The following is a 112,759-nucleotide window of genomic DNA, read 5'->3' as shown; positions in this document are numbered from 1 at the left end:
CTGAGATTCTTTCCGGCCTGACACGTGGTTCGGCGCCGACGCTCGTCCTGTTCTTCACCGACGGTGGCTTCAGCGAGCGCAAGGAAATCACGAAATTGATGCGCGAAGCGTCTGGGCTCCCGGCCTTTTGGCAGTTCGTCGGAATCGGCAAGGCCAACTACGGAGTGCTGGAGAAGCTCGACGACCTCGACGGCAGGGTGGTCGACAATGCCGGATTCTTCGCGCTGGACGACATCGACACCGTCGACGACGCCCAGTTGTACACCCGTTTGCTGAGTGAATTCCCGGATTGGCACAAGGCAGCTGTAGCCGCGGGCATCACAACGCCGTGATTTAGCTGGTCGAAACCAACTGCGGTGCATTCTCTTTCAAGAATTCGTCGATGTGCGCCCAGGTGGAGTCTCTCGCGGTGGGGCCGGCAACGAGCCCGAGGTGACTTCCCGGCGCCTTCTCGAACCGGACCGACGGCGCGCCGGTGAGGACCGACGTGATCGCTTCCACCGAAGCGATTGGTGCAATCACGTCAGTGGTGCCGCCGACCGCGAGAACGGGAACGCTCAGAGCTGACAGTTTGATCTCGCGTCCGGCAAGCGTGACGGTGTCGTTGAAGAGATTGTTGCCCAGCATGAGTTGTTCGCAGATCTGCTGAAAAGCCTTGCCAGGGTATCCAGGCATGGCTGCCATGAACTTGTCTATCGATTCCATGCGAGCCAGTGTCTCGGTGTTGTGGAGGTTGCGCATGATGAACCATGGCTTGAGAACTTCGCGCTGCAACGCCGTCACCTTGTAACTCGCCTGAACGAGTGGAGCAGGTAGTCCGCCGACAAGATTGGTCGCGGACGTGAGTGGGGTGTCGCCCGTGTATTTGCCGATCAGCCTCAAGGGGCTGATAGCGGGAATCTTCGTGTAATCGATTGGCGTTCCGATTGCCGTGATCGATGCGATCGGCAGGTCGGAGTGAGCGGAGCCCGTGAGCAGAGACATGGTCCCGCCGAGGCTCCACCCGATCAGCGAAACCGGTGCGCCGTCGTGTAGATCCGAGATCGTACGGATCGCTTCGGGGATGATGTCGTCGACCCAGGCCTCGAAACCCATCCCGCGGTCGGAGTACCGCATGGTCCCGTAGTCGAGGAGGTAGGGCGTGTTCGCCCCATCCAGTAGGTGTGCGGCGAGGCTTTGGCCCGCACGAAGGTCGTAGCAGTCGGCTGAAACCGCGAGGGGCGGTACGAGGAGAACCGGATTACCTCTTGGCCTCCACAATGCGCCGAAGCGATACAGATCGCGGTGTGGACCTTCGCTGATCAGTACGGACGGGGTGCGTTCGGTCTTCTCGACACCGTCGCCGAAGGAGAGTCCCCATGCATTGCGTGCTGCGGTGTCCAGCGTCGGACGCCACGTCGCGATCAAACCACTGATATCGAGCACTGGTTCCCCTCGGAGTCGAATCGGCGGACGGCCGAGTCAGCCGCGCTCGGTGTATGTTACCTGCCTTCACATACATCGACTTCGTGGGTGCAGAAACCCAGCTCGGCAACGGAGCCACCGTGCCGAGCTGGGTTGATCGGGGTGGTATGGCAGTGATCGGGTGGGGACGATCAGGCGGGGACGATCAAGCCGGTCGAGGCTGTGGCCGTCGCGTATCGCTGTGCAACGTCTTCCCAGTTGATGACGTTCCAGTAGGCCTTCACGTAGTCGGCCTTGACGTTCTTGTACTGCAGGTAGAAGGCGTGCTCCCACATGTCGAGCATGAGCAACGGAACGATACCGATGCTGATGTTGCCTTGCTGGTCGGTGAGTTGCTCGATGACCAGGCGCTGCCCGACCGTGTCGTAGGCCAGTACTGCCCAGCCGGACCCCTGCAAAGTGGTTGCTACAGCGGAGAAGTGGTTGACGAATGCGTCGAAGGTGCCGAAGTGCTCGTCGATTGCGGCTGCCAACTCTCCCTCTGGCCGCTCACCGCCGTTGGGGGAGAGGTTCTTCCAGAAGATGGAGTGATTGGTGTGGCCGCCGAGGTGGAAGGCGAGGTTCTTGCTGAGCAGCGGCGCCTTCGCGGTGATCGTGCCGTCTTCGCGCGCAGCAGCCAACTGCTCGATTGCGCTGTTGGCGCCCGCCACGTACGTTGCGTGGTGCTTGCTGTGGTGCAGTTCCATGATCTCGCCGGAGATGTGCGGTTCGAGAGCGGCGTAGTCGTAATCCAGTTCGGGGAGAACGTATTCAGTCATGTGACATGCCTTCCTTTGAGGAAATGTTGTGAGTCGAGAGATTTCGATAGGTTCGATCGTGATAGACGAGCGGCGCTGACACGTGCTGCGGATCGATGACGTCGACGACGCGTGCAGTGACGATCACTGCGGCGCCACATGTAGTGGCATTCAAGGGAACCGCACGCAGGGCGTGGCCTGTCCCATGTAGGAACGGTTCACCCGTCGAGAGAAACGACCAGGGCATATCGTCGCCGAAGCGCACGGCGCCCCGGGTTGCGAACGTGGAAGCCAGTCGTTCGTTCGCCGAATTTGCCAGGTGAACAACAAAACTGCGGGCGGAAGCGATGACGCTCGCAGAACCTCGCAACGACTGCAGTGAAAACGCCAGAACTGCAGGATCGGCGCTGATCGAGATCACCGACGACGACGTGATGCCGGCCGGGCCGTCATCGCCCGTTGCGGTGATGATCGAGACGCCGGCGGGATGGTTCCGGAACGCCTCGACGAAGGAGTTTCGGATGGACGGCTCCGCATCAACAGAGTCGTCCGAAACAGATTGGGTGCCAACCAGTTTTGTGGTCACTCCTCGCCCCTCTTCTGTCTCGGGTTTTGCTGCCGTTGCACTGTCTTGTGCAATACCGACGTTAAAACCTCGAGTGCAGTTGAGGTCAAGATGCTGTGGCGGACCTCACCGTCCGAGCTTGGCTGCCAGGCGTTCCATGTATCCGACAACCTCTTCGGGGCTCTTGTCCGGAGTGCCGAACATTGCTTCGGTGACACCGATGTCTTCCCAGTGGGCGAGCTTCTCCGAATCGGGTTTGCCTGCCAGGACGGTTATTTCAGGCTCGCCGACTCTACCTGCTTCGGCCCAGATCTTTCGGAGCAGTTCCACGTTTCTGTCGATCTCCTGCTCGATGGGTGTAGTGATCCACCCGTCGGCAGAATTTGCGATCCACTTGAAAGTCTTCTCGTTGCCGCCGCCGCCCAACAAGATGGGAGGACGGGGCTTCTGAACGGGCTTGGGCCAGGCCCAACTAGGCCCGTACTTCACGAATTGGCCGTCGTACGAAGCTTCTTCCTTCGACCACAGTTCACCCATGGCTTCGAGATACTCCCGGAGTGCGGTCCGGCGTTTGTTGGGCGGTACGCCGTGGTCGGCGAGTTCCTCTGCATTCCAGCCGAATCCGACTCCGAAAACCACGCGTCCGTCGGAAAGATGGTCCAGCGATGCGATGGTTTTCGCGAGAGTGATCGGATCGTGCTCGAGGGGGAGTGCCACCGAGGTGCCCAATCGGATGGTGCTCGTGACCGACGCGGCGGTGCCGAGGGCAACCCAGGGGTCGAGTGTGCGCATGTAACGGTCGTCGGGCAATTCTGCCGACTGGGTTCCGGGGTGATCGGAATCCCTCGATACGGGGATGTGAGTGTGCTCCGGAACGTAGAAGGCGTCGAATCCATTCGCCTCCGCAGCCTTTGCTGCATCGGCAGGGCGGATGCCGCGATCACTGGTGAACAGGCTGAGTCCGTAGCGCACTGGTTCTCCTTCGATGGTCCGTCGAAAAACTGTAACCTGTTGCATCTTCGTTCGGATAGGTTTCCAGCCCAGTAAATCGATTGCCGACGTGACCGGGGACGTGGTGAACTCGGGCGGACTTGTTGTGGGTCGAGAAGTGGATGCAGTAGAGGTGGATGCAGTAGTGATGGATGCAGCGGAGATGAATCGGTTGTCGTGGAATGCGGCGACCGTCGCTCACAACAGTCACAAAGGAGACCAGGCACAGTTCTTTCGCAACGGCGGGTCGACCTTGTATCCGGAAGAACTGGCGCTGCTCGGCGAGATCGACGGCTCCTCGATTCTTCATCTGCAGTGCAATTCCGGTCAGGATTCGTTGAGTTTGGCCGCTCTCGGTGCCGCGGTGACCGGCGTCGACATCGCGGATTCCGCGATCGACTTCGCCCGAACCTTGTCCGCGGAATCCGGAATTGCCGCCGATTTCGAGCGTGCCGATGTATCTGCGTGGCTCCGCGCTGCTGCCGCTGGCCAGAGAAAGTTCGACCGAGTCTTTTCTTCGTACGGAACGGTGATCTGGTTACCCGATCTCGACGAGTGGGCCGAGGGGATTGCCGGTGTTCTCGCGCCGAACGGTCGATTCGTTCTGGTGGAGTTTCATCCGTTTGCCATGTGTTTCGACGAGAAGTGGTCGCTGACATACCCGTACGGAGGCGGGACTCCCGTGACCGAACCCCGTGGCGTGGGCGACTACGTGGCAGATTCGGCCGATCTCGTCTTGCCAGGCGCTGAGGGAAAAGGAGTCGAGAACTTCGAAAATCCTTTCCCCTCATGTGAATTCAACTGGTCCATTTCCGAGGTGCTAGGAACATTGCGGCGCGCCGGATTGACGCTCGAGTCTTTCGACGAGTACCCGTACGCCAACGGTTGGCAAGGATTCGAGGAGATGGCTGAACTCGGCGGCAAGCGCTGGGGAGTCCCGGCCGGACGACCCGAGATCCCGCTCATGTATTCGCTGTCGGTTCGCTTGGCCGACTGACGCCTATTTCCCCCGCATTTGCGGGTAATTGCAGACACAGGTAGTAATTACCCCCATGCCCTCGACGCCACTGACACGACGCATCGCCGTCGACCTGTGCCGTCTTGGTGCCAACTGCTGTTGCTGTTGATTCCTTCCGACTCTCCTGAGTGAGAATGGCGCCGCTCTGTGCGCCTTCGCCCCTGCATATGCGCCCGTTGCTGCATGTGTGCCGGAATTTTCCGTACGTCGAGGAAGAACAGCGATGTCGACTCCTGTCGAAGCAATAGAACCAACATCAGTCACGGAACCGAACCGTGAGCCGCGTCGGCCGTGGACTTCGAGTGCGACCACTGTCGGACTGCCGGTGCTTTCCGTGATCGCATTCTTGGCCCTGTGGCAGGTCGCTGCCGCGAGCGGCACCTGGAGTGAGACCTTCGTGCCGTTCCCGAGCACGGTCTGGCATGCCTTCGTCAACACGATGACCACGCACGACGGAGTGCGCGGCTACCAGGGTTACCTGCTCTGGGAGCACCTCTACATGACGCTGCGACGGGTGCTGGTCGGTGTGATCATCGGCGTCGGATTGGGCGTGATCCTCGGTTTGGCCATGGGATCGGTGACATGGCTGCGGAGCCTGCTCGAACCGTGGTTGACGTTCCTGCGCGCACTGCCGCCCCTGGCGTATTTCTTCCTGCTGGTGATCTGGCTGGGAATCGACGAGGCGCCGAAGATTACGTTGCTGGCGCTCGCTGCTCTTCCGCCGGCAGCGGTGGCCACCACAGCTGCTGTGGTCGCGGCGCCGGTCGGACTGGTCGAAGCGGCTAGGGCACTGGGAGCCTCACGGGCGCAAGTGATCCGGGACGTCGTCGTCCCGTCGGCCTTACCGGAAACTTTCACGGGCATTCGGCTGTCGGTAGGTATGGCGTACTCGTCGGTGGTCGCGGCCGAACTGTTCAACGGCATACCCGGAATCGGCGGAATGGTCAAGGATGCAAGCAATTACAACAACACGCCGGTCGTGCTGGTGGGGATCTTTGCCATCGGATTCTCCGGCCTGATCATCGACGGACTGCTGCGGGCTGCAGAGCGCCGCGCCGTTCCCTGGAGGGGAAAAGTATGACTGACAATCAGAAACACGCCAGCAGCAATCTGAAGCGCAGCAGTAATTCGACGCGCAATGAAGGAAGGGCTTCCCGGACGGCGTTCACGGTGCTGATCGGCGTCCTTGCCCTTGTTCTCGGTGCGTGCTCGGTGGATCATTCGGGCCAGGATTCGTCCAAGGAAACAATCCGTATCGCTTACCAGTCGTTCCCGAGCGGCGACTTGATAGTCAAGAACAATCGCTGGCTCGAAGACGCACTGCCCGAGTACAACGTGAAGTGGACGAAGTTCGATTCGGGAGCCGACATCAACACCGCCTTCATCGCCGGTGAAATCGATTTCGGCGCAATCGGTTCGAGTCCGGTTGCTCGTGGCCTCTCGGCACCGCTGAACATTCCGTATCAGGTCGCGTTTGTTCTGGATGTGGCCGGCGACAACGAAGCCCTGGTGGCGCGCAACGCAACCGGAATCAAGACCGTCGCAGATCTGCGCGGCAAGAAAGTGGCCACGGCATTCGCCTCGACCGCGCACTACAGTCTGCTGGCAGCGCTGAACCAGGCCGGACTCAGTGCCGACGACGTCCAATTGGTGGATCTCCAGCCGCAAGCATCCCTCGCAGCCTGGCAGCGCGGTGACATCGATGCCGTCTACACCTGGCTGCCCACGCTCGACGAACTCCGTAAGGACGGAACACAGTTGATCGCCAGCCGTGAGCTCGCGACAGCAGGAAAGCCGACACTCGATCTTGGTGTGGTGTCGACTGCGTTTGCCAAGGATCACCCCGAGATCGTCGACACCTGGCGCCAGGTTCAGGCCCGCGCGCTCACGACGATCGCCACTGATCCGAACGCGGCAGCGGAAGCTGTTGCCGCACAATTAGGCGCCTCGAAGGACGACGCGGCAGCGCAGTTGAAACAGGGTGTGTTCCTCACTCCGGAGCAGATCTCCTCGCCGGAATGGTTGGGCACCGAGGGCGCTCCCGGGAATCTGGCAGTGAACCTGCAGAGTGCAGCGCAATTCCTGGCCGAGCAGAAGCAGATCGACAGTGTGCCTGATCTGGCGGTCTTTCAGAATGCTCTCTATGTGAAGGGGCTTCCCGATGTCCTTGACCAGTAGCGTGACCGCACAGCAGGCCTCGGGAGGATTCGCTGCCGACCGCCCGGGCGCGATCCGAATCGACACCGTCTCGCACAGGTACGGCCACGGTCGAGAGTCCGTCACGGCACTCGGGCCCGTATCGATCGACGTCACACCTGGTGAGTTTCTGGTTCTCGTCGGAGCGTCGGGTTGCGGCAAGAGCACATTGCTGCGGCTGATCGCGGGTTTCGAAAATCCTTCCAGTGGAACGGTTCAGGTCTCCGGATCCGACCCGATTCCCGGGTCGAGTGCGGGAGTGGTGTTTCAGCAGCCACGGCTCTTTCCGTGGAAATCGGTGGGCGGCAACATCGATCTGGCACTCAAATACGCCGGCGTTGCGAAGAGCGAACGCGGGCAAAGGCGTGACGAGCTTCTCGACCGCGTCGGTCTGGTCGGCACTGCGGACCGGCGTATCTGGGAAATCTCCGGCGGGCAGCAGCAGCGGGTGGCAATTGCTCGTGCCTTGGCGGCCGAAACGTCGTTGCTCCTGTTGGACGAACCCTTTGCCGCGCTGGACGCCCTCACTCGCGAGCGTCTGCAGGAGGACCTGCGCAGTGTCAGTGCCGAATCGGGGCGAACAAGTGTCTTCGTCACTCACAGTGCCGACGAGGCGGCCTTTCTCGGCTCCCGCGTCGTAGTTCTGACAAGCCGACCGGGCAAGGTCGCGCTCGACCTGAAAATCGATCTGCCACGAACCGGCGTCGATCCCGACGATCTCCGAGGCTCACCCGAATACGCGGCATTCCGAGCCGAAGTCGGCCATGCGGTCAAGGTTGCAGCTGCAGCGTAGGTACCCTGCGCGTCGACTACCAGGTGGCTGCGTCGATAATGGGAAGGAGAACGTGCAGGACACGACGAACAAGGAGTGGTCATGGCAACTGAGGTGGAGTCCGGTGACCTCGTGCAGGCAGCCGGCCATGCGGGTCCGTGGACGGTAGTCGAAGTTCGCCAGGGGATGGCGCTGCTCGAACACAGTGACGGGCACAGGTTGTCGCGTCGAACGACGACGTTGACCGTCGTCCGCAAGGGCTCGGGCAAGAAGGCAACGGCCGTCGAAGACGGGAACGACGAAAACGGATCGCCAACTCTGTTCGACTGAAACCGCAGCTCGACTGAAACCGCAGCTCGACTGATCTTCCGTCAGTTCGAGACGGCGTCAGCTGGAGAAAATGTCGTCTACGCGTTTGTCGAAGTATTCGGCGATTCGGAACGCCAGTGACAGGCGTGGGTCGAAGTGGCCTTTCTCGATAGAGATCACGGTCTGGCGTGTGATGCCGAGCGCGTCGGCGCACGCTTGCTGTGACAATCCGGCTGCCGTACGAAGTTCTTGAAGGTTGTTGCGCATCAGATCTCGTCAGATCTCGAATGTGGGGTGCGGCCCCTCGACACTGCCCAGTACCGGATTCCGAAGTCGGCCAGCCCGAGGGCTGTAAACATTACGAGCGGCAGTTCGGGAGCGCCGAAGACATTGTGCGCGATCAGCGCGATCCCCATGGCAGTGATCAAGTCGGTGAACGCGCCGAAGCCGGCCTTGCGACTCCATTCTGTTTCGACGGTGTCCTCGGGGTAGGCGGGGGCCTTGTCGTTCTCCGATGGAAAAAGGGCCCACGCCGACCCGATACAAGCCGGTGCCATGACGATTGCGAAGACGATGAAGGCCAACGTCTTCCGATCATCGGCGGTCAATGCTGCAAAAAAGCTGAAGGCTAGCGTTGCAGCGACGCCGATACCGATGATCAGGCTCCACCGTGCCGTGGTGCTCATGAAGCCTCCCAGGCGTAAGAGTTCTTTGACATGCCTGAGCGTAGGTCTACGTGCGCTGGATGTCAAAGAACTCTTACATCGCGCTGAGGGTCAAGCGACCCCGAAAGGCGCTGCGTATGAAAACTTCCCCGTCTGATCGGGGCGGTGCGTGGTGAGGGTCCTGATCTGAAAGTGCTCGCCCCACTCGGCTTCCGGAGACTCGATCCCGGCGTCCGTGCTGGTGACGAACCCGAACTGCGGGTAGTACTCGGTGCTGCCCAGGAGTGCGAGCAGTGGCACGTCCAGAGCGTCGGACGCACCGATCACCGCGTGCATCAACGCCGAACCGACGCCGCTGCGTTGGTTGTCCGGTGTGACTGCCAACGGGCCGAGGCCAACCGCCTCAACGGGACCGACCCATCCGCGTGTTCCGATCACGAAACCAACGATCTCATCACCGGCGACGGCGACAAGGGACAACTTCGGTAAGTAGTCGTTCGAGGCGAAGAGTTGACGTGTCAGTTCGATCTCGTAGGGAGACTCGCCGGGCGGCGCTTGGTCGGCAAACGCCGCCCCGAGCAGTGAATAGATTGCGTCACGGTCGGAAGAAGTTTCGCGGCGGATGTACATGGCCACGAAACTACCCGCTTCATCTCCGATCGTGCTCCTCGTTTTCGGCCTGACGTGCCACTCGCTTTTCGTAAGCCGCACGCCCGTTCGGATCTACCGATGTCAGCGCGCGGCGATCGTCGATCACCCGGCGTCCGATGTTGATCATCCATTCGGGTATTACAGCGTCGATGAGGTCCCAGCCCGCAAGGTAACGCGGAACAGTAGTTTCGGCTCGCCGGTGCGCGACCGTGTCGACGACAGCTTCGGCCACGACCTCGGGTTCAACCGTCGGCATGCCCTTTCCGAGTGGCACACCGGAGGAGAGCCCGGTGCGCACCGCGCTGGGCAGGATGGCGCTGACGCTGACGCCGGAATCTGCGAATTCGACACGAGCAGAGGCGGAAAGGCCCACCGCACCGAACTTGCTTGCGTTGTACACGGCCATTCCTGGCACCGGTAGCTTGCCTGCCATGGATGCGATGTTGACGACGTGGCCGCGTCGCCGATCCACCATGCCGGGCAGCACGGTGCGCATCCCGTGAATCGGGCCCCAGACATTGACGTCGAGGGTTACTCGACTGGTGGCGTCGGACTCGTCGAGGAAGCTGCCGAGCGGCATCACGCCCGCATTGTTGACCAGAATGTCGATGTGACCGAATTCGCCGATCACTGTGGAGACGAACACATCCCAGGATTCGCGTGAGGTGATGTCCAGAGCGTACCCGCGGGCCCGTGCGCCGATGGATGCGGCGGTGTCGACGGCCGTCTCCTCGTCGAGGTCGCCGACGCAGACGAGTGCGCCGCGAGCTGCGAACAACTCCGCTGTGGCCCGGCCGATTCCGCGGCCACCTCCGGAGATGACGACGACTGCTCCGTCGAGATCGATCGGCGGGTAGGTGGTGCCGAAAAGGCTCATGTGGTGTACTCCGGTTCGGGGGTGGTGGTGGGCTCAGCGGCGGTGTCGTCTGACGCAGGGTTGTCGGACAGCGTGTGGTTGTAGGCGTATGGATCGAAGGCCCGTAGCCGTCGACGCATGGCTCCTGACGACCACGGCCAGTTGAAGCTGTTGCGGCCGTTGACGTCGAAGAAATAGCTTTCGCAACCACCGGCGTTGTAGACCGTGGTACCCAATGCCTCCTGAACTTGAGAGTTGAAGGCTGCCTGTACTTCCGGGCGCACGTCGATGGTTTTCCAGCCGTGCCGACGAGCGTGGCCGATCGCCTGTGCCACATAGTTCAGTTGGGCTTCCAGAATCATGAAGGCCGACGTGTGTCCGGTGCCGAGGCTCGGGCCCAGCAGAATGAACGCGTTGGGGAATCCGCTGACGGCGGAACCGAAGTACGCCCGCGGGCTTCCCTGCCAATGATCGTCGAGTGATCGACCTTCTCCGTCGAATACCTTTGATGCAATGGGCATGTCGAGGATGTGGAAGCCCGTTCCGAAGATGATCGCGTCCACTTCCGATTCCACTCCGTCGGCTCCGATCACGGTGTTGCCGTGGATCTCTTCGACTGCGTTGGCATGGACGGTCACGTTGGGTCTGCCGAGGGCCGGGTAGTACGAGTTCGACATGAGTAGTCGCTTGCAACCGAGGGTGTAGTCGGGAGTCAGCGCCTTGCGTAGCTTCGGATCGCGCACCTGCAAGCGCAATTGGGCCGACCCGAGTTTCTGCACGATACGCAGGATCCACGGATTGCGGAACCCCAATCCAAGCGCTTCCATGATTCCGTATTCGATGCTGCGTAGAGCCTTGTGCGCTCCCGGTACGAATCGCATGACGGACCTTTCGATCCGCGGTACGTAGTGATCGGGTTTGGGAAGGACCCATTGAGCGGTGCGTTGGTAAAGGTGAAGGGCGGACACGTCGGAGACGATGCGCGGCACGAATTGGACTGCGGAAGCGCCGGTACCTACGACGGCGACGCGCTTTCCGATCAAGTCGTAGTCGTGATTCCACTGCGAGGAATGAAACACCTCGCCCTCGAACGTTTCCAGCCCGGGGATCGCCGGCGTCAGGGGTTCGTTCCACGGGCCGGCGGCGGCTATCACGAAACGAGCAGTGAGTTCACCGCTGGAAGTTGTGATCTTCCAGAGTGATTGCGATGCGTCCCACTGTGCGGAGAGCATTTCGACCCCGAAGCGAACGTGCTTGTCGACCCCGTGGCGGACGGCCGTGTCCTCGATGTACTCGCGGATCTCCGGCTGCTCCGCGAACAGTCGGGTCCAATCCGGATTGGCGGCAAAGGAATACGAGTACAGGCCGGACGGGACGTCGCAGGCGCAACCGGGATAGGTGTTGGCGCGCCAGGTGCCGCCGAGGGAGTCCGCTTTCTCGAGCAGGACAAAATTGTCGATCCCGAGGCGCTGCAGGTGAATTGCTGCACCGATCCCGGAGATCCCGCCACCGATGATCACGACCTCGAAGTGGTCAGTTCTGTTGTTCACTGAGTCTGCGCTTTCACTGGTGGGACGGGGTGGAGTGGAACGGGCGCGCATCGAGTTCGCGTTTCACGCTCGCACGTGTTGTACGTAGGGATGATTCGAAGGTGGCGAGCCGCCGTCGGCCGTCCATGAAGTTGGCGCCCATGACGGCGAGATCGTCGTCGGTGGCGTCTATGCGCAAGACCCTGGTTCCCGCAGCGCGCACCAGTTCGATTTCCCGGTCGAGGCCCTTGGACATGGAGTTCCGCAGGGCGCCGCGTTCGATACGGGCGGCGCCGCGCGCCGGCTTCAGTGTTCGAGATGCCATGGGCGCCAGTACAACCAGCTCGTCGAGTTCGAGGGGGAGCAGGAGGTCTACCGATGCCGTGGACGCCGCGCCGCCGTCGATGTACCTGACGCCGTCGATGGTGACAGGTGGGAACCAGCCGGGAATCGCCCAAGACGCTCGAAGCGCTTCACCGACTGTCGCTTTCGGAGCCCCCTGTGCCCCGAACGCGACCCGTCGCCCGGTTCTGTAGTCCATGGATACCATGTACGCGCACGGATGTGGGAGCCACGAATCGCCAGGGGCAAGAGATTCGGCGAGCGTGGTGAGCCAGGACGGGTCGCCGCCACCACGCGGTGCGATACCGCTCATCCGGCTCAGAACGGGAAGATCTCGACGCGTCACCAGTCGTGGATTGCCGATCCCTAAACTCGGAAGTGGCGGGATTCTTCCGGGCGCCGATGCTGTGTGGGCGAGGAGTTCGGGACGTGCGGCGGGCTCTCCGAGTTGCATGGCTACCAACTCGTCGACGCCGACTCCGCTGCCGAGCATTGTCACGAACTCGGCTCCGGCGGACGTGCCGATGATGGCGGTGGCTTCGCGGGGATCCCAGTCGAGGGCGTCCCGAACCGAGGCGAGGGCAGCAACGGTCCAGGCGAACCCGAGGGTGCCGCCGCATCCGATTGCCAATCCCCGTCTAGGCGCGCTGTGTCGTCCGGACCCGGGCGCGGTGGTGCCGGTCACTTCTGAAGTCATATTTCGGAGACTATCAGTATCTGAATAACGTGGGTACCCCAAATTTGGGTTTCGGGAGTGCGCCTGCGGTGCGCTTCCGGTATTCGGCTACCGTTGGAATCTCGATACTCAGAACCGCGAGGAGGTTCCGATGGCGCGATTGACCAGGCAGGAAGCGCAGGCGATGACCCGCGAGACCTTGTTGGCGACGGCCGTCGAACATTTCCTCGATCGCGGGTACGCCGCCGCGTCGCTCGATCAGATCGCTGAGGATGCCGGTTATTCCAAAGGTGCGGTGTACTCGAACTTCAAGAACAAGGACGAGTTGTGCGCCGAGGTGCTCGGCCGAATCAGGTTGACCAAGGTCGGCGAGATCACCTCACAGCTCGGAGCCAATTCGACGCTCGACGACGCGGTGGCCGAGTTCGCGCGATGGGCCGAGCGAACCATCGGGGACAAGAGATGGACGTTGCTCGAAGTCGAGTTCTCGGTGCGATCGCGGCACAGCGAAGAGATCCGCGAAAAGATCGCGACGGGTGCCGATCAGGTGCGCGGATTGATTGCCGGAGTGGTGCAACATCTTGCCGAGTCCAACGGCGTGACGCCGGCACTGGACCCGAACGCCGCGGCACTGCGCATACTCAGCGTCGGAATCGGTTTGGGGCTACAGCGTGCGATCAGCCCTGAGCTGCCGGTTGATCCGCTGGTGGATACGTTGCGGGAGATTTTGCTGGGTGGGTGAGTAGAACGCGGAGCATTCCGCCGATCTCGGCGACGGCGGTGCGCGAACCCACGCTCGGTCCCAGAACGTTGACGAAGCCGTGGATGAACCCGCGATAGCGTCGATCGGTCACGTGAACACCGTTGTCGCGCAATCGAGCTGCGTAGGCTTCGCCTTCGTCCCGGAGTGGATCGAATCCCGCCGTGATCACGATGGCCGGCGGCAGTCCGGTCGCGTCGGGGGCGCGTAGCGGCGACACCATCGGATCGAGTCGATCGGCATTGCTGCCGAGGAAGCTGGACTCGTAGAAGTTCATGTTGGCCTCGGTCAGGAAGAAACCTTCACCGAACGTCGTTCGCGAGGGGGCCTTCTCGTGAAAGTCGGTCGCGGGGTAGATCAACAGCTGCGCCGCCGGTGGGGTCTTGCCGTCGTCGCGGGCACGCAGCGCGACCGTTGCGGAAAGATGCCCGCCCGCGCTGTCGCCCCCGACAGCGATGCGCGTCGGGTCTGCGCAGAACTCGTCGGCGCGGTCGACGATATCGAGGTAGGCGGCGTAGGCATCGTGTACCGGTGTGGGGAAAGCGAATTCGGGTGAGAGCCGGTAGTCGACCGAGATGACCCGTGCGCCGGAGGTTTCGGCCAACAGGCGGCACGGGGCATCGTGGGATTCGATGCTGCCCTGTACCCACCCGCCGCCGTGGAAGTAGACGAGCAGAGCGCCGGTGTCGGCTGTCGGGACGTAGAGCCGGGCGCGAAGCGGGCCGTCGGCACCCGAAACGGAGATCTCCTCGGTGTGGACGGGCGTGGGCCTGCCGCCCATCATGATCGCGGTTCGGGTGAGATTGGCGCGAGCAGCGGCGAGTGACTGGGGATCGGTTGAATGCGAGGGGAGTGGCCGCGTCTTCGCGAGCGTGAGCAGAAGGTGTGCGTCGGCGTCGAGCGTGTTGCCCTCGATGACGACGGGTGGTCCGGTGATTCGACGTTTCACCGCGCTGGGCAGTGCGAATGCGGCTGCCACCAAGGATGCTTCGGCGCGATCTCGAATGCTGCGGCTGCTGGCCTGCTTCACGGATTCCGACACGTGGCGCAGACTACCAAGCATGACTACTGCGGCACTGTCGATCACGCAGATCGAGAACACACATCTGGTTCGGTGCGGTCACGCCAATTGGGTCCTGGTCGAAGAGGGGTCCGATCTGACCTTGATCGACGGCGGATATCCGGCCAACGGCACCGACGTCGAACGCTCGATCGAACAGATCGGTCACCAGCTCGGGGATGTTCGGGCAATTCTCGTCACTCACGCGCACATCGATCACATCGGTGGGATCGCGGACATCGTGACTCGGCTCGAGGTTCCGGTCCTGATGGATCCGTTGGAAGTGCCGCATGCGAAGAGGGAGTATCTGCAACAGTTGTCGCCGGCCGGAGTTCCGTTGCTGTTGTGGCGGCGAGGTGCTCCGAAATGGCTTCGCGACGTGATCGGAGTCGGCGCGTTGAAAGGTGCGGAACTGCTTCGGGCACAGTCCTTTGCGTCCGGTGGTGCGCTGGACGTTCCCGGTCGGATCGTGCCGATTCCCACTCATGGGCATACCGACGGCCACAGCGCTTACCTTGTTCCCGACGCAGGAGTGATCGCGTCGGGTGACGCTCTGGTGACCGGACATGGGACGTCGACCGTCGCCGGACCACAATTTCTGGTGTGCCCCTTCAATCATGACCGTGAAGCGACGGACCAGGCGTTGGACAATATCGCCGCTGTACCTGCCGGCGTGCTGTTTCCCGGACACGGTCCGGTTTACGAGGGCAGCATGACTGCCGCGGTCGAACAGGCCCGAGCGGGCCGGACAAGGATGCGTCCATGACTACTGTCGAAACGGTCGACGAAGGTGCGGTGCACGGTTTCCTTCATCGACCTGCATCTGTGTCCTTCGCGTCGCCCGTCGCCACGCTTGCACTGACTCACGGCGCGGGAAGTAACTGCGACACCGTGCTGTTGCGTGCTGTTGCCGACGGCTTTGCTGCGGCAGGAGTGCAAGTTCTGCGCTTCGATCTCGCGTTTCGGGTGCGTCGAGCTTCGGGGCCTCCGCATCCGTCGCGTGCTGCAGAGGATCGCGCGGGCATTGCCGAGGTGATTGCTGCTGTTCGCAAGGACTACTCGGTGCCCGGACCCGTTCTGCTCGGCGGACATTCGTACGGCGGTCGGCAGGCGTCGATGCTTGCGGTGGAGAACCCGGGACTTGCCGACGGCCTGGTCCTACTCTCCTATCCACTGCATCCACCGAAGAAGCCCGAGAAGCTCAGAACCGAACACCTGCCCGACCTGAACACACCGACCGTTGTCGTCCACGGATCGAAGGACGAGTTCGCGACAACGGAGGAGATGCGGGCAGCACTCGCCTTGATTCCCGCCGCGACGCGTCTGGTGGAGTTCGAAGGAGCTCGACACGACTTGTCCGTGGTGAAATTTCCGGTGGTGGAGGAGACAATCGCGGCCGCATCGGCGGTGTTTGCGTTCTGAACGCCGAGCGGGCGGTTGCCCGTGTCGGTGGTTCCTGGTGAGATCGAACCATGAGTGCCCAGCCGTATCAGCCCAGTGCCCTGTCCGACGTCACGGTGAGCGTCGACGGTGACGACACAGTCGTCAGCTTTCCTCGGGTGCTGCCGTATTCCGTCGAGAAGGTGTGGGAGGCGATCACCGACCCGGAGATGTTGGCGCAATGGACGCCGTACACCGCCGATCGGAACCTGAGCCGTACCGGTGATGCGGTGATCACCATGCTCACCGAGGACGGCGCCCCCGAAATGTCGCTGCCGGTCACCGTTCACGTCGTGGAGACCACTCGGCGGCTCGAACACGAGTGGGGCCCGGACGAATTGGTGTGGGACCTGACCCCGATCGAAGGCGGCACCCGCGTCGTGCTGACGCAGAGGTCGCGCGCCGAGGGGATGGCGTCGGCGCTCGCTGCGGGGTGGCATCTGTGCTTCGACGTACTCGATGCCCTTCTGGCAGGCGAGCCCTTCGGGCCGATCGTGGGTGAACGGGCGCGCGAGTACGGCTGGGACGCACTCAACTCCGGTTACGCGCGACAGTTGGGCATCGACGAATCTCAGGTCTGGTAGCTGCTCAGAGTTTGTGACTGGCAGGCTTTCTGGTGGAGGCTCGCGCGATCAGTTCGACGGGAAGCTTCACGGATTCGACGTTCTTGCCGGAGATCAGTGCGAGTAGGTGCTCGAGCCCGGTCGCACCGATCTTTCGGGCGGGGGACCTGACCGTCGTCAGGGGCACCGGGAGTTGGGAGACAACCGGAATGTCGTTGTAGCCGACCAACGCAAGATCGTCGGGAATGCTCAACCCGAGATCACGGGCCACACCGAGTACGCCGATCGCGATGGTGTCGCTCACCGTGAAAACGGCGTCAGGGCGCGTGTTCCCGCTGAGCAGTGTGGCCGCCGCATCGACACCCCCTTGAACTTCGAACTCGGACGCCACTATTCGGTTCGGCGGCAGTTCCAGACCGGCTTCGGCCAGGGCATCGCGGAAACCCGCGACGCGTTCCCTCGACGTGCTGGCGTGATCCGGCCCCGCGATCACTCCGAGATCGCGATAGCCGCAGTCCAGTAGATGCTTCCCCGCGAGGTAGCCGCCGAGGCGGTCGTCGCCGCTGACAAAGGGAAGGCTTCGGTTGACGGATGACGTCGCCGAGTCGATGTGCCGGTTCAGCAGCAGGATCGGCAGTGAGCGCAGGGGGAGCGAGTCGACGAAATCGGTACCCGGCAGGTGGATGCTGCTCAGCATGAGACCGTCGACCTGTCGGCTCACCAGGAACTCGACCGCTTTGCGTTGCGCTTCCAGATCGTCGGGCGGGCTGGAGAGCAAGACGGAGTACCCGGCTGCGGTGGCGGCTTCCTCGATGCCTTGGAACATGGTGGCCACTACAACGTCTGTCAGTCTCGGCATCACGACGCCGATGGTGGTGGTCTTGCGGGTACGAAGGCTGGCTGCCCACAGATTCGGTTGGTAACCGAGTTCCTCGGCAACCTGACGAACTCGGAGTGCGGAGTCGGACCATCCGTCGGCGGGCTCGGGCTGACGGAGGACCCGCGACGCCGTCGAGATGTGGACCCCGGCCTGGTCGGCGATTTCGCGCAACGTCGGCGGACGGCCGTTGCTGCGGTTCGACGGATCGGGCGTCATCTGCGTCGTGGCTCCTGGTCTGCGTCGGTTCTGAGTTGGTTCGGTGTCGGTCGGCAGTTCGGGGATTGACGGGTGCGCAACCGGGCTCTACTCTAGGCGATGCAAACGATTGCGCAATCGTTCTCGCAAAGGATTGCGCCCGAGAACACTGGAGGCCCCGTGACCACGCCGCAGTCCCTGTCCGAGCTTTTTGCCATCGACACCCTGCTGGACGCCGAGGAGATCGCGATCCGCGACACGGTCCGCAAGATGGTCGACGATCGCATTCGCCCGCACGTAGGTGAATGGTTCGAAGCGGCAGCACTGCCGGCTCGTGAGCTGGCCAAGGAACTGGGCGCGCTCGGCGTACTGGGCATGCACCTCGAGGGCTACGGCTGTGCCGGGATGAGCGCCACGGCGTACGGGTTGGCCTGCCAGGAACTCGAAGCTGTCGATTCGGGCATTCGCAGCCTCGTCTCGGTCCAGGGCTCGCTCGCCATGTTCGCGATCCACCACAACGGAAGTGAAGAGCAGAAGGAAGAATGGCTCCCGCGAATGGCGGCGGGTGAAGCCATCGGCTGCTTCGGTCTCACGGAACCCGATTTCGGATCCAACCCCGGCGGTATGCGAACCAACGCCAAGCGCGACGGCGACGACTGGATCCTCAACGGCACCAAGATGTGGATCACCAACGGCTCCATCGCGGACGTCGCCGTGGTCTGGGCTCGAACCGACGACGGCGTGCGCGGATTTGTCGTTCCCACCGACACTCCGGGATTCTCCGCCCCCGAGATCAAGAACAAGATGTCGCTGCGGGCGTCGGTCACCTCGGAACTGGTGCTCGAGGACGTGCGTCTGCCTGCCTCGGCGATGCTGCCCAAGGCTCGCGGACTGTCCGGCCCGCTCGGCTGCCTCAACGAGGCACGCTTCGGCATCATCTTCGGGGCAATGGGTGCAGCACGTGACTGCCTCGAGACTGCGATCTCATATGCACGTGATCGCAAGGTCTTCGACAAGTCGCTCGCCGCGTATCAGATCACCCAGGCCAAGATCGCCGACATGGCAGTCGAATTGGGCAAGGGGCAGTTGCTCGCCATCCACCTCGGGCGCCTCAAGGACGCCGGGACGGTTCGCCCCGAGCAGGTCAGCACCGGCAAGCTCAACAATGTCCGCGAGGCCATCAAGATCGCCCGTGAATGCCGAACCATTCTGGGCGCCAACGGCATCACGCTCGAGTACCCCGTGATCCGGCACGCCAACAACCTCGAATCCGTTCTCACCTACGAGGGCACGTCCGAGGTTCACCAGCTCGTGATCGGCCGCGCTCTCACCGGTGAAGAAGCTTTCCGGTGACGGCAGACGCTGTCGGAGCGCTCGACGGGTTGGTGATCGCTGATTTCGGCCGCGTCCTCGCCGGTCCGTACGCCACGATGATTCTCGCCGACCTGGGTGCCGAGGTCGTCAAGATCGAGCGGCCGGGTGTCGGGGACGACACTCGCAGCTGGGGCCCACCGTGGGTGGGGGACGAGTCGAGCTACTTTCTGTCGGTGAACCGCAACAAGAAGTCGGTCACTCTGGACCTGCGCGAGCGCGAGGATCTGGAGAGTGCACGCGAGCTGGTTCGCAATGCGGACGTCGTGGTGCAGAACTTCCTGCCGGGAACGATGGACCGTCTGGGGCTGGGCTACGACGCTGTCCGAGAAATGAATCCGCGTGCGGTCTACTGCTCGATCAGCGGCTTCGGTGGCAACAACTCTCTGCCGGGATACGACCTGTTGATTCAGGCGGTCGGCGGATTGATGAGTATCACCGGACCCGATCACAAGACTCCCACCAAGGTCGGTGTCGCGGTGGTCGACGTCATCACCGGCCTGCATGCCAGCGTGGGGATCCTTGCAGCGCTGCGCCATCGCGATCGCACAGGCGAAGGGCAGCACGTCGAGGTCAATCTGTTGTCCTCGTTGCTGTCCGCACTGGCCAACCAGTCGTCCGGCTACGTGGCCGCGGGCGTGGTGCCGCAGGCAATGGGCAACCGGCATCCGAGCATCGCACCATACGAGGTATTCGACACCGCGGACCGTCCGCTGGTCCTCGCGGTCGGCAATGATCGGCAATTCAGTTCGTTGACAGAGGTTCTCGGAGTTTCCGAACTTGCCGCTGATGCGCGTTTCGCGTCCAACAGCGACAGGGTTGCGCATCGAGAAGAGCTGTTCGCCGCCGTCACTGCTGCATTGGCCAAGGGCTCTGCGGACTCGTGGTTCGAGGCACTGACCGAGCGAGGTGTTCCGTGTGGGCCTCTCAACGACATCGCCGACGCGATAGCGCTGGCGGAACGGCTGAATCTCGATCCGGTGGTGTCCATCGACGACCCGCGTCGCGATGCACCGACTCGGCAGGTAGCCAATCCGATTCGGATGAGCGGCACGCCGGCAACCTATCGGTCGGCCCCGCCGCGGTTGGGGGAGGACAGCGTTCCCACTCCGTCCGGAGTCAGTTGACCCAAGCGAATCGGCCACCGGAATACCGGTGGCCGATCTGCGTGTGTGGCCGACTCAGCTGACCTTCAAGACCAGCTTTCCGGTGTTCGCTCCGGCGAAGAGAAGATTGAGGCTGTCGCCGAACGCGTCGATACCGCCGTCGACGACGTGCTCGCGAGCAGTCAATTCGCCACTCTTGATCCACTTTCCGATCTGCTCTTGTGCTTCTGCGTAGCGATCGAGGTAGTCGAAGACCACGAAGCCGGCCATCGTGGCGCGGTTGACGAGAAGTGACAGGTAGTGAGCAGGGCCTGGCTGAGGTTCGGTGGCGTTGTAGCCCGCGATGGCGCCGCAGATGACCACCCGAGCGCCGAGGCGCAGACGGGAGAGAGCGGCGTCGAGAATTTCTCCGCCGACGTTGTCGAAGTACACGTCGATTCCGTCGGGAGCGTTGGACTTGAGCGCCTTGTATACGGATTCGTTCTTGTAGTCGATGGCGACATCGAAGCCGAGGTCCTCGGTGAGCCACGCGCACTTCTCCGGACCGCCGGCGATGCCGATGACCTTGCACCCGTGGAGCTTTGCGATCTGGCCGACCAGACTGCCGACCGCACCCGCGGCACCGGACACGACGACGGTGTCACCGTCTTTCAGCTTTCCGACGTCGAGTAATCCGAAATACGCAGTGACGCCGGGGAAACCGAGAGCGCCGAGCCAGGTCGGCAGGGGAGCGATCGATTCGTCGACCCGAGTGACGTCTGTACCGTCGGAAACGCCGTACTCGGAAGCGCCGAAGGATCCGGCCACGATGTCCCCGACCTGGTAATCGGGGTGCTGTGATTCGGTGATGCGTCCGACGCCGTGGGCGCGCATGACGGAACCGAGCTTGACCGGCGGAACGTACGACTTGACGTCGTTGAGCCAACCGCGCATCGCGGGGTCGAGGGAGAGGTATTCGACCTTGACGACAAACTCGCCCGGTCCGGCGGACGGGATCTCGGCATCGACGTATTCCCAGGTGGAAGCGTCGGGAAGTCCTGTCGGGCGGGCGGCGAGGCGTACTTGGCGGTTGGTCATCTCTCCCCTTCGGCGAAACGAATTGAACTTGAGGCCGGATTCAATATAGGTGATGGATCACGAACTGGGAAGAGTTGGATGAACCGATTGACGACTATGTATGTTCGATCGATGAGCAATGTGGTCGAAGACGCGCCTGGTTGGTTCACTCGGGCGTTGGCAGCGCCGGTCGAGACGGGGTCGGTGGAGGTCGAGGGTGCCTCGGTGCACTTTCGGGCTTGGGGGCCGGCGGGGCCGGGAATCGTGCTGATTCACGGCGGCGCAGCCCACAGTCGCTGGTGGGATCACATTGCGCCGCAGTTCGCCGAGGGGCGCCGCGTCGTCGCTCTCGACTTGACGGGCCACGGCGACAGTCACACTCGCGACGCCTACGCGATGTCCCAGTGGGCTCGCGAGGTGCTGGCGGCGGCCGAGGCAGGGGGAATCGACGGCAAGCCGATTCTGGTGGGGCACAGTATGGGTGGGATTGTTTCTTTCGTGGCCTCGCATCTGCATGGCGAACTGTTGGACGGGGTTGTCATCATCGATTCTCCGCTCAAGGCGCGTACGCCCGAAGAGGAGGCGGCTCGACGCCAGAATGCGTTCGGCCCCAAGAAGGTTTATCCCACCAGGGAAGACGCGATGGGCCGTTTCCGCTTCGTTCCGCCGCAGGATTCGGGTCTGCCTGCGGTGCGTGACCATGTGGCGGCCACGTCGATGGAGGAAGTCGAGGGCGGTTGGTCGTGGAAGTTCGATCCGAATTTCTTTCTCCGAGTAGGCGCCGAAGATGTTCTCGACAGCGAACCACGTTGCCGCGTAGCCTATTTCCGAGCTGAGAACGGCATCGTGTCCGATCGACTCATGGAGCACATGCGCGGATTGTTCGGACCGGAGGCCATCGTGGCGGAGATTCCCGAAGCCGGACATCACGTCATGATCGATCAGCCGTTGCAACTCGTGACCGGGGTGCGAACTGTGTTGAGTGCGTGGTCCGTCGCAGGTCAAGTGCCGGTAAATCAAGCGGCAGGTAACGTCGATGGATGGGTAGAAGCATGAGCACGGAATTGACGCTCGAACCGAAAGTCGAAGCTGCACTGAAGTTGTGGCACACCATGATCGAAACCGGCGATCTGTCGGCGCTACCGACGATCGTCGCGCCCGACGCGCAGTTCCGATCGCCCACGGGATTCAAGCCGTACCAGTCCGCGGATGCCGTTGTGCTCATTCTCAATACGGTGATCCAGGTGTTCGAGAACTTCGAGTACCACCGTCAGTTCGCCGGAGCCAACGGTCGGCGGGTCGTGCTCGAATTCAGTGCGAACATCGGCGATAAAAGTCTCAAGGGAATCGACATGGTCGAATTCGACGAGGACGGCAAGATCGTCGATTTCGAGGTCATGGTGCGTCCGGCCAGCGGGCTCGCGGCTTTGGCTGCCGAAATGGGTAAGAGGCTCGGGCAGACGCTACCGACCTACAAAGCCTGAACTGAGTCCGGCCAAGGCTCAGTTCGTACTGAATCCGCCGTTGGAGTGAAGGAGTTGTCCCGTAATCCAGCCTCCGGCGTCGGACATCAGAAACCGAACGAGGTTTGCAGTGTCGCCGGGAGTACCCAGCCGGCCGGCAGGAGTCTGGAGGGTTGTGGCCTGTCTGATCGCGGGTGTCATCCATCCTGTGTCGATAGGTCCTGGGTTGACGACGTTGGCTCGTATGCCGCGTGATCCAAGTTCGACTGCGGCGGCGATGACGATGCGGTCGAGAGCGCCCTTGCTGGCCCCGTACGGAAGATTGTGGGCCGCATGGTCGCTGGTGAGTGCGATGATCCGCCCGGCCACCTGACTGACGTCGCGCTGTTCCGGAAGCCGTTCAGCGAACGCTTTGATCAGCAGCCAGGAGGCGCGAGCGTTGACGGCGAAATGTCGTTCCCAGCTCTCGACGGTGGTATCGAGGATCGAGCTGTCGACGCTTTCGCAATGTGAGAGCACCAGCCCACGGAGGTCGTTCCGCGCTGCGGCAGCGTCAACGAGCTGATCGGCCACGTCGGGCGAGGCCAGATCTCCGGGAACCAGGTCGACACGGCTTCCGAGTGCGCGACACTTCTCGGCAATGTCTTGCGGATCGTGCGCTCCGCGCCCGAACCCGACGCGTTCGTCGTAAGGCTCCCAGTAGCCGATAGCAAGATCCCAACCATCCTCGGCAAGGCCCAATGCGAGGCTCGCTCCGATCGACTTGCTCCGACCGACACCGGTGATCAATACGGTCCCGCGCTTGTCAGACACTGCTCGCCTCCAGAGATGTCCTGCAATTCAAATGGGGTGAGGTCACTTCAGATGGAAGCATCACTGTAGCGGGCGAGCTGTCGCCTGTATCGAGCGAGCTGTCGCCGTGCCTCGACCTGACCTGTGTCTTGACACGGCGCTGGTCACAGCGTTTGACTGAGATGCAAGCTCGAGTTGATTCGCCCGACTGCGTTCCGGGAGGTTGACCTATGCGCGGCAATGGAATTGCAGGCAAGGCTTTCTCAGGCGAGGGCTGTAGACGTGGAGCACGGTCTCATCGCGGGACCGTCTCGGTTCTGGCTTTGGTTGGGGTGTGCGTACTTTCGTTTGCCACCACTCAGATGGCCGGCGCGCAACCGGTTGCAGAGAATGTCGATACCGGGTTCGTGATCCCTTTTGCCGGGGCACCGGTCTACGAGAGCGTCGCGCCCACGCAGATGACTACTCCGGATCAACTCAACCAGCCACTCGGTCAGCAGACTGCGGAAGAGATTGCCGCGCAGATCGGACTCGAGCCAGCCGACGCTTTGACCGAGGAGCAGTATCGCGATCTCATCTCCGGCGGAGGGGTCGGCGGAAATCGCGAGGACGCCGCGGTGATCGACGAATGCGCCCGGATTCTCACCAATACGAACGGGCGGCCCCTCTATTCCGGCACGACGCCGTCGGTTCTGGCCAGTTACGGGTTGTACGTGAATCCAGACGGATTGCTGGAGAGTCCGGCCAACGCGGATGCGCCGACGCGACAGGTGAATACGCTGATCGCCCCTGGCGGTTTCGTGGGCACCTGGTTGCGCAACAACGGTGCGACGCACACTCTGATTGCGCTCTATCAGTCGGCATACACGGTGCAGGCAGTCTACGGATTTGCAGCGCAGCAGATTTCGGGAGCAGCGCAGCTGGTGACCAACACCAAAGGCAATGTGAGTTCGGAAGTCGGCATGTCGATGGCGCCGCCGCTCTGGATAGTGAACTTCGCACTGCTCTACATCTTGAAGCCGTCACTGGCGGCAGCGATGCCTGCACACTGGGCTCCCATTCCGCCGGCCGTTGCCGACGCCGTGAAAGCGAGTCCCACCGGCCAAGTCGCTTTCAGCGACTACGCGTCCTATTTCGAGTGATCGGTCTGGCGGACAGCGCTCACGAACTTCTCGATCAACGCGTGGTCCTTGACGCCGCGGGAGGATTCGACGCCGCTGGAGACGTCGACGCCCCAGGCTCCGGTGGCATCGAGTGCGTCGCGAACGTTGTCCGGGGACAGTCCGCCCGCCAGGATCCACTTGCCTTGCGGGCGCGATTGCTGTTGGGCCCAGTTCCACGGCACCCCTGATCCGGCGTCTGCGCCGTCGATCAGGAGTTCGTCCTCGCCGAGGTCGAGATTGTAACCGTCGCGGACGTTGCTGGAGACGACCGCGCGGATGACGGTGAGGCCGGCATCGTGCAGTCGCTGCACTTGCTCGGCGTCGACAAGATCGTGAACCTGTACGGTGCGAAGCCCGGTGATCTTCGCGATCTCGAGGATCTGATCGATCGGGTTGCCGAGAAAGACTCCGATTGCACGGATGTGATCGGGAACTCGCGCGAGCAGAGCGACTGCGAGTGTGGGGTCGACTTTGCGGACGCTCTCGGCGAAGACGAAACCGATGGCGTCGACGCCCAGGCCCACCGTGAGGTCGACCGTGTCAACGTCGCGTAGGCCACAGACCTTGATGAATGTCACCTGATACAGAGTACTAGCGTCGTCGTCTAGCCTCGTGCGTGCGACATTTCTACGCGCGAGAGGCTTGACGTGGACTGGCTCTACCGAATCAGTTTGATCTCGGGACCGCTGCCGGTGATCCTGACTGTCCTTGGGGTCCTGGGTGGTGTGTGGCTGCTCGGTTCGAACGTGCGCTGGTACTACCGCAGAGCGGTGCCGATCGCGGGGCTGATTGCGCTGGTGATCATGATCGCCGTGTGGATCACCGTCGAAAAGGTGATCGTGCCGTTCCCCGATCCCATCGAGATGTCGATCTACGTGTGGATCGGTCTCGGTATCTACGCGCTGCTACTTCTCGGGCCGCGAATCAAGGCGGGCGGAACCGTCGCGAAAGCGCTCCTGTCCGTGATCGCGACGGTTCTGGTCGTCATCACTGCCGCGACGCAGATCAATCTGGTTTTCGCCGCGTATCCGACTGTGGGAATTGCGTTCGGACACGACGATTTCGACCGCATCTCACTCAGTGAAGTTCCCGGTCCGACCGATCCTGTTGTCACCGGCGATCCCACCGACACTGTGTGGAAAGCGCCGGAGGGCATGCCGATTCGCGGACGGGTCACGACTTTGCCTGTCCCCGGGACGATTTCAGGATTCTCCGCGCGCGACGCGCAGGTGTATCTGCCGCCGTCGTACTTCACCAATCCGCGTCCGCTTCTTCCCGTGCTCGTGCTCATGGCAGGTCAGCCTGGCAAGCCCGAGGACTGGCTCCAGGGCGGAAAGCTGACCGCGACAATGGATGCCTTTGCACGAGATCACGAGGGGTTGGCTCCAGTCGTCGTGATAGCCGATGGAACAGGGTCGCAGATGGCCAATCCGCTGTGCACCGACTCGTCACAGGGCAAGGTCGGCACGTATCTGGCAAAGGACTTGCCCGCTGCGGTGGCGAATGCGTTCCAGATCGACACGAATCCGCGAGCGTGGGCAATCGGCGGGCTCTCCTACGGTGGCACCTGCTCACTGCAGATGGCGACCAATTACCCCGAGGTGTACCCGACATTCCTCGATCTGTCCGGTCAATTGGAGCCTTCGCTCGGTGACCGACAGCGAACCGTCGACGAGATATTCGGCGGCGACGAAGCGGCGTTCGTGAAGGTGAATCCGTTGGACCTGCTGGCGACTCGGAAGTTCCCGAACTCGGGCGGAGTGTTCGTCGTCGGAACAGATGACAATGAGTTCAAGCCCGGTCAGCAAAAGGTGTACGAAGCGGCCAAAGCGGCCGGAATGGACGCCAGGTATCTCGAGCTTCCCGGTGGTCACAGCTTTTCGGTGTGGTCGGCCGGCGTCGAGCAGGAGCTGACGTGGATCTCGCAGCGAATGGGACTGATCAGCTGAATCCTGTTCCGGTTTTGGAACGTGTTCTATATTCGGTGTGTGGCTGTCGTTCGGCAGTCTCTCGATCGTTCACCGACTGGAGTTCAGGCACATGTACGAGTGGTCCGACACCGACCTGATGTTCCGCGACGCCTTGCGGGGCTTTATCGACAAAGAGGTGCGACCTCACGTCGACGAGCTCGAAAGCGGTGCGCTGCCGCCGTTCGACATCATTCGCAAGCTGTACTCGACCTTCGGTCTGGCCGACATGGCACGCGAGGGCCTCGAGAAGTCGCTGGCACGCGAGCGCGGCGATGCGCCCTCCGGTGACGGTGAGAAGTCGAGCGCCTTCAGCGGCGCCGGCAGCATGGGCGTCGTGCTCAACAGCGAATTGGCCGGAGTCAGCCTCGGCCTGGTCGCATCGTTGGGTGTCAGCCTCGGATTGGCTGCCGGAACTATCCGCAGCCGCGGCACACTCGCGCAGAAGGAACGCTGGCTCCCCGGCCTGGTGACATTCGAGACCGTCGGCGCCTGGGCGATCACCGAACCGGACTCCGGCTCGGATGCCTTCGGCGGCATGAAGTCCTACGTACGCCGCGACGGCGACGACTACATTCTCAACGGCAACAAGACCTTCATCACCAACGGTCCGTACGCCGACGTGATGATCGTGTACGCAAAGCTCGACGAGGGCGATGCGTCGGTTGATCGTCGCGATCGCAAGGTGCTCGCCTTCATCCTCGACAAGGGCATGGAGGGTCTCACACAGAGCCCGCCGTTCAAGAAGATGGGCATGAACTCCTCACCCACAGGTGAGCTGTTCTTCGACAACGTCCGCATCACCAAGGACCGTCTGCTCGGCGAGACCGAGGACAGCGGAAAGTCGGACGGCAAATCCAGCGCCAAGGAGAGCTTTGCCGCCGAACGCATCGGCATCGCGTCCCTGTCTCTCGGCATCATCAACGAATGCCACCGTCTGAGTATCGAATACGCGAAGTCCCGCAAACTGTGGGGACGCGAGATCGGGCAGTTCCAGCTCATCCAGCTCAAGCTGGCCGAGATGGAGGTCGCTCGAATCAACGTGCAGAACATGGTCTTCAACGCGATCGAACGTACCGCGGCCGGAGACAAGGTGAGTCTCGCGGAGGCGTCGGCGATGAAGCTGTACTCCTCGCGCGCAGCGACCGAGGTCGCGATGGAAGCCGTGCAGCTGTTCGGTGGAAACGGCTACATGGCCGAGTACCGAGTCGAGCAGTTGGCGCGTGATGCCAAGTCGCTCATGATCTATGCGGGCAGCAACGAAATTCAGGTCACCCATATCGCCAAGGGCCTCCTGGGCTGACACCGGTACGTTTTCGCTTGTCGGTCGATCGCAGCAGGAACCAGATAGTCTTGCTGCGGTCGGCGACACCGCGCCGACGGATCGGAGTAAGCAGTGAACGCGTTAGATCCCATTGCGTCAGATTTCACTGCGCCGGATCCCACCAATGTTCATCCGATGGCCGGGCAACCGCGAGTGGTGTTGCTGAGGCCGTTGATCGACAACCCGTTGATCGAGGTAGGGGAGTACACCTACTACGACGATCCGGAGTTCGCCGAAGAGTTCGAGACTCGAAACGTGTTGCATCACTACGGTCCCGACAAACTGGTGATCGGAAAGTTCTGCGCCCTGGCCACCGGTGTCACCTTCATCATGAACGGCGCGAACCATCGTATGAACGGTGTCTCCACCTACCCGTTTCCGATCATGGGCGGTGATTGGGCCAGGCACATGGATTTGGTGCAGGATTTGCCGTCGCGCGGTGACACCGTCGTGGGGAACGACGTGTGGTTCGGCGGGAACGTGACAGTCATGCCCGGTGTCCGGATCGGTCACGGGTCGATCGTGTCCACTGGCGCCGTCGTAACGCGCGACGTCCCGGACTACGCAATTGTCGGCGGCAACCCGGCAACGGAGATCAAGCGCCGCTTCAGTGCCGAAGACATCGAGAAGTTGGTGCGAATTGCTTGGTGGGACTGGCCGATCGAGAAGATCACCCGCCACGTCCGGGTGATCTCGGACGGGAGTGTCGCGGAACTCGAAGCGGTCGAGTGATCTACCGATCTGCTAGTTCGATCGAGTGAGCGAGTAGTTCCGGACGTGAAGCAGAGCGGCGGCGAAAAGACCGACAGCAAGACCTGTGGCCGTGAAGGTGATCAGGTTCGGTTCGAGGTCGAAGTGGATGATGGTCAGGCGAGCACTCCGAGGATGCTCAGGAGCATGCCGGTCGCGATGAAAACTGCGAAGAGTGGTTCTGCAACACGGTCGCGCAGCGTTGTGAGTCGCATTCGACGATCGTCTCATCTCAGCCCGAGATCGAGAGTCTTTGTCGGTGGCTTCCATTAGCGTGTGCGCATGACTCTCACACTCGGCATGATCACCTTCGACAGTCTCGATCCCGGTCCGCTCGCAACGTGGTGGGCAGCGCAGTTGGGCGGAAACATCGTCGAGGAAAACGACGGTTGGTTCTACATCGTCGCGGTCCCTGACAGCGCCACCAACTTCGCATTCCAGAAGGTCCCGGACCCCACCGCCGGCAAGAATCGCATCCATCTCGATTTGGGGAGTCCGGATCTCGACGCCGAGGTGGCGCGGCTCGTCGAGGCCGGAGCAACTGAGCACCACCGCGAGAACATGGACGGTTTCCGCTGGGTGACGCTCCTCGATCCTGATGGGAATCAGTTCTGCGTGTCGGGTCCTCACGCCTGAGCTGACAGGTTCTGAGCTCGCCCGATTCCGCCCACTGATTTCGTGCCCACTGATTTCGCGGACACCGATTCGGGCATGATGAGGGGCATGACTTCTCAGACTTCTCGGACCGGGGCCGACGCAGACGGCTTGTGCAGCTTCGTCGATTCGTCACCGTCGCCGTTCCATGTGTGCGCGACGGTGGCGACCGAGCTGACGGCCGGCGGGTTCGTCGAAGTCCACGAAACGCAGTCGTGGCCAGCCGAGCCCGGACGGTACTTCCTCGTGCGAGGCGGTTCGCTGATCGCCTGGAGCACCGAGGGCGTGGGAAGTACCGCTCCGTTCCGGATTGTCGGAGGTCATACCGACAGCCCCAACCTGCGGGTCAAACAGCATCCCGACCTCACTTCGGCCGGGTGGCAGATGGTGGGCCTCGAACCGTATGGCGGTGCGTGGCTGAACTCCTGGCTCGACCGCGATCTCGGTATCTCCGGACGATTGAGTGTCCGGGTGGGAAACACTGTGGAGCAGAAGCTGGTTCGCATCGACGACCCGATTCTTCGTGTTCCGCAGCTGGCTATCCACCTGTCCGAAGATCGCAAGGGTGTGACGCTGGATCCGCAGAGGCACGTCAACGGAATCTGGGGCGTGGGTTCGAAGCCCAAGTCTTTCATCGGCTTTGTCGCCGAGCGTGCGGGTGTAGCCGCGTCGTCGGTTCTCGGCTGGGAATTGATGACACACGACCTTGCGCCCAGCGCAGTCGTGGGGGTGGACAAGGAACTGGTCAGCGCCCCCAGGCTCGACAATCAGGGCACGTGTTATGCAGGGACACAAGCACTTCTGGCCGCAGTCGAGTCGCCCGGTCAGCAGGTCCCAGTGCTTGCACTCTTCGATCATGAAGAGGTCGGCAGCATGTCCGATCGCGGAGCTTTCTCGGACCTGCTGAACACCGTGCTCGAGCGGATCGTGTTGGGACGCGGTGGTGGCCGCGAAGAATTCCTGCAGGCGATGGCCGGCTCGGTATGCGCGTCGGGCGACATGGCACACGCGACGCACCCCAATTACCCGGACCGCCACGAGCCCGCTCATCGGATCGAGATCAACGGTGGGCCGGTACTCAAGGTGAACCAGAACCTGCGCTACGCCACCGATGCGGCCGGTGCCGGCGAATTCGCGCTCGCGTGCGATCAGGCGGGAGTGCCGATGCAGCGCTACGTCCACCGCGCCGATTTGCCGTGCGGCTCCACCATCGGACCGATCACGGCATCACGCACCGGACTGTCCACCGTCGACGTCGGCGCGCCTCAGCTCGCGATGCACTCTGCCCGCGAGCTGATGGGCGCGGCAGATGTCCGCATGTATGCCGACGCGCTCGGTGCGTTCCTCACGCCGCGTTGTTAGAGGGCGGGTAGCTGGGGGAGCGGGCAGTTAACGGGCAGAGAGCCCAGCGGGTGTAGCCGGTAGATCCTCGAAGAAGTCGGCGCTCGGAGTGAAGAACATCGAGCCCGTCACGGCCGTCGAGAAATCGAGCAGACGGTCGTAATTGCCGCGAGGGTTGCCGAGAAACATGTTCTCGAGCATCCGTTCGGTGATCGCCGGCGTGCGGCAGTAGCCGATGAAAAAGGTGCCGATCTCGTCGTCGCCGAGGCGCCCGTACGGCATGTTGGCACGCAGGATCTCGAGAGCCTTGCCGTTCTCGTCCTTGATTGCGTTGAGGGCTACGTGCGAGTTGGCCGGCTTCACGTCGGACGTCATCTCGATGTCCTCGAGCTTGCTGCGTCCGATCACACGTTCCTGCTCGTCGACGGTGATTGCTTCCCAGTCCCGCATCTTGTGGACGTAGCGCTGGATGTGGACGTAGCTCCCTCCGGTGAACGCAGGATCTTCGTCTCCGACAGTCACGGCGGCGACGGCGTCGCGGCCCACCGGATTTTCGGTGCCGTCGACGAAGCCGATGAGGTCTCGGTTCTCGAAGTACTGGAAGCCGTGAACCTCGTCGACCACCGTGGCTGCGCCGTGCAGTCGCTTCGTGATCTGCCGAGCCACCTCGAAACACGCATCCATGCTCAGCGCGCGGATGTGGAAGAGCAGATCGCCGGGAGTCGACGGCGCCGAGTGAACGTCGCCCTGCAAAGCGGTGAACGGGTGCAGTAGCGCGGGGCGCGGACCGGCGAACAGTCGATCCCAAACCGACGAACCGATGCTTGTCACCACATCCAAACCTGATCCGGGGACGCGCAGCCCCACGGCGCGCTGTAGGCCGGCGACGTCGGCGAGTAGTTCTCGTGTGGTGTTCTCGCCACCCGGATTCACGGTCGCGACCAGGAAAATCGCAGCCGGAGTGAGGGGAGTGGTCACCGACTGGGACTGTGCTGTGAGGTCGGACTGACGAACATCCTGGGGCATGCGAGACCTTTCGAGGGAGAGAGTGGGCCGGCCCTGACTTTAAGAAAACCGACCGGATCACCCAAACCGGGGCGGGTGTGACGGGCGATACTTCGCAGGCCCGGAGGTGTTGCGGGTGCTGCCGTCTGCGGAAGTCGTCGGCCCACACCGATAGACTGTCCCCCGGCACGTTCTTTCGTTGGGCACATTCGTGGTGTCCCGCTCCGCGCCGGCTTGCCTCTTGACTCCCGTAGGGAAGGGACCACTCTCCAGTGTCTGCTCACCAGGTCGATACCGTCACGCACGCATCGGCTGATCCCGATGCCGCTCAGCCGTTCAAGGAGCTCGGTCTCAAGGACGACGAATACGCACGCATCAAGGAGATCCTGGGCCGCCGTCCCACGGACGCCGAACTGGCGATGTACTCGGTGATGTGGAGCGAGCACTGCTCGTACAAGTCCTCCAAGGTCCACCTCGGATACTTCGGCAAGACCACCACCGACGAGATGCGCGCCAACATGCTGGCCGGTATCGGTGAGAACGCCGGCGTCGTCGACATCGGTGACGGCTGGGCAGTCACGTTCAAGGTCGAGAGCCACAACCACCCGTCGTACGTCGAGCCTTACCAGGGTGCGGCGACCGGTGTCGGCGGCATCGTCCGCGACATCATGGCCATGGGTGCTCGTCCGATCGCCGTCATGGATCAGCTTCGGTTCGGTGCTGCTGACGCCCCCGATACCCGTCGCGTCGTCGACGGTGTCGTGCGCGGTGTCGGTGGATACGGAAACTCCCTCGGCCTGCCGAACATCGGCGGCGAGACGGTCTTCGACGAGTCCTATGCAGGTAACCCGCTGGTCAACGCCCTCGCTGCCGGCGTCATGCGCGTCGAGGATCTGCATCTGGCCTTCGCTTCGGGCGCGGGCAACAAGATCATCCTGTTCGGCGCACGCACCGGTCTCGACGGAATCGGCGGCGTCTCGGTCCTCGCGTCGGCGACGTTCGACGACGAGGGTGGAGACACCGGCGGACGTAAGAAGCTGCCCGCGGTTCAGGTCGGCGACCCGTTCACCGAGAAAGTGCTCATCGAGTGCTGTCTCGACCTCTACAAGGCCGGCCTCGTCGTCGGCATCCAGGACCTCGGCGGCGCCGGGCTGTCCTGCGCCACCTCCGAGCTGGCCGCGGCCGGCGACGGCGGCATGCACATCAACCTCGAGAAGGTTCCGATGCGCGCCACCGGAATGACCCCGGCCGAGGTGCTCTCGAGCGAATCGCAGGAGCGCATGTGCGCCGTGGTCACGCCCGAGAACGTCGATGCGTTCATGGAGGTCTGCAAGAAGTGGGACGTCCTGGCCACCGACATCGGCGAGGTCACCGACGGTGAGCACCTCACCATCTCCTGGCACGGCGAGACCGTCGTCGACGTTCCCCCGCGCACCGTCGCGCACGAGGGTCCGGTTTACCACCGCCCCGTCGAGCGTCCGGCAACGCAGGATGCCTTGATCGCGAATACGACTGCCGGACTGAAGCGTCCCGAAACCGACGCCGAGCTCGAAGCGACCCTGCTGAAGATGATCGCCTCGCCTGCCCTGTGCAGCCGCAAGTGGATCACCGAGCAGTACGACCGCTACGTCCGCGGAAACACCGTCCTGGCCGAGAACGCCGACGGCGGTGTCATCCGCATCGACGAGAAGACCGGACGCGGAATCGCACTGTCCACCGACGCTTCGGGCCGCTACACCGCGCTCGACCCGTACACCGGTGCGCAGCTCGCGTTGGCCGAGGCTTTCCGCAACGTGGCAGTCACGGGCGCAACGCCCAAGGCCGTCTCCAACTGCCTGAACTTCGGTTCTCCCGAGGACCCGGGTGTCATGTGGCAGTTCCAGCAGGCCGTTCGCGGCCTTGCCGACGGCTGCGCCACCCTCGGCATCCCCGTCACCGGCGGCAACGTCAGCTTCTACAACCAGACCGGATCCACGGCAATCCTGCCGACGCCGGTGGTTGCCGTCCTCGGTGTGATCGACGACGTTCACCGCCGCATCCCGACGGGCCTCGGACTCGAGCCCGGCGAGACGCTGATCCTGCTCGGCGACACCCACGACGAGTTCGACGGCTCCATCTGGTCGCAGGTCGAGCACGGTCACCTCGGTGGCGTGCCGCCGAAGGTCGACCTCGCCCGTGAGCAACTGCTCGCCGACATTCTGCTCGCCTCTTCGCGTGACGGTCTCGTCACCGCAGCCCACGACCTCTCCGAGGGTGGACTGGCCCAGGCTGTCGTCGAAGCCGCGCTGGCCGGCGAAACCGGTTGCCGCATCCTGATTCCCGAGGGCGCAGATCCGTTCGTGACCTTGTTCTCGGAATCGTCGGGACGCGTCCTCGTTGCAGTTCCGCGTACCGAGGAGACTCGCTTCACCGGTATGTGCACCGCCCGCGGCTTGCCGTGGACGCGTATCGGGGTCGTCGACGAGGGCAGCGACTCCGTCGAGGTCCAGGGACACTTCTCCGTCACGATGGCCAAGCTCCGTGAGGCCTTCGAGGGAACGCTGCCCGCACTGTTCGGGTGATAGATGGTCGATTCCGGAGAACTGACTTCTTCTGACAGCCAGCCGCAGGAACACCACCTGCGGCTGGCTGTTCCCGCACCCCTCGAGAAGCTCGACAACCGCTTCACCGAGTGGGCGTGGGGGCTCCTCAAACTCGACTTCACCGGCATCGCGTTTGCCGCGTTCTTCTTCTGCTGGTCGTTGACCCCTTCGCTGTTGCCGCGCGATTGGCTTTTCCAAGGTCTGATCGGCGGAATCAACTCGGCCATCGGCTACGGCGTCGGTACTGCGATCGGTTGGGCTGTCGAGCGATACCTGCTCAGCGGGCGACGGTGGTGGCCACTGCCCGAGCCGGTGCCTTCCGCGATCAAGGTCTTCGTTCCGGTCGCGTCCATCGTCGCGGCGATCATCATGCTGGTCTACGCGGCCGGGTGGCAACGTGAAATCGCGGCACTGACCGATGCCGAAGGCACGACCACTTCCGGCTACATCCGAACCCTCGGACTGAGCCTGCTCGTCGGTGGCCTGCTCATCTCGATCTGGCGGGTCCTCCACGATCTGGTGAAACTGATTGCCCGACAGCTGATGCGGCGGTTCCACTGGTCACGGTCGGTGGCCAATGGCGTCGGTGTCCTGGTTGTCACCGTCCTGTTCTTCATGCTGGTCGACGGCGTCCTGGTCCGCGGAATCTATGCAGCGACCAACTCGATCTTCAGTCTGCAGAACTCGACCACTCGCGACGGCATCGTCGAACCGCAGGATCCGATGAAATCGGGTAGCCCCGAATCAGCCGCTCCCTGGGACACATTGGGGTTCGAGGGACGAAACTTCGTCTCGCGCGGACTCGACGCGCAGGAACTCGAAGCGGCAACCGGTAAGCCTGCGATGGATCCGATTCGCGTATATGCCGGACTTGAAAGCGCCGAAGATCCCGAAGAGCGTATGGATCTGGTCATCAAGGAGCTGGAGCGAACCGGCGCCTTCCAACGCAAGGTCCTCGTGGTCATTCCGACGACGGGTACGGGGTGGGTCAATCCCACTGCGGCACAGGCAATCGAACTTGTGCATGACGGCGACACTGCTCTTGTCGCCAGCCAGTACTCGTACCTGCCGAGTTGGATCTCGTTCCTCGCCGATCAGGAGAAGGCGCAAGCTGCCGGACGCCTGTTGATCGAGCGGGTACACGAAAGATGGCTCCAGGAACCGGAAGCCACCAGGCCGAAGTTCATGGTCTACGGCGAGAGCCTCGGCGTCATGGCCGGCGCCGGAGCCTTCGACACACTGCAAGCGGCGCGCGATACCGCCGACGGAATTCTGTGGGTTGGCCCACCGAACGCGACGCAGTTGTGGCGTTCGATCGAGAAGAGGCGCGATCCTGGTACCCCCGAAGTAGCGCCCGTATACGCGGACGGCTTGGCCGGCGTGCGGTTCGCGGATCGCTCCGAAGACATTCCGACCGACGGGATGACGTGGCCGCAGCCGCGGGTTCTGTTTGTCCAGCACCCTTCCGATCCGGTGGTGTGGTGGTCGCCCGACCTCATGTTCAATCGGCCCGAGTGGCTCAAGGAAGTGCCCGGTTTCGACCGCTCGCCGTCGATGAAATGGTTCCCGGTCGTGACGTTCTGGCAGGTGTCTGCAGACCTCGGTAACGCCGCGGGAGTTCCCGACGGTCACGGTCACAATTACGGAACCTCCGTTCTGGACGCCTGGATCAGCGTCGCCCAGCCCGAGGGATGGACGGCTGCAGAAACCGAGCGGGTGCGGTCGGCATTGGTTGTCGCCGTGAAATCAGAGGGCCCCGAGAAGTGAGGGGAGTCGCCTCGATCGCGCTCTCCGCCGCCGCGATCACCTGGAGCAACGTCGTGCTTCCGGCATTCGGTCTTTCGCCCCGAGCCCGCGCCGTGGTCAACACCGCGGCCGGTCTGTCGGCCATCGGAGTCCTACTCGCACGTGGTTACACCCGCGAGGAACTCGGCTTGGCGCACACCGGCATTCGTGGTGGTGCTCAGTTCGGCGGAGCCGCGGCGGGGGCGGTCCTCACCGGCTACAGCGTCGCTTTGGCCGTTCCGTCCTTGCGCGCGACTCTCGCTGCCGACGAGCGAGCAGACGGCCGCGAAGACTTCCTCGAATGGATCATCCTGCACATCCCGTTCGGGACGGTGCTCTCCGAGGAACTGTTGTTCCGTAGCGCGATGTCGGCCGTCTGGAGCCGCGAACTGAACAGGCCGACCGCGCAGGCTGTTCACGCACTGACCTTCGGGCTGTGGCACGTCGCTCCCGCTCGCGGTGCCGGCGACAACGTTCCCGCAGCAGTGGCGTTCACCGGCGCTTCGGCATTGCTGTTCGAGTGGCTGCACCGCCGTGGCGGCAGCGTACTTGCCCCCGCCCTGCTGCACCTGGCCACGAATGCCGGTGGCGCACTTGCCGTTCGTATCGCTACTCGCAGACAGGGAGTGAACTGATGCCGCCCCGCCGCGCCGTCGACCCCGCCGAATTCCGTGCCGCCGTCCTGGCCGTCGGCCCGTGGCTTCGAGATCCGGAACTGCCGAAGCCTTCGCGCAGTGAACTCGGTGCGGCAGTGAAGATGAGTGCGCGCACTCTCGAACAGATCGCCCCCGGATCGAGCGTCGAGGTGCGGGTCCCACCGTTTGTTGCGGTGCAATGCATCGAAGGTCCGCGTCACACCCGCGGAACCCCGCCCAACGTCGTCGAGACGGACGCTCGGACGTGGTTGCAGATGGTCACCGGATTGCTCGAGTTCTCCGAGGCCTCAGGTGACGGAAGAGTCGACGCCTCAGGTAGCCGCGCTCCCGAAATTGCGCACTGGCTCCCACTGCTGCGGTTGACCTAGCAACAGAGGGGTTGGCGCAGCAACAGAGTGGTTGACGCAGTAACAGTGAGAGACCATCCGGTTCGCTTCGGCGTGATCTGAGAGCCAAGGCAGCCCTCAGGGGAAGTGAGTCCCAAAATGGCCGTAGACTGTGGATGCCCCCCAACCCCTGCCCACAAAGGGAGCGCCCGGTGACTCGTGCCGATCTGTCGGTCAACAGTCCAAATCTCCTCGCTTCGAACCCGTCCGACGAGGACGAGAACGAGCCCCGCGAAGAATGCGGTGTATTCGGCGTCTGGGCGCCGGGAGAGGATGTGGCGAAGCTCACTTATTACGGCCTGTACGCACTTCAGCACCGTGGTCAAGAAGCTGCCGGCATTGCGGTAGCCGACGGCTCCCAGGTGCTGGTGTTCAAGGATCTCGGCCTGGTCAGCCAGGTATTCGACGAGCAGACCCTCGCAGCGATGCCAGGTCACGTCGCCGTCGGACATTGCCGTTACTCCACCACCGGATCCACGACGTGGGAGAACGCGCAGCCCATCTTCCGTACGACCACTGCCGGTACCGGCATCGCCCTCGGCCACAACGGCAACCTGGTCAACACCGCTGAACTCGCGAGCCGCACCCGTGCAGCCGGCCTGGTCAACGACAAGCGCCCCAATGCCGCGACTTCCGACTCCGACCTCATCGGTGGTCTCCTGGCACACGCTGCCGGCGACAGCACCATCGAACAGGCCGCAATGGAATTGCTTCCCACGTTGGAGGGCGCGTTCTGCCTCACCTTCATGGACGAGCACACGCTGTACGCAGCGCGCGATCCGCACGGCATCCGCCCGCTCTGCCTCGGTCGACTCGACCGCGGTTGGGTAGTCGCCAGCGAGACGGCAGCCCTCGACATCGTCGGTGCGTCGTTCGTTCGCGACATCGAACCCGGTGAGCTGCTTGCGATCGACGCCGACGGTGTTCGCTCCTCACGTTTCGCGAATCCGACGCCCAAGGGCTGTGTTTTCGAGTACGTCTACCTTGCCCGTCCCGACAGCGTCATCGGTGGCCGTTCGGTCCACTCGACCCGCGTCGAGATCGGCCGTCTGCTCGCCAGCGAGCATCCCGCCGAAGGTGACTTGGTCATCCCCGTTCCCGAGTCCGGCACCCCCGCAGCCGTCGGGTACGCACAGGGCTCAGGCATCCCCTACGGCCAGGGTCTGATGAAGAACGCCTACGTGGGCCGTACCTTCATCCAGCCGTCGCAGACGATCCGTCAGCTCGGTATCAGGCTCAAGCTCAACCCGCTCAAGGAAGTCATCCGCGGCAAGCGCCTTGTGGTGGTGGACGATTCGATTGTCCGCGGAAACACCCAGCGTGCGCTCATCCGGATGCTCCGCGAAGCCGGCGCTCTCGAAATTCACGTCCGTATCGCCTCGCCGCCGGTCAAGTGGCCCTGCTTCTACGGCATCGACTTCGCCTCACCGGCCGAATTGATCGCCAACGGCGCAGGCGGACAGGACGCGACGTTCGAGGAAATGCTCGACGGCGTGCGTCGTTCCATCGGAGCTGACACCCTCGGATACATCTCCACCGAGGGCATGATCGCCGCCACCGAGCAGCCGGCCAGCCGTCTGTGCGCCGCGTGCTTCGACGGGACCTACCCGATCGCGCTTCCCAAGGAAACGTCGATCGGCAAGAACGTCCTCGAGGGGATGCTCGAGAGCACCGCAGGTTCGACGGCCACTCGCGACAACGACAATGCGAGCGCGCTCAGCCGCCCCTGAACATCAGAATCGTTGAAATTCGACAGCCGAGAATCTGCCGTCCGCAGCATGTGGGCGGCAGATTTTCTGTTCACGACTTTCTGTTCACGACTTTCTGTTCCACGACACGGCATACGTCGTGAGCATCTGGCATAGTGCCCTCCGTGGCGCAACTGAGAATGGATGGGCACCGGGTCCTGGTCGCAGACCTGGTGGGGGACACCATCAAAGCGATCAACGGCTCGATGGTGGCGTACGAGGGTGCGATCACCTTCAAGAACGCCGGAATGGGCGGTGGTGGCGGGCTGCGTGCCGCGCTGAAACAGAAGGCGGCAGGTGAATCACTGTCCCTGATGGAAGTCAGCGGTCAAGGCACCGTCTACTTCGCGGTCGACGCCCAGGACATCACGATTATCGAGCTCAACAACGACGCTTTGCACGTCGAAGCCTCGCAATTGCTCGCATTGGTCGGCCAACTGCGAACCGACGTGAAATTTGCCGGTCTCCGCGGCGCAGGTTCCGGACAGGGCTTGTTCACGACGGTCGTCAGCGGCACCGGTCTGGTGGCGGTGCTGTCGAAGGGCGGACCGATCATCGCGCTCGAAGTCAGCCCGCAGTATCCGCTGGTTGCCGATCCCGACGCATTCGTCGCTCACCGTGGCCAGCTGAACCAGAGCTTCGTCACCGACGTCACCTGGCGCTCTGCGATCGGCGGTGGCAGCGGTGAAGCGTTCTCGCTGCGATTCGACGGATCCGGAGTCGTCTACATCCAGCCTGAGGAGCGCTGACCCATGCCGTTGGAATTGGTGAACAGCAAGGTCGTCAAGTCGACCCTCGCACCGGGACAGAACGTGCTCGCCCGCACCGGGTCGATGCTCTATTACACCGGTGACGTCCGCTTCATCCCGCACAGCATGGGCGGTGGGCCCGGCGCCATGCCGAACATGGGCGGTATCGCCGGGATGGCCGGCCGCATGATGTCCGGCGAGCATGCACGCATGATGGCGGCCGAGGGAAACGGTGAGGTCTTCTACGGGCATGCCGGCTTGTACGTCGAGGTCATCCACCTCGACGGTTCGTCGATGCTCACGGTCGAAGCCGACCGACTCCTCGCACACGACGGTTACCTCCAGAGTTCGATAGTCGCTCTCACGTCGCAGGGCGGTGTGCGCGGAGCGGTACGCGGAGCGATGACCGGTCAAGGACTGTTCACGACGCAGTTGCACGGACAGGGAAGCGTCGCGGTCCTCTCGCACGGGGGCGCGATTCCGTTGCAGGTCGGTCCGAACAATCCTCAGGTCGTCGTCGACCCGCAGGCATACGTGTGCCACATCGGTCAGATCAACGTCGACATCTCCGCGAACGTCGGCTGGCGCGAGGCCGTCGGCAAGGGCTCGGGGGAGTCCATCCAGCTGAAGATGACCGGCGCCGGCACCGTTTGGGTCCAGGCGTCCGAGCAGAAGTTCTGAGAGGGCACAGAGCATGGGTATCGAAATTCACAATCCGGCAACTCTGCCCGCCAACGACAACGTCCCGGGCAACGACTACGCCTTCTGCGTCGAGATGGCCGGACAACCGTGGTTCACGTCCAAGGGCGCGATGATCGCGTACTACGGAAACATCAACTTCGAGCCGCTCGGGCGCACGAGCATGACGGCGATCGTCGCGGCCAGGTTTTCTTCACCGCTCTACGCGGACGACTGGGTGCTCGCTCAGGGACAGGGCAAGTTGATCCTCGGGGACCGCGGATTCAACATCAATTCCTACGACCTCGACGACGGCAACCTCACGATTCGCGCGGCCAATCTCCTCGCCTTCGAGACCAGCCTGGACCTCAAACAGTCCATCGTCCCAGGCTTTTTGACGCTACTGGGGACAGGCAAGTTCCTGGCGTCGTCCAATGGCCCGGTCATGTTCGCGGAGCCGCCGCTGCGCATCGACCCGCAGGCGTTGGTGGGTTGGGCCGACTGCCCGTCGCCGTCCCACCACTTCGATGCCGACTGGATGCAGAGCTTCCTGGGCGCGGTTCGCGGAAGCATGTTCGGCGCGAACACCGGCGAAGAACGCCAGTTCGATTTCACCGGAGCCGGGACGGTACTGATCCAGTCGAGCGAGAAGGTCGTCCACGACGGACACCTCCTCAAACACATCGAATCCGAGACGGTCGCACTCGGGCAGAACAGTCTGCGCGCACTGCACGCCTCGATCGGTGCGCGGCTGCAGAACTGACGTCTCGGGGTACGCGAGGTCTCACCGAGGGGGCCGGTCCGGTAGCGTATGGGCGTAATCGTCGGTATTTGTGTGCGCGCTCTGGGTCTCGAGTCGAACGATCCATCTCGCGTCACGAGGATTGCAAACACTTCACATTGCAAGACCACTTACCTGTGCACGAGCAATACGTGCTCGCGAGAAATACAAGGCTGGAGTAGTAACCCGATGACCGAGGACAGTCACCGCACCGCAGGCGCCTCCTACGCGGCAGCAGGAGTCGATATCGCCGCAGGCGACCGGGCGGTGGAACTCTTCGCCCCTCTGGCCAAGAAGGCCAGCCGCCCCGAGGTCATGGGTGGCCTCGGTGGTTTCGCCGGCTTGTTCTCCCTCAAGGGTGACTACAAGGAGCCGTTGCTCGCCGCATCGACCGACGGCGTCGGAACCAAGCTCGCTGTCGCCCAGGCGATGGACAAGCACGACACGGTCGGACTCGACCTCGTCGCCATGGTTGTCGACGACCTCGTCGTCTGTGGCGCCGAGCCGCTGTTCCTCCAGGACTACATCGCCGTCGGCCGGGTCATCCCCGAGCGCGTCGCGGAATTGGTCAGCGGCATCGCCGAGGGCTGCATCCAGGCCGGCTGCGCTCTCCTCGGCGGCGAGACCGCCGAGCACCCCGGCATCATGGCCGACGGTGACTACGACCTTTCCGCCACCGGTGTCGGCGTCGTGGAGGCAGAGAAGCTGCTCGGACCGGATCGCGTTCGCCCCGGCGACGTCGTCATCGCGATGGGTTCTTCGGGACTGCACTCCAACGGTTACTCACTGGCCCGCAAGGTCCTGCTCGAGATCGACCGCATGAACCTGAGCGCACACGTCGACGAGTTCGGCCGCACGCTCGGTGAGGAACTGCTCGAGCCCACCAAGATCTACGCCAAGGACTGCCTGGCACTCGCTGCCGAGACCGACGTGCGCACGTTCTGTCACGTCACCGGTGGCGGTCTCGCCAACAACCTCGCGCGCGTCATGCCCAAGGGCTTGGTCGCCGAACTCGATCGCGGAACCTGGAGCCCCGCTCCGGTCTTCGCCATGATCGCGCAGCGCGGACGCGTCGAGCGCGCCGAGATGGAGCAGACGTTCAACATGGGCGTCGGCATGGTCGCCGTCGTCGCACCCGAGGACGTCGACCGCGCACTTGCCGTCCTCACCGCACGCCACATCGACTGCTGGACGCTCGGTAGCGTCAAGAAGGCGTCGGACGCCGCTGCAGAGCGTGCGTTCTTGGCCGGAGACCACCCGCGCTTCTAGACCGCAACGTCAACTGCCCCATCGGAGAAATCCGGTGGGGCAGTTTTGTGTGTCCGTACAAGCAGGCGCGAGGCGGAAAATGGAACGCAAAAATGAGGAAGAGCGATCAGCTCTTCCTCATTTCACAGTCTGCGCGGTGGCAGTGCGCGGTCAACGCCGCCAGTCGTCGTAGTCGTCCTCTCGCGCATGCCCTTCCCTATCGGAAGTCTGGTCCGATCGGACACTGCTCCGATGCGAGTTGGTCGATCCACCTGCGAGCTCTCTTTGCAGGCTGTCGAAATCCGTGGTCGGTACGCTGTATTTCAATTCGCGTGCAACCTTGGTCTGCTTTGCCTTAGCCCGGCCGCGGCCCATGGCTGACCCCCTCGCGCTTTCGCGGGGCGGCCTGGGGAATTTGGCGGCCCCGTTTGAGTGTGTAAGTTTCCTGACACACACTCTAGCGTGGAAAAGTCGCTTCCGCTTCCACGAAGGCCTCACCGCCGTGTCTGATTGCTCTCACTATGGCCGCGAGCTGCCAGGATGCTGAAAGAACTCGTCAGAACTTTGTGAGAACTGCTCAGAAGTTTCCGGGAATAGCGCGAATCGTCCCCACTCGGGCGTCGCCGCCGAAGACCGGAGCGGATGCGAGAGCCGCCAACTCCTCGGTCCACTCGGTGTTCATCCGCTTGAGCAGAGCTGCCGCCAAGGGCAGGAGCGCCCGCTCGTGACCGTCGTCGATCTTGAGGGCGAAAGCGGAACCGTCGGGAAGCGCTCCGGCGTAGATGCCGTCGTATCCGGTCTTGGAGAACAGACCCGGCACGGCGGACATCAGGCGCTGATCGTTGCGGCCGGTGCCCGAGACGAGGAAGGGGTTCTCGCGGACCGCGTCGGCCACAGCTCGTTCGGGTGAGTCGGGCTCAGCCGAGGGCAGGCGTCCGAATGCCCGAGCCAGGTTCGTGAGCGAGAGCGGCACGATCGGGAGGCCGCAACCGTCGATGCCGAGTTCCTGCTCTTCCTCGCCGCTGAGATCGAAGATCGTCTCCTGGATCGCGAGCTGCAGGGGATGTGTCGGCTCCATGTACGTCTCGAGCGGCCAGTCGTTCACGACGCACGTCGCGAGCATCGCGGAGTGCTTGCCCGAGCAGGTCATGTAGATCGGGCTGGGAAGCTCGCCCGCTGCGATCAGTTCGGCTCGGGCCAGTTCGTTGCCCGGCAGATCGGAGGGGCACTGCAACTGGTCGACACCGAGTTGGTAGCGAGCGAGAAGCGCTGCGACCAGTTCGATGTGATCGGCCTCGCCCGCATGTGAGGACGACGCGACGGCCAGCTCCTCCGGACTGGTGGGTGCAAAGCCGTTACGAAGCGCAGCGACGGCTTGCAGCGGCTTGTTCGCCGAGCGCGGGTAGATGGGTGTGTGAATTTCCCCGAGTCCGACAACGACCTCGCCGTCGGCGCCGAGAATGACGGCCGATCCGCGATGCACGCATTCGCGGAATCCGGAGCGGACCACTTCCACCAATTCGATACTCACGAGTGCACCTGCGCTTCTGCTTGTTCGATGAACCTATGGACGCGCGCGGTGACGTTCGGTGCAAGATCGGTGTGTTCTGCGAGCAGCCGTCGAAGCCGCTCAGGGTCCGTTCCGGCGAAGACCTCACGAACAGTCACTCCGTGATCCGGTACGTGGACTCGGGTGACCGAATCGCCCGCGGCGATCGTGCCGGTCCGGTTGACGCGAAGGTAGGCGCCGACGTCGGTCCGCTCGGTGAATCTTTTGACCCAGCCCTTTTCCGCGGCCCAGATGCCGAAGGTGCCGCACGGGACGCGGGGAGCAGTCACCTCGAGTTCGAGAACGTCCGACGCCTCGGCTCCGGTGATGTGCCAACGCTCGCCGATTACGGCATCCGTGACAAGCATCCCGCTGATGTGAAGATTCTCGCCGAACCATCCGGGGCCGAGAGGTCGGCCCAATTCGTCCGACCAACGCTGCGCTTCGTCGCGCTGATACGCGTAGACAGCTTGGAAGGCGCCGCCGTGGAACTCGGTGTCGCAGACGTAGTCGCCCCCCAGACCGAGTCGGCCGACCGCGACGCGGCCGTCGACGGGACGCTTGTCGATCGCGGTACGGGGGACTCGCCTGACGCCACTGTCACGTTCGGTGTGGACGACGCAGACCGCGTCGACCATGCCCGTCACTTTCCGCGCAATCGGTTGACAGCCTCACGTCCGGCCTGGGGTGCGTCGTCCGCGACGATCGAATCCGGATCGATGGACGCAGCGCTGGGGCCGGCCATCAGTTCGGTGTCGACCGGGATGTTCCGCTTGATCAGAGCGAGTGCGATGGGGCCGAGCTCGTGATGATTGACGACGGTCCCGACGCGTCCGACGGCCCGTCCGCCCGCCGTGATCGGGTCACCCGGTTCCGGGACGGCTTCGGCGCTGCCGTCGAGGTGCAACATGACGAGATGGCGCGGGGGCTTGCCGAGATTGTGAACCCGGGCAACGGTTTCCTGACCGCGGTAGCACCCCTTGTCGAGGTGGACGGCGCCGTGCTCGGCCGGCCCACCGATCCAGTGGACCTCGTGCGGGATGGTCCGTTCGTCGGTGTCCAGTCCGAGGCGAGGCCTCGTCGCTTCGACGCGCAGTGCCTCGAAGGCCCAACTGCCGGCGGGCTTGGCGCCGGCATCGGTCAGCCTGGTCCACCACGCTGCCAGTTGCTCACGTGGGACGAGAAGATCGAAAGAGTTCTCGGTAGGCCACGGCATGCGGCGGACAAATCCGCCGTCGGCCAAGGCGTGAGCGTCGTAGGCCTCGGTGGGTGTCTGAACCTCGAGTGCGGCGAGGACAGTTGACGCTTCGGGTCCGATCAGGCTCAGGACCGCGAGTTCGTTGCCGTCTCGAGGTTCGGCCTTGGACCAGAACACCATCTTCTTCAAGAAGGAGAGAAGGTCGGGTCCGCGGTTCGCCTCGGTGTCGATCCAGGTGACACCTGCCAGGTCCGTCTGCACGAAGTGGTGCTCGACGCGTCCGTTGACGTCCAGGCTCAAGTTCTCGGCACTCTTGCCGTCGGGGAGCGCGGCGATGTGCTGGCTCGAAATCGTGTGCAGCCACGTGAGGCGTTCGTCGCCGGGAATGGCGATCACGAATCTGTGACTGCGGTCGACCACCACTGCTGCGCGCTGCGCGGTTCGCTGTTCGCCGAGAGGATCGCCGTAGTGCCACGCGACACCGATGTCGGCCGAACCGTCCGGTGCGGTGACCGCGCCGGGGGAAGTCAGAAGTGGGCTGTTGGGCACAAGAGCGTTGTCGACCACGAGACCAGTCTAGGAGTGTGGGCGGGATCGCGGTTACAGGGCGGCCCCGGCGGCTTGGCGGATCGTTAGGGTTGATGGCATGCCTGATCGCGTATTGGTGACTCTCGACCATGAGGTGCTCGATGCTGACGCACCGTTTCTGCACGCCGACGACCTGGCGGTGGTGCGCGGCGACGGAGTCTTCGAGACGCTGTTGGTACGCGACGGCCGCGCCCGGGTGGTCGAGGGACACCTGAGTCGACTGGTTCTGAGCGCGCGGGCACTCGGTCTGCCCGCTCCCGTTCTCGATGATTGGCGTCTGGCGATCGAGATGGCTGCCGAGGAGTGGGGGACCGAGAAGGAAGGCGCTCTTCGTCTTGTTCTGACCCGCGGCCGTGAGAGCGGTGACAAGCCGACAGCCTTCGTGATGGTCGGTCCGGTGGCCGATCGGGTCAGACAGGTCCGCGAATCGGGGTTGTCGGTGATGACTCTCGAGCGAGGTTTCTCTGTCGATCTCTCTGCCCGGGCACCCTGGCAGCTACTGGGCGCGAAGACGTTGTCGTACGCAACCAACATGGCAGCGCTTCGATATGCGGCGAATTTGGGTGCTGACGATGTGATCTTCGTCAGTTCCGAGGGCAATGTGTTGGAGGGGCCACGCTCGACGGTGGTGATCGTTCGGGACAGGACTTTGATCACACCGCCTCCCGCACAGGGCATTTTGATGGGCACTACGCAGCGCGCCCTGTTCGACGTTGCCGGCAGTGCTCGCTTCGATTGCCGATACGAAACCCTCCGACCTGCGGATTTGATTGCGGCCGACGGAGTGTGGATGGTTTCGAGCGTCACGCTGGCCGCACGCGTCCATACACTCGACGGGCTCACATTGCCAGAGCCGAAGGTCTCCGGGGAATTCGCGGAATTGGTTGAACGTGCAATTGATTCGGATTCAGCAGGGCGATAGGCGAATAGGAATCGCGACAGGTCTCTACTACATTTGGTAGTAGCAAAGTCCTGCGGTCCAAACCGGACAGCAGTACCGTGTCCGCAGGGGCCGAGCGACTGCCCGCGTCTCGAACCCCGAAGCCTGTCCCAGGGCCCTACTCTCGGAGTAGCCAATGGATACTTTGGACGTCTCCAGGTGGCAGTTCGGTATCACTACCGTCTACCACTTCATCCTTGTTCCGCTGACCATCGGACTTGCGCCGATGATCGCGATCATGCAGACGATGTGGGTGGTCACCAAAAAGGACCACTGGTATCGGCTCACCAAGTTCTTCGGCAAGCTTTTCCTCATCAACTTCGCACTCGGTGTAGCCACCGGCATCGTGCAGGAGTTCCAGTTCGGCATGAACTGGAGCGAGTACTCGCGATTCGTCGGTGACGTCTTCGGAGCTCCGCTCGCATTGGAAGGCCTTGTCGCCTTCTTCATGGAGTCCGTCTTCATCGGACTCTGGATCTTCGGTTGGGGCAGGCTGCCCAAACTTGTACACCTGGCGTGCATTTGGCTCGTGGCGATCGGCGTCAACGCGTCGGCATTCTTCATCATCGCGGCCAACTCGTTCATGCAGCATCCGGTCGGTGCGACGTACAACCCTGAAACGGGTCGTGCCGAGCTCACCAGTATCTGGGAGCTGCTGACCAACAACACCGCTCTCGCTGCCTTCCCGCACGCGGTTGCCGGCGCCTTCCTGACAGCGGCGACGTTCGTCGCCGGCATCAGTGGTTGGTGGATGGTGCGGAACATGCGCCGCGCCAAGCAGGCTGAGGCCGCCGAAGCCGAGCGCCTCGAAGCCGATGCACGGACGATGTACCGCCCGGCAACACGATTCGCGTTGCTCGTCATGATCGTGGCCGGAATCGGCATCATCTATACCGGTGACGTCCAAGGCAAGCTCATGTTCCAGCAGCAACCCATGAAGATGGCGTCGGCGGAATCGCTGTGCGACACCGAGATGGATCCGGACTTCTCGATCCTCACTATCGGCACTCACAACAACTGTGACAGCGTGACGCACGTTCTGAAGGTGCCGTTCGTTCTTCCATGGTTGGCCGAGGGCAAGTTCACCGGCGTCGAACTGCAAGGCGTGAACCAACTGCAGGAGCAGGCGGAGCAGGACTTCGGACCGGGTAACTACCGACCGAATCTCTTTGTCACGTACTGGTCTTTCCGCGCCATGATCGGCCTCGCCGCCGGTTCGGCAGCACTGGCTCTCGCGGGACTGTGGGTCACTCGTAAGGGGCGGGTCCCGGACCAGAAGTGGTTCGGAATACTCAGCCTGGTCGCGATCCCCACTCCGTTCATGGCGAACAGCGCCGGTTGGATCTTCACCGAGATGGGCCGTCAGCCCTGGGTGGTGCATCCCAACCCGACCGGCGTCGACATGATCAGACTTACTGTCGACCAAGGTGTTTCGGACCACGCGTCGGCTACCGTCTGGGCTTCGCTGATCACCTTCACCCTGCTGTACGGAGCGCTGGGAGTCGTCTGGTTCAAGCTGATCGTGCGGTACGCGAAGGAAGGCCCGTTGGAGCACGACATGCATCCGCCGGGCGATACAGATCATGACGAGCCGGAAGATCCGGACAAGCCCAAACAACTGTCGTTCGCGTACTAGGAGGCGATCATGGGACTTCAAGAAGTATGGTTCGTGCTCGTCGCAGTACTGTTCATCGGTTACTTCGTCCTCGAAGGGTTCGACTTCGGTGTCGGGATGCTCATGCCGATCGTCGGCAGAGGCAGTGACCTCCCGGCCGATACGCGTCGACGGGTGGCGCTCAACACGATCGGCCCGGTGTGGGACGGCAACGAAGTGTGGCTGATCACCGCCGGTGGCGCGATGTTCGCGGCATTCCCGGAGTGGTACGCGACGTTGTTCTCCGGGTTCTATCTACCGCTGCTGATCATCCTGGTGGCCTTGATCGTTCGTATCTGTGCCATCGAATGGCGAAGCAAGATCGACGACGACAAATGGCGTCAGCGTTGCGACTGGGGCATCATCTTCGGCTCCTGGGTCCCGGCAGTTCTCTGGGGCGTGGCTTTCGCGAACATCGTTCGGGGCGTGGCGATCAACGCCGACAAGCAGGTCGAGTCGGGATTCTTCGATCTGCTCAATCCGTACGCGCTGCTCGGCGGTCTGACCACCGCGCTGGTGTTCGCTCTCCACGGCGCAGTGTTCCTGGCACTCAAGAGTGCCGACGAGGTTCGTGAAGACGCAGTGAAAATTGCCGCACGACTGGCAATTCCGGCTATTCCGGTCGCCGGCGGATTCGTCCTCTGGACGCAACTCGCCTACGGCAAGGGATGGACGTGGATTCTGGTAGCTGCCGCTGCTGCGGCACTGATCGGCGTCGTCTTCCTGACGCGGGCCGAGCGCGAAGGCTGGGCCTTCGTTCTCACCTGTGTGGCCGTCATCGCCACCGTCGTGCTGCTGTTCGCCTCGCTGTTCCCGAACGTCATGCCGTCGACGCTGGATCCGGCGTACAGCCTGACCATCGAGAACGCGTCGTCGAGTCCGTACACGCTCAAGGTGATGACGTGGGCCGCGGCATTCATGACGCCGGTGGTGATCATCTACCAGGGCTGGACGTACTGGGTGTTCCGACAGCGCATCTCCTCCAAGCAGATTCCGGCGTCGATCGGTCTGCGATTCAAGGAGAAGACGTGGTAGTCGCGAACCCTGAATCACGACACATTCGAAACACGAAAGAACTGACGGTCGAATTCACGTGACAATCGAAGTAGGCGACGCTCCCACCACTCGGGAGCGTCGCCGGGGGCCGATCGACCCGCGGCTGTGGCGACATTCCGCTTCTGCGCGCGGCTATCTGATCCTGACTGTTGCTCTGTCGATGGTGAACGTCGTGATGGTCATCGTCGCGGCGCTCATGATCGGCCGGGTGCTGGCCGGAGTGATCACCACTCGAACTGTGGATGCTTCCTCGTGGACAACCGAATTGGTTGTTCTCGCCGCAGCTGTGGCGGTCCGAGTTCTGGGGACCTGGCTGCAGACCAGGTATGCGCACCGGGCGTCGACTCGCGTCGTTGCCGAGATCAAGAACGGCGTGCTGACGTCGGCGACGGTGATGAGTCCTCGCGATCTGGATCCGCGGCGTGACGAGATCGCGACCGTGGTCACCCGAGGTGTCGACGGCCTTGGTCCGTACCTGACGGGATACCTTCCGGCCCTGGTCTTGTCGGTGACGCTGACACCCATCACCCTGATAGTCATTGCGGTGCAGGACATGACGTCTGCGGTCATCATCTTCGTGACGCTGCCGCTGATCCCCATCTTCATGATTCTGATCGGCCTGCTGACAAAGGGTAAGTCGGAGAAGACGCTGGCAGCGATGACCACGTTGTCTTCGCAACTGCTCGATCTCCTTGCCGGTTTGCCGACGCTGCGGGCGCTCGGTCGTCAGCAAGGTCCTGCCGAGCGCGTCCGTGAACTCGGTGACGCTCATCGGCGAACGACGATGTCAGCTCTCCGCGTCGCGTTCCTGTCCTCGATGGTGCTGGAACTGCTCGCAACGCTCTGCGTCGCGTTGGTGGCCGTGAGTATCGGCTTGCGACTGGTGTACGGCGACATGTCACTCGAGCCGGGGATAGTCGCGTTGATCCTCGCCCCCGAGGTGTACCTGCCACTTCGGATGGTGGGAACCCAGTTCCACGCCGCCGAGGACGGAATGGCGGCAGCCGACAAGGCATTCGAGGTTATCGAGGCGGATTCTGCCGCACCGGAGGGTGGTAGCACGACGGTGGTCGCTCGCGGTGCCGACATCGTCTTCGACGGACTCGGCGTGACCTCTCGTGGGGGAGTCGCACCGTCTCGACTTTCCGCCGTGGCATCGCCAGGGGCGATCACCGTGCTCACCGGTCCCAACGGCTGCGGCAAGTCGACGGCAGTGCACGCGCTGCTCGGGTTGATCGAACCGAGCAGTGGGCGCGTGACGGTCGCCGGCGTCGATGTCCGAGACCTGGACGAGCACGCGTGGTGGAGTCAGTTGGCCTGGCTACCGCAACATCCGGTCCTCCTGCCCGGCACCGTTCGTGAAAATCTCGATCTCACCGGGGTCGTCGATGCGCAAGCATTGGCTCGCGCCGCTGCTGCGACGGGATTCGACGCGGTACTGGCCGAGCTGCCTGCGGGCGTCGAGACCGTGATCGGCGTCGGCGGTACAGGTCTGTCTTTGGGGCAGCGGCAACGGCTGGCACTGACACGCGTGCTTGCCTCGGACCGCGCAGTTCTTGTCCTGGACGAACCCACCGCTCACCTCGACTCGGATTCGGAAGGGACAGTGTTGGCTTCTCTGAGAGCACGGGCGGAGCGTGGCGACACCGTTGTCGTGATCGGCCACCGTCCGAGTGTGCTTGCCGCAGCTGACCGGATCGTCGAGGTGCGCGCTCATGAGAAGTGACGCTCACGATCCGCTTCTGCGTGCTCTGCGGCTACTGGAACTTCGGCCACGACGCGTACTGACGGCGGTAGCGGCGGGTGTGGCAACACTCGGTAGCGCACTCGCCTTGGCCGCGCTGTCCGCATGGTTGATCACGCGTGCTTGGGAGATGCCCCCCGTTCTCGATCTCAGTGTTGCGGTAGTTGCCGTACGCGCATTGGGAATCTCACGTGGTGTCTTCCGCTATCTCGAACGATTGACGACGCACGACGTCGCGTTGCGCGGAACCACCGCGGCGCGATCGAGGATCTACCAGCAGTTGGCCGCAGGAGATCCCGCGGCAGCAGCCGGACTACGACGCGGTGACCTGCTCTCACGTACGGGCGCCGACGTGGATGCACTGGGCGACGTCGTCGTCAAAGCACTGATCCCGATTGCGGTCTCGATTGTCCTCGCGTTTGCTGCGGTGGGAATCCTGTTGTTCATCTCGGTTCCGGCCGCGCTCATCCTGGCTGTTGCGCTGGCGGTGTCCGGGATCGCGGCACCCTGGCTTTCGGCTCGTGCTGCTCGTCTCGCCGAGGCCGACAGTTCTGCTGCCGCAGCGCGATTCAGTGAGTCCGCGGTGACCGCCCTCGACCATTCCGCCGAGCTCCGGGTATCGGGTCGCTTGGATCAGGCGGTGAGCGAGGCTGTGTCCGCCGAGAACGAGGTGGTCGATGCAACCGATCGCGCGGCGGTACCGAGTGCCTTTGCCGCCGCGGCGACGCCCCTGGCAATCGGCGTGAGCGTCCTCGGTGCCCTGTTGATCGGAATTACGCTGTACGGAACCACCGACATGTCACCGATGTCCATGGGAATCCTTGTACTGCTTCCGCTGTCGGCTTTCGAGGGAACCGCGATACTGCCCAGCGCGGCAGTTGCGTTGACCAAGGCGCGGCTGGCGTCGGCACGCATCATGGCGGTACTCGATCGAGCCGACGCCGAACACGTTGAAGGAAATCGTGCGTGGCCGGAGGACGGGGTCCTGAGTGTGCACGCGTTGCGGGCGGGTTGGCCCGGGGGAAAGGTGACCGAACCGCTGTCGGTGGATCTTCCTCGCGGTGCTCGTGTTGCCGTCGTCGGCGAGAGCGGATCCGGAAAGACCACCGCGCTGATGACGATGGCGGGACTGCTGCCGCCTATCGCGGGAACAGTGCGCGTTGGCGGAGTGGATGTTTCGGAAGTCGATCCGGCCGAACTGCGCAGGCACGTCGGGTACTTCGCCGAAGACGCACACCTCTTCGAGACGTCGGTCCTCGAGAACCTGCGCGTCGCGCGGGGTGACCTCACCGCCGAGGACGCGGAGAAGGCACTTGCCGCAGTCGGTCTCGGCGACTGGCTGTCGGAACTGCCGGACGGGCTCGACACCTACCTGGTCGGCGGTATGCGAGCGGTTTCGGGCGGTGAGCGTCGTCGGTTGCTGTTGGCACGCGCGATCGTCTCGCCCGCGGAGGTACTGCTGCTCGACGAGCCGACCGAGCACATGGACGCGGAGGCCGGCGATCAATTGCTCCGCGAGTTGCTCAGTCGCGACGCAACGCTGGTCGATTCTTCGCGAACCGTTGTTGTCGTCACCCACCAACTTCCGGACGGCGCAGCAGCTGACCAGGTGATATGCGTCGGAAAAGTTTCTGTGGAAAATACGTTGCCGTCATCGTGAAGTGGGCGTACTTTCTCCTGTACACAAGGAAGGAGGTGGTCTGAAATTGAAGTACAGACGGACGCGTGAGGTGGCTGCCAGCTAGCCGCAATCGCTGATGGAATTCACTTACCGCGTGAGCGGCCGGCGAATCCCAGGCAGCCACCCGACCCCCGAGCCCCCGATCAGTCCGACCGGGATCCGCGCGAAAGCGTGGGTGTGGCTCGGGGGTCGCTTCGTGCCGTGCGCCTTTATCAACCCCCGGCGGTTAATAAAGGCGCACAGCGTGGACAAGGATTAGGCCCCCACCATCCACCGCGCTCGAGGATCGCTCTGACCTCGGCTGCAGTTCGGCACGAGGCCCCCTCCACCTCCTCCCAGCCGAAGACCAGTGTGGCGTTGCCTGACAGTTCGGATGCGTTACCTCGCCGCCGATCCCGCAGTGCCGTCGCCCGAGAAGAGTGGAAGGCAAATCCGTCGAGTCGAACGATCAGTGCGAAACCGCAATTGCGGTAGTCGACGTCCTCGTAGAGAGTTCTCCCATCGACGAGGACCGGCGATTGCCGTCGTGCTTCCGGCAAACCGTGTGCGCGCTCGACCTCGATTGCGTAGCGATGCTCGAGTACCGACTGGACACCGCGATCCAACAGGTCCAATGTCGAGGACAGTGCTTTGACATATCGCCTCGGCCGGCGGCATTCCATTCGGGTGCGCAATTCCATCCGTGACACTTTGCACGCCGTGGCCGAGCGAACCAGAGAACGAGCGGCGTCGCGAGCCGACGGCTCTGCAACCGCCAGGTCAATTGCGGTGTCGGCCAGCGAAGTACGAGCAGGCTGAGTGGCAACGCCGATGTAGGCCTGAGCGCGTGAACGATGAACGATCACTCCGGGATGGGCAGTGGACCACCCCAACGGAACGGGGCGCGCCGGGGAGCGTTCGGGTCTGACCGTCGGACTCTGACAGCGCGAGGATCTGCCGTATCGGACCGTGATGTGGACCGGCAGTTCGGACTCGATGTGCGTGAGTCCCCACTCTTCAGCTGCCGTCCGGTGACTCAGGTAGGTCTCTCCGCCGCCGAACAGAAGGGCGGCCTCGAGAATCATTGCACGGTTGAGCGGGCCGTTGGTGCTGGATTGAACGCCGTGGAGGACGGTTGTCCATTGACCCGATTCGACCAGATGTTGGATGCGCCGCGGTGAATAGCCGAAAGGGCGTAGTTGTTTATTGGTCGCGAGTCCGTGTTGGAAGTCGAAGAGTCTTCGGAGATCAGGATCGATGTAGTCGCAGCTCATGCGAATACCGTCAGATCGCGGACCGACAAGAATCGGTCGAAGATGCCGCTCCGAAGCCCGCCTGTGGAATTTGTCGGTGCCTGTGGATAAATCTGCTGTGCGCCTTTATTAACCGCCGGGGGTTAATAAAGGCGCACAGCAGAGCTAGCCGATGTAGCGCGTCAGGCGGGCCGAGAGACGCGGTTCCAGGCCACCGTCAGACATGATCCGCTCTTCGACGTACGCGAGGTCGCCGCCTTCGACGATGCCGTACAGACGCTTCGCGCCGCCGTACAGTGCACCGGACTGGCTGCGGATCACCACGTCGGTGGCAAGTTCCCACGACGCCTGGGTGAGTGCGCGCCCGTAGTACATTTCGACGACACCGGAGCTGTGGCTGAGCAGGAGTTCGACCACTTCCTGGTTGACGCTGCCCGGGATGCCGTCGCCGCCCATGCGCCAGTAACCGCTCTCGCGCAGATCGGGGCTCACGTACTTGCCCTCGGCGTCGAGGCGCCAGGACCGGGACTCCCAATTGAGGTACGGGCCGCCGTCGTGCGAGATGACGATCTGCTGACCGAAGGCGTAGTCGCCGTTCTCGTCGTGTCCTTCACCTTCGCCGCGCCAGACACCGACGAGGGGGAGAAGCGCGAGGAGTTCGGGATTGATGTCCGGGCCGAGGCGCAGGTTTGCGGTGTCCTCCGGCAACGGAAGGTCCGGCAGGGTCGGAATGTTGAGCGACGCCGTCGACTTGGAGCGCTCGACGGCGATGGCGACAGCTTCGTCCCCGCTGCCGCGCCTCACGGCACCTGCAGCGGCGGAATCGTCAGCGGTCGCGTCGGACCCTGAATCCGGAGCCTGACTCACGACTCGTCGGTGACCAAGCGGTACACGACGTACACGGAGAACCAAGCGATCATGACGGATGCGAGTGCGAGGAGTACCTCGAAGAAAATGACCACGGGTACATCTTAGACCGCGGCGACCGACCGGAAAAATCGGGAGCCGGAATGCAGAAGGCCCCGCACCGGAGGGGTGCGGGGCCGCCTGACAAAGCAGGAATTACTTGCTGACGGTCACGTCCACGTTGTGCACGCCCGAGCCCTCGGGAGCGACGGTGGAGGTGCCGTTGCCCGAGCTGGACAGTGCACGCACGGTCCACTCGCCCGGAGCGGCGAAGAAGCGGAAATCGCCGGTTCCCGATGCCACGACCTCGGCCGTGAACTCTCCGGAGCCGTCGAGCAGACGCACGAATGCGCCGCCGATGGGCTGGCCGTCAGCTGCGAGAACGCGGCCGGTGATGACCGTTTCCTTCTCGACGTCGACGCCGGCAGGCAGGGTCTGGCCCTGAGTAGGTGCTCCACACATGATCAGGCTCCCAATTCGATCGGTGCGCCGACGAGTGAGCCGTATTCGACCCAGCTGCCGTCGTAGTTCTTGACGTTGTTCTTGCCGAGGATCTCCTGCAGGACGAACCAGGTGTGGCTCGAACGCTCGCCGATGCGGCAGTAGGCGATCGTTTCCTTGGTGTCGTCGAAGCCCTTTTCCGCGTACAGCTTGGCGAGGTCGTCGTCCGACTTGAAGGTGCCGTCCTCGTTGGCGGTGGTGCTCCACGGGATGTTGATGGCTCCGGGGACGTGGCCACGCTGCTGCGCCTGCTCCTGCGGAAGGTGGGCGGGAGCGAGGATCTTGCCCGAGAACTCGTCAGGGCTACGAACGTCGACGAGGTTCTTGCTGCCGATGGCGTCGATGACCTCGTCGCGGAAAGCGCGGATCGAGAAGTCGGGGGTCTCGGCCTTGTACTGCGTGGCTTCGCGGTTGACTGCGTCCTTGGAGAGCGGGCGTCCGTCGAGTTCCCACTTCTTGCGGCCGCCGTCGATCAGCTTGATGTCCTGGTGGCCGTACAGCTTGAAGTACCAGTAAGCGTAAGCGGCGAACCAGTTGTTGTTGCCACCGTAGAGAACGACGGTGTCGTCGTTCGCAATGCCTTTGGCGGAGAGCAGATCCGAGAACTGCTCCTGGTTCAGGAAGTCGCGTCGGACGCCGTCCTGGAGGTCCTTGCGCCAGTCGAGCTTGACTGCACCCTCGATGTGGCCGCCGTCGTATGCGCTGGTGTCCTCGTCCACCTCGACAAAAACGGTCTTGGGGGTGTTGAGGTTCTGCTCAGCCCAGTCAGCGGAGACTAGGACGTCGGAGCGAGCCATGGTGTTCCTTTCGATGTGGTCTTGCATCGGTCGTTATCTAGCAGGGGTTCAGCAGGGTTGTGGGGCAAGCGTTTTCACGCGGTGGTAGCGCGGCCGGTATTTCGCAGCCTTGCGACGAGTGGATAGATCTGGCAGCCGAGGCAGATGCCGAACGCGGCGTTGAGCAGGGCCGCGAACAAGGCGAAGCCGGTGGCAACGGTGCCGACGATCGTCGACCCGGCCAGGAAACCGACCGTGCCGGCGAGTGCGAAGACGAAGCCGACGAACTGCGCGAAGCGCAGCGGCGCCACGGGTTCGCGTTCGCTGACCGGCGAGAGTCGCGGGGCGACGAGCTTGCCGAAGATCTGGCCGTACGGGCTGCGCTTGGGGCCGAGTACCGCTCCGACCGCGAAGACGATGGCCTGTAGTGCGAGAACGACGGTGGCGGCGGGCAGTGAGAAGGTCGAGAGGATGAGCGTGAGTACGAGAACGCCGGTGGTGACCCACGCGGCGAATCGAGGTCCGCGGACGTCGACCTGCTCGAGCTGGGGTGTGGTTGTGGACATCGGGAGTGCTCCTGCGCTGGATTGCATGATGCTGTGCCTGGACCGAGAAAACGGGACGTCAAAGTCCCACTCGGTGGATTGATCACGTGAGCGAAAGCTCGAAGGTCAGAGAGATCTGACGGATGTGGTGATCAGCAACAGGTACAGCAACAGCCCCCGAGGCGGCACAGGTCTACTGCGCGGCGTCGGGTGAGCATCAGCTCGTGGCGGGTTTGCACGTCGGCGAGTTTACCCCGAATTCTCGGATTTTGGCTCGTGGGGTCCGGATAGTGGTACGAGTGCAGCTTTCAGATCGGCTGCGGATGGCACTCCGGACACCCGGAACTGTTCCTCCAGGCCACCGTCGAGGATGAAGGTGGTGGGCAGCGAGAGGACACTCATCTCGCGTGCCAGAGCCGGTTCCTTGTCGATGTCGAGCTCGATCTCCACCGGCGGACGGGGAGCGTCGGCCATCGAGATCACGACCTGACCGACGACGCGGCGTACTGCCGCGCACGGTCCGCACCAGTCGGCAGAGAAATGCAGTACGACGGGTCCGCCGTTCGGCGAAGAGACTCCAGCGGCGCGGAGCAGTTCGAGGCGACTGTCCGCCGCGCCGGTCGCGGCCGGCGTGGTGACTCGGACCTTTCCGTTGCGCGACTTGAGAAAGAGCCCGACCGCGACGACGGCCACCAGCGCGACCAGCAGAATTGTGATCCCGGTCATCGGTTCTGCAGCTCTGCGAGATCGATCGTCGTGTTTTCGGCGCTGCCTTCGATCACGATTCTTCCGCCCTCCGCGTAGACCAGGCTCGGCTGAATTCCGTAGGGGAGTGCCTGCGGATCGATCGTGTAGCTGAACAGTCCGAGGACGACGGGTTCGAGTGCTGCGGGGATCGAGAAATCGGCTTTGCCCTCCGGACCGAAATACAGATTGCTGGCGACGATCTTGACCTGCCCACCTTCCAGAACCAGGTTGGCCTGCACGCTCACTGCAGTCTCGACCGGGCCGACGGCAACCGTTCCCGTCAGCACGACGGCGCCCGCGGTGCTCGCTCCGGTTCCGCCGCTGCCCCCGGTGCCATCCGACTTGTTGGCAGGCGGCGAAGATACCTGCAGGTCAGGGATATTGAGCAGCTTTCCGAGGTCGGTGGCGTTGATTCCCATCCGGCCGTCGAGTTTGTCGACGGGGAGTTGGGTGACATTGCCGTTCACGATGTCGGAGAAGGGAACGGTGACCCCGCGCAGATCGGCCTCGACGGTCACTTCGCCCACCACGTCGCTCTGGACGCCGGTAGCTCTGACGTAGACGTCCTTGTATTTCCCGCCGAGTGCCTGGGTGAGGAAGGGGAACCCGTTGAAGGTGACCTCCGGATCCGACTCGAGTGATGCGCCGGTTCGGAGCTCGCGGGAAACCCGGTACTCGGCGTACGCGGCCGCGCCGAAATCGGCCACCAGTCCGAGGCCGAGGAGAAAGACGATGCCGATGATCAGTTTGCGCACCGCACCATTGTGACGGACTCCGGTCGGGGTTCGATGCGACGGCCCCGGTACCAGGCACGCTAATGTAGGGACCGACCAAAAGCGTCGAACTACTCGAGCGTTGCCCTCACGGGTTGCGCGGGCTACTAGATAGGAGGCCGTGTGGAACTGCTCCTCCTCACCTCCGACCCCAACCCGGAAGCTGTACTACCGGCGTTGGCGTTGCTGGCGCACTCGGTTCGGCCTGCCCCCACAGAGGTTTCCTCGCTACTCGAGGCAAGTTCCGCGGACGTGGCATTGGTGGATGCGCGCACCGATCTGGCTGCCGCACGCGGGTTGTGTCGATTGCTCGGAAGCACAGGATCCGCAGTACCTGTGGTCGCCGTCCTCACCGAAGGCGGACTCGTTGCCGTCAACGCCGACTGGGGGTTGGACGACATCCTGCTTCCCGGTACCGGTCCGGCTGAGGTGGACGCCCGATTGCGGTTGTTGGTCGCCCGCAGCGGCGGTGTGGCCAGTCCGGAAGCGTCGGGAAAGATCACGCTGGGCGAACTGGTTATCGACGAGGGGACGTACACGGCACGACTGCGTGGACGGCCCCTTGATTTGACTTACAAGGAATTCGAGCTGCTCAAGTACCTCGCGCAGCACGCCGGACGGGTATTCACCCGGGCGCAGCTGCTGCAGGAAGTGTGGGGCTACGACTTCTTCGGCGGCACCAGGACGGTCGACGTCCACGTGCGTCGTCTGCGGGCGAAACTCGGCACCGAATACGAGTCCTTGATCGGTACAGTCCGAAATGTCGGATATAAGGCAGTGCGTCCGACCAGGGCCAAGGGTGGCGCAGCTGCTCCCGTTCAGTTCGAGGACGACGAGGACGTCGACTACGACGCGGCCGACGGATCGGTGGTCTGACGTGGGTTGGACAGATTCACTGCCGGCTGGATTCGCCGAGCAGGTTTCCGCGCTTCTCGATCGCGCAACCGAGTTCGACGGCAAGGCGCCCGTGTCGGAACAGGGGCGCCATGCCGTTGCCGGGCGCGGCGGCGCGCGACACTTCCTCGAACTCGACGGCGATGCAGTCGTCGGTTATGCGCAGCTGCAAGCCGGTTCGGACGAGCATCCCGACATGGCGGAGTTGGTGGTCGACCCGCAGGCGCGGCGCCGCGGCATCGGAACCAGGCTTGCCGCAGCGGTATTCGACGAGGGCCGGCCGGGCACGCGTGTCTGGGCGCACGGAAACGTCGACGCCGCAGTCGAATTCGCCAAGAGCCTCGATCTGGTCAGCGTTCGTGAACTCCTGCAGCTGCGTCGACCACTCGATGCTCCGCAGCTTCCGGAAATCGTTGTGCCCGAAGGTGTGACGATTCGGACGTATGGTGGACCCGAAGACGATTCCGAGATCCTTCGCGTCAACAATGCGGCCTTCTCCTGGCATCCCGAGCAGGGTGGCTGGACCCAGGCGGAGATCGACGAGAGAACGGCCGAAGGTTGGTTCGACCCTGCTGGTCTGTTCATGGCGTTCGCGGACACCGATCCCGATACTCTTCTCGGCTTTCACTGGACCAAGGTGCACGCACCCGAAGGTGACGATCCGGAGCTGGGGGAGGTGTACGTCGTGGGGATCGATCCCGCGGCGCAGGGACGAGGTCTCGGCCGAGTGCTGACTCTCGCGGGCATGCATTACCTGCGTGATCGCGGCCTCGGAACCGTCCTTCTGTACGTCGAAGGCGACAACACGGCCGCCCTCCACACGTACGAACGACTCGGCTTCGATCGGTTCCATGTGGACATGGCTTACGCCCGCGCGCTCTGACGTCACAGTCGGACACGCAGAAATGTCCAGTCTGTTCATTCTCCGTTAACCATGTGTGGTCCAGCCGGACACCGCGCCCGCCTACTTTTCTCTGTGGGCAGCGCCGTGTTGCCTGATGCAGATTTCAATCATTCTGCGTCTCATGTCGCCGCCCGATCGTGGGCGTGGCGGTAGCGATTTCCGGAGGATCTTGGTGAATCTCAAGCGCAGTGGTGCCCTGTTCGGTGTAGTGGCCGTGGGCGCCATGACCTTGGCCGCATGTGGCAGCGACAACAACTCGTCGTCGACGGGTGTGGACGCGTCCGCATCGAACGCAACGTGCGAAGGCAAGAGCAACCTCTCTGCCGCTGGTTCCTCGGCACAGAAGAACGCCATGGACCAGTTCGTCGCCACTTACATCTCCGTGTGCCAGGAAAAGGGCAAGACGGTCAACGTCGCGTACAACCCCAGCGGTTCGGGCGACGGTCGTACACAGTTCATCGCCGGCCAGATCGACTTCGCCGGCTCCGACTCGGCCATCAAGGACGAGCAGGCCGACAAGGCCAAGGAGCGTTGCGTCGGCGGCGAAGCCTGGAACCTTCCCCTCGTCTTCGGCCCGATCGCAGTTGCATACAACCTCGACGGCGTCGACAAGCTCGTTCTCAACGCAGAGGTTCTCGCGAAGATCTTCAACGGCGGCATCACCAAGTGGAACGATCCGGCAATCGCCGCGCTCAACTCCGGTGCATCGCTTCCCGACGAGAAGATCACCACCGTGATCCGCTCCGATTCCTCGGGTACCACCGACAACTTCCAGAAGTACCTCGACGCGGCATCGAACGGTGCTTGGACGTCGGGCGCAGGGTCCGACTTCACCGGTGGCGTCGGTGAGGGCGCCAAGGGTTCGGCGGGCGTTGCACAGGCAGTTGCCACGGCACCGGGTTCGATCACTTACGTCGAGAAGTCGTTCGCCGATCAGAACAAGCTCTCGGTTGCCGAAATCAACACCGGCTCCGAGGCAGTCGCACTGACCAACGACACGGCCGCGAAGTCGATCGCAGGCGCGAAGTTCAAGTCCGACGCAACCGGCGACCTGACGCTCGACCTCGCGTCGATCTTCAAGACCAACGAAGCCGGCGCCTACCCGCTGGTTCTCGCCACGTACTCGATCGTCTGCTCCAAGGGCTACGACGCGGACACCTCCGCAGCAGTGAAGTCGTTCCTGACGAGCGCGGCCAACGAGGGTCAGGCCAACCTGGCCGAGCAGGGTTACGTCCCGCTGCCGTCCAACGTCCAGGATCGCCTCAACGCGTCCATCACGGCAATCAGCTGACCTAGAGACTCGTGCGGACAAGCTCATGGATCTACATTCAGACGTGAAGGAAGTGAGCGCGCATGAGTGACGCGCCCATCACCTCGACATCTCGTTCTCCCGGCCCCGCAACCAGCGGGGCCGGGGTGGGCGGTCCGAACGGCACCACGGAGGACACGATTACTTCCACCAAGGCTCCAGAAACCGAGCATCCTCCGAAGGGTGACGGTCCGGGTAGCGGCAACAGCAAGACGGTGACCCGTCCGGGTGACCGCATCTTCAGCTCGCTCGCATCCGGTTCGGCAATCTTCATCACGGTTGTCATCGCGGCGATCGGCGCGTTCCTGATCTGGCGTGCTGTTCCTGCTTTGAGCCGGAACCAGGTCAACTTCCTGACCAGCCGTGAATGGGTCACGCAGAACATCAACGCGATGGCGTTCGGTGTCCTCGACCTTTTCCAGGTCACGGTGTTGGTCTCGCTGTTCGCACTGGTGCTCGCGATGCCGATCGCACTGGGCATCGCGATCTTCCTGACTTCGTACTCACCCAAGTGGCTCACGCGGCCACTGTCGTACACGATCGACCTTCTGGCAGCTGTGCCGTCCATCGTCTACGGCCTGTGGGGACTTCTCGTCTTCGCTCCGGCGATCACCCCGGTCGCGGTGTGGCTCAACGACACTCTCGGCTGGTTCCCGCTCTTCGCCGACGGCAGCGGATCGATCACCGGTGGCGGCACCATCTTCACCGCAGGCATCGTCCTCGCCGTGATGATCCTTCCGGTCATCACTGCAGTGACCCGCGAGGTGTTCATCCAGACCCCGCGATCACAGATCGAAGCCGCACTCGCCCTCGGCGCCACGCGCTGGGAAGTTGTGCGCACCACGGTCATCCCGTTCGGTAAGTCCGGCTACATCAGCGGCTCGATGCTCGGTCTCGGACGCGCACTCGGTGAGACGATGGCGCTCTACCTGATCCTGCGCACCACCTCTCAGGCCTTCGGCTGGTCGCTGTTCGACGGCGGCTCGACCATCGCCTCCAAGATCGCCCTCGGCTACGCGGAGTTCAACAACGACATCCAGGCAGGCGCGTACATCGCGGCCGGACTGGTGCTGTTCGTACTGACCTTCGTCGTCAACGCGGCTGCCCGCGCAGTGATCGCCGGAAAGAAGGACTGACCCATGACCTCCACTCTGGACCGGCCGGTCAAGGCCCCCACTTTCCAAGGCGTCGGCGCTCGTCGTCGTGCCAAGGACGTCATCGCGACCATCCTGGTGAGCCTGGCAGTCGTCATCGCGCTCATCCCGTTGGTCTGGGTGCTCTTCACGGTCATCGCCAAGGGCCTGCCCGCTCTGACGTCGCCTACCTGGTTCACCAACTCGCTGAGCGGATTGACGGCGTCGGCCGACGGCGGCGGTATCTATCACGCATTGATCGGCACCCTGCTGCAAGGCATCGTGTGCGCGGTCTTCTCCATCCCGCTCGGTATCTTCGTCGCGATCTACCTGGTGGAGTACGCCGACCGGAAGTCGAAGCTGGGCAAGCTGACCACGTTCATGGTCGACATCCTCAGCGGTGTTCCGTCGATCGTGGCCGCGCTGTTCATCTACGCCCTGTGGATCGCGACCTTCGGCTTCCCCAAGTCCGCGTTTGCGGTGTCACTGGCTCTGGTCCTTCTGATGGTCCCGGTCGTCATCCGCTCCACCGAGGAAATGCTGCGCATCGTCCCGATGGATCTGCGAGAGGCGTCGTACGCGCTCGGTGTGCCGAAGTGGAAGACCATCTCGAAAATCGTTCTGCCGACGGCACTTCCCGGCATCATCACCGGCGTCATGCTGGCCCTGGCCCGCGTGCTCGGTGAGACCGCACCGCTGCTGATCCTCGTCGGCTACGCACCGTTCATCAACTTCGACCTGTTCAACGGCGAAATGGGCACACTGCCTTCCGTCATGGTCGCCGAGATGAACAACCCCACCGACGCCGGCACCAACCGCATCTGGGGCGCAGCACTGACCCTGATCCTGCTGATCGCGATCCTCAACATCGTCGCGAAGCTGATCGGTCACTTCTCACAGGTCAGAAGTAAGTGATGCGGCCTCGGAACATGTTCGTACTCAACAGCGTCAACAACTCAGTAGGGAGCCGGTAATGGCCAAGCGTCTGGATCTCAAGGACGTCAACATCTACTACGGCAAGTTCCACGCCGTCGCCGATGTGGGCCTGTCCGTCCCGCCCCGGAGCGTCACCGCCTTCATCGGCCCGTCCGGTTGCGGCAAGTCCACCGTTCTCCGTTCACTCAATCGCATGCACGAAGTGATTCCCGGTGCGCGCGTCGAGGGTTCGGTGCTGCTCGACGGCGAGGACATCTACGGCTCGAACGTCGATCCGGTCGGTGTTCGCAAGACCATCGGCATGGTGTTCCAGCGACCCAACCCCTTCCCGACCATGTCCATCAAGGACAACGTCGTCGCGGGCTTGAAGTTGCAGGGCGAGCGCAGCAAGAAGAAGCTCGACGAGGTGGCCGAGCGTTCGCTGCGCGGTGCCAACCTGTGGAACGAGGTCAAGGATCGCCTCGACAAGCCCGGTGGCGGCCTCTCAGGCGGTCAGCAGCAGCGTCTGTGCATCGCGCGTGCCATCGCGGTCTCGCCCGACGTCCTGCTCATGGACGAGCCGTGCTCCGCGCTCGACCCGATCTCGACTCTCGCGATCGAAGACCTGATCACCGAGCTGAAGAAGGACTTCACGATCGTCATCGTCACGCACAACATGCAGCAGGCTGCGCGTGTGAGTGACCAGACGGCATTCTTCAACCTCGAGGCAACCGGCAAGCCCGGTCAGCTCGTCGAGATCGACGACACCGAGAAGATCTTCTCGAACCCGACGCAGAAGGCCACCGAGGACTACATCTCCGGCCGCTTCGGATAGGTCCCGGGATCAACCCTGCACGATCATGTTTCACCCCCGTTTCCAACAGGAGACGGGGGTGAAACTTTTTGGTTGTGGTGATAGTTCCCACTCCGGTGCGCAGAGCTGAGCGTCGTTGGGCGCCCGAATAATTCGATGAGCAGCGCAAGTGCGCCGAGTGGGCGCTGAAGTAGCCGACGACGTGAATCTCGTGGATACTGACGACGCTTCGGACAATGCTAATCTCGGCCCGACAGCACGCTGTCGATCGATGTCGTTTCACAACCGGAAGGGCTTGTCAGTGCACCTCACCCCTTCAGATACCGAAAAGCTGCTCCTGAGCGTCGCGGGCATGGTCGCCCGTGACCGCCGCGAGCGCGGGGTACTGCTGAACTACCCCGAAGCGATGGCACTGATCTCGTGCTGGATTCTCGAGCGCGCGCGTGACGGAATGACGGTTGCGGAACTGATGAACGCCGGTCGGCAAGTGCTCACCCGCGACGACGTGATGGAAGGGGTACCCGAGATGATTGCAAACGTCCAGGTGGAGGCCACTTTCCCGGACGGTCGCAAACTGGTCACCGTGACGGAGCCCATTCGATGATTCCCGGCGAAGTACGTGTGTCCACAGAACCGCTCGAGTTCGGCACGGACGCGGAGAAGATCACGATGGTCGTCGTCAACGACGGCGATCGCCCCATTCAGATCGGTTCACATCTCCACCTTCCCGCGGCCAACCCGGCGTTGACCTTCGATCGCGAAGCGGCAGACGGCTTCCGGCTCGACATCCCCTCGGGAACGTCGGTTCGGTTCGAACCCGGGGTCAGCAGAACGGTGACACTGATCGCGCTCGGCGGACTCAAAAGGGTTCCGGGCCTGCAGATCGTGCCGGACGAAGACCTACCGACACATGCGCGCGAGCCCAAGACCGTCATGCCCTTCGGCACGCCCGGCGTCGAGGTCGAAGAACCTTTGCGAGCGTCCTCGGTGAACGTGCGTGTGAGTGATGTTCCAGTCGAGGCGGATTCACCGGACGACGCCGCGACGACAGTTGAGAGGACAGCCGAATGAGCAGGATCGATCGACGCGGCTACGCCTCCCTGTACGGCCCGACCGCAGGCGACCAGATCCGTTTGGCCGACACAGATCTGTGGATCGAGATCGAGCACGACTACACCGCGACCGGCGACGAGATGGTCTTCGGCGGCGGTAAGAGCATCCGCGAGTCGATGGGCCAGGGCCTGACCACTCGCGACCAGGGCGCTCTCGACGTCGTCATCACCAACACGGTGATTCTCGATCACTGGGGAATCGTCCGGGCAGACGTCGGAATTCGCGACGGACGCATCGTTGCGATCGGCAAGTCCGGTAACCCCGACATCATGGATGGCGTGCACCCCAAGTTGCTCATCGGGCCGAGCACCGACGTGATCGCCGGTGAGGGAAAGATTCTCACCGCGGGTGCGATCGACACTCACGTGCACTTCCTCAGTGAAGTCGAGATGATGGAAGCACTCGCCACTGGTACGACGACCGTGGCGGGCGGCGGAACGGGCCCCACCGAAGGAAGCAAGGCAACCACTGTCACGCCCGGCGCCTGGTCGCTGACGATGATGCACCGCGCCCTCGACCACATCCCGCTCAACGTCCTCCTTCTCGGCAAGGGCAGCACCGTCAGCCATGAGGCCATGCGTCAGGAAGCTCTCGCCGGCGCAGGCGGATTCAAGGTCCACGAGGACTGGGGTTCCACTCCGGCTGCGATCGACGCAGCTCTGCGCGCAGCCGACGAGTTCGGCCTCCAGGTAGCGCTGCACGCCGACAGCCTCAACGAAACCGGTTACGTACAGCACACTTTGGATGCGATCGCCGGACGCGGGATCCACGTGTTCCATGCGGAAGGCGCCGGCGGTGGGCACGCACCGGACATCATCGTGACGGCAGGTGAGCCGAACGTTCTTCCGGCATCGACCAATCCGACGTTGCCGCATACCGTCAACACGGTTGCCGAGCACCTCGACATGCTCATCGTCTGTCATGCGCTCAATCCCCGGGTTCCGGAGGATCTTGCCTTTGCCGAGTCCCGGATCCGGCCGACAACGATTGCAGCAGAAGACTTTCTGCACGACATCGGAGCCATCTCGATCACCTCGTCCGACGCCCAGGCGATGGGCCGTATCGGTGAGGTGACCCTGCGGACATGGCAGGTGGCTCACGTCATGAAGGCCCAGTACGGCAAGCTGGGCACCAGCATGCCGGCCGACAACGAGCGTGCGCGGCGTTACGTCGCCAAGTACACGATCTGCCCCGCGGTGGCGCACGGTATCGATCACGAGATCGGCTCGGTCGAGGCCGGGAAGATGGCGGACCTGGTGCTGTGGGATCCCGCGTTCTTCGGAGTCCGTCCTTCTGCCGTGATCAAGGGCGGGGCGATAGTTGCTGCGCCGCTTGGTGATCCGAATGCTGCTATCCCGACCCCGCAGCCGGTGTTCGTTCGCCCGGCCATCGCGGCGACTCCGGGATCGGCCCCGCACCTGTCCACGACGTTCGTCTCTCCGATGGCCATCGAGGACGGTCTGGCCGATCGTCTCGGTCTCACCCGCACCCTTACCGGTGTTCGTCCGACGAGACACCTCACCAAGGCGGACATGCCGAACAACACGGCGCTGCCGTCCATCGACGTCGATCCGGAGACGTTTGCCATCAAGGTCAACGGCGACCTGATCGCGCCCAACCCCGTTGACGTAGTGCCGATGGCTCAGCGCTACATGCTGTTCTGAAACCATGTCGATCGAGACGGCGTCTGCCGAGATAGCATCGATGCTCTTGGCAGACGGGCGTCTGCCTACCGGCGGTCACGCGCACTCGTCGGGGTTGGAACCGGCACTGGCGGGCGGACTCCTGCAGAGTCAGGTCCCTGACTTCATTCGCGGTCGACTCGAAACAGTCGGACTTGTCGAGGCCGCTTCAACGGTGGTCACGCGCCGCTGGGCCGTAAGTGAGGGTAGTGCAGGCGAACTCGAGGACATCTCGAGGGAACTGCTCGCTCGGACTCCCAGCGCACCGCTGCGTGAGGCGTCGATTCAGCTCGGCCGTGGGCTGGCGAGACTGGCGTCGCGATTGTGGCCGCAGCACCCCGCGGTGCAGATGCTCATGGCGCTGCCTGGGCATCCGATGCGTCCGCTCGCGTTGGGCGTCTTCACGGCGGTCTCCGGGATGGACGACCTACAGGCAGCCAGATCTTGTTTGTACGACGACGCCCAAACGGTGGCGTCGGCGGCATTGAAGCTACTGCCGGTGGATCCGGCAGAACCGGTCGAATGGTTGCTCCGAGCAGCCCCGACCATCGAAACCGTCGCCGCGGCTGCCGTAGCCGTCGAGGGCGTCGCAGATATACCCGCAACAACAGGGCCGTTGGTCGAACAATGGTCACTCGAACACCACGCTCGATCCAGGAGGATTTTCCGTGCTTGACAACCTGAACAACACCACCACTGCTGCAAGAGGTTTGAGGCTCGGCGTTGCCGGCCCCGTCGGCACCGGCAAAAGCACCCTCATCGCCACCATCTGCCGCGAACTCGCGGCGGAGTACGAGATCGCGGTGGTCACCAACGACATCTACACCGACGAGGACGCGCGACTGTTGCGCGCGGCCAACGTTCTGCCGATCGAGCGCATCGTCGCAGTCGAGACCGGTGCGTGCCCGCACACGGCTATTCGTGACGACGTCACGCCGAACCTCATTGCGGTCGAAGACCTCGAGCGTCAGTTCCATCCCCTCGACATGGTGATCGTGGAAAGCGGCGGTGACAACCTGACCGCCACGTTCAGCCCGGCACTGGTCGACGCCCAGATCTTCTGCATCGACGTCGCGGGCGGCGGAGACGTCGCCCGCAAGGGCGGTCCCGGCATCGAGCGGGCAGATCTGTTGGTGGTCAACAAGATCGACCTGGCCCCGTACGTCGACGTCGACGCGGTCCAGATGGTTGCCGATGCCACGGCCGCGCGTGACGGACTTCCCGTTCTCGCGCTCAGCCAGAAGGATCACTCAACGATCGACCAGCTCAGTGCGTGGCTCCGCCAGGTCATCGCATCCCATCGCGCGGGTAGTCACACCCCGCAGGATCCGGGGCCGATGGCGCCGCACTTCCATGCCGATGAAGAAGACCACGGTCACGGTCACGGGCACAGCCACTCTCACACTCACTGATGCGCACTGGAGCTACGAGGGTCGTCGTCGAGAGAGTGGGTGACACCGCTGTTGCGCGAGAGCTGATCTCGGGCGACTTCCTGGCCCCGCGGTTCGTCGACGCTCGCGGGCTCACCGTGCGAATTGCCCTGGTAGGGCACAGCGCAACGCTGTTGGCCGGCGACGACCTGCGTATCGACTTCGTGGTCGCACCCGGTACGTGTCTCGAGGTGATCGAGCCGTCCGGGACCGTCGCGTACAACGCACGCGGTGGCCGGGCGTCGTGGTCGGCTTCGGCGAGCGTCGGTGCCGGTGCGGCGCTGATCTGGCGTGCGGCACCGTTTGTCGTCGCCGGCGGCGCGGATGTGACCAGGCGCGTGGATATTTCACTGGAATCCGATGCCGTTGCGCTGCTCGACGAGATGATCGTGTTCGGCCGGACCGGCGAAACCGGCGGTGCGCTTCGCTCGGATCAGCGCATTACCGTCGACGGCGACGCGCTGCTCGTGGAAACTCTCGACCTGCGTAGCGTGCCGGGCCGTTCGCTGCCGGGGATTCTCGGTGGCCATCGCGTGCTCGGTACGACCATGCTGTTGGGGATGAAGACTACCGACGACGTCGAAGGGCACGTGACGCCGCTGGCGGGAGCAGGGATGCTGGCACGGGCCGTTGCCGACCACGCACACGAGGCGAGCGCAGCGTTGGATCCGATCTGGTCGCAGTGGCGTGGGCGATTTTCGCAGAAGTACACCGACTGATTCGCCCTACCGTCACACTTCGGGAGGCCGCGTCGTCCAGTATGTGACCAGGCCGAAGAGAGCCGGGCGCACAGGTTTGACGGAGGCATCATGCGAATTGTTGTTCTGGGCGGAACCGGCCAGATGGGAAAGTTGGTCGTCGAGCAGGCAAAGGTAGGGGGCCATGACGTGGTCGCTGCCGCTCGATCGACGGGAGTCGACATCTCCACGGGTGCAGGGTTGGACGAGGCATTTGCCGGCGCAGACGTGGTCGTCGACGTGAGTGATCACGTCACCAACAGTGCCAAGAAGGCTGTCGAGTTCTTCGAGACCGCAGCCAGAAATATCGCCGCGGCGGAAACCAGAACTGGCGTGAAGCATCACGTGTTGCTCTCGATCGTGAACTGCGACGATCCGCAGTTGAAGTCCTTCGGGTACTACCAGGGGAAGGCTGCGCAGGAACGCGCGGTGGAAGCGTCGAGTATTCCTTTCACGATCCTGCGATCCACTCAGTGGTTCGAGTTCGGCGAGAAGACGATCGCGCTGTTCGGACTGGGGCCGATCGCTATGGTTCCTCGGATGCGGTCACAACCGGTGGCAGCGAAGACCGTTGCCGAGGCGCTCGTGACCTGCGCTCAGAACGGTCCGACCGGGAGGGCTCCGGACCTGGCCGGGCCCGAGGTCCTCGAGATCCCGGCCATGACGCGCGAGATCTTGAAATACCGTGGCCGACGTAAGTGGCTGATCCCGATCTCGATGCCGGGAGCGGGTAAGGCGATGAAGGGTGGGGCGTTGCTGCCCGCGCCGGGATCCACAACTGCAGGACCCACGTTGGAAACCTGGTTGCACGAGAACTGAATAGGAAAGGCGGCCGCGCAAGTGCGCGGCCGCCTTTTACTCACGTGGACGGTTGGGTTCAGAGATCCGGGTACGAGGTGAGGTTGTCGACCTTCTCGGTGGTTTCGGGCTCTTCGGGCAGCTTGCCGGTCACCAGGAAGATGACGCGTCGGCCGACCTCGACGGCGTGGTCGGCGAATCGCTCGTAGAAGCGGCCGAGCAGCGTGACGTCGACTGCGGCAGCAACGCCGTGCTTCCACTCACGGTCCATGAGGACGGTGAAGAGGTGGCGGTGGAGGTCGTCCATCGCTTCGTCTTCTTCGCGCAGACGGGCAGCGCGCTCGGGGTCGCGGGTCTCGAGGACGACCTTGGCGGCCGCACCGATGGAGACAGCGATGCGTCCCATCTCGGCGAAGTAGCCGTTGACCTCTTCGGGAAGCACGTGGTTGGGATGTCGGCGGCGCGCGATCTTGGCGACGTGCAGGGCGAGTGCGCCCATGCGGTCGATGTCGGCGACGATCTGGATTCCGCTGACCACCGAGCGCAGATCTCCGGCAACGGGAGCCTGCAGGGCGAGCAACGCAAACGCGCGCTCCTCGCAGATGGTGCTGAGTTCGGTGATCTTGTCGTGTTCGCCGATTACTTGTTCTGCCAGGGACAGGTCTGCCTGGAGCAGGGACTGGGTGGCGCGCTCCATAGCGGCACCTGCCAGTCCTGCCATCTCGCCGAGCGTGTCTGCAAGCTCGGTCATCTGTTCGTTGTAAGCCACGCGCATGAGGTCAGAGCCTACGTGCCGTGAAAGACCAAGTCACAAGCACCAGGTGAACGCAAGGTGAATGAACGCGTGTCAGTCGCAGGTGGTGTCGCCGGCGTTGACGCTGGCGATGTCGGCGGGCAGAGCCGTCGAGGTGCTGGTGTCGACCGACGTCGGATTTGCCGCCAGGATGGTTCCCGGGTCCGCGGGGGCGACGACGGTGCCGGCGAAATTGCTTCCGACGACGACCTCGATCATGTCTCCCATGCTCGGAGCGAGAACCAGAACCGCGCCGGGAATCGACGACGCGACCGTCACCGCTTCAGCCTCGTAACCTGCGGCGTAGCGCACGACGGTGGTCGACGCTTGAGCATTCGCCAGGCCGGTGGCTGCGCTGAAGTTACCGACCGTGGAGATCTGGAAACCGTAGGCCGCGAGGCTGTCGGCGATTGTCGCGGCCTGCCCGGCGATTCCCGACGCGTTGGAGACGTCGACCGAGATGTTGTAGGCGCTCATTGCCTCGACGGAAGTGGCGGCCGGCGGCGTGCTGGACGTAGGAGCGGTTGTCGTGGAACTGGTCGACGACGGTGTGGTGTCCTCGCGCTCTTCGCCCGGAAGCGGATCGTCGTCGATGATCGCCTGGAAGAGGGACTTGATCTCGTCCGTGCGAGGAATCTCGTTGCCCCAGTCGTTGGTGCCGTCCGTGGGGACCGTCAAGAACGTGACCGCGCCTGCGTCGACGTTCTGGAGCGAGCGACCGAGGGTGACCAGTGACTTGGTGTCGATGTTTTCGACGAACGTGTCGCTGGTGAAGGCGTTGATGAATCCGTTGAGCTTGCTCGGATTCAGGAGGACCTGGTTGGACAGGGCCGAGCGGAGCAGCGCCGACAGGAACTTCTGCTGGCGGGTGATGCGCCCGTAGTCGCCGTTGCCCTCGGCTTCGACGTGGCGAGCACGCACGTAGTTGAGGGCGGTACGGCCGTCGAGCATCTGCGTGCCGCCGGAGGCGAGGACGGTTCCGAGGATGCCGTCTTCGATCGGTCCGGGGGAGCAGACGTTCACACCGCCGACGGTGTCGACCATGCGCTCGAAACCGGCGAAGTCCATTCCGACGAAGTGCCCGATTTTCAGGCCGGACATCTTCTGGATGACCTTGACCAGGCATTTGGGGCCACCGAGTGCGTATGTCGCATTGAGTTTGTCGCCGCTCGCTGCCGGGAAGGTTTCGCTGGTGTACTTGCCGGCGTCGTTGTCCCATCCCTGACAGATCGGACGTTCGACGTCGAGGTCACGCGGGAAGGAGACGGCGACGACGCGGCTTCGGTCCGCGGGAATGTTCACCAGCATGACCGTGTCGGCTCGGGCGCCTTCGGCGTCTTCGACGGTTCCGGCGCCGATCTCACCGCTCGCACCGGCGCGGGTATCGGTGCCGATGATCAGGTACGTCTCGTCGCCGAGTTGACCACCGGCGTCGATGATGTCGTCGGACTCGGTGTCGAGTGCCGCAATCTGATCGAATCCGCCTTCGACCGAGCGCAGATAGCCCCACACGACGCCGGTCAATGCGAGAGACATGACGGCCAGGAACGCTACTGCCGATCGGCCGATCACTTTTGCGCGATGGCGGCGGCGAATCTTGCTTTGCGCCAGACGAGTGGCGCCGGTGTCACCGACTACCCGCGGCACTGCGGAGGTGACGGGATGTTCTTCGGTGATCCAGTCCGCAGCGGCGGGCGGAACGGTCGGACGGGCGGGAATCGGCCGGGCGGGGGGCGGCGACGACGCTGCTGAAGATTGAGTCTTGGGTGGTACGGATTTGTTCGGCGCCGGCTTGGGCGGCGTAGCCGGGGCTGGTGGCGGCTTCTTGTCGCCTACCCGACGGACCAACTCGGCGACCGAAACAGAGTCGTCGGTCGGAGGCGAGTCCCGTCGCCCGGTACGTCCACTGCTGCGACGCTCCGGGGGACTGGGTGGTTGCGGTGTTGGTCGCTGGGGTGTGGCAGGGCGCTGGGGCGTTGCCGGTTGGTCCGGTCGGGCGTTGCGGAAGCGCTTGTCTGCGAGCGGACGTTCCCAGGGGGCGCGGCTCTCGGGCGGAGGTGGGCCCGAATCGTGATCATCACCCACCGATGCAACCTGTCCCGTCGTCGACTGTCAGTAACTCGTCATTCAGATGCCGGCGTCAACCGGTTGTCGACGAAGCTGGAGCCATATTACTGGTGAATCCTGAGTGCTTCACTCAGAAAGTGATGTGAGTAATCCGACGGCGTGTTTTCGCTAGCCACCAGAGTGCATCATGTCAGCTCCCACCGGCACAAGGTCGTCTTCGGGATCGTCGAGCCAACCTTCCGGGAGTGCTACCTGACCGGGTGAGCCTTGGCGTCCGCGCGGGCCTTCGGCGTCCTTGGGGAACGGGACGTCGTGGTCGAGCTGTCCGAGCAGATCGTCCAGTTCGGACAACGTGCTGACCAGAGCCATCGAGACCCGCAGATCCGATCCGACCGGGAACCCACGCATGTACCAGGAGACGTGCTTGCGAAGTTCGCGCAGACCCTTCATTTCACCGTGATGTGCGGCGAGCAGTTGGGCGTGACGGGCGATGATCTTGGTGACTTCGCCGAGCGTCGGCGGCGTGGCGATCTGTTGTCCGTTGAGAGCTGCGCTGAGTTCCGCGAACAGCCATGGCCGTCCGAGGCAGCCGCGTCCGACGACGACGCCGTCGCAGCCGGTCTCGTTCATCATGCGGGCAGCATCCGAGGCGTCGAAGATGTCGCCGTTGCCGAGGATCGGCACGTCGGTGACGTGTTCCTTGAGGCGCGTGATCTCGTTCCAGTCAGCAGTGCCGGAGTAGCGCTGCGACGCGGTACGTGCGTGAAGTGCGACGGCAGCGGCGCCTTCAGCTGCGGCGATCCGGCCGGCGTCGAGGTGCGTGTGATGTTCGGGGTCGATGCCGACGCGCATCTTGACGGTGACCGGAATGTCGGTGCCTTCGGTGGCGCGCACGGCTGCCGCGACGATCTGACCGAACAGTCGACGCTTGTACGGTAGCGCCGATCCACCGCCCTTGCGGGTCACCTTGGGTACCGGGCAGCCGAAGTTCATGTCGATGTGATCGGCCATGTTCTCGTCGACGATCATCTTGGCCGCGGCGTAAGTCGTATCCGGGTCGACGGTGTACAGCTGCAGCGACCTGGGCGTTTCGGTCGGACCGAACGTGGTCATGTGCATCGTGGCGGGTTGGCGTTCGACGAGCGCGCGGGCGGTGACCATCTCGCAGACGTAGAGCCCGGACGTGCTGCCTGCACGTTCGAGTTCGAGTTCACGGCACAGCGTGCGGAAGGCGACGTTGGTGACGCCCGCCATGGGTGCGAGGACCACGGGGCTGTGCAGCTCGAGTGAACCGATACGAAGGGATGACATGTCTACCTCTGAACAAATACTTGTGACAATTGGAAGTGCCCGGTACCGAATCCGGTACCGGGCACAGAATAGCTGGTGAAACTAAGAAGCCTGCTGTTCGCGCTTGGCGGCTTCGCGTGCGAGCATGCGATCGCGCTGTTCCTCGAACTTCGTCGCGTTGGCGGCGAGTGTCTCGAGGAAGGCCGCCAACTCTTCGCGCGTGTTCTCGCCTTCGGCGCTGAAATCGTTGCGCTCGAAGATGTTCCACTTACGCAGGACAGGCCAGACGACCTCGTCGAGGTGCTGGCGAAGGTCGTAGATGCCGTGCTTGGCCATGAGGGCGCCGTTGCGGCGGAAGTTCGGCATGCCGGCACCGGGCATCTGGAAGTTCTGGACGATGTTCGCCACAGCCTTGAGCGCCTGATCGGGAGCAAGATCGAGCGCGGCGGCGCAGATGTTGCGGTAGAAAATCATGTGCAGGTTCTCGTCGGCGGCGATGCGCTGAAGCATCTTGTCGGCAATCGGCTCGTCGCAGGCCTTGCCGGTGTTGCGGTGGCTGACGCGCGTCGCGAGTTCCTGGAAGGTCACGTAGGCGACCGAGTGCAGCAGGCCGGCGTCGCCCTCGTCGATGGGTGCGCTGTAACCGTTTGTCATGTGTTCCATGCGGAAGCGCTCGAGCTCGACGGGGTCGACTGCGCGCGTGACGACGAGGTAGTCACGCATCACGATGCCGTGGCGGTTCTCCTCGGCGGTCCACCGGCCGACCCACGTTCCCCAGGCACCGTCCTGCGAAAAGTTCTCGGCGATCTCACGGTGGTACGACGGCAGGTTGTCCTCGGTGAGCAGGTTGGTGATCATCGCGGCGCGAGCTACCTCGCCGAGTTGTGACTGTTCGAGACTCCAGTCTTCGCCGCCCATGGCTGCGAAGTTACGGCCCTCGTCCCACGGAACGTAGTCGTGTGGATGCCATTCCTTGGCCATGGAGATGTGGCGGTTGACGTTCTCCTCGGCAACCGGCTGCAGCTCTTGTAGCAGCTCCAGCTGCGTCAGAATCCTCGTCATTTCTTGCCTCCATGTTGAGTGAATGCGCGACTTCGCCCCAGCCTACGGCACCGTAGGTTTGAAAAGAATGGCATGAAAATTGCTCCCCTCGAGGGATGTTACCGATCCGTAGTTATCCGGGGGCACTTTCACTACCAAGTCGTTCTTTCGACGTAGTCGCGGAAAGTCCGGGCGGGATCGGACAGCTTGCGACTCTTCGACCAGATCAGCCCTATTTTTCGCTGTGCTCCTTCGATCGGTACATAGACGACTCCTTCGGCCCAGATCGGTGGATCCTGAACCGGCATGACCGAGACACCGAAGGACGCGGAGACCAGTCCGCCGACCGTTGCCAGCTCGCTGCTCTCGAAGACGAAATTCGGAGTGAATCCTGCGGCCGCGCACAGTTCATCGAGAATTCTTCGCATCCCGAAGTTCGGATGCATACCGATGAACGGTTCGTCGGCCGCGTCCGCAAGCTCGACCGAATGCAACTTCGCAAAGCGATGATCAGCCGGAACAGCCAATGCCAGTGACTGCTGGGCGATCTGCATCCACGCCACCTGCGGATCGCGCGGCTGAGGCGAGACGACGGCCAGGTCGGACGTGCCGGCGGCGATTCTGTCGACCAGGAACTGCGCGCTGTCCTGATGCAGTTCGAATCGCACTCCGGGATACTCGACGCGGTATCCGCGCAGCATGTGCGGCACCAACCAGGTGCCGAACGAGTGGAGGAAGTCGAGTCGGACCGTGCCGCTCTCGGGGCTCGCCAGCGACTGGATTTCGGTCTGCGCGGCGTCGAGGGCACGCAGTGCGATGCGAGCATGTCGATAGAGGATCTCGCCGTACCGGTTCAGTTCGAGTCGGCGTCCCTGACGGTCGAAGAGTGTCACGCCGATCTGTCGTTCGAGGCGAGCGAGTTTGCGCGAAAGGGTCGGCTGCGACAGGTGAGTCAGATCCGCGGTAGCGGTCACCTGTTGGGTTTCGGCGAGCACGACAAACCATTCGAGGTCTTCGGTCAGCATCACGAACCCAATCTATATACCTCTGGAGCATATAGAACACCAAGTTTATGCATTTTCTTTTGCCGAGTCTGGGCGGGAGGATTCTTACCGGAGGTAAGTGATGCCTGGAGGTACGTGGTGACTGTCGAGAATGTGATCGAATCCGAAGTGATGCCGCTTCGCCGCGGAACATCGGGATATCGAACCGTGACCGTTGCGTTGTTCGCGGCCGGGCTGTCGACGTTCATCTCGATGTACGCGGCACAGGCGTTGCTGCCTGCGTTCGCCGAAGACTTCCACGTCTCGCCTGCGGTGTCTGCGCTGTCCGTCTCGGCGACGACGGGCATGTTGGCGTTGGCAATCATTCCGGCCAGTGCGCTCTCCGAGCGCTTCGGTCGCACGCGGGTGATGATCGCGTCGGCGTCGGCGTCCTGTGTGATCGGTTTACTTCTGCCGCTGAGTCCGACGATCGAGGTTCTGCTGGTCGGACGCGCAGCACAAGGATTGGCTCTGGCCGGTGTCCCGGCGGTGGCGATGGCCTATCTGGCCGAGGAGGTCGATCGGAAGGACCTCGGTGCAGCGATGGGAAGGTACGTCGCCGGCACGACGATCGGTGGGCTGATCGGACGGCTCGTGCCGTCGGCCGTCGTCGATTTCAGTACGTGGCGTTGGGCGCTGTTGACTGCGTCCGCGCTGTCGGCATTGTTCGCGCTCAACATGATCCGGCGGCTTCCCGCGTCGAAGTTCTTTCGCCCGCAACCGATATCGGCGCGCACGATCGCGTCGAATCTACGACGCCACCTTGCGAACCCGTCGCTGCGAACACTCTTCGCTTTGGGATTCATCCTGATGGGCGGCTTCGTGTCGATCTACAACTTCCTCGGGTTTCGGCTCACGGCAGCACCTTTCGGCCTTCCTGAAGCGCTTGTGGGCCTGGTGTTCCTTTTCTACCTTGCCGGAACTTTCACCTCGGCGGTAGCCGGCGGGGCCTCTGACCGACTGGGTAGGCGCAGCGTGCTGCTCGGGTCGGTTGTCGTCATCGGTATCGGCCTGGCACTGACCGTTCCGGACAATCTGGCGTTGACGCTCGTGGGGATGCTGCTCTTCACCGGAGGATTCTTCGCCGCACATTCGGTGGCCAGCGGTTGGGTGGGGCTGATCGCTACCGATCACCGGGCCGAGGCGTCGGCGTTGTATCTGTTTGCCTACTACGCGGGTTCGTCCGTGGCGGGCGCCCTCGCGGGTCTTGCATACGCGGGTGGCGGTTGGGTCGGGGTCAGTACTTTTGTGGGCGCGCTGCTGTTGGTTGCGTTTGCCTTGTCACTGAGGATGTTTCGATCTTCGACGATTGACTGAACAGAGCACTGCGGCGACCCCGAACGGGATCGCCGCAGTGCGTTCTGTCGAGCGTCTTACTTCTTGCCGCCGCCGAGGAGGCCGCCGAGCAGGTCTCCGAGGCCGCCGCCACCGGATCCACCCAGGATGCCGCCGAGTGCGCCGCCGATGCCGCCGCCGGAATTGCCGCCGCCGCCGAGAATTCCGCCGAGGAGATCCCCGAGCCCGCCGCCACCGGAGGCCTGAGTCTGCGCGCCGGCACCGCCACCGGTGAACTGCTTGGCGAGGTAGGCCAGGACGATGGGAGCGAGGATCGGCAGCAATTGCTTCACCAGATCGTTTCCACCGCCGCCACCGACACCGCCCAGTGCGCTGGCGACCTGATCGGTGTTGCCGCCGAAGATGTTCGAGACGATCTTCTGACCGTCAGCGGTGTCGACTTTGCTGATGTCGACGCCGTCGTCGAGAAGGCTGGTGTCGGCGTGAGACTGCAACGCGCTTTCCAGCGAGGCTGCACCGGCGGGATCCTGCGCGTTGGCGCCGAGGCCACCGACGAGGGTCGGAAGTGCAGTCTTGACCGCCGATTCGGCAGTTGCCTGGTCGACGCCGAGTTGCTGCGCGATCTGGTCGATGGGGATCTGGGATAGAAGGTCGTCAAGCGATGCCATTGATGCCCTACCTCTTCTGGGGTACTACTCGTCAGTACCCGGCTGTTGCAGACACTAGTGAATGTCGGCGTCGACGGTAACCCTCCGGTTGCCGAGCGGTCAGGCTCGGGTCTTCTCGCGGGGGACCAGGCACGCTAGGAGAGCGAGAATCAGTCCGCCGGCCGTCAGAATGAATCCTGTCTGATTTGTCAGGATCGTGGAGTAGTTTTCCCTGATGACATTGTCGAACTGATCGTTCACGCGGTAGTAGAACGTGCCAAGAGTCCCCAATCCCACGATAATTCCGATCCATGCTGCGATGCGAGAACCGAACAATGCGGCGATCAGAATCAATACGGCGGCGGCGAGCAGAAGTATCGCCATCGACCGGTAGAAGGTCACGGACTGATCGCCGAGTTGCTCGATTGCCCACCCTGCCGGAAAGCCGTCCCGCAGGTCCTCGAGGCGAACATTGTCGGGTTTGACCCCGGCCAGTACGTACATGAACGAGCCGACGGCAACGGCGATTCCACAAATGAGCAGAACGAGATGAACTAACGTGCGCATGCCAGTCTCCCTGTGTTCGGAGTTCGGTGACGCGGTCGTCGCCGAGCCTAGCTGTGTCGCGGGTGTCAAGCTCGGTATCGAGCGTGCAGAATCGTCTCCATGCCCGACAACATGCGTCGACTCGAAGAGATCTCGCTGTCGCTGCCGGAAGCGGAGCGCGTCGACATCGAAGCGTGGGACGGCCACCCGACGTTCCGGGTCCGCGGCAAGAACTTCGTGTTCTGCAACCTCGAAGCCACCTCCTTGACCGTCAAGCTGAGCAAGGAGGAAGCCGAAGCGGTGGTGGCCACCGAACCAGGCGCAAGTGCTGCGGGCTATGGACTCGGTCGACACGGGTGGGTTGCACTCGACATCGGCACCGACGTTTCCGAGGAGAAATGGTCGCAACTGGAGGAGTGGATCTACACCTCGTTCACCCTCGTTGCGCCGAAGCGGCTTGCCCGGATCGTTCTCGATGCGGATGAGGAACGCCCGTAACGGATAGATTCGTCAGTACAGACGCCGACTAGACGAGGAATTGTCATGACGACACCGGAAACTTCACCGGCCACCGCAAAACCGGGCATGCCGCCGTGGGCGAAGAAGGCCATCGGGATCGCAGTGATGGCGGTGGTCCTGGTCATCGCTTACTTCATCCTTGCCGCCTTCCTTCCGCGTTGGTGGGCGCAGCGCATTGCGTCGTTGGCGAACGGCAGTTTCAGCGCCGGAATCGCGTGGGGGCTGCTGTTCGGTCTCGTGTGCACCCTGGTCCCGCTCATCTTCTTCCGGGCGGTCTGGCAGGTGCGCAAGCGCAAGCATGCTCGAATCATGCAGATCACGGCTCTCGCGTTGGGTGTGATCTTCGCGCTGCCGAATCTGCTCTCTCTGACAGTTGTTCTCGGCAACAACAACGCTGCGCATGCGGGCGAGCGGATCCTCGACGTCGACGGCCCCGGATTCCGCGGAGCATCCGTTGTCGGTGCCGTCCTGGGCGTTGCGTTGTTCCTTGGACTTGTCGCGCTCGGCTACATGTACAAAAAGCGTGGCAAGGATCTCGACAAGATGCGCGGTGAGCTCAAGCAACACGAGCCGCAGAGTAAGGGCGAGGCTCCAGCCCCGGAAATCTGAGTCAGCTCTTCGACCGAGTACTCAGGCCGACACCGACTCCGACGGTTCCCGCCGCCACCAGTCCGGCGAGCGGGACCGCCCAGTGTCCGGCAAATGTGCAGGCGAGAACCAGGATTGCGCTCACCGGTAGAACAGCCTGCTCGATCCTGTCACGCTTGAAGTGTCGTGAGTGCATGAGCCACACGAAGATCAGGAACATCGCGGCGGGGATCGTGACCGCGGCAGATGCTGCGAACGTCGAAATGTGCGCTTCGCCAACTGCTTCCTCGACGGCTACTTCGATGCCGGCGCCGATGGCCGCAGCGGATCCGAATACGAAGTAGTGCCCGTATCCCCACAACAGGACGGCGCGATTGCCTTGGTCTGCGAGGTACTCGTGGATCGGGACGGCGAAGTAGATCCACAACGCGGAGAACACGATCAGAACTCCGCCGACGGCAATCGGAATCAGTAGATCGGCGGCGTCGAAATCCCGGATGCCGGATTGGACCGCGATGGTCGCGGCAGCGATGGTTTCGCCGAGCATGATGATGGTGAAGAGGCCGTAGCGTTCGGCGATGTGATGCGGGTGCCACGGCGTCTGGTGGTTGCGTTCGGCGATCGCCGGCACCGCGAGTTCGGCGATCATGAGAACGAAGAAGCCCGGAATCCACGCCGACGCCGGCATCAGGAGCAGCACGATCCAGCCGGCCTGGACGATCACGAGCCCGGCGGCATATTGCAGAGCAGTGGTTCGCGCTGCACCGGATTCACCGCTGGCGGCTCGAAGCCATTGGCAGGTGAGCGCAATTCGCATGATGAGGTAGCCGACGATGGCCGTCGTACGGTCGGTTCCGTCGAATGCGTCGGGGATTCCCGCGGCGAAGACGAGCACGCCACAAATCTGTACGAAGGTCGCGACCCGGTAGGGGACGTCGTCCGTGTCGTAGGCAGACGCGAACCAGGTGAAGTTCACCCACGCCCACCACAGCGCGAAGAAGACGAACATATCGCCGGCGATGCCGTCGGCGTAGTGGCCCTCGGCAACAGCATGCACCAGTTGAACTCCGGCCTGTGCGGCTGCAACCACGAAACACAGGTCGAAGAACAGTTCGAGTGGCGTCGATGCTCGATGGTCCTCGTCGCGGCTGCGTGCGCGCATCCGGATGATCGGCATTACGGCCCGGCCGTGGCCCGCGCCTGTACTGGTGTGTTCTGTCATCGTCCCCACCTTGCTCCGACGTCTAGTGCAGGAGCGCAGTCTAGGGCGAATTCCGTCGGGTCGACGAATGAGACATTTCGCCCCTCACCACACGAGAACGGGTTTGATGACGCGCCCCGACGCTTGATCTTCGACGGCTTTGTTGATATCGGAGAAGGCGTAGCGCGTCACCAAGCGGTCGATCGGAAACCGGCCACCAGTGAAGAGTTCGACGAGTTCGGGGATGAACGTCGAGACTTCCGACTCTCCTTCGATGCATCCTCGAATTGTCTTTCCGCTCAGCATGATGTCGGCCATGTTCATCTCGACCGTGGACGCTCCGAGTCCGACTACCGCCAGTGTTCCCCGTGCTCGAAGTGATGTGACGGCTTGATTGATCACGGAGCCGATTCCGGTGGTGTCGAGGGAATGTGTCGAACCTCCGTCGGTGGCGGCGCGTACTGCTTCGACCGCGTCCTCGGTGGTCGGATCGACAGTGACGGCGCCGAATTCCTCGGCGAGTTCGCGCCGCTGCGCAACGGGGTCCACGGCGACCAGGGTGGAAACGCCGGCAGCCCTCGCCGCCAGCAGCGCTGCGAGTCCGACGCTGCCTGCCCCGAAAACGGCAAACGTCGAGTCGGGCTCGGGGCGAAGCAGATTCAGTACCGCGCCGGCGCCGGTTTGAAACCCGCAGCCGAGCGGAGCCGCGACGGTCAGGTCCACCGCAGGATCGACGACGACGGTGTTGTCGGCAGAGGCGATGACGTATTCCGCGAAGCTGGACTGGCCGAAGAAGGCGGACCGTATCGGGGTTCCGTCTCGCCGGATCGGCGTCGAGCCGTCGGTGCGTGCGCCAGAGCTGTTGAGCGCGTGTGAGCTTTCGCAGTACGCCCGATGACCGCTGAGACATTGCCTGCACGCACCGCAACTGCGGTAGCTCAGCAACACGTGATCACCGGGCGCAATGCTGTCGATCGACGAGCCGACGGCCTCGACCACCCCCGCCCCTTCGTGCCCGAACACGCAGGGGCCGAGTCTTTCCGGTAGCACCGACTTCGTGAACAGATCTGTGTGGCACAGGCCGGTCGCGACGATGCGAACCAGGATCTCGTCTGCGCGGGGTTCGTCGATCTCGACGGTGTCGAGTGTGAAGGGGGAGTGCGGGCCGTGTGAGAGCGCCGCTGTCATCTGCATGGCGGACGTCGAATTCTGTTCGGCGCGAATCACGCTCGCTCGAGCAGGAAGTAGTAGTGCTGTCCGCCGTCGAGAACCAACGCCGATTTTCCGTTCATGATGCCCATGAGCGTCGAATCGTCGACTTTCTTGAAATGGTCGAAGATCGGCGCGCCGTCGTAGACCATCGTCGCCGTGACTTCGCCACGAAACTCGATGTTCCACAGACTTGCCTCGCCATTGCCGCTCTTGACGTCGGAGTAGAGGTTGCCGTCTTCGTCTCGGCAGATCAATGGCTTTGCATCCTCGACGGAATTGAAAGTCTTGCCGTACCAGCGGCTCGCGAACAGCTTTTCGTGCAGACGATGACCGGTGGCGAAGTCGTCACCCTTCCATTCGCCGAGGATTTCTTCGGCGGCGACGGTTTCCAGCGCGGCCCACACTTCGTCGAGTTCTGCTGGTGAAACACCACTTTCCGATCCACGGAGCCGGGTGAATGCGGTTCGAGCGTCATCGAGATTCATGTCTCTCCTTGCGTCGGCGGGTGAGTTGGCCGAAGTTCGCGAACCAAATTGTTCGTCAACTCTGCACGCTACGCCGAACCGGATGGTTCGGCAACGGTCGATTCGTTCTAGGCTGTGAACATGCGCTCAGCAGGGGAAGCTACGAGGGACCGCATTCTGGCGGCCGCAAAGGACGAATTTGCCACGTACGGGCTGGCCGGCGCGCGGATCAATCGGATCGCCGCGCAAGCGCGTGCCAGCAAAGACCGTCTCTATGCGTACTTCGCAAGCAAGGAAGAGTTGTTCGCTGCCGTGACCGAACAGTGGACGTCCGAAACAACCGCGGAGACAGCACTTCGAGGTGACGACTTGCCGGGCTATGCAGGTCGCCTCTTCGACAACTACGTTGCCCATCCCGAGAACGCCCGATTGCAGCAATGGGCGGATCTCGAAGCGCCGGACGTCATGAGCGAGGACGACATACGAAGCAAGACCTTCCGGCCTAAAGTTGCGGAAATCCGCAAGGGGCAGCTCGAGGGACACATCGACCCCGCGTGGAATCCCACGGAGTTGATCCTGCTGATCACGGATATCGCCCGGATGCTCGCGCTCAAGTCGTCTCGTTCCATCCCTCGACGTCGGGAGGCGGCAGTCGAGGCGGTTCGGCGTTTGATTGTGGCGTAGCGAGTCCAAACGCGAACGTCCACGCCCGTCGCTGTGTGGTTGCCCGGATTTACGGATTTCTCAGTAACGGTGCGTACGTTGGGCGTCGGCTCGTTGACGCCCTCGGGATGTTGACGTGCCGCCAAAACTTTTGTCGTCGACTGTTCAGATGCTGGTGAGCAAAAGGATCGCGGCCGGCCACCCTGACTGAATATCGTCGACGCCGAGCGTGTTCCTTCGGTGCGCGCACCTGTTCAGCATCTGGAGTGGACCCGTGTCGAAGTGGCCGTGCATATGAAGATCTCGAAGAAGGTAGCGCTGGTCGTTGTGGCTGCTTGCGCCCTGACGTTGGGATCGGCGCAAGTCGGAACCGCCCGCGCGGATGCGCCGGTCAAGGTCAGCGTGGCCGGTCATGTGGTGAGCGCCGGGCACTTCGAGCAGGTGCGGCGCCCCAACCGGTGTGTGAAGGCTGGGACGGGGAAGTCGAAACCGAGCGAGCAGAAGTCCACGAATCGCAGTGGGCGTCGAGGCAGCGGGGGATGCTTCTGACAGTGATTGCGAAGTTCCGCAATCAGCCGTCGCAAATCTGTAACACGTTCTAATCTTGCGGTATGGACGTGACTTACGAAGGGCCAAACGCGAAGTCGCTACCGACAGGGGGACTTTGCGCTATCACGAGGCGGGCGATGGTCCGCCGTTGATCCTGTTGCACGGCTCCGGGATCGGCGTGAGTGGATGGCGGAATTACCGGGGGAACCTCGAGGTGTTCGCAAAGCACTTCCACTGCTACCTCCTGGAGTTCCCGGGTTTCGGCGTGAGCGATGCCGTCGACGGTCATCCAGTTCTCACGGCAACCTCGGCGGTGGTTCGATTCATGGATGCGCTGGGAATCGAATCCGCTGCGATGATCGGCAATTCGATGGGCGGAGTTGTCGGGGTCAACGTCGCGATGAGGTTCCCTGACCGCGTCCGCAGATTGGTCACCATCGGAGGCGTGGGCCCGAACATCTTCAGTCAGAACCCGAGCGAAGGTACGCGTCTCCTCCAGGAATTCGCCGACGCTCCCAGCCGTGAGAAGTTGGTTCGCTGGCTCGAGTGCATGGTTTACGACAGATCCGTGATCACCGAGGAGCGGATCGAGGAACGATGGCAAACCGCCAACGATCCGGCCTCGCACCAGGCATTGACCGCGATGTACGGATCCAAAGCCTTTGCCGCTCAGCAGCAGATGATGTCCAACTCGGATGTGCCGCCGTACTGGTCGATGATGCACAAGGTGCAATGCCCGACCTTGCTGACATGGGGGCTCGATGATCGGCAGTGTCCACCGGACATGCCGATGATTCCGATGCGACTGATTCCGAACGCCGAACTGCATGTATTTCCGAACTGCGGGCACTGGGTGATGATCGAAGCCAAGGAGGCATTCGAGCGCGTGACCCTCGAGTTCCTGCTTCGATGACCTGCTGTTGCATTCATGTGGCACGAATCGATGTGGCACGAATGCACAAGACCCGGCGCCTCTGAATGAGGCGCCGGGTCTGTGTTTGTGCCCCCAGTAGGACTCGAACCTACGACCTGCGGATTAAAAGTCCGTAGCTCTACCAACTGAGCTATAGGGGCGCGGCGCAGAGTCTAACGGGACCGCAGAGTCCGTGAAAACACCACCCCCACCAGAAGGGCAATTCCGATGACGGCGATGGTCCCGCCCGTGCGATGCAGACCCGCGTCGTCGATGGTTCCGCGCATGGTCAACTCGATGACGACGGCCGCAAGGTTGGCGCCGATGTACTGGATTGTTCGGTACAGACCGATCGCAGTTCCGACGTCGGCGGAGGTGGTCACCGAGTTGATCAGGTTCTGGTTTCCCATGTTGTTGAAGCCGTTGGGGATGCCCAGGATCGCCGCTATCAGCAGGAGTGCCACTAGGGGAGTCGAACTCGATTCGACAAAGGCGATCAGAATCCCGCCGACAGCCAACGCGGCGGTGCCGATCAGGAGGGTGATCCGTGCGCCGAATTTCCCGTACACCCTGGACGCGGACATGGTCGCGAAGATCCCGACCGCAGCGACGGGCAGCATGAAGAGCCCGGCGCTGATCGGTGACATTCCGCGGGCTACCTGTAGCCACTGGGGGAGTCCGAAGAAGATGCAGTAGAACGCTGTGTAAGTCAGCAGGGTCCGGCCGAGAGTCATGCTCAGTGCGCGGTTTCGGACGACGGCGCGGACGTCGATGAACGCCGAGGCCGTTCGACGTTCCCACCAGACGAACAGGAACGCGAAGAGGGCCGTCGACGGGACGAGGTACCACTTCGCGTGCTCGGCGAGAGAGAGGAGAAAAAGCATCGTCGATGTCGTCAGAGCCAGAAACAGGGTGATACCGAGTGGGTCGAGAGACTTGAACAACGCAGCGGCGCCGGCCCGGTCGGGCAGGGCGGAGTCGCTAGGGGCGGCGAAGAAGACCCATACGGCAGTGACGACGACAAGTGGGAGGTTCACCCACATGATCGATTGCCAACCGAGTGTGCCGACCAACAACCCGCCGAGAGTGGGCCCCAGCGCGACGACCGATTGAGCGCAAATGGTGAGTGTTGCTATAGCTGAACGGGTTTGAGTCCGGTGGCGGTCAGCGTATTCGCGGATGACGGTCATTGCGTTCGGATACTGTGTCGCCGTGCCGATTCCGAGCAGGATTCGTGCGGCGATCAGCCAGCCCAGCGACGGGGCGAGCGAGCCGAGGATCGATCCGGCAGCGATCAGGCCCAATCCGGCGAGGTAGACGCGTTTGGCGCCGAGGATCGATCCGAGTCGACCAGCCGCCGGCGCCGTGACCGCAGTCGCGATGTAGAGGGCCGAGATGACCCACGCTGTGCCTGAACTGGAACCGAAGTATGTGGCGATCGGGACGATTGCCACGGCAATCATCGACGAGTTCAGCGCTTGAAGAACGGTTCCGGAGCCGAGAGCAAGACTCAGTTTCAGTGGAACGGGAGTTTGGGGGGTCGGCGTTTCGACGACGGTGGTCACGAGTTCATCAGTGACTCCTCTGATATCGATGTCGATGCTGGGGACTCGCCCTGGCCTAGTCTGCGCAGGATTCGGCCGGCGATCAGAAGCAAGTCACGCTCGGCTTCGGTGCACTCGGCGTCGATGACCTCAGCCAGCCACTCTGTTCGTTTCGTTCGGTCTTCGTGAAGGGTCGATGTGCCGAGTTCGGTCATCGTGACCAAGACCGCGCGGCCGTCCGATGGATCCGCCCTTCGCGTCACCATGCCCTGTTCTTCGAGCGCGGCCACGGTCTTTGCGATTGATTGCGGTGTGACGCGCTCGAATTTTGCCAACTCTTTGGCGGTCGACGGACCTTGTCGGTCGAGGTGGCCGAGGGCCTGGATCTGGCTCGGCGTGAGCTTGTGGTCGTTGCGTTTGGTGCGTAGACGTCGGACGAAGGCACCCAGATCGTCCCAAAGTACGTCGATCTCGTCTCGAGCCTTGCTGCGACCCTCTCCAACGTTCATTTAGACAGTCTAACTGTGTTGTTTCGATGCTGCCAGCACGGTTTCGACGGAAAAGGGGGAATAAACAATTGCACTAGTTGTTTAAAACCTTGGGACTGCTGTACATCGGTCGGCGAAGCAGTTCCGTCTGCGAGGTCGAATTATCAGAATCTCGGGCACGAAAAAGCTCGGATGCGCACCCCCTGCGGCGCACCCGAGCGGCCAAAACCATACCACTTGGTGTCTTTTGGGCATAAAGTCGGTTCTTGTCCCCTGAACAGCCGATTGCGTCTAGTACTTTTGGCGGGTATGGCTCTAGTCCTTACGTAGGGTGTGTTGGAGGGGATATTGTGAAGTTTCGGGGGATGACAGGCGCCGATCACGGCGGCTCTGCGTACCAACTCTGCGAGAGGCACAACACCGTAAATGGCACGTCAACAAGAGCGTGCGCGGCGTACCCGCGCCGCCCTGGTCGAAGCGGCTGCAGTCGAATTCGCCAAGCGCGGCTATGCAGCTGCGTCGGTGAACACGATCCTCGAGGGCTCCCGCGCCACCAAAGGCGCCATGTATTTCCATTTCCAGTCCAAGGAAGAGTTGGCGCGAGCGGTTCTGACCTCGGCTATCGAAACCTTCACTGGAATTACTGATCGTTGGGCCAAGAGAACAGACCTCGATCCATTCGTCGCTTTGCACGGTCTCGTGCTCGACATTGCCGAGGTCTTCCGTGCCGAGGTAATCGTGCAGGCGGAATTCCGGCTGATCATCGAGCCCGAGTTCTACAAGGATGTGCAGTCCGGTGGTGGGCAGGTCTGGGGAAAGACCGCCTATGAGTTGGCATTGCGTGCCAAGGACGACGGTTTGCTCCGAGAGGACGCCGACCCGGACAAATTCACGCGTGTACTGGCAGCGAGCCTTGCCGGTCAGCGGTACATGGCAGACCTGATTGCCTCCAGTGGAGATCTGGGCGAGTGGTTCGAGGAGTCTCTCGAAGTAGTCCTCGAAGCCATGGCTACGCCGCAGTGGTTGGAGACGTTCCATCGTGACGGGTGGCCCCAAGTCGAGTTCCCTGACACTGAATAGTGCACTTTTCTGCCCGTGAACAGGCGATTTGTGATTTCCGAATGCCGTGCCATAAGCTATCCAAGCTCCCAACGGAACGCCGTTGGGGTACTAGTTCGGAGAGATCCGGCGGGCCCCCTTCGTCTAGCGGCCTAGGACGCCGCCCTTTCAAGGCGGTAGCGCGGGTTCGAATCCCGTAGGGGGTACGTTTTGCGAAAGCGAAACGATGCAGTATGGTTTGACCCGCACGACACGCTTTGAGATGCACAAATGCCAGGCCAGGACAGTGGTTTGGGAGCGGCTCGAAGATGTAGTACGGTTTCACAGCAAGGAAAAAGCAAGGCCCTGTGGCGCAGTTGGTTAGCGCGCCGCCCTGTCACGGCGGAGGTCGCGGGTTCGAGTCCCGTCAGGGTCGCAAAGCTTTGTTCTCAACCAATCGGTTGAGAACAAAGCAATGCGATAGGCATTCGGTTCGGGTGCCGTCCGGCCAGGTAGCTCAGTTGGTACGAGCGTCCGCCTGAAAAGCGGAAGGTCGCCGGTTCGATCCCGGCCCTGGCCACCATAATTCTTTTCGACAAGCTCCAATCTCATGTTCTTCGAACATAAGGTTGGAGCTTTTTCGTATTCGGATGTCAGTCGCCGTCAACCACTCGGCCCGATCATCTCAGTTTTGCGCATCCTTTGTCTCCGTGAATGTTTCCGGTCACCGGGAACGTGCTGGGCGTCACTCCACAGAGGACATCACTATTAGCCGATTGCGGCCGATCCGTGGCTGCGTCTACTGAAAGTGAGGTGGAATCTCCGTGTCGCACTCGAGATCTTGGCGCATCGGGAAAGTCAGCCGGGTCGCCGTCGCATTGTTCGGCACCGGGGTTCTGTTGGTGGGCTGCGCGAGCAACGGTGACGACAGCGGGACCGATACGACGACCGCGTCGGCGGACGTCGTGACCGGCATGGTCAACGAGCAGCCCGATCCGGGAACTGCGGTGGCCGGCGGGACCATGACGTACGGCGTACAGGTGCTCGTTCCCTCACTCGACCCGACGAAGACGGCCGCTCGCGGCGGTTCCGGCGGTGAGGCCTTCGCTGCTGTGTACGACGTCCTGATGAGTTACGACACTGCGAGCGGCGAGTTCGAGCCCAAGTTGGCTGAATCGCTCGAGACAGCCAACGACGGAGCCACCTGGACGCTGAAACTTCGCGACGGTGTGAAGTTCAGTGACGGCACCACCCTCGACGCCAACGCCGTGATCGCGAGCATCGATCGGTACAACGCGGGCAAGGGCAATGGCGCCGAACTGTGGCTGGCTTCGGTGGAATCGGCGCAGGCAAGCGGTCCGACGACGGTGGAATTCAAGCTGAAGACGCCGTGGATGCGCTTTCCGTCGATGCTCGCACTCGGGCACGGGATGATCGTCGCCCCGAGTTCGCAGCAGGGCGACAAGTTCACCGCCGTCGGAGCCGGACCTTTCACCGAAGATGTCTTCACACCGAGCGTCGAGCGAATCTTCAAAGCCAACCCGTCCTACTACGGCGGCGCTCCCAAGCTGGACAAGTTGCGGATGGTTGCGCTCAACGGCCCGCAGGCCAATCTCGAATCATTGAACAGCGGTCAGCTCGATGTCGCCTACATTCGCGGCCTCACGTCGGCGATCAATTCCGCCAAGTCCGCTGGCTACCCCGGCTACATCGACGTGCTCAATGCCGGTAGTGCCGAGATTGTCAACAACCGTGAGGGCCGACCGGGCTCGGATGTTCGCGTCCGTCAGGCTATCGGCTACGCGCTCGACACCACGTTGATCGATCAGCGAGTGGAAAACGGTGAGGGACTGCCGGGCTCGGAGTTGTTCGGTCCGACGTCTCAATGGCATGTAGACACACCGGGTATTGCCTACGACCCCGAAAAGTCGAAGGAACTTCTGAATCAGGCGAAGGCAGACGGGTACGACGGCAGCCTCGACTACGTCGTTCTCAGTGAGCCGAAGGACCACGCGATCGGCCTCGCCGTGCAGTCACTGTTGCAGGCCGTCGGGTTCGAGGTGAACTTGATCTTGGCCAACAACGCCGGCGACATCGTGCAGAACGTCTACGTCAAGCACGATTTCGACCTCGCGCACGCGGGCATCGGAATGTACGAGTCGATTCTCGATCTCGGATTGTTCTCCACGACCAACAGCACCTCGATGGCGAATACTGCTGGATATGCGAACCCGGCGATGGATCAGCTGATCGCAGATCTACAACAAGCCAAGGACAATTCGTCGACCCTGGCGATCATCGGCAAGATTCAGACGCTGTGGAACGAGACGGTTCCGTCGGCGCCGATCGGCGGGCTCACGTCGTTCTGGGCTTGGCAGAAGAACGTGCACGGTGTGGTTCCGACTGCAACCGGCATCATGCTGTTCGATCAGGCATGGATGGGCGCGAAGTAGCGTTCCAGCGCACACCGAGAGCTCCGTCCGGCGCGAGTCGGGCGGGGCTCTTTCGTGTCTACGTCGGCTAGCGTTGCGCAACCCTTTCGATCAGGATGATTGTATTGAAATATGTTGTAGGTCAATATGATTCGACAAGCGTGATTTGACTTGCCCAGCGTGGCCCGCATAGATTGCATCCACCATCCAGAGTGGCTGAGAGACCTGGCTCGATGATGCCGCAGCAACCCGCTACCTAACCGCAGTGTGGGTGCTACCGCCAGGACCGATGGAGGACACATGACTGTATTTGCCGTGGGTATCGAACTGGACGGCGAGGGCACTCACCCCGCTGCCTGGCGCCGAAGCTCACACCGCCCGGACCAGCTGCTCACGGGCAAAGCCGTGCGCGATCGCGTCGCGGCTGCCGAGAATGCCGGCTTCACGTTCGCGACGTTCGACGATTCCATCCTCCCCCCGAGTGGTGACGTCGTCGGCCGCATCGATGCCGTCTCGAGGGCGTCGTACGTGGCGGCGACAACCAGCACGATCGGGCTGGTCCCCGTCGTCGGGACCACGTACGCCGAACCGTTTCATACGTCCTCGCAATTGGCGACGTTGGACTACTCCTCGCGTGGGCGTGGCGGCTGGCTTGCTGTTCCGGTCGAAGACGATGCCGCGGCGAGGGCGTGGGGGAGGGCTCCGGTAACAACGGAGTCGGCGCGTCAGCAAGAGCAGCGGGATTCGGTCACCGTTGTGACCGATCTCTGGGACTCGTGGGAGGACGACGCCGTCGTTCGTGACTATCTCAGTGGGCGTTTCCTCGAACGTGATCGTCTGCATTACGTCAATTTCGAGGGCGACACGTTCTCGGTGAAGGGGCCGGCAATCGTTCCGCGGCCGCCTCAAGGCCAGTTGGTGGTGTTCGGCCGCTACGGCGAAATCGATCCACGCCAGCCGGATGTTGTTCTCGTTTCGGGTGATTCGGTGGAGACCATTGCACAGTCGGCTGCCAAGGCGCGCGATGAGGGCGCGTCATTGGTGGTCGCCGAGGTCGATGTGGCATTCGATACGCCGAATCTGTCTGCGGCGCAGCGGAGGACCGAGCTGAACTCGTACGGGAATGCCGTCGTCACCGGCCGACTGCTCCTGGCTGCAGATCCGGGGGAAGCGGCCGTGGTTCTGAAGGAATTGGCCGGACACCTCGACGGTGTTCATTTCCATGCTCTCGTGATCGACGAGGACCTTCCGGTGCTGGCCAAATTCGTGCTTCCGACGCTGTCCAAGGCCGGGTTGACGCGACGCCCGGTTCCGGGATCGACTCTGAGGGGCAACCTCGGCCTGCAGCGGCCCGCAAATCGATTCGTCCACTCCTCCTGACTTGACTTCGCGCTAAGGACATTTCGGCTATGACTGCATCACGCTCCGCCGTACCTCGACCCGACGCTCACGTTCACTTCGGCGTCTTCTTCCAAGGGGTCAACCACACCACCATCTGGTCCGATTCCTCGAGCGGATCCCAGATCGACTTCGAGACGTTTCGGCGCTTGGTACTCACCGCCGAGCGAGGTCTGTTCGACGCCTTCTTCCTCGGTGAGGGCCTTCGCCTTCGCGAGCAGAACGGCAAGATTCTCGATCTGGATATCGCCGGCCGCCCCGACGCCATTGCGCAGTTGGCCGCCCTCGCCGGTATCACCGACAAGATCGGGCTGGTCGCGACACAGAACACCACGTACAACGAACCGGCCGACCTCGCCCGTCGACTCTCCGGCCTCGATCTACTTTCCGACGGACGGGCCGGCTGGAACGCGGTCACCACCGACAACGCGTGGACGGGAGAGAATTTCCGTCGCGGTGGTTTCCTCGACCACGCCCTGCGTTACGAGCGTGCCGGGCAGTTCATCGAAACTGCACGGGCACTGTGGGATTCGTGGGCCGACGACGCGATCTCGGACTCTCGCACGTCCGAGAACTGGTCGACTCCGGGAGCCGTGAGCGACGTATGCCGCCAGACTTCGCAGTTCGACATCTCCGTGACGCCGACGCTTCCCCGCAGCAGACAGGGACATCCGGTCATCTTTCAAGCGGGCGATTCGCCGACTGGACGCGATTTCGCGGCGACGCACGCCGACGTCATCTTCTCGCGACACGGGACGCATTTCGACGGCGCACTCGACTTCGCCGACGACATTCGGGCTCGGTTGCGTAGCGTCGGGCGACCGGAGGACGACGTCAAGATCCTGCCCAGCACGCAGATCGTGTTGGCGGAGAACGAGTCCGAGGTCGAAGAGAAGGCGCGGTGGGTCCTCGAAGGTCAGTTCACCGGCCAAACCGCACTGTCCCTCGTCGGATTGGTGTGGGGGAAGGACCTTTCCGACCGAGACCCGGACGGTCCATTACCGGAGGAAGATCCGGTTGCCCGCCCGGTGTCCGAGACGCGCGGTTCCGCACGAGACGGCAACGACCCCATTGCGATCGCACGTGAATGGCGGGCTCTCGCCGAGGCAAAGAATCTGTCCCTACGTCAGGTCGCCATCGAGACCTCGCAGCGTTCGGGTTTTGCGGGCACTCCGGGGCAGGTCGCAGATCAGTTGGTCCATTGGGTGCGCAACGGAGCTTCGGACGGCTTCAACATCTCGCCGTACCTGGTGCCGACCGGCCTCGACGAGATCGTGGACTGGTTGATCCCGGAACTGCAGGAGCGTGGGGCGTACCGCACCGAGTACTCCACGTCGACGCTGCGAGAGCACTTGGGGTTGCGACCGCCGCTCACGCGTCGGGCCGCGTCTGAAGCTGCGGGGTAACGGGTCCTGTCCCACACAGTCACAGCGACGGCCGAATCCACCAAGTTCGGTTCGGCCGTCCGCTGGGAAATCGTCGTCTGCGTAGCTGCGGGTTTCACCACCCTTCTCGATTCGGCGGTGCTCGGAATCGGGGTTCCGTCGATCCGGGCGTCGCTAGGCGCGTCGACCTCGGAGGTGCAGTGGATCCTTGCGAGCTATTCGCTGACTTTCGGCTTGGCCCTGGTGCCGGCGGGCCGACTCGGTGACGTCGTCGGGCGTCGACGCTTGTTCTTGGCGGGCCTGAGCATTTTCGCGGTGATGGGAATCCTCGGAGCGTGTGCGTCGGATCCGTCGATGATCGTGTTGGCCCGGCTGGGGCAAGGGATCGGCGCAGGCACCATCAGTTCGCAGGTGCTCGGCATCATCACCGACCGGGTGTCCGGAAAGGCTCGGGCGAAGGCGTTGGGCGCGTACAGCACCGCGGGTGGTCTGGCCGGCGTTTCCGGACCGATCCTCGGTGGCGTACTGCTGAAGTATTCCGACGCCGACTTCGGATGGCGGTTGCTTCTCGTTCTCAACGTGCCGTTTGCTCTGATCACACTGATTCTGGCGTTTCGCTTTCTGCGCCGTGATCGAACCACCCGATCGGGCGCGTCGATCGATCCGGTTGGGCTGTGTCTGCTGGCGACTACGACCGGGCTCCTGTTGTGGCCCATCGTGACCCGGACCAGTGTTACTGTCGCCGCGGCTTTCCTGATCGGTGCGTTCGGCGTTGCCGTTGCCTTCTGGTTCTGGGAACGTCGGTACGCCGAGCGCGGCGGGACGCCGGTACTGCTTCCGTCGTTGATCGCCTCACGGGGCTTCCGACTGGGTACGACGGTTGCACTCTTCTGGTTCGGATCCATCCTCGCCGTCAACGCGGTGCTCAGCCTCTATCTGATCGAAGGTTTGGGCTTCGCCCCGCTGAGTGCGGCGTTGATCATGACCGGTAGCTCACTCGCGATGGCATTGACGTCGGCTTTCGGATGGCTGCTGGTTGCCAGGTTCGGCCGAAGTGCAGTGGTTTTTGCCATAGTCGGCGAGATCCTTGTCATCCTCGGGTACATCGCAGCGGTCAATCTGATTCCGCGGGAACATCTGATCCCGGTGCTGGTGGTCCTGGCGGTGTTGTCGGGAGTTGCCAGCGGTTTGGTCGACGCGCCCAATCGGGTGCTGACTCTCGAATATGCACCGCCGGGCGCGAACGGTGTTGCGGCGGGTTTCCTTCAACTGTCTCAGCGCCTGTCAGCGACCATCTCGCTGGCCGCGGTATCGGGGTTGTATCTCGGTGTACTCGGATGCTCGCCCGACGGATATGGACGTGCGTTCGGGATCGCGCTTGCCGTCTGCGTGGTCATGTTGACGCTCTCGTTGGCGGGGGCGGTGGCAGACCGACGCCGGCGAAGGACGTGACCTGGTATTTCGTGGGTCTACATGGACCTCGGAAGGCCGAGCCCGTGTGACTCATGGGACTTGTGTTACCCATGAGTTAGGAGTCGTGGGACGATACTTGTGTGGTGACCGGTCGCAGTGAAGACAAGCCCAACGGTCGCGGGAGTGGAGAGCCAGTTAACTCACCCCGTGGAGCGTCGGACAAACGTGACCGCACATCGACACCCTTCCGCGCTCGAACGGCGATGTGGACCAATCGGCCTCTGTTCGATTTCCATATGATCGTCGGTCTGGTCGTGCTGATCGTCGCGTTCGGACTGCTGATGGTGCTGTCGTCTTCGGGCGTCGAATCCTATGTGCTGTCCGGGACGTCCTATGCCAGATTCTGGCCCCAGTGTATGTTCGCGGCGATCGGCTTGGTGATGTTCGTGGCAGTCGTGCGGTTGCCGACCGAAACGATGCGTAGAGCGTCCCCGTGGCTGCTGATCCTGTGTCTTGTTCTGCTTGTCCTGGTGCTGATTCCAGGTATCGGCTCGGAACAAATGGGTGCTCGCAGCTGGTTCGTGATCGCGGGCATTTCCTTCCAGCCGTCGGAGCTGGCCAAACTTGCTCTGGCGATCTGGTCCGCAGCGACGGTTGCGTCGTTCATGAAGGCGCGGATGGACGTCAACCGCGCGCTGCCGGTGATCGGCGGTACGACGTTGCTGGTTCTGGTTCTGGTGGTGTTGGAGAAGGACCTCGGAACCACCATCACCATCGGCATCATCTTCATGTCGGTGCTGTGGTTCGGGCTGTTCCGGATGAAGACATTCATCAGCCTCACACTCGGTTCCGCAGTCGCATTTCTCGTGCTCGGGCTTACTGCTGGTTACCGCTCGGATCGCATCAAGGCTTTCCTCAATCCTGATCTCGACCCGCAGGGTTTGAACTTCCAGAGCACTCAGGCCAAGTACGCACTGGCGAACGGAGGCATCTTCGGTCGCGGTCTAGGACAGTCCGACGCCAAATGGAGCTATCTCCCGCAGGCGCACAACGACTTCATTTTTGCCGTGATCGGTGAAGAGTTGGGTCTGGTCGGCGCGCTGATCGTCGTCGCTCTCTTTGCCGCGGTTCTGATCGTCGGGCTGCGGATCGCGAAACGGTCCACTGATCCGTTCCTCAAAGTCATGACAGCGACGGCAACGACGTTGATCGTCGTGCAGGCGTTCATCAACATCGCCTACGTCGTCGGCCTGATTCCGGTGACCGGTCTGCAACTACCGCTCATCTCGGCGGGCGGAACGTCGATGATCACCACCCTGCTGATGTTCGGGCTCATCGCGCACGCAGCCTTCCGTGAGCCCGAGGCTGTCGCCTCGGCAGAGAGCAGCGGTCGCGGTTGGATACCGCTGGTCTTCGGCAAGCCTCGGTTCGGCATTGCCAAGAAGCCACAGACCGATCGACGTAGGCCGCCCGCTCGCCGCGCCCAGCCTGCCCCTGGCGGTCAACGCCGACCGGAACGACGGGCACCACAACCCGACAGACGCCGGACTCCAGCTCCGGGCCGACGCGCACCCTCTCGCGACTGGTCGGAAGATCCACGTAGACGCGGCCGATCCGATCGGCCGCGGCGCGCTTCCTGATCTGGGCCAGTTCCAATGGCGGGCAGTTCGGAAGCGGGCAGTCATGCACCCGACAATTGCGTTGGGCGGCTACATTGGGAGTCGGCAAAACGACGTCTAATAAGGGTTGTGGACATGGCAGGTGGCGACAAGGCAGACCAGTCGGTGGTCGAACGTAGCTCGGTGACCGGACGTCGTACGACGCCGTCGCAGCGAGCGCGTTTTCGCCGGATTGTCGACGCCGCAATGGAATCCGCCTCCGAAGGCGGCTACGACGCGGTGCAGATGCGATCGGTGGCCGATCGCGCCGGCGTCGCGATCGGCACTGTTTACCGGTATTTCCCGTCCAAGAACCACATGCTTGTCGTCGCATTGTTGTGGATGTTCGAGGGTTTGCGTGACAGATTCCAAGACTTTGTAATCCCGGGCGAGACTCCGTCGGACCGGATTCTGTTTGTGCTGCGCAAGAATACGGAGGTCCTCGAGACCGATCACCTCCGTTACGAAGCGTTGGTTCGGGCGTACATGTTCGCGGACGCGTCGGCGACCCCGGAACTCAACGCGCTCGGTGGGGTCGTGACCGAGATGTTCGCGAAGGCGATCGGTGTCGAGGAAGTCTCGCAGCAGCAGTTGGACGCGGTGAAGGTGATCGACGACGTCTGGATGTCGAGTCTCGTCTCGTGGGTTGCGGGCCGGATGACGACGGACGAGGTGATGGCGCACCTCGAACTTGCCGTGCGACTGGTCTTTCGCAAGTTGGGCGGATAGCGCTCAGACGGTGTAGCCACCGTCGACGTTGAGCTTCTGACCGCTGATGAATCCGGCCGCGTCGCTTGCGAGGAAACATACTGCTTCGGCGATGTCGGCAGCTGATCCGAAGCGCTTCAACGGGATTCGGCTCATCGTCACGTCGAGCGCGCCTTGGTCGAGTTCGGCGGAGCTGATCAGGCGCTCCGCCATTCCGTCCGTCAACATGCCTGGTCCTACAGCGTTGAACCGGACGCCGTAGCGTCCTTCCTCTGCGGCGAATCCGCGAACAAGTTGTTCGACAGCCCCTTTGGTGCCAGCGGAGAGTCCGTCGCGCACGGGAAAGCGATCCGTTGCCGCGGTTGTCACCGCCACCACCGAACCCGAGGATGCACGCAGCGCAGGCAGGGCGGTGTGGACGAGGGTGAAGAACGCCGCGGCCTCCTGGTTGAGTTGTTCGGTGAAGAACGCCGGCGTCACACGTGAGAGGTGCGTCATCGGGACGTGCGGTCCCGCAGCGTGGACCAGCGTCGTCAATGTGCCCAGATCATCGACCGCATCGTTGACGGCGGCGCTGATCGACAACTCGTCGGTCAAGTCGAGAGCGTACGAGTGGGCGCGCACGCCATGCGCTCGAATCTGCTCGCTCAGTTGCTCGGCAGCGCCCTTGTTGTTTCGGTAGGTGAAGGCGACGTCGTGTCCGCGTTCGGCAAGGGTCAGGGCGATCGCCGACCCGATTCCACCGGTTCCGCCGCTGACAAAAGCGGTGCGTACTGCGCTCACAATGCCTCCAGATGTCTGCCGATTTCAAACCTAACAAATGCTTGGTTGGGGTGCCAATCGGAATATATCAGTGCGCGAAGGACAGGCTCAGATTGCTATCGCAACCGGACTGATCGTCCTAATCTGTTGCCATGTCCGGAGACAGTGTGCAGTTGACCGACGGGGCGCCCGGTGGGGAATCGGAACCTCACGCACCGAGTTTGAACAATCGCCTGAACTGGCTGCGTGCAGGTGTTCTGGGTGCAAACGACGGAATCGTCTCGACCGCAGGTCTCGTGGTCGGTGTTGCGGCAGCCACGACCGAGCGCTCCGCGATCTTCACAGCAGGTTTTGCTGGACTGGTTGCCGGCGCTGTGTCCATGGCGTTGGGCGAGTACGTCTCGGTCAGCGCTCAGCGGGATACCGAACGCGCACTCCTGCAGAAGGAGAAGAAGGAACTCCTCGAGACCCCGGAGGCTGAACTTCAGGAACTGACCGAGATCTACGAGAACAAGGGATTGAGTCCGGAGACGGCCCGCCGCGTCGCCGAAGAATTAACCGAGCACGATGCCTTCGCGGCGCACGTAGAAGTCGAATTGGGTATCGATCCAGACGATCTCACCAATCCGTGGCATGCAGCGATTTCGTCGGCAATCTCGTTCACGATCGGCGCGGCGATCCCGTTGGTCGCAATTCTGGTGCCGCCGACAGGCATCCGCGTCCCCATCGCATTTTTCGCGGTGCTGATCGCACTTGCGCTGACCGGGACGATCAGCGCGACGCTCGGCGGAGCTCGCAAGACCAGAGCGGTGCTACGCGTGGTGATCGGCGGCGCGCTGGCCATGGCCGTGACGTACGGAGTAGGTCAGCTGGTGGGCACGGGTCTCGCCTGACCCCTGCTGTGCGCCTTTATTAACCGCGGGGGGTTAATAAAGGCGCACAGCAATTCAGGCGCGACAGATCATGACCGGCCCTGGCGCATGGTGCAGCAGATTCTGGCTGGTGGAGCCCATCACGGCGCCCGCCATCGCACTGCGGCCGTGACTTCCGACAACTATCAACTGTGCGTCGTCGGCGTATTTGAGCATGACGGGAGCAGCGGCACCGGGTTCACTGATGCGGGTGACCGGCACGTCCGGGTACTGGTCGGCCATACCGGCTAGATTTTCCGCCAGTAGCGCCGATTCCTCCTGCTCGACAGCCTCCCAGTCGATCAGGATTCCCGCTCCGCCTTCGCGGAAGGTGGACGAGCCCTGCCAGGTGTGGACCGCGATGAGCGGCGCGTCGAACTGATCGGCATAACGAAACGCGTACTCGACGGCCTTCTTGCTCAACGCGCTTCCGTCGACTCCGACGATGACGGGACGCTGATCCGGACCGGGATTCTCCGCCGAACCACGCCACACGGTGACCGGACAGGTTGCATGATTGGCCACCTTCAGTGCGGTCGATCCGAGCAGCCGTGAGCGCAGTGCACCCGATCCGGTCGACCCCATCACGATCAGGCGTGCGGTACCCGAGGATTCGAGGATATGCGTCGACGCCGGCCCTGGCGCGATCTCGGATTCGATGGTCAGTTCGGGGAATTCGGCCGAAATCACCGTGGCGGCGGCATCGACGATCGCTTCGCCGTCTTCGCGGATCTGACTGAGGAACTGTGACTGCAACATCACTGCAGCGGGACTGTAGATCGGGCCCTCTTGCGGCAGGGCGTGCGCCAGAATCAGTCGTGAGTTCACCGCGTTCGCGACGGAGGCCGCCCACCGGGCCGCCGCCGTCGAGGCCTCGGATCCGTCGATACCGGCGACGACATCCTGGTGTCCTGCAAGTGTGTTCATGTCTACTCCCTCTGAAATGATCGAGATCGGTCGACTGGTTACAGCAACGTCACCAGAGTGACGATGCTGACTTCACGGCTTCCTTCCACGTCTTGCGTAGCAGGGTCGATTGCCCGTCGGCTATTTCCAGTTCTCGTCGGTAGGCCATGCCCAATCCGAAACTGGTGAGCGAGGTATGCTCCTGCTCGGCTGCCATTGCAAGTAGATGATGTTGGGCGACAACGGAATCCTGGTGCTCGCCGAGAACATCCTGGAAGTGGCTGAAATGCTTCAGTGCACGCTTCGCTCGGCTCTTCGACACGGGTTCCATGACCTCGATCGCGTACTTCATCCGCTTGGCTCCCTTGCGGGCGCGGTGCATTCGCTCGTCACGCTCGGTGCGGCTATCGGCATCGAAGACGTGATCGACCCGCTTACCGACCTTGTGTGCCAGGTGCCGCAGGGTATGGGCCAACTCTCGTGCCGATGCCTTCTTTCCGACGCGGTGGGTGGCGGTGTCGAATTCGAGGTCGCCGACGTACTCGTCGAGGCGATCGAGCAGCGTGGTGTATCGCTCGGAATCGAGCGCCTCGAGGGCTGTTTCCTGGGCGGTTTCACCACGTGCAGAGAAGAACTCGTCGATTCGAGCTCGCACAGCTTCTCGCTCGGGCATCTCGTCGATTTCGCCGAGGCGTTCCACAAGACGCTCCCACTGGACCTCGACGTCGCGGGCGTCACCGAACTTTCCACCGATCCACCGCAGATCCGTGATGAGATCGTCGGTCTTGGGAGAGTGGCCGGCGTACGACTGCAGAGCGCTGCGGATGCGGCGTGCCGCAACCCGGAAGTCGTGAACGGCTTCGTCGTCGGCCCGACGCGTGCCGAGATCCGCGGCGACCAGTGCGCGCAATTGTTCGATGAGGTAATTACGCAACAAGATCCGCGGATTCGACGCCTTGCCCGAGGTGACCTCGTGACCGGCGTACGGTGTGACCGACGTGCCCAGTGCTCGTTTGAGTTTGGACGGACTCGCAGAGCGCTCCAGCCCGGCGTCCAGTAGAACCGACTCGATTGCATCGGCCAGCTCTTGCCCGCCTGCGCCTTGTTCGACCTCGACTTCCTGCCACGTCGACTCTCCGGAACCGTCTGCCTTGCAGGCGATGACGGTGTCGGAGACCACTTCGGCAAGCAGCACACCGTTTTCGCCGTTGAGCCTGGTGCGCTCCCGATCGGTGATGATCAGGGCGACCGGCACCAGATCGTGACCGCGAATGATCGCCCGGATCAGACTCGACAGCGGCGAGGGCACATCGGTGCTCTCGTCCGGGGGAAGTTGGATTTCGGTTCGAGTGTCCTGGCCTGCGGGAAGTTTCATGTGCCACCCCGCGTCGTCGCCACCCTCACGCTTGCGCAGCGTGATCTTCTCGGCCAGCAACCGGTAGTCCGCGGTGTCGAAGTAGGTGGCAGAGAGCTGTATCGAGTCGTGGACCGGTTCGCCGACAACACCGGGAAGTCCGCCCAAGGCGGGAACTTCCTGCTCGGCCGGCGCCTCGTACTTGCGCTCGATCTCCCGTACGGCTTCGGGTACGACGGCGGTCTTGCTCATCTGGTCTCCTCTTGCGGTGCGGTCTGCGCTTCCATCCTCCCGGTATCGGAGGCGCAGTGGAAGGGTCCGGGGTCCCTACGGCGAGTCGCCACGGCCTGATTCGTCCGGCCAGGACAGGGTCCGCCGACTTTCGAACCGTTGCAGCCGGCCGGTCTTCGGATCCTCGAACTCGAGAACCTTCGACAGCAGGCGCAGCGGGTTCGAATAATCTTCTGCGGCAACGTCGTAGAAGTCGGGATAGAAGTTGTCGCCGTGGATCGGGAGCCCGAGCGAGGTCATGTGCAGCCGAAGTTGATGGGTCTTGCCGGTATGGGGAGTCAACCGGTACCGCGCGAAGCCGTCTCGCGTTTCGATCAGTTCGATCCGCGACTCGCTGTTGGGTTCGCCCTCGATCTCCGCGGCCTTGAGCACGCCGCGTTCTTTCACGATGCGACTGCGCACGACCACGGGAGTGCTCACCTGCGCGTCGTAACGCGCGATGGCCTCGTATTCCTTGGTGACGCGGCGGTCGGCGAACATGGTCTGATAGCCGCGCCGGGCCGCCTGATGCACGGTGAACAGCAGCAGTCCTGCCGTGACGCGGTCGAGGCGATGCGCTGGACTCAACTCCGGCAGATCGAGATCCCGACGCAACCGCACCAAGGCCGATTCGGCGATGTATCGCCCGCGGGGCGTGCTCGCGAGAAAGTGCGGCTTGTCCACGACCAGGATGTTTTCGTCCCGGTAGAGGATGTCGATCTCGAACGGCACCCGCGCTTCGACCGGAGCGTCGCGGTACAGGTAGACGAACCGCCGGGGAGCAAAAGCGCTCGTCTCGGTGATTCCGACACCCTTCTCGTCGACGACCTCCCCGGCTGCGACCTTCTCCCGCAATCGGACGGCGTCCTGGGGGAACCGTTCGAGCAGGTAGTCGAGCGTCGTCGTCCACATGCCGTCGTCGGGCTGACGGATGCGACTGGGGTTCAGGCCGTCGCGGACGGGAAGCGGTGATCGTGACACATCTTCAAAGCTAGCCGTCCGGTCGGCATTCAGACCTATTGACGACATATGGGACGGAAGTTACTATCCGGTAAGTTCGTGACACCGGTCACTGTCGTGGGGGCAGGGCTGGGTCATCACAACAGAAAATTGGGGTTTTCGTGAGGACACGACTTCTACGTCGAAGGTCGACAACGATTGCGGTGGGGCTGTGCGTCGTGGGATTGACGGTGCCGAGCGCCGTCGCTTCTGCGGATCCGACGGGAGGGTCGGACGGGCAGGCCTGGCTCGCGGCAACGGAGGCGACGCCGCAGTATCCGGGGGTCTCGATCGAGTGGGACGTGCCCATCACGATGAGTGACGGCACAGTTCTGCAAGCGAATGTGTACCGACCGGCGGATGCATCCGGGCGGGCCGTGGAATCGAAGACGCCTTCGGTCCTCAACATCACGCCGTACACGAAACTGCTGGACACACTGGTGGATTCAGCTCTGTCGATCCCGCAGGTCGGTGAGACGCTGATGGACGTTGCGAACTCGCTCGACCTCGCGGCGCCGTTCGACGGAGTGTCGGAGTTGACGGGCGTCATCGCCGGCGGAGGCGCCAGGGTTCTCGGCGTCAACCGTGATCTGGTCCAGAACGGATACACGCAGGTAGTGGTCGACGCACGTGGAACCGGCTTCTCCCAAGGTAATTGGGACGTGCTCGGTAAGCGCGAGCAACAGGATTCGGTCGAGGTCATCGACTGGATGAGCAAGCAGGGGTGGTCCGACGGGAAAGTAGGGATGGCGGGCATCTCGTACTCCGCGATCAACTCGGTGCAGGCGGCGAGCAACAATCCACCTGCACTGAAGGCGATCTTCCCGGTCGAACCTGGAAACGATCTGCTGCGCGACATCGTCGGAACCGGTGGCGGCCTCGGAGTCGGGTTCATGCCGTTGTGGTTGACCGCGGTCAACGGGCTCAAACTCATCCCGAACGTTCAGGACATCCTGCAAGGAAACTTCGATCCCCTGTGGTTGGCGAGCCGCCTCGAGGATCCCGGTACGCTGATTCCCGAACTGGTGCAAGCGATGACGGCTCAGAGAATCGAGGACGTGTCACCGTCGACTCTGCAAGTCGCGCAAGACGGGCAGTTCTATCAGGACCGAGCCGCTGACGTCGGCAACATCGCCGTTCCGACGATGGTCTACGGCGGTTGGCACGACATCTTCGCCAACAGTGAGCCGCGGATCTACAACGGAATCGATCTGCCGCCCGGGCAGAAGCAGTTGATCATGGGGAACGGCTATCACGTCACTCCCGGTGGAGGATTCGGCAAGGACGGTGCGCCGCCGCGCCTCGACGTGCTCGAACGTGCGTGGTTCGACAAGTGGCTCAAGGGCATCGACAACGGAATCGATCGTTACGGTCCGGTGACGATGTTCCAGCAAGGCGGCGGATGGATCACGGACGATCAGTTCCCGCGAGCCGGTGCGAGCTACGAACGTATGTATCTGAACTCTGCGCCCAGCGGTACTGCCGCCCACGCAGCGTACGACGGTTCGCTGACGAATGACCCGCCCAGTGCCGCAGCGCGATTGACAGTCACACCAGGACTGCGAGGCTTCTGCTCCGGTGACGGAACTCAGGGAACTGCCGGGATCTCCGTGGTGCTCGGTGCGACGTGTTCCAAGGATTCCCGATTCCAGGAAGCGGAGGGCCTGACGTTCACCGGTGAGGCAGTGACGGAGCCGACCTCACTCTCGGGCCCGATCAACGTCCACCTCGAGACCGTCCTGGACGCGACGGACGGATTCTGGGCAGCGACGGTCAACGACGTAGCACCGGACGGAACATCGACACCGATCACGAACGGCGCTCTGACTGCGTCGCTGCGGGCAGTCGACGATTCGAAGAGCACTCGCTCGGCCAACGGTGACTACAGTGAACCGCACCACTATCTGACGATCGACACGCGTCAGCCGGTGGTTCCCGGTGAGGTCACCACCGTCGACATCAACATGCTCCCGACGGACGCAGTGCTGCAACCGGGGCACCGGCTCCGCGTCGACGTCTACGCTGCCAGCGTGCCGCGATACCTGGCGCTCGGCCCGATGCTCGCCGACAGCCAACTCAAACCGCAGCACATCGAGTTGGCTGCAGACCGGCCGAGCTTCGTCAACGTTCCGTTCGTCGGGGGCCGCTGACTCGGATTGGATCGGCGGCGTGAGAACCTGCGGGCTCGCGGACGTTCTGAGAAGATCGTCCGATGACAGAATCCCGACTCTCCGCCGCCGTCCACGATCGTCTGGACGGACTTCTGGATCCGGTGGACGAGCGGCTCGCGGCGCAGTACCCGGGAAACCGTGACGAGATCCAACCCGTGCACACGATTTACGTCAGTGCCGCGGGTGCAACCGTCGACACCCCTCGACTCTGGGGTGAGCAGGCGATCGCGCTTCTCGATTCCCATGCTCATGTGTTCGCCGATCTCGACACGGAGAATGCGCTCGCTGATGTGCGAGTTCAACTCGGCCGCAAGCCGGTCCAAGACTTTCGGATCGATTTCGAGGACGGGTACGGACGCCGCAGCGACGAAGAAGAAGACGATGCAGCGACGTCGGCCGGACAGACGCTTGCCGCGCTCAGCGCTGATCCTGCCGGGCCGAACTGGAGTGGCATCAGGTTCAAGGGGTTGCCGGCCGGTGAGCGTCGGCGCTCGATCAGGACGCTCGAGCTTGTGCTCGACGCGGCCGGCGGAGTGCCGGACGGATTTGTCTTCACCGTTCCCAAACTGCGCGCGGTGGAGCAGGTCACGGCGACGGTGTTGCTCTGCGAAGAGCTGGAGAAGGCGCACGGACTCGAGCTCGGTTCGCTTCGGTTCGAGTTGCAGATCGAGAGCCCGCAGGCGGTCATCGCGGCCGACGGAACGGTGGCAGTTGCTCAGGCCATCCATCGCGGTGCCGGTCGTCTGACCGGTTTGCATTACGGCACTTACGATTACAGTGCAGCTTGCGGAATTGCATCGCGTCATCAGTCGCTCGAACATCCGGTGGCAGACCACGCAAAGGCTGTCATGTTGGCTGCTGCCGCGCAGACCGGTGTCTGGGTGTGCGACGGGTCGACTCAGGTCGCGCCTGTCGGGAGCGCCACGGCGATCCGCGACGCGATCACTCGGCACCATCGCCTCGTCACGCGGTCCCTGGAACGCGGTTACTACCAGGGGTGGGACATGCACCCCGGGCATCTGGTCACCCGCTGGCTCGCCACGTTCGGCTTCTATCGCAACGCGCTCGGCGCCGCTGCCCCGCGCATCCAGTCGTACTTGGGGCGCCAAGGTGGCGACGTGATGGACGAACCTGCAACCGCCCAGGCGCTCGCAGCGGTGGTACTGCGCGGGCTCGACGCGGGGGCTTATCCGGAATCCGAAGTTCTCCGACTCGCCCCGAGCGCCGACACCAACGCACTCCGTCACCTCGTAGGACGCACCACACCGATCACAGGAGAACACTGACCGATGAGCACCACCGAATTCACCTTGCTGCCCGATCTCGCACTGCGCACCCTCGGCGGAGCCGTCATCTGGGCGAACGACGAGGCGTTTGCCGAGCGTGAGGCCCTGATCCGCCCAGGCAAGGCCGGGTACCAGCCGGCGACGTTCGGTCACAAGGGGCAGGTGTACGACGGTTGGGAGACGCGTCGCCGCCGGGTGGCAGGCCATGACGAGGCGATCGTTCGACTCGGTGTTCCCGGAGTGGTGCGAGGCGTCGTGGTCGACACCGCGTGGTTCAAGGGCAATTACCCGCCCGAGATCTCGGTGGAAGCAATCTCGGTCGACGGGTATCCGGATCCCGCCGACCTGGCCGGATCCGGCGAGTGGACAACCATCGTCGAGCGCTCGACCGTGCACGGTGACTCGGAGAATCCGTTCTCGGTGGCGTCGGAGGAGCGGTGGACGCACGTCAAGCTGACCATTTACCCGGACGGCGGCGTGGCGAGATTCCGTGTTCACGGCGAAGCGCGGCCGGACCCGCGTTTCCTCGATGCCGGGCCGTTGGACCTCGCAGCACTCGAAAACGGTGGCCGCGTGACCGATTGCTCCAACATGTTCTACAGCTCACCGCAGAATATCCTGTTTCCCGGACGCGCTGCTTCGATGGGTGACGGGTGGGAGACCGCCAGGCGCCGCGACAACGGAAACGACTGGGTGCAAGTACAACTCGCGGGTGAAGGCGTGCTGAGTTTCGTCGAGATCGACACCTCGTACTTCCTCGGAAACAGTCCAGGTGAGGGCGCTCTGACCGGGCGGACATCGGAGGGGGAGTGGATCGAACTGTTGCCGCGCACGACGCTGCGTCCGGATACGCGCCATCGCTTTCCGATCGATTCCGAAGTCCAGGTCACCGATGTTCGCCTGGACATCTTCCCGGACGGTGGCCTGGCGCGGCTGAGAGTCTTCGGCGTACTCACCGACGCTGCTCGCGCTGTGATCTCCGGGCGCTGACGGTAAAGTTGTTGGCATGAGCGACTATCCGCGCGACGACTATCCCCGGGACATGGTGGGGTACGGCCCTCATCCGCCGCATCCGCACTGGCCCGGCGACGCGCGGATAGCGGTTCAGTTCGTGCTCAACTACGAAGAGGGAGCCGAGAACAACGTCCTGGACGGGGACGCGGCTTCGGAAACATTTCTGTCGGAAATGACTCCGGCAGAGGCATTTCCGAATCGACACATGAGCATGGAATCGCTGTACGAGTACGGCTCCCGGGCCGGGTTGTGGCGTGTACTGCGAACCTTCGAGCGGCGAAACCTGCCTCTCACAGTCTTTGCGGTGGCGCGGGCGATGCAGCGGAACCCCGAAGCAGTCAGTGCTTTTCAGGAGTTGGGCCACGAGATCGCGTGCCACGGATTACGTTGGAAGTCTTACCAATCCGTGGACATCGAGCGCGAACGCGCAGACATGGCCGAGGCAGTGCAGATTCTGCGAGATCTGACGGGTTCGGCGCCCCTCGGTTGGTACACCGGGCGCGATTCACCGAACACCCGCGAATTGGTGGTCGAGCACGGCGGCTTCGTCTACGACTCCGATTCATACGCTGACGATCTGCCGTACTGGGTCGACGTTCCGCGTGGCGCAGAATCGGTGAAGCACCTGGTCGTTCCGTACACCCTTGACACCAACGACATGCGTTTCGCCTCTCCCGCAGGATTTCCCAGCGGTGATCAGTTCTTTGCGCACCTACGCGATGCCTTCGACGTGCTGTATGCGGAGGGGACGGCCGGATCGCCCAAGATGCTCTCGATCGGGTTGCACTGCCGCATAGTCGGCCGCCCTGCCCGTGCGGCCGCTCTCGAGCGATTTCTGGACCACGTGCAGTCACACGAGAAGGTCTGGATCGCGCGGCGCATCGACATCGCCGAGCATTGGAAGACCGCGCACCCCGTTTAGGTCACGGTCGGTCGACAAAAGACTTCATTCGAGCAGTCCGGGTACTGGTTCGACTGCCGCGTATTCCGCCATCGAATTCTAGGCCATTGACAACTGGCACGGTTGTGGATGACTCTTTGGAGATGGAGAAACACACAGCAGTCGAAGCGTCTTCAAGGTGAGCCGACCGGTGCCGACCAGGAAACCGACCAAGAATCGCGGATCGAAGTCGTCCCACAATGCCCGCGCAGTGGTGACCGGCGCCGGCAGCGGAATCGGCCGTGCCTTTTCGTTGGAGTTGGCGCGCAGAGGCGGTGAGGTGATCTGCGCGGATATCTCGCTGGAACGGGCCAAGGAAACAGTGGCACTCATCGACGAGATCGGTGGTACCGCGCACGCCGTCAAATGCGATGTGTCAATTCGTGAGCAGGTTCAGGACCTGGCGTTGTTCGCGGAACTCGAACTTGCGGGTCCGCTTTCGTTGGTGATCAACAATGCCGGGGTGGGTATCGGTGGAAAACCGGTGGGCGAGATCGGTTTCGACGATTGGGAGTGGGCACTCGGGATCAATCTGTGGGGTGTCGTGCACGGCTGTGAGATATTTGCTCCACAACTGCGTGCGAGCGGGGCCGGGGGATTCATCAACGTGGCCTCGGCTGCTGGGTTTGCGGCTGCGCCGCTGATGGCGCCCTACAACGTCGGTAAAGCCGCCGTGATGTCGCTCTCGGAGACCTTGTCCGCTGAACTTGCCGGTACGGGAGTGCGGGTGACGGTGCTGTGTCCGACCTTCGTCAAGACAAATGTTGCTCTCGACGGCCGAATCACCGCGGAAGCAACACAATTGGCGCAAGCGTTGATGCGGCGAACCGGCTTTTCGCCGGAGCGCATCGCCGTCACCACTCTCGACGCCTACGACAAGGGTCGACTCTACGTGGTGCCGCAGTTCGATGCGAAGGTGATCTGGCGACTCAAACGGTATCTACCCGTTGCATACACGTGGGGCTGTGGAGTTCTCAATCGCTTTGCACCGAAACAGAAGTCGGGATCATCTGGAACTTCGGCGGCGCCGGAGACGAACTCGCCGAGCACGAAAGGAGCGTGACATGTCCTTCGATTTCGACGGCATGCTGCACAAGATCAAGGACCGCCAATGGGCTCTGGTGGACATCGACTGGGATGCTCCGGGCGCCGAGACGATCAGTCCAGAGCTTCATGCGAAGCTGAAACCGTTCATGTCGGACCTGATGTGGATCGAGAACGTCGGTGCCCGTGGCTTCGCTGCGATGGCTCTCAAGGCGCCGACTGAAACTCTCCGAGACATCTATCGGCATTTCCACGCCGAGGAACAGAAGCACGCCAACGCCGAACTCGCGCTGATGCGTCGGTGGGGAATGCTGGACGGCGACGAGATGCCCGAGCCCAACATCAACGTCAAGCTCGTCATCGACTGGCTGGACAAGCATTCCGACGGTTTGTCGCTCTCGATTCTCGGGACCGTCATACCGATGCTCGAGGTGGCGCTCGACGGAGCCCTGGTCAAGTTCATCATGGACGAGATCGAGGATCCGGTCTGTCAGGCTGTGTTCAAGAAGATCAATGCAGACGAGTCCAGGCATCTGGCGGTCGATTTTGCGGTGATCGAGATGCTCGGGCACTCGACGACGCGCAAGCTCGTTGTCGAAACCGTCGGCGCCTGGTTGAATCCGGCGTTGATCATCGGGACACTTCGCTACATCCCGCTGCTGAACAAGATGCGCGACAACATCGTCGACATGGGAGTGAACGAGGAACGGCTCTACACCGCGATGAAGCGATTCAGGAACGTAGGCGAACGGAGTCCGGCCGCGCTCCGCGTCCCGATGTATCGGGTGGTGAAGTGGCACGGCAACATGGTCATCAATCGCAACCATCCCTACCATCTGCTTGCCGATCGGATGGTCAAGGTCACTGGCCGACTTTCCGGCAGCAGGCTCAATTCCGAGCCGACCTGGGCCAAGGAACTTACGTACGAGCCACTCGCATGAGTACTGCCGAGCCACTGTCAGTGGCGATCATCGGTGGAGGTTTCGCAGGAATCGGAGCGGCGATTCGGTTGAAGCAGAACGGTATCGAGGACTTCGTCGTTCTCGAACGCGGCACGGAGGTCGGCGGGACGTGGCGCGACAACACGTATCCGGGAGCTGCGTGCGACATTCCGTCCCGTCTGTACTCGTACAGTTTCGCCCCGAACCCGGACTGGTCGCACACCTACTCGGCCAGCGCGGAGATCCTCGGCTACATCCGAACGATGGTGAAAGAGTTCGGCCTCGAGCCGAAGATTCGGTTTCGGTGCAACGTCACGGGCGTCGAGTGGGACGAGCAGACAGGTGTCTGGGCGATCGCGCTCGAGGGCCGTGAAGCGGTCATTGCCCGGACCGTCGTCATGGCGTCCGGTCCGCTGGCGAACGTCAGCTTTCCTGCTGTTCCGGGTTTGGAGAGCTACGAAGGACACAAGATTCACAGTGCTCGCTGGGACCATGACTACGACTTCACCGACAAGCGGGTCGCAGTGATCGGAACCGGGGCCAGTGGCGTCCAGATCGTCCCTGAACTCGTGAAAACTGCACGATCAGTGAAGGTTTTCCAACGAACACCGGGATGGGCATTGCCGCGAGCAAACCTACGCACCCGATCTCGCACGAAGGATCTGTACCGTCGTCATCCGGTCGTCCAGACTCTGGCGCGTCGGGCTTGGTACTGGGGACACGAATCGGTAGCTCTCGGGGTGGTGTGGGAATCCCCGTTGACGAGGGTGGTGGAAACAGTCGGGCGTCTTCATCTGCGCATGCAGGTGAAGGACCCGTGGTTGCGGCGACAACTCACTCCCGACTTTCGGGCAGGGTGCAAGCGGTTGCTGATGACCAGCGAGTATTACCCGGCTCTCCAGCAAGACAATTGCACACTCGTGACCTGGCCGATCGCGAGATTGGCGCCACATGGCATTCGCACGGTCGAAGGGATCGAGCATCAATTCGACTGCATCGTCTTCGCCACCGGCTTCGACGTTTGCAAGACCGGAACACCGGTCCCGATCATCGGCCGGGACGGACGTGTGCTCGCTCAGGAGTGGAAATCCGGGGCGCGTGCGTACAAGAGCATTGCGGTATCCGGTTATCCCAACCTGTATTTCACCTTCGGACCCAACTCGGGTCCGGGGCACAGCTCCGCCCTTGTGTACATGGAAGCGCAACTCGACTATCTCGCCCAAGCGATCAAGATCGTTCTCGAGCGCGACCTCAAGGCACTCGATGTTCGTCAAGATGTCGAAGATGCGTACAACGTCGAGTTGCAGCGTCGGCTGTCGAAGACCACGTGGAACTCGGGATGTTCGAGTTGGTATCTCACCGACGAAGGATTCAATGCCACTATGTTTCCCGGTTTCGCGACCCAGTACGTGAACCAATTGAAATCGGTGGATCTTCGGGACTACACGAGCACGGTGCGCGAGAAAGACACCGCGCAGACCTGATCCCGGGTTCTGATCGGCCTGGTGTTGCCACTAAGTTGGAATCGTGACGACCGACGCGGCAGAGGAGACGAGGCGGTGACCGAGTACCGCATCGACGATCTAGCGCGCGCTGCGGGCACCACCTCGCGGAATGTACGGGCATATCAGGAACGTGGATTGCTTCCTCCGCCGGAGAAGCGTGGGCGGGTAGGCATCTACGGCGACGCGCACCTCGAACGCCTCAAGCTGATCGACACGCTTCTTCAACGAGGTTTCACCACTGCGCATATCGACGACTTCATCACCGGGTGGGAAAGCGGGAAAGACCTGACAGAGGTGCTGGGTCTGCAGCACGCGGTCACCGAACCATGGTCCCGCAGCGACACCGTGAGTATCGAGATGGCCGTCGTACGCGAGTTTCTCGGGGGAGATGCAGATGGTCAACTGCATCGTCTCGTAGATCTCGGACTGGTACAGATCGAAGGAGAGAACTGCGTTTTCACCGATCCTGCTTTGCTCAGCGGATTTTCGAGTCTCCTCGACTACGGTTTCACTCTCGATCAACTGGTCGATGTGCACGAAAAGCTTCACAACGCTGTGGACGGGATCGCCAAAGACCTGATTCAGGCGGCAAAGGATCGCATCGTCGATCAGCACGGGGTCGGTTGGCTCCCGGAGGGCGACGAGGTTGCCGGAACAGCCGAGATGCTCCAGACGATGCGTGAACTCGGTGTGGCGTCGGTACATTCGGCACTGGCCCGGGCACTCGACGCGAACCTTCAGCGTGAACTCGGCGACTATCTTGCCGCTGCGATCGGCTCGCGGAGCGACGCCGACGAGTCCGACTAGCAGCATCGATCACGTTCGGGATGTGCGGCCCGTCGCGGTGCGCTCAGCTCTTGCGTGCCTCGATCAGGAATCGACTCGAGTGCGCGACAAAAGATCCGTCGCGACGGATCTGCTGATCGAGTTCGCGGAGCCGGTCCCGATACTGCGCGACGGTGAATCCCGGAATTATCCAGATCACCTTGCGTAAGAAGTAGACAACGGCGCCGATGTCGAAGAATTCCATGCGCAGACGCTCGAAACGCAGGTCGACGACGGTGAGCCCGGCCTCAATCGCGTCGGCAGTTTCGTCCTCGTGGTGCCGTCCGCGACGAGCCTGCGGCTGAGGACCGAGAAAGTACTCGACCAGTTCGAACACGCTGGCGTGACCCACATGTTGAGCGAAGTACGTTCCTCCCGGTTCGAGTACCCGCGCGATTTCGGTCCACCACACCGTCGCTGGGTGTCGGCTGGTCACCAGGTCGAAAGCCGAATCGGCGAACGGTAGCGGCGGCTCGTCCGGATCGGCGACCACCACCACACCTCGAGGACGCAGAAGGGCGGTGGCCTTGGCGATGTTCGGTGGCCAGGATTCGGTTGCTGCCATCGCCGGCGGGAGTGACGGTGCAGCGGCGAGGACTTCGCCGCCGCCGGTCTGGATGTCCAATGCGGCGCCGGCGCGGCCGAGACGTTCACCCATCAGCCTCTGGTACCCCCACGACGGACGCTGCTCCGTGGCGCGTCCGTCGAGCCACGAGAAATCCCACCCGTCGACGGAGGCGGATTCCGCTTCGGCGACAAGTTCGTCGAAACCTCGTGACATGCTCTGTGACTCGCCTTCAGGCGTTCCTTCCGACATCACATCATCATCGTCGCGGAGGGTCGACGGTGCCAGTTGTTTACGGCTACTTCGGGGTGGCGCCGAGCATCGGTGCGAGTTGAGTGGCAATCGGGTTCAGGTTGAGCTTGTCCGGGTCCACCTTGGGCTTGCTGTCCCACGGTTGCGAGGTGTTCGGGTCGGCGAACGCGATGCGGTTGGCGCTACGAACCCCCGTTTCGCTGCCCTGAGGTGCCTGGCAGTTGGC

At 62.8% G+C, this 112,759-nt stretch carries 113 protein-coding genes, 4 tRNA genes, 2 pseudogenes and 1 riboswitch (1 of these 120 cut by a window edge); of the genes and pseudogenes, 72 read left to right on the top strand and 47 right to left on the bottom strand.

Annotated elements, in window-relative coordinates:
- Positions 1-332: the end of a vWA domain-containing protein gene (locus tag RhoBH5_RS23795; RefSeq protein WP_064113501.1), read on the top strand. The gene continues 937 nt to the left of window position 1, outside the view; only the last 332 of its 1,269 coding nucleotides appear in the window; the start codon falls outside the window, past its left edge; it ends in the stop codon at positions 330-332.
- A 1-nt stretch (position 333) separates the two neighbouring features.
- Here the strand turns inward: RhoBH5_RS23795 and RhoBH5_RS23790 are convergent, their stop codons facing one another.
- The 4 genes from RhoBH5_RS23790 to RhoBH5_RS23775 all read right to left on the bottom strand — a co-directional run bounded on the left by RhoBH5_RS23790 (position 334) and on the right by RhoBH5_RS23775 (position 3,738).
- Positions 334-1,425 carry an alpha/beta fold hydrolase gene (locus RhoBH5_RS23790; RefSeq protein ID WP_058226197.1) on the bottom strand — a complete coding sequence of 364 codons (1,092 nt, stop codon included), beginning with the start codon at positions 1,423-1,425 and terminating at the stop codon, positions 334-336.
- Positions 1,426-1,595: 170 nt separating this feature from the next.
- On the bottom strand, positions 1,596-2,222 hold the full coding sequence (locus RhoBH5_RS23785) for a superoxide dismutase (protein WP_003940303.1): 627 nt from the start codon (positions 2,220-2,222) through the stop codon (positions 1,596-1,598).
- Entirely contained in the window at positions 2,215-2,787 is a 573-nt protein-coding gene (locus tag RhoBH5_RS23780) for a flavin reductase family protein (protein WP_064113504.1), read from the bottom strand. The genes RhoBH5_RS23785 and RhoBH5_RS23780 overlap by 8 nt, the downstream gene beginning before the upstream one ends.
- A gap of 105 nt (positions 2,788-2,892) precedes the next feature.
- Positions 2,893-3,738: an LLM class F420-dependent oxidoreductase gene (locus RhoBH5_RS23775; RefSeq protein ID WP_064113505.1), complete on the bottom strand. Its 846-nt coding sequence runs from the start codon at positions 3,736-3,738 to the stop codon at positions 2,893-2,895.
- A gap of 88 nt (positions 3,739-3,826) precedes the next feature.
- Between RhoBH5_RS23775 and RhoBH5_RS23770 the strand changes: the two genes are divergently transcribed.
- From RhoBH5_RS23770 to RhoBH5_RS23750, 5 genes are all read left to right on the top strand, one after another.
- Positions 3,827-4,753 carry a class I SAM-dependent methyltransferase gene (locus RhoBH5_RS23770; RefSeq protein ID WP_042922313.1) on the top strand — a complete coding sequence of 309 codons (927 nt, stop codon included), beginning with the start codon at positions 3,827-3,829 and terminating at the stop codon, positions 4,751-4,753.
- Positions 4,754-4,997: 244 nt separating this feature from the next.
- The gene (locus RhoBH5_RS23765; protein WP_003939782.1) at positions 4,998-5,855 is read left to right on the top strand and encodes an ABC transporter permease; all 858 of its coding nucleotides are present in this window, start codon (positions 4,998-5,000) and stop codon (positions 5,853-5,855) included.
- The gene (locus RhoBH5_RS23760; protein WP_058226194.1) at positions 5,852-6,952 is read left to right on the top strand and encodes a taurine ABC transporter substrate-binding protein; all 1,101 of its coding nucleotides are present in this window, start codon (positions 5,852-5,854) and stop codon (positions 6,950-6,952) included. Before RhoBH5_RS23765 ends, RhoBH5_RS23760 begins: the two co-directional genes overlap by 4 nt.
- The gene (locus tag RhoBH5_RS23755) at positions 6,936-7,763 is read left to right on the top strand and encodes an ABC transporter ATP-binding protein (RefSeq protein WP_003940591.1); all 828 of its coding nucleotides are present in this window, start codon (positions 6,936-6,938) and stop codon (positions 7,761-7,763) included. Before RhoBH5_RS23760 ends, RhoBH5_RS23755 begins: the two co-directional genes overlap by 17 nt.
- Before the next feature lie 81 nt (positions 7,764-7,844).
- Positions 7,845-8,072, top strand: a complete 228-nt coding sequence (locus tag RhoBH5_RS23750) for a hypothetical protein (RefSeq protein ID WP_007733785.1) — start codon at positions 7,845-7,847, stop codon at positions 8,070-8,072.
- Positions 8,073-8,129: 57 nt separating this feature from the next.
- Here the strand turns inward: RhoBH5_RS23750 and RhoBH5_RS23745 are convergent, their stop codons facing one another.
- The 6 genes from RhoBH5_RS23745 to RhoBH5_RS23720 form a co-directional block, all read right to left on the bottom strand.
- Entirely contained in the window at positions 8,130-8,318 is a 189-nt protein-coding gene (locus tag RhoBH5_RS23745) for a helix-turn-helix transcriptional regulator (RefSeq protein ID WP_003940277.1), read from the bottom strand.
- A complete protein-coding gene (locus RhoBH5_RS23740) occupies positions 8,318-8,737 on the bottom strand; it encodes a hypothetical protein (RefSeq protein ID WP_058226193.1) in 420 nt (139 codons plus the stop codon). The genes RhoBH5_RS23745 and RhoBH5_RS23740 overlap by 1 nt, the downstream gene beginning before the upstream one ends.
- A 90-nt stretch (positions 8,738-8,827) precedes the next feature.
- Positions 8,828-9,346 (bottom strand): GNAT family N-acetyltransferase, encoded by a 519-nt coding sequence (locus RhoBH5_RS23735; RefSeq protein WP_003940356.1) that lies wholly within the window; start codon positions 9,344-9,346, stop codon positions 8,828-8,830.
- Positions 9,347-9,365: 19 nt separating this feature from the next.
- The gene (locus tag RhoBH5_RS23730; RefSeq protein ID WP_270008859.1) at positions 9,366-10,244 is read right to left on the bottom strand and encodes an SDR family oxidoreductase; all 879 of its coding nucleotides are present in this window, start codon (positions 10,242-10,244) and stop codon (positions 9,366-9,368) included.
- A complete protein-coding gene (locus RhoBH5_RS23725) occupies positions 10,241-11,773 on the bottom strand; it encodes a flavin-containing monooxygenase (RefSeq protein WP_058226191.1) in 1,533 nt (510 codons plus the stop codon). Before RhoBH5_RS23725 ends, RhoBH5_RS23730 begins: the two co-directional genes overlap by 4 nt.
- Positions 11,774-11,786: 13 nt before the next feature.
- On the bottom strand, positions 11,787-12,791 hold the full coding sequence (locus RhoBH5_RS23720) for a patatin-like phospholipase family protein (RefSeq protein ID WP_042451435.1): 1,005 nt from the start codon (positions 12,789-12,791) through the stop codon (positions 11,787-11,789).
- A gap of 130 nt (positions 12,792-12,921) precedes the next feature.
- Here RhoBH5_RS23720 and RhoBH5_RS23715 point away from each other — a divergent pair, with 130 nt between their 5' ends.
- Positions 12,922-13,512: a TetR/AcrR family transcriptional regulator gene (locus RhoBH5_RS23715; protein WP_030535226.1), complete on the top strand. Its 591-nt coding sequence runs from the start codon at positions 12,922-12,924 to the stop codon at positions 13,510-13,512.
- Here RhoBH5_RS23715 and RhoBH5_RS23710 read toward each other — a convergent pair.
- A complete protein-coding gene (locus tag RhoBH5_RS23710) occupies positions 13,448-14,572 on the bottom strand; it encodes an alpha/beta hydrolase (protein WP_228232235.1) in 1,125 nt (374 codons plus the stop codon). The genes RhoBH5_RS23715 and RhoBH5_RS23710 overlap by 65 nt on opposite strands.
- A 19-nt stretch (positions 14,573-14,591) precedes the next feature.
- Here RhoBH5_RS23710 and RhoBH5_RS23705 point away from each other — a divergent pair, with 19 nt between their 5' ends.
- The 3 genes from RhoBH5_RS23705 to RhoBH5_RS23695 are packed head-to-tail and all read left to right on the top strand — an operon-like array spanning position 14,592 to position 16,614.
- Positions 14,592-15,356: an MBL fold metallo-hydrolase gene (locus RhoBH5_RS23705; RefSeq protein WP_054187713.1), complete on the top strand. Its 765-nt coding sequence runs from the start codon at positions 14,592-14,594 to the stop codon at positions 15,354-15,356.
- Positions 15,353-16,012: an alpha/beta hydrolase family protein gene (locus tag RhoBH5_RS23700; RefSeq protein WP_054187712.1), complete on the top strand. Its 660-nt coding sequence runs from the start codon at positions 15,353-15,355 to the stop codon at positions 16,010-16,012. The genes RhoBH5_RS23705 and RhoBH5_RS23700 overlap by 4 nt, the downstream gene beginning before the upstream one ends.
- Positions 16,013-16,062: 50 nt before the next feature.
- A complete protein-coding gene (locus tag RhoBH5_RS23695; RefSeq protein ID WP_003940599.1) occupies positions 16,063-16,614 on the top strand; it encodes an SRPBCC family protein in 552 nt (183 codons plus the stop codon).
- A gap of 4 nt (positions 16,615-16,618) precedes the next feature.
- On the opposite strand, the gene RhoBH5_RS23690 is transcribed toward RhoBH5_RS23695, so the two are convergent.
- Positions 16,619-17,689, bottom strand: a complete 1,071-nt coding sequence (locus RhoBH5_RS23690; RefSeq protein WP_064073436.1) for a LacI family DNA-binding transcriptional regulator — start codon at positions 17,687-17,689, stop codon at positions 16,619-16,621.
- Between the two features lie 159 nt (positions 17,690-17,848).
- On the opposite strand from RhoBH5_RS23690, the gene RhoBH5_RS23685 reads away from it, so the two are divergent.
- Together RhoBH5_RS23685 and RhoBH5_RS23680 are read left to right on the top strand one after the other, a co-directional pair.
- A complete protein-coding gene (locus RhoBH5_RS23685) occupies positions 17,849-19,021 on the top strand; it encodes an acyl-CoA dehydrogenase family protein (protein WP_003939770.1) in 1,173 nt (390 codons plus the stop codon).
- On the top strand, positions 19,018-20,166 hold the full coding sequence (locus RhoBH5_RS23680; RefSeq protein ID WP_064114406.1) for a CaiB/BaiF CoA transferase family protein: 1,149 nt from the start codon (positions 19,018-19,020) through the stop codon (positions 20,164-20,166). Before RhoBH5_RS23685 ends, RhoBH5_RS23680 begins: the two co-directional genes overlap by 4 nt.
- A gap of 54 nt (positions 20,167-20,220) precedes the next feature.
- Here RhoBH5_RS23680 and RhoBH5_RS23675 read toward each other — a convergent pair whose 3' ends face one another.
- Positions 20,221-21,222: an NADP-dependent oxidoreductase gene (locus RhoBH5_RS23675; protein WP_003939765.1), complete on the bottom strand. Its 1,002-nt coding sequence runs from the start codon at positions 21,220-21,222 to the stop codon at positions 20,221-20,223.
- A gap of 111 nt (positions 21,223-21,333) precedes the next feature.
- Here RhoBH5_RS23675 and RhoBH5_RS23670 point away from each other — a divergent pair, with 111 nt between their 5' ends.
- Together RhoBH5_RS23670 and RhoBH5_RS23665 are read left to right on the top strand one after the other, a co-directional pair.
- Positions 21,334-22,257 carry an alpha/beta fold hydrolase gene (locus tag RhoBH5_RS23670; protein WP_270008858.1) on the top strand — a complete coding sequence of 308 codons (924 nt, stop codon included), beginning with the start codon at positions 21,334-21,336 and terminating at the stop codon, positions 22,255-22,257.
- Positions 22,254-22,685 carry a nuclear transport factor 2 family protein gene (locus RhoBH5_RS23665; RefSeq protein WP_064114408.1) on the top strand — a complete coding sequence of 144 codons (432 nt, stop codon included), beginning with the start codon at positions 22,254-22,256 and terminating at the stop codon, positions 22,683-22,685. Before RhoBH5_RS23670 ends, RhoBH5_RS23665 begins: the two co-directional genes overlap by 4 nt.
- A gap of 18 nt (positions 22,686-22,703) precedes the next feature.
- Here RhoBH5_RS23665 and RhoBH5_RS23660 read toward each other — a convergent pair whose 3' ends face one another.
- Entirely contained in the window at positions 22,704-23,477 is a 774-nt protein-coding gene (locus RhoBH5_RS23660; protein WP_007733807.1) for an SDR family oxidoreductase, read from the bottom strand.
- Positions 23,478-23,686: 209 nt separating this feature from the next.
- Here RhoBH5_RS23660 and RhoBH5_RS23655 point away from each other — a divergent pair, with 209 nt between their 5' ends.
- Entirely contained in the window at positions 23,687-24,598 is a 912-nt protein-coding gene (locus RhoBH5_RS23655) for a hypothetical protein (RefSeq protein WP_030535232.1), read from the top strand.
- On the opposite strand, the gene RhoBH5_RS23650 is transcribed toward RhoBH5_RS23655, so the two are convergent.
- Positions 24,586-25,197 (bottom strand): phosphoribosylanthranilate isomerase, encoded by a 612-nt coding sequence (locus tag RhoBH5_RS23650; protein WP_030535233.1) that lies wholly within the window; start codon positions 25,195-25,197, stop codon positions 24,586-24,588. The genes RhoBH5_RS23655 and RhoBH5_RS23650 overlap by 13 nt on opposite strands.
- Before the next feature lie 69 nt (positions 25,198-25,266).
- On the opposite strand from RhoBH5_RS23650, the gene RhoBH5_RS23645 reads away from it, so the two are divergent.
- From RhoBH5_RS23645 to RhoBH5_RS23625, 5 genes are all read left to right on the top strand, one after another.
- Positions 25,267-26,568: an alpha/beta hydrolase gene (locus RhoBH5_RS23645; RefSeq protein WP_064114409.1), complete on the top strand. Its 1,302-nt coding sequence runs from the start codon at positions 25,267-25,269 to the stop codon at positions 26,566-26,568.
- A 91-nt stretch (positions 26,569-26,659) separates the two neighbouring features.
- On the top strand, positions 26,660-27,889 hold the full coding sequence (locus RhoBH5_RS23640; RefSeq protein WP_007733810.1) for an acyl-CoA dehydrogenase family protein: 1,230 nt from the start codon (positions 26,660-26,662) through the stop codon (positions 27,887-27,889).
- A 156-nt stretch (positions 27,890-28,045) separates the two neighbouring features.
- A complete protein-coding gene (locus tag RhoBH5_RS23635; protein ID WP_037125853.1) occupies positions 28,046-28,642 on the top strand; it encodes a CatB-related O-acetyltransferase in 597 nt (198 codons plus the stop codon).
- 300 nt (positions 28,643-28,942) lie between these two features.
- The gene (locus RhoBH5_RS23630; protein WP_020970627.1) at positions 28,943-29,296 is read left to right on the top strand and encodes a VOC family protein; all 354 of its coding nucleotides are present in this window, start codon (positions 28,943-28,945) and stop codon (positions 29,294-29,296) included.
- Positions 29,297-29,383: 87 nt separating this feature from the next.
- Positions 29,384-30,676, top strand: coding sequence for a M18 family aminopeptidase (locus RhoBH5_RS23625; protein ID WP_209447933.1), 1,293 nt, complete (start codon positions 29,384-29,386; stop codon positions 30,674-30,676).
- Between the two features lie 27 nt (positions 30,677-30,703).
- Here RhoBH5_RS23625 and RhoBH5_RS23620 read toward each other — a convergent pair whose 3' ends face one another.
- Positions 30,704-31,681, bottom strand: coding sequence for a Dyp-type peroxidase (locus RhoBH5_RS23620; RefSeq protein WP_209447932.1), 978 nt, complete (start codon positions 31,679-31,681; stop codon positions 30,704-30,706).
- A 251-nt stretch (positions 31,682-31,932) separates the two neighbouring features.
- Between RhoBH5_RS23620 and purL the strand changes: the two genes are divergently transcribed.
- The 9 genes from purL to purM all read left to right on the top strand — a co-directional run bounded on the left by purL (position 31,933) and on the right by purM (position 42,294).
- Positions 31,933-34,221 carry a phosphoribosylformylglycinamidine synthase subunit PurL gene (purL, locus tag RhoBH5_RS23615; RefSeq protein WP_003940379.1) on the top strand — a complete coding sequence of 763 codons (2,289 nt, stop codon included), beginning with the start codon at positions 31,933-31,935 and terminating at the stop codon, positions 34,219-34,221.
- Between the two features lie 3 nt (positions 34,222-34,224).
- Positions 34,225-36,009: an alpha/beta hydrolase gene (locus RhoBH5_RS23610; RefSeq protein WP_270008857.1), complete on the top strand. Its 1,785-nt coding sequence runs from the start codon at positions 34,225-34,227 to the stop codon at positions 36,007-36,009.
- Entirely contained in the window at positions 36,006-36,662 is a 657-nt protein-coding gene (locus RhoBH5_RS23605; protein ID WP_065351345.1) for a CPBP family intramembrane glutamic endopeptidase, read from the top strand. The genes RhoBH5_RS23610 and RhoBH5_RS23605 overlap by 4 nt, the downstream gene beginning before the upstream one ends.
- Positions 36,662-37,051 (top strand): sterol carrier family protein, encoded by a 390-nt coding sequence (locus RhoBH5_RS23600; protein ID WP_007733822.1) that lies wholly within the window; start codon positions 36,662-36,664, stop codon positions 37,049-37,051. The genes RhoBH5_RS23605 and RhoBH5_RS23600 overlap by 1 nt, the downstream gene beginning before the upstream one ends.
- A gap of 170 nt (positions 37,052-37,221) precedes the next feature.
- Entirely contained in the window at positions 37,222-38,799 is a 1,578-nt protein-coding gene (purF, locus tag RhoBH5_RS23595) for an amidophosphoribosyltransferase (RefSeq protein ID WP_003940541.1), read from the top strand.
- 158 nt (positions 38,800-38,957) lie between these two features.
- The gene (locus tag RhoBH5_RS23590) at positions 38,958-39,566 is read left to right on the top strand and encodes an AIM24 family protein (protein ID WP_003940441.1); all 609 of its coding nucleotides are present in this window, start codon (positions 38,958-38,960) and stop codon (positions 39,564-39,566) included.
- Positions 39,567-39,569: 3 nt separating this feature from the next.
- A complete protein-coding gene (locus RhoBH5_RS23585; protein ID WP_003939918.1) occupies positions 39,570-40,247 on the top strand; it encodes an AIM24 family protein in 678 nt (225 codons plus the stop codon).
- A gap of 13 nt (positions 40,248-40,260) precedes the next feature.
- The gene (locus tag RhoBH5_RS23580; RefSeq protein WP_003939813.1) at positions 40,261-41,007 is read left to right on the top strand and encodes an AIM24 family protein; all 747 of its coding nucleotides are present in this window, start codon (positions 40,261-40,263) and stop codon (positions 41,005-41,007) included.
- Between the two features lie 207 nt (positions 41,008-41,214).
- Entirely contained in the window at positions 41,215-42,294 is a 1,080-nt protein-coding gene (purM, locus tag RhoBH5_RS23575) for a phosphoribosylformylglycinamidine cyclo-ligase (RefSeq protein WP_003940225.1), read from the top strand.
- 150 nt (positions 42,295-42,444) lie between these two features.
- Here the strand turns inward: purM and RhoBH5_RS23570 are convergent, their stop codons facing one another.
- The 4 genes from RhoBH5_RS23570 to ygfZ all read right to left on the bottom strand — a co-directional run bounded on the left by RhoBH5_RS23570 (position 42,445) and on the right by ygfZ (position 45,587).
- Positions 42,445-42,648 carry a DUF3073 domain-containing protein gene (locus RhoBH5_RS23570; protein ID WP_003940337.1) on the bottom strand — a complete coding sequence of 68 codons (204 nt, stop codon included), beginning with the start codon at positions 42,646-42,648 and terminating at the stop codon, positions 42,445-42,447.
- A 202-nt stretch (positions 42,649-42,850) separates the two neighbouring features.
- Positions 42,851-43,804: an asparaginase gene (locus tag RhoBH5_RS23565; protein ID WP_003940365.1), complete on the bottom strand. Its 954-nt coding sequence runs from the start codon at positions 43,802-43,804 to the stop codon at positions 42,851-42,853.
- Positions 43,801-44,469, bottom strand: coding sequence for an MOSC domain-containing protein (locus RhoBH5_RS23560; protein WP_209447931.1), 669 nt, complete (start codon positions 44,467-44,469; stop codon positions 43,801-43,803). The genes RhoBH5_RS23565 and RhoBH5_RS23560 overlap by 4 nt, the downstream gene beginning before the upstream one ends.
- A complete protein-coding gene (gene ygfZ, locus RhoBH5_RS23555) occupies positions 44,466-45,587 on the bottom strand; it encodes a CAF17-like 4Fe-4S cluster assembly/insertion protein YgfZ (protein ID WP_007733828.1) in 1,122 nt (373 codons plus the stop codon). The genes RhoBH5_RS23560 and ygfZ overlap by 4 nt, the downstream gene beginning before the upstream one ends.
- A 79-nt stretch (positions 45,588-45,666) precedes the next feature.
- Between ygfZ and RhoBH5_RS23550 the strand changes: the two genes are divergently transcribed.
- The 5 genes from RhoBH5_RS23550 (at position 45,667) to cydC (ending at position 52,662) form a co-directional block, all read left to right on the top strand.
- Positions 45,667-46,530, top strand: a complete 864-nt coding sequence (locus RhoBH5_RS23550; protein ID WP_007733829.1) for an aminodeoxychorismate lyase — start codon at positions 45,667-45,669, stop codon at positions 46,528-46,530.
- Positions 46,531-46,684: 154 nt separating this feature from the next.
- Positions 46,685-48,184 (top strand): cytochrome ubiquinol oxidase subunit I, encoded by a 1,500-nt coding sequence (locus tag RhoBH5_RS23545; protein ID WP_007733830.1) that lies wholly within the window; start codon positions 46,685-46,687, stop codon positions 48,182-48,184.
- 9 nt (positions 48,185-48,193) lie between these two features.
- Entirely contained in the window at positions 48,194-49,237 is a 1,044-nt protein-coding gene (cydB, locus tag RhoBH5_RS23540) for a cytochrome d ubiquinol oxidase subunit II (RefSeq protein ID WP_003939727.1), read from the top strand.
- Positions 49,238-49,295: 58 nt separating this feature from the next.
- Entirely contained in the window at positions 49,296-50,984 is a 1,689-nt protein-coding gene (gene cydD, locus RhoBH5_RS23535) for a thiol reductant ABC exporter subunit CydD (RefSeq protein ID WP_270008856.1), read from the top strand.
- Positions 50,974-52,662: a thiol reductant ABC exporter subunit CydC gene (gene cydC / locus RhoBH5_RS23530; RefSeq protein WP_054187702.1), complete on the top strand. Its 1,689-nt coding sequence runs from the start codon at positions 50,974-50,976 to the stop codon at positions 52,660-52,662. Before cydD ends, cydC begins: the two co-directional genes overlap by 11 nt.
- Positions 52,663-52,895: 233 nt before the next feature.
- On the opposite strand, the gene RhoBH5_RS23525 is transcribed toward cydC, so the two are convergent.
- From RhoBH5_RS23525 to RhoBH5_RS23495, 8 genes are all read right to left on the bottom strand, one after another.
- The gene (locus tag RhoBH5_RS23525) at positions 52,896-53,936 is read right to left on the bottom strand and encodes a type IV toxin-antitoxin system AbiEi family antitoxin domain-containing protein (RefSeq protein ID WP_270008855.1); all 1,041 of its coding nucleotides are present in this window, start codon (positions 53,934-53,936) and stop codon (positions 52,896-52,898) included.
- Positions 53,937-54,080: 144 nt separating this feature from the next.
- The gene (locus RhoBH5_RS23520; protein WP_039973378.1) at positions 54,081-54,719 is read right to left on the bottom strand and encodes an FABP family protein; all 639 of its coding nucleotides are present in this window, start codon (positions 54,717-54,719) and stop codon (positions 54,081-54,083) included.
- A gap of 258 nt (positions 54,720-54,977) precedes the next feature.
- Positions 54,978-55,283, bottom strand: a complete 306-nt coding sequence (locus RhoBH5_RS23515; protein WP_003939797.1) for a DUF1416 domain-containing protein — start codon at positions 55,281-55,283, stop codon at positions 54,978-54,980.
- A gap of 2 nt (positions 55,284-55,285) precedes the next feature.
- Positions 55,286-56,119, bottom strand: a complete 834-nt coding sequence (locus tag RhoBH5_RS23510; RefSeq protein WP_003939859.1) for a sulfurtransferase — start codon at positions 56,117-56,119, stop codon at positions 55,286-55,288.
- A 74-nt stretch (positions 56,120-56,193) separates the two neighbouring features.
- A complete protein-coding gene (locus RhoBH5_RS23505; RefSeq protein WP_003940408.1) occupies positions 56,194-56,664 on the bottom strand; it encodes a DUF4395 domain-containing protein in 471 nt (156 codons plus the stop codon).
- Between the two features lie 131 nt (positions 56,665-56,795).
- On the bottom strand, positions 56,796-56,882 hold the full coding sequence (locus tag RhoBH5_RS32730; RefSeq protein ID WP_350318872.1) for a putative leader peptide: 87 nt from the start codon (positions 56,880-56,882) through the stop codon (positions 56,796-56,798).
- A 10-nt stretch (positions 56,883-56,892) separates the two neighbouring features.
- Positions 56,893-57,369 carry a thioredoxin family protein gene (locus RhoBH5_RS23500; protein ID WP_003939684.1) on the bottom strand — a complete coding sequence of 159 codons (477 nt, stop codon included), beginning with the start codon at positions 57,367-57,369 and terminating at the stop codon, positions 56,893-56,895.
- On the bottom strand, positions 57,366-58,145 hold the full coding sequence (locus RhoBH5_RS23495) for an LmeA family phospholipid-binding protein (RefSeq protein ID WP_003939847.1): 780 nt from the start codon (positions 58,143-58,145) through the stop codon (positions 57,366-57,368). Before RhoBH5_RS23495 ends, RhoBH5_RS23500 begins: the two co-directional genes overlap by 4 nt.
- Positions 58,146-58,286: 141 nt before the next feature.
- Between RhoBH5_RS23495 and RhoBH5_RS23490 the strand changes: the two genes are divergently transcribed.
- The 13 genes from RhoBH5_RS23490 (at position 58,287) to RhoBH5_RS23430 (ending at position 69,913) form a co-directional block, all read left to right on the top strand.
- Positions 58,287-59,039 carry a winged helix-turn-helix transcriptional regulator gene (locus tag RhoBH5_RS23490; protein ID WP_003939728.1) on the top strand — a complete coding sequence of 251 codons (753 nt, stop codon included), beginning with the start codon at positions 58,287-58,289 and terminating at the stop codon, positions 59,037-59,039.
- A gap of 1 nt (position 59,040) precedes the next feature.
- The gene (gene mshD, locus RhoBH5_RS23485; protein WP_007733842.1) at positions 59,041-59,940 is read left to right on the top strand and encodes a mycothiol synthase; all 900 of its coding nucleotides are present in this window, start codon (positions 59,041-59,043) and stop codon (positions 59,938-59,940) included.
- A gap of 193 nt (positions 59,941-60,133) precedes the next feature.
- Positions 60,134-61,252: a phosphate ABC transporter substrate-binding protein PstS gene (gene pstS / locus RhoBH5_RS23480; protein WP_270008887.1), complete on the top strand. Its 1,119-nt coding sequence runs from the start codon at positions 60,134-60,136 to the stop codon at positions 61,250-61,252.
- A 62-nt stretch (positions 61,253-61,314) separates the two neighbouring features.
- Positions 61,315-62,406, top strand: a complete 1,092-nt coding sequence (pstC, locus tag RhoBH5_RS23475) for a phosphate ABC transporter permease subunit PstC (protein ID WP_007733846.1) — start codon at positions 61,315-61,317, stop codon at positions 62,404-62,406.
- Positions 62,407-62,409: 3 nt separating this feature from the next.
- Positions 62,410-63,318, top strand: a complete 909-nt coding sequence (pstA, locus tag RhoBH5_RS23470) for a phosphate ABC transporter permease PstA (RefSeq protein ID WP_003940100.1) — start codon at positions 62,410-62,412, stop codon at positions 63,316-63,318.
- 58 nt (positions 63,319-63,376) lie between these two features.
- The gene (gene pstB / locus RhoBH5_RS23465) at positions 63,377-64,153 is read left to right on the top strand and encodes a phosphate ABC transporter ATP-binding protein PstB (protein WP_003939968.1); all 777 of its coding nucleotides are present in this window, start codon (positions 63,377-63,379) and stop codon (positions 64,151-64,153) included.
- 280 nt (positions 64,154-64,433) lie between these two features.
- A complete protein-coding gene (gene ureA, locus RhoBH5_RS23460; RefSeq protein WP_003939800.1) occupies positions 64,434-64,736 on the top strand; it encodes an urease subunit gamma in 303 nt (100 codons plus the stop codon).
- Positions 64,733-65,203, top strand: coding sequence for an urease subunit beta (gene ureB, locus RhoBH5_RS32600; RefSeq protein WP_007733849.1), 471 nt, complete (start codon positions 64,733-64,735; stop codon positions 65,201-65,203). Before ureA ends, ureB begins: the two co-directional genes overlap by 4 nt.
- Positions 65,200-66,909, top strand: a complete 1,710-nt coding sequence (locus tag RhoBH5_RS23450; RefSeq protein WP_007733854.1) for an urease subunit alpha — start codon at positions 65,200-65,202, stop codon at positions 66,907-66,909. The genes ureB and RhoBH5_RS23450 overlap by 4 nt, the downstream gene beginning before the upstream one ends.
- A 4-nt stretch (positions 66,910-66,913) precedes the next feature.
- Positions 66,914-67,603: an urease accessory protein UreF gene (locus RhoBH5_RS23445; protein ID WP_007733855.1), complete on the top strand. Its 690-nt coding sequence runs from the start codon at positions 66,914-66,916 to the stop codon at positions 67,601-67,603.
- On the top strand, positions 67,596-68,339 hold the full coding sequence (gene ureG, locus RhoBH5_RS23440; RefSeq protein WP_270008854.1) for an urease accessory protein UreG: 744 nt from the start codon (positions 67,596-67,598) through the stop codon (positions 68,337-68,339). The genes RhoBH5_RS23445 and ureG overlap by 8 nt, the downstream gene beginning before the upstream one ends.
- Complete coding sequence (locus tag RhoBH5_RS23435; protein WP_270008853.1) at positions 68,339-69,076, top strand: urease accessory protein UreD; 738 nt, start codon at positions 68,339-68,341, stop codon at positions 69,074-69,076. The genes ureG and RhoBH5_RS23435 overlap by 1 nt, the downstream gene beginning before the upstream one ends.
- A 90-nt stretch (positions 69,077-69,166) precedes the next feature.
- Positions 69,167-69,913, top strand: coding sequence for an SDR family oxidoreductase (locus tag RhoBH5_RS23430; protein WP_270008852.1), 747 nt, complete (start codon positions 69,167-69,169; stop codon positions 69,911-69,913).
- A 58-nt stretch (positions 69,914-69,971) separates the two neighbouring features.
- Here RhoBH5_RS23430 and phoU read toward each other — a convergent pair whose 3' ends face one another.
- The 5 genes from phoU to RhoBH5_RS23405 all read right to left on the bottom strand — a co-directional run bounded on the left by phoU (position 69,972) and on the right by RhoBH5_RS23405 (position 76,111).
- Positions 69,972-70,667 carry a phosphate signaling complex protein PhoU gene (gene phoU / locus RhoBH5_RS23425; RefSeq protein ID WP_003940130.1) on the bottom strand — a complete coding sequence of 232 codons (696 nt, stop codon included), beginning with the start codon at positions 70,665-70,667 and terminating at the stop codon, positions 69,972-69,974.
- Positions 70,668-70,739: 72 nt separating this feature from the next.
- On the bottom strand, positions 70,740-72,770 hold the full coding sequence (locus RhoBH5_RS23420; protein WP_042451384.1) for an LCP family protein: 2,031 nt from the start codon (positions 72,768-72,770) through the stop codon (positions 70,740-70,742).
- Between the two features lie 150 nt (positions 72,771-72,920).
- Entirely contained in the window at positions 72,921-74,063 is a 1,143-nt protein-coding gene (gene dusB / locus RhoBH5_RS23415; protein WP_003939756.1) for a tRNA dihydrouridine synthase DusB, read from the bottom strand.
- 81 nt (positions 74,064-74,144) lie between these two features.
- Positions 74,145-75,104 carry an acyl-ACP desaturase gene (locus tag RhoBH5_RS23410; RefSeq protein WP_003940492.1) on the bottom strand — a complete coding sequence of 320 codons (960 nt, stop codon included), beginning with the start codon at positions 75,102-75,104 and terminating at the stop codon, positions 74,145-74,147.
- Positions 75,105-75,235: 131 nt separating this feature from the next.
- Positions 75,236-76,111, bottom strand: a complete 876-nt coding sequence (locus RhoBH5_RS23405) for a LysR family transcriptional regulator (RefSeq protein WP_080726688.1) — start codon at positions 76,109-76,111, stop codon at positions 75,236-75,238.
- A 147-nt stretch (positions 76,112-76,258) separates the two neighbouring features.
- Here RhoBH5_RS23405 and RhoBH5_RS23400 point away from each other — a divergent pair, with 147 nt between their 5' ends.
- The gene (locus tag RhoBH5_RS23400; RefSeq protein ID WP_167349871.1) at positions 76,259-77,443 is read left to right on the top strand and encodes an MFS transporter; all 1,185 of its coding nucleotides are present in this window, start codon (positions 76,259-76,261) and stop codon (positions 77,441-77,443) included.
- Positions 77,444-77,499: 56 nt separating this feature from the next.
- Here RhoBH5_RS23400 and RhoBH5_RS23395 read toward each other — a convergent pair whose 3' ends face one another.
- Both RhoBH5_RS23395 and RhoBH5_RS23390 read right to left on the bottom strand, forming a co-directional pair.
- The gene (locus RhoBH5_RS23395) at positions 77,500-78,090 is read right to left on the bottom strand and encodes a DUF937 domain-containing protein (RefSeq protein ID WP_003940105.1); all 591 of its coding nucleotides are present in this window, start codon (positions 78,088-78,090) and stop codon (positions 77,500-77,502) included.
- 99 nt (positions 78,091-78,189) lie between these two features.
- Complete coding sequence (locus RhoBH5_RS23390; protein ID WP_003939955.1) at positions 78,190-78,636, bottom strand: hypothetical protein; 447 nt, start codon at positions 78,634-78,636, stop codon at positions 78,190-78,192.
- A 99-nt stretch (positions 78,637-78,735) separates the two neighbouring features.
- Here RhoBH5_RS23390 and RhoBH5_RS23385 point away from each other — a divergent pair, with 99 nt between their 5' ends.
- Complete coding sequence (locus tag RhoBH5_RS23385; protein ID WP_020908916.1) at positions 78,736-79,113, top strand: MmcQ/YjbR family DNA-binding protein; 378 nt, start codon at positions 78,736-78,738, stop codon at positions 79,111-79,113.
- Positions 79,114-79,158: 45 nt separating this feature from the next.
- A complete protein-coding gene (locus RhoBH5_RS23380) occupies positions 79,159-79,743 on the top strand; it encodes a hypothetical protein (protein WP_003940111.1) in 585 nt (194 codons plus the stop codon).
- A gap of 1 nt (position 79,744) precedes the next feature.
- Here RhoBH5_RS23380 and RhoBH5_RS23375 read toward each other — a convergent pair whose 3' ends face one another.
- From RhoBH5_RS23375 to RhoBH5_RS23365, 3 genes are all read right to left on the bottom strand, one after another.
- A complete protein-coding gene (locus tag RhoBH5_RS23375) occupies positions 79,745-80,944 on the bottom strand; it encodes a low temperature requirement protein A (RefSeq protein WP_270008851.1) in 1,200 nt (399 codons plus the stop codon).
- An 84-nt stretch (positions 80,945-81,028) separates the two neighbouring features.
- Positions 81,029-82,117, bottom strand: a complete 1,089-nt coding sequence (locus tag RhoBH5_RS23370; protein ID WP_270008886.1) for an NAD(P)-dependent alcohol dehydrogenase — start codon at positions 82,115-82,117, stop codon at positions 81,029-81,031.
- A 29-nt stretch (positions 82,118-82,146) separates the two neighbouring features.
- The gene (locus tag RhoBH5_RS23365; RefSeq protein ID WP_019745072.1) at positions 82,147-82,620 is read right to left on the bottom strand and encodes a DUF4334 domain-containing protein; all 474 of its coding nucleotides are present in this window, start codon (positions 82,618-82,620) and stop codon (positions 82,147-82,149) included.
- Positions 82,621-82,740: 120 nt separating this feature from the next.
- Here RhoBH5_RS23365 and RhoBH5_RS23360 point away from each other — a divergent pair, with 120 nt between their 5' ends.
- The 3 genes and pseudogenes from RhoBH5_RS23360 (at position 82,741) to RhoBH5_RS23350 (ending at position 84,724) form a co-directional block, all read left to right on the top strand.
- Complete coding sequence (locus RhoBH5_RS23360) at positions 82,741-83,283, top strand: TetR/AcrR family transcriptional regulator (protein WP_030535258.1); 543 nt, start codon at positions 82,741-82,743, stop codon at positions 83,281-83,283.
- A 219-nt stretch (positions 83,284-83,502) separates the two neighbouring features.
- Positions 83,503-83,811, top strand: coding sequence for a hypothetical protein (locus tag RhoBH5_RS23355; protein WP_136470805.1), 309 nt, complete (start codon positions 83,503-83,505; stop codon positions 83,809-83,811).
- 62 nt (positions 83,812-83,873) lie between these two features.
- Positions 83,874-84,724 (top strand): annotated as a pseudogene (locus RhoBH5_RS23350) (alpha/beta fold hydrolase).
- 88 nt (positions 84,725-84,812) lie between these two features.
- Here RhoBH5_RS23350 and RhoBH5_RS23345 read toward each other — a convergent pair.
- The 3 genes from RhoBH5_RS23345 to RhoBH5_RS23335 form a co-directional block, all read right to left on the bottom strand.
- Positions 84,813-84,885 (bottom strand) — tRNA-Lys (locus tag RhoBH5_RS23345).
- A 12-nt stretch (positions 84,886-84,897) separates the two neighbouring features.
- Complete coding sequence (locus RhoBH5_RS23340; protein ID WP_030535260.1) at positions 84,898-86,289, bottom strand: MFS transporter; 1,392 nt, start codon at positions 86,287-86,289, stop codon at positions 84,898-84,900.
- Positions 86,286-86,777, bottom strand: a complete 492-nt coding sequence (locus tag RhoBH5_RS23335) for a MarR family winged helix-turn-helix transcriptional regulator (protein ID WP_007733882.1) — start codon at positions 86,775-86,777, stop codon at positions 86,286-86,288. Before RhoBH5_RS23335 ends, RhoBH5_RS23340 begins: the two co-directional genes overlap by 4 nt.
- A gap of 405 nt (positions 86,778-87,182) precedes the next feature.
- On the opposite strand from RhoBH5_RS23335, the gene RhoBH5_RS23330 reads away from it, so the two are divergent.
- From RhoBH5_RS23330 to RhoBH5_RS23285, 10 genes are all read left to right on the top strand, one after another.
- The gene (locus RhoBH5_RS23330; protein WP_003940323.1) at positions 87,183-87,836 is read left to right on the top strand and encodes a TetR/AcrR family transcriptional regulator; all 654 of its coding nucleotides are present in this window, start codon (positions 87,183-87,185) and stop codon (positions 87,834-87,836) included.
- Between the two features lie 112 nt (positions 87,837-87,948).
- Positions 87,949-88,021: transfer RNA gene (locus tag RhoBH5_RS23325), tRNA-Glu, on the top strand.
- A gap of 135 nt (positions 88,022-88,156) precedes the next feature.
- Positions 88,157-88,230: transfer RNA gene (locus tag RhoBH5_RS23320), tRNA-Asp, on the top strand.
- 70 nt (positions 88,231-88,300) lie between these two features.
- Positions 88,301-88,377 (top strand) — tRNA-Phe (locus RhoBH5_RS23315).
- Positions 88,378-88,618: 241 nt separating this feature from the next.
- Entirely contained in the window at positions 88,619-90,247 is a 1,629-nt protein-coding gene (locus RhoBH5_RS23310; RefSeq protein ID WP_270008850.1) for an ABC transporter substrate-binding protein, read from the top strand.
- 179 nt (positions 90,248-90,426) lie between these two features.
- Positions 90,427-90,522: riboswitch (SAM riboswitch) on the top strand.
- A 4-nt stretch (positions 90,523-90,526) separates the two neighbouring features.
- Positions 90,527-91,606, top strand: coding sequence for an LLM class flavin-dependent oxidoreductase (locus RhoBH5_RS23305; protein ID WP_270008849.1), 1,080 nt, complete (start codon positions 90,527-90,529; stop codon positions 91,604-91,606).
- Positions 91,607-91,635: 29 nt separating this feature from the next.
- Positions 91,636-93,030 (top strand): NtaA/DmoA family FMN-dependent monooxygenase, encoded by a 1,395-nt coding sequence (locus RhoBH5_RS23300; protein ID WP_270008848.1) that lies wholly within the window; start codon positions 91,636-91,638, stop codon positions 93,028-93,030.
- Between the two features lie 69 nt (positions 93,031-93,099).
- Entirely contained in the window at positions 93,100-94,461 is a 1,362-nt protein-coding gene (locus RhoBH5_RS23295) for an MFS transporter (RefSeq protein WP_270008885.1), read from the top strand.
- Between the two features lie 224 nt (positions 94,462-94,685).
- Positions 94,686-96,062 carry a putative lipid II flippase FtsW gene (gene ftsW, locus RhoBH5_RS23290; protein WP_058037768.1) on the top strand — a complete coding sequence of 459 codons (1,377 nt, stop codon included), beginning with the start codon at positions 94,686-94,688 and terminating at the stop codon, positions 96,060-96,062.
- A 114-nt stretch (positions 96,063-96,176) separates the two neighbouring features.
- Positions 96,177-96,809: a TetR family transcriptional regulator gene (locus tag RhoBH5_RS23285; protein ID WP_007733896.1), complete on the top strand. Its 633-nt coding sequence runs from the start codon at positions 96,177-96,179 to the stop codon at positions 96,807-96,809.
- Positions 96,810-96,812: 3 nt separating this feature from the next.
- On the opposite strand, the gene RhoBH5_RS23280 is transcribed toward RhoBH5_RS23285, so the two are convergent.
- On the bottom strand, positions 96,813-97,571 hold the full coding sequence (locus RhoBH5_RS23280) for an SDR family NAD(P)-dependent oxidoreductase (RefSeq protein ID WP_030535265.1): 759 nt from the start codon (positions 97,569-97,571) through the stop codon (positions 96,813-96,815).
- Positions 97,572-97,702: 131 nt separating this feature from the next.
- On the opposite strand from RhoBH5_RS23280, the gene RhoBH5_RS23275 reads away from it, so the two are divergent.
- A complete protein-coding gene (locus RhoBH5_RS23275; RefSeq protein ID WP_007733901.1) occupies positions 97,703-98,443 on the top strand; it encodes a VIT1/CCC1 transporter family protein in 741 nt (246 codons plus the stop codon).
- A 54-nt stretch (positions 98,444-98,497) separates the two neighbouring features.
- On the opposite strand, the gene RhoBH5_RS23270 is transcribed toward RhoBH5_RS23275, so the two are convergent.
- The 3 genes from RhoBH5_RS23270 to RhoBH5_RS23260 form a co-directional block, all read right to left on the bottom strand.
- Entirely contained in the window at positions 98,498-99,388 is an 891-nt protein-coding gene (locus RhoBH5_RS23270) for a universal stress protein (RefSeq protein WP_047271050.1), read from the bottom strand.
- Between the two features lie 49 nt (positions 99,389-99,437).
- On the bottom strand, positions 99,438-100,973 hold the full coding sequence (locus RhoBH5_RS23265; protein ID WP_007733905.1) for a CYTH and CHAD domain-containing protein: 1,536 nt from the start codon (positions 100,971-100,973) through the stop codon (positions 99,438-99,440).
- Between the two features lie 75 nt (positions 100,974-101,048).
- The gene (locus RhoBH5_RS23260; RefSeq protein WP_270008847.1) at positions 101,049-101,972 is read right to left on the bottom strand and encodes a pseudouridine synthase; all 924 of its coding nucleotides are present in this window, start codon (positions 101,970-101,972) and stop codon (positions 101,049-101,051) included.
- Positions 101,973-102,112: 140 nt separating this feature from the next.
- Here RhoBH5_RS23260 and RhoBH5_RS23255 point away from each other — a divergent pair, with 140 nt between their 5' ends.
- From RhoBH5_RS23255 to RhoBH5_RS23220, 8 genes are all read left to right on the top strand, one after another.
- Positions 102,113-104,140: a CocE/NonD family hydrolase gene (locus tag RhoBH5_RS23255; RefSeq protein ID WP_193594985.1), complete on the top strand. Its 2,028-nt coding sequence runs from the start codon at positions 102,113-102,115 to the stop codon at positions 104,138-104,140.
- A gap of 62 nt (positions 104,141-104,202) precedes the next feature.
- Positions 104,203-105,447 carry a DUF6986 family protein gene (locus RhoBH5_RS23250; protein ID WP_270008846.1) on the top strand — a complete coding sequence of 415 codons (1,245 nt, stop codon included), beginning with the start codon at positions 104,203-104,205 and terminating at the stop codon, positions 105,445-105,447.
- A gap of 3 nt (positions 105,448-105,450) precedes the next feature.
- On the top strand, positions 105,451-106,437 hold the full coding sequence (gene alc, locus RhoBH5_RS23245) for an allantoicase (RefSeq protein ID WP_030535271.1): 987 nt from the start codon (positions 105,451-105,453) through the stop codon (positions 106,435-106,437).
- 16 nt (positions 106,438-106,453) lie between these two features.
- A complete protein-coding gene (gene puuE / locus RhoBH5_RS23240) occupies positions 106,454-107,383 on the top strand; it encodes an allantoinase PuuE (protein WP_003940421.1) in 930 nt (309 codons plus the stop codon).
- A 169-nt stretch (positions 107,384-107,552) separates the two neighbouring features.
- Complete coding sequence (locus RhoBH5_RS23235) at positions 107,553-108,464, top strand: SDR family NAD(P)-dependent oxidoreductase (protein ID WP_270008845.1); 912 nt, start codon at positions 107,553-107,555, stop codon at positions 108,462-108,464.
- A 1-nt stretch (position 108,465) separates the two neighbouring features.
- Positions 108,466-109,386 (top strand): hypothetical protein, encoded by a 921-nt coding sequence (locus tag RhoBH5_RS23230; RefSeq protein WP_030535274.1) that lies wholly within the window; start codon positions 108,466-108,468, stop codon positions 109,384-109,386.
- Positions 109,383-110,870, top strand: a complete 1,488-nt coding sequence (locus RhoBH5_RS23225) for a flavin-containing monooxygenase (RefSeq protein WP_007733920.1) — start codon at positions 109,383-109,385, stop codon at positions 110,868-110,870. Before RhoBH5_RS23230 ends, RhoBH5_RS23225 begins: the two co-directional genes overlap by 4 nt.
- A 75-nt stretch (positions 110,871-110,945) precedes the next feature.
- The gene (locus RhoBH5_RS23220; protein WP_007733922.1) at positions 110,946-111,698 is read left to right on the top strand and encodes a MerR family transcriptional regulator; all 753 of its coding nucleotides are present in this window, start codon (positions 110,946-110,948) and stop codon (positions 111,696-111,698) included.
- A 43-nt stretch (positions 111,699-111,741) separates the two neighbouring features.
- On the opposite strand, the gene RhoBH5_RS23215 is transcribed toward RhoBH5_RS23220, so the two are convergent.
- Positions 111,742-112,497: a class I SAM-dependent methyltransferase gene (locus tag RhoBH5_RS23215; protein WP_270008884.1), complete on the bottom strand. Its 756-nt coding sequence runs from the start codon at positions 112,495-112,497 to the stop codon at positions 111,742-111,744.
- Positions 112,498-112,579: 82 nt separating this feature from the next.
- Positions 112,580-112,759: pseudogene (locus RhoBH5_RS23210) on the bottom strand (mammalian cell entry protein); the annotation flags it as partial.

The sequence above is a fragment of the Rhodococcus sp. BH5 genome, assembly GCF_027583855.1.
Lineage (GTDB): Bacteria > Actinomycetota > Actinomycetes > Mycobacteriales > Mycobacteriaceae > Rhodococcus_F > Rhodococcus_F qingshengii.
The sequence above is the reverse complement of the archived record's forward strand: the minus strand, read 5'-3'. Positions and strand labels throughout refer to the sequence as shown.

What these genes read in the sequence shown, in the direction of transcription:
- RhoBH5_RS23745 (WP_003940277.1), bottom strand. Translation starts at nt 8,318, where the DNA reads ATGCGCAACAACCTTCAAGAACTTCGTACGGCAGCCGGATTGTCACAG.
- pstB (WP_003939968.1), top strand. Translation starts at nt 63,377, where the DNA reads ATGGCCAAGCGTCTGGATCTCAAGGACGTCAACATCTACTACGGCAAG.
- RhoBH5_RS23395 (WP_003940105.1), bottom strand. Translation starts at nt 78,090, where the DNA reads ATGGCATCGCTTGACGACCTTCTATCCCAGATCCCCATCGACCAGATC.
- RhoBH5_RS23365 (WP_019745072.1), bottom strand. Translation starts at nt 82,620, where the DNA reads ATGAATCTCGATGACGCTCGAACCGCATTCACCCGGCTCCGTGGATCG.
- RhoBH5_RS23525 (WP_270008855.1), bottom strand. Translation starts at nt 53,936, where the DNA reads ATGAGCTGCGACTACATCGATCCTGATCTCCGAAGACTCTTCGACTTC.
- RhoBH5_RS23270 (WP_047271050.1), bottom strand. Translation starts at nt 99,388, where the DNA reads ATGAACACACTTGCAGGACACCAGGATGTCGTCGCCGGTATCGACGGA.
- RhoBH5_RS23665 (WP_064114408.1), top strand. Translation starts at nt 22,254, where the DNA reads ATGAGCACGGAATTGACGCTCGAACCGAAAGTCGAAGCTGCACTGAAG.
- RhoBH5_RS23375 (WP_270008851.1), bottom strand. Translation starts at nt 80,944, where the DNA reads ATGACAGAACACACCAGTACAGGCGCGGGCCACGGCCGGGCCGTAATG.
- RhoBH5_RS23600 (WP_007733822.1), top strand. Translation starts at nt 36,662, where the DNA reads ATGCCGCCCCGCCGCGCCGTCGACCCCGCCGAATTCCGTGCCGCCGTC.
- RhoBH5_RS23625 (WP_209447933.1), top strand. Translation starts at nt 29,384, where the DNA reads ATGACTTCTCAGACTTCTCGGACCGGGGCCGACGCAGACGGCTTGTGC.
- dusB (WP_003939756.1), bottom strand. Translation starts at nt 74,063, where the DNA reads ATGTCATCCCTTCGTATCGGTTCACTCGAGCTGCACAGCCCCGTGGTC.
- ureB (WP_007733849.1), top strand. Translation starts at nt 64,733, where the DNA reads ATGATTCCCGGCGAAGTACGTGTGTCCACAGAACCGCTCGAGTTCGGC.
- RhoBH5_RS23215 (WP_270008884.1), bottom strand. Translation starts at nt 112,497, where the DNA reads ATGTCACGAGGTTTCGACGAACTTGTCGCCGAAGCGGAATCCGCCTCC.
- RhoBH5_RS23370 (WP_270008886.1), bottom strand. Translation starts at nt 82,117, where the DNA reads ATGCAGATGACAGCGGCGCTCTCACACGGCCCGCACTCCCCCTTCACA.
- RhoBH5_RS23760 (WP_058226194.1), top strand. Translation starts at nt 5,852, where the DNA reads ATGACTGACAATCAGAAACACGCCAGCAGCAATCTGAAGCGCAGCAGT.
- RhoBH5_RS23705 (WP_054187713.1), top strand. Translation starts at nt 14,592, where the DNA reads ATGACTACTGCGGCACTGTCGATCACGCAGATCGAGAACACACATCTG.
- pstA (WP_003940100.1), top strand. Translation starts at nt 62,410, where the DNA reads ATGACCTCCACTCTGGACCGGCCGGTCAAGGCCCCCACTTTCCAAGGC.
- RhoBH5_RS23640 (WP_007733810.1), top strand. Translation starts at nt 26,660, where the DNA reads ATGTACGAGTGGTCCGACACCGACCTGATGTTCCGCGACGCCTTGCGG.
- RhoBH5_RS23430 (WP_270008852.1), top strand. Translation starts at nt 69,167, where the DNA reads ATGCGAATTGTTGTTCTGGGCGGAACCGGCCAGATGGGAAAGTTGGTC.
- RhoBH5_RS23545 (WP_007733830.1), top strand. Translation starts at nt 46,685, where the DNA reads ATGGATACTTTGGACGTCTCCAGGTGGCAGTTCGGTATCACTACCGTC.
- purM (WP_003940225.1), top strand. Translation starts at nt 41,215, where the DNA reads ATGACCGAGGACAGTCACCGCACCGCAGGCGCCTCCTACGCGGCAGCA.
- RhoBH5_RS23785 (WP_003940303.1), bottom strand. Translation starts at nt 2,222, where the DNA reads ATGACTGAATACGTTCTCCCCGAACTGGATTACGACTACGCCGCTCTC.
- RhoBH5_RS23500 (WP_003939684.1), bottom strand. Translation starts at nt 57,369, where the DNA reads ATGACCGGGATCACAATTCTGCTGGTCGCGCTGGTGGCCGTCGTCGCG.
- RhoBH5_RS23720 (WP_042451435.1), bottom strand. Translation starts at nt 12,791, where the DNA reads ATGACTTCAGAAGTGACCGGCACCACCGCGCCCGGGTCCGGACGACAC.
- RhoBH5_RS23715 (WP_030535226.1), top strand. Translation starts at nt 12,922, where the DNA reads ATGGCGCGATTGACCAGGCAGGAAGCGCAGGCGATGACCCGCGAGACC.
- RhoBH5_RS23230 (WP_030535274.1), top strand. Translation starts at nt 108,466, where the DNA reads ATGTCCTTCGATTTCGACGGCATGCTGCACAAGATCAAGGACCGCCAA.
- RhoBH5_RS23225 (WP_007733920.1), top strand. Translation starts at nt 109,383, where the DNA reads ATGAGTACTGCCGAGCCACTGTCAGTGGCGATCATCGGTGGAGGTTTC.
- RhoBH5_RS23300 (WP_270008848.1), top strand. Translation starts at nt 91,636, where the DNA reads ATGACTGCATCACGCTCCGCCGTACCTCGACCCGACGCTCACGTTCAC.
- RhoBH5_RS23515 (WP_003939797.1), bottom strand. Translation starts at nt 55,283, where the DNA reads ATGTGTGGAGCACCTACTCAGGGCCAGACCCTGCCTGCCGGCGTCGAC.
- RhoBH5_RS23580 (WP_003939813.1), top strand. Translation starts at nt 40,261, where the DNA reads ATGGGTATCGAAATTCACAATCCGGCAACTCTGCCCGCCAACGACAAC.
- RhoBH5_RS23285 (WP_007733896.1), top strand. Translation starts at nt 96,177, where the DNA reads ATGGCAGGTGGCGACAAGGCAGACCAGTCGGTGGTCGAACGTAGCTCG.
- RhoBH5_RS23275 (WP_007733901.1), top strand. Translation starts at nt 97,703, where the DNA reads ATGTCCGGAGACAGTGTGCAGTTGACCGACGGGGCGCCCGGTGGGGAA.
- RhoBH5_RS23690 (WP_064073436.1), bottom strand. Translation starts at nt 17,689, where the DNA reads ATGACGCCCGATCCGTCGAACCGCAGCAACGGCCGTCCGCCGACGTTG.
- RhoBH5_RS23435 (WP_270008853.1), top strand. Translation starts at nt 68,339, where the DNA reads ATGCGCACTGGAGCTACGAGGGTCGTCGTCGAGAGAGTGGGTGACACC.
- RhoBH5_RS23750 (WP_007733785.1), top strand. Translation starts at nt 7,845, where the DNA reads ATGGCAACTGAGGTGGAGTCCGGTGACCTCGTGCAGGCAGCCGGCCAT.
- RhoBH5_RS23730 (WP_270008859.1), bottom strand. Translation starts at nt 10,244, where the DNA reads ATGAGCCTTTTCGGCACCACCTACCCGCCGATCGATCTCGACGGAGCA.
- RhoBH5_RS23390 (WP_003939955.1), bottom strand. Translation starts at nt 78,636, where the DNA reads ATGCGCACGTTAGTTCATCTCGTTCTGCTCATTTGTGGAATCGCCGTT.
- RhoBH5_RS23385 (WP_020908916.1), top strand. Translation starts at nt 78,736, where the DNA reads ATGCCCGACAACATGCGTCGACTCGAAGAGATCTCGCTGTCGCTGCCG.
- RhoBH5_RS23585 (WP_003939918.1), top strand. Translation starts at nt 39,570, where the DNA reads ATGCCGTTGGAATTGGTGAACAGCAAGGTCGTCAAGTCGACCCTCGCA.
- RhoBH5_RS23445 (WP_007733855.1), top strand. Translation starts at nt 66,914, where the DNA reads ATGTCGATCGAGACGGCGTCTGCCGAGATAGCATCGATGCTCTTGGCA.
- RhoBH5_RS23570 (WP_003940337.1), bottom strand. Translation starts at nt 42,648, where the DNA reads ATGGGCCGCGGCCGGGCTAAGGCAAAGCAGACCAAGGTTGCACGCGAA.
- RhoBH5_RS23630 (WP_020970627.1), top strand. Translation starts at nt 28,943, where the DNA reads ATGACTCTCACACTCGGCATGATCACCTTCGACAGTCTCGATCCCGGT.
- RhoBH5_RS23740 (WP_058226193.1), bottom strand. Translation starts at nt 8,737, where the DNA reads ATGAGCACCACGGCACGGTGGAGCCTGATCATCGGTATCGGCGTCGCT.
- RhoBH5_RS23735 (WP_003940356.1), bottom strand. Translation starts at nt 9,346, where the DNA reads ATGTACATCCGCCGCGAAACTTCTTCCGACCGTGACGCAATCTATTCA.
- RhoBH5_RS23765 (WP_003939782.1), top strand. Translation starts at nt 4,998, where the DNA reads ATGTCGACTCCTGTCGAAGCAATAGAACCAACATCAGTCACGGAACCG.
- ftsW (WP_058037768.1), top strand. Translation starts at nt 94,686, where the DNA reads ATGTGGACCAATCGGCCTCTGTTCGATTTCCATATGATCGTCGGTCTG.
- RhoBH5_RS23330 (WP_003940323.1), top strand. Translation starts at nt 87,183, where the DNA reads ATGGCACGTCAACAAGAGCGTGCGCGGCGTACCCGCGCCGCCCTGGTC.
- RhoBH5_RS23675 (WP_003939765.1), bottom strand. Translation starts at nt 21,222, where the DNA reads ATGACCAACCGCCAAGTACGCCTCGCCGCCCGCCCGACAGGACTTCCC.
- RhoBH5_RS23670 (WP_270008858.1), top strand. Translation starts at nt 21,334, where the DNA reads ATGAGCAATGTGGTCGAAGACGCGCCTGGTTGGTTCACTCGGGCGTTG.
- RhoBH5_RS23450 (WP_007733854.1), top strand. Translation starts at nt 65,200, where the DNA reads ATGAGCAGGATCGATCGACGCGGCTACGCCTCCCTGTACGGCCCGACC.
- pstC (WP_007733846.1), top strand. Translation starts at nt 61,315, where the DNA reads ATGAGTGACGCGCCCATCACCTCGACATCTCGTTCTCCCGGCCCCGCA.
- RhoBH5_RS23550 (WP_007733829.1), top strand. Translation starts at nt 45,667, where the DNA reads ATGCCTGATCGCGTATTGGTGACTCTCGACCATGAGGTGCTCGATGCT.
- RhoBH5_RS23380 (WP_003940111.1), top strand. Translation starts at nt 79,159, where the DNA reads ATGACGACACCGGAAACTTCACCGGCCACCGCAAAACCGGGCATGCCG.
- RhoBH5_RS23610 (WP_270008857.1), top strand. Translation starts at nt 34,225, where the DNA reads ATGGTCGATTCCGGAGAACTGACTTCTTCTGACAGCCAGCCGCAGGAA.
- cydB (WP_003939727.1), top strand. Translation starts at nt 48,194, where the DNA reads ATGGGACTTCAAGAAGTATGGTTCGTGCTCGTCGCAGTACTGTTCATC.
- RhoBH5_RS23265 (WP_007733905.1), bottom strand. Translation starts at nt 100,973, where the DNA reads ATGAGCAAGACCGCCGTCGTACCCGAAGCCGTACGGGAGATCGAGCGC.
- phoU (WP_003940130.1), bottom strand. Translation starts at nt 70,667, where the DNA reads ATGCGCGTGGCTTACAACGAACAGATGACCGAGCTTGCAGACACGCTC.
- RhoBH5_RS23590 (WP_003940441.1), top strand. Translation starts at nt 38,958, where the DNA reads ATGGATGGGCACCGGGTCCTGGTCGCAGACCTGGTGGGGGACACCATC.
- RhoBH5_RS23695 (WP_003940599.1), top strand. Translation starts at nt 16,063, where the DNA reads ATGAGTGCCCAGCCGTATCAGCCCAGTGCCCTGTCCGACGTCACGGTG.
- RhoBH5_RS23400 (WP_167349871.1), top strand. Translation starts at nt 76,259, where the DNA reads ATGCCGCTTCGCCGCGGAACATCGGGATATCGAACCGTGACCGTTGCG.
- puuE (WP_003940421.1), top strand. Translation starts at nt 106,454, where the DNA reads ATGAGCGACTATCCGCGCGACGACTATCCCCGGGACATGGTGGGGTAC.
- cydC (WP_054187702.1), top strand. Translation starts at nt 50,974, where the DNA reads ATGAGAAGTGACGCTCACGATCCGCTTCTGCGTGCTCTGCGGCTACTG.
- RhoBH5_RS23510 (WP_003939859.1), bottom strand. Translation starts at nt 56,119, where the DNA reads ATGGCTCGCTCCGACGTCCTAGTCTCCGCTGACTGGGCTGAGCAGAAC.
- RhoBH5_RS23305 (WP_270008849.1), top strand. Translation starts at nt 90,527, where the DNA reads ATGACTGTATTTGCCGTGGGTATCGAACTGGACGGCGAGGGCACTCAC.
- RhoBH5_RS23250 (WP_270008846.1), top strand. Translation starts at nt 104,203, where the DNA reads ATGACAGAATCCCGACTCTCCGCCGCCGTCCACGATCGTCTGGACGGA.
- RhoBH5_RS23635 (WP_037125853.1), top strand. Translation starts at nt 28,046, where the DNA reads ATGGCCGGGCAACCGCGAGTGGTGTTGCTGAGGCCGTTGATCGACAAC.
- RhoBH5_RS23360 (WP_030535258.1), top strand. Translation starts at nt 82,741, where the DNA reads ATGCGCTCAGCAGGGGAAGCTACGAGGGACCGCATTCTGGCGGCCGCA.
- RhoBH5_RS23505 (WP_003940408.1), bottom strand. Translation starts at nt 56,664, where the DNA reads ATGTCCACAACCACACCCCAGCTCGAGCAGGTCGACGTCCGCGGACCT.
- RhoBH5_RS23410 (WP_003940492.1), bottom strand. Translation starts at nt 75,104, where the DNA reads ATGACGAGGATTCTGACGCAGCTGGAGCTGCTACAAGAGCTGCAGCCG.
- alc (WP_030535271.1), top strand. Translation starts at nt 105,451, where the DNA reads ATGAGCACCACCGAATTCACCTTGCTGCCCGATCTCGCACTGCGCACC.
- RhoBH5_RS23620 (WP_209447932.1), bottom strand. Translation starts at nt 31,681, where the DNA reads ATGCCCCAGGATGTTCGTCAGTCCGACCTCACAGCACAGTCCCAGTCG.
- RhoBH5_RS23755 (WP_003940591.1), top strand. Translation starts at nt 6,936, where the DNA reads ATGTCCTTGACCAGTAGCGTGACCGCACAGCAGGCCTCGGGAGGATTC.
- RhoBH5_RS23655 (WP_030535232.1), top strand. Translation starts at nt 23,687, where the DNA reads ATGCGCGGCAATGGAATTGCAGGCAAGGCTTTCTCAGGCGAGGGCTGT.
- RhoBH5_RS23700 (WP_054187712.1), top strand. Translation starts at nt 15,353, where the DNA reads ATGACTACTGTCGAAACGGTCGACGAAGGTGCGGTGCACGGTTTCCTT.
- RhoBH5_RS23335 (WP_007733882.1), bottom strand. Translation starts at nt 86,777, where the DNA reads ATGAACGTTGGAGAGGGTCGCAGCAAGGCTCGAGACGAGATCGACGTA.